This window comes from Streptomyces sp. DH10 (assembly GCF_029813805.1).
Lineage (GTDB): Bacteria > Actinomycetota > Actinomycetes > Streptomycetales > Streptomycetaceae > Streptomyces > Streptomyces coeruleofuscus.
Window position 1 is genome coordinate 1 of the sequence record NZ_JARVKU010000026.1, and the last position, 114,909, is coordinate 114,909.

A 114,909-nucleotide genomic window follows, 5' to 3' on the forward strand; every position below is an offset into this window, starting at 1 on the left:
GGTCAGCCGGGCATTACGGTGGGACACGAAGACCTCCGTGCGGTGCAGTCCTAGACAGCTCCACCACACCGGAGGTCTTCGCCATGATCAAGCCCTGCCAGTGTCAACAACGCTCGTGATCAATACATCCTAGGGACGGGACGCCGCGGGGCGCCGCCGGGGGCGGCAGTCGCCGGGGCCTCCTGCCTCGGACGCCAGGACGACGCCGCACGCCGGGGCACGCACGACAGGACACCGGATGCCGGCACCGCACGCACGACGCCAGGGGCGGGACGCCGGGGTGCCGCTGGCCGGTGCCGGCGCGACGGACGCCGCAGGCCCGTGGCACCGCCCGACGGGAGTCGCAGGCCGGGGCACCGCCCACCGGGGGCCGCAGGCCGGACGCCAGGGGCGGAACGGCGCGGGCCGGGACGCCGCAGACCGAAGCACCGCCCGCCTTTGAGTCGCAGGCCGGGGCACCGCCCACCAGGGGCCGCAGGCCGGACGCCAGGGGCGGAACGGCTCGGGCCGGGACGCCGCAGGCCCGTGGCACCGCCCGCCGGGAGTCGCAGGCCGGGGCACCGCCAGCCGAGGGCCGCAGGCCGGGACGCCAGGGGCGGAACGGCGCGGGCCGGGACGCCGCAGATCGAAGCACCGCCCGCCTTGAGTCGCAGGCCGGGACACCGCATGCCAGGGGGCCTGGACGCCGACGCGCCGCACTCAGGGGCACCGGGACTACGCACGCCGGGGCACCGGACGTCAGGGGGCAGGACGCCGCAGGCGCCGGTCGCCGGGACGCCGCACGACGAGACGTCCGGAACACCAGGGCGCCTGACTCATGCCAGGGCGCGCCAGGGCACGGACACCGCACGCCTGAACACAGGACTCCAGGGGCGGGACGTCACGCGCCGGTCGGCAGGGCGCGGCCGGTGGCTACGTCTGCTCCGGCTCCCAGTCCACCGTCACGACGATCTTGCCGCGGGTGCGGCCCTCCTCGTTGAGCCGGTACGCGTCCGCCGCCCGTTCCAGTGGGAACGTCTCGGAGACGTGCACGCGCACCACGCCCTGTTCCGCCAGATCGGACAGCCGCTGGAGGTCCTCGGGATCGGGGCGGACGAAGTAGTAGCGGCCGCCGTAGGTCACGACGCCGACGTCGGCGATCGACACCAGGCGGCCCTCGGGGGCCAGCAGGTTGGCCGAGACCTTCAGCGCGTCCCCGCCGACCGTGTCGAGCACCGCGTCCACACCCTCGGGCACCAGCCCGCGCACGCGCTCGCCCAGGCCCTCGCCGTACGCCACCGGCTCCCCGCCGAGGCCGCGCACGAAATCGTGGTTGGACTCGCTCGCCGTGCCGATCACCCGGGCGCCGAGATGGGCGGCGAGCTGCACGGCGATGGAGCCGACACCGCCGGCCGCGGCGTGCACCAGCACCGTCTCGCCCCGCTTCACCTCGAGCACCTTGAGCAGCACCTGGTAGGCGGTGAGCCCGACCAGCGGCAGTCCGGCCGCCTCCTCGAAGGAGAGGTTGCGCGGCTTGCGCGCGAGGGTGCGCAGGGGCGCGGCCACGTACTCGGCGAAGGTGCCGCGGGAGAGGAAGTCCTCGCGTACGTACCCGATGACCTCGTCGCCGACGTCGAACTCCGACACGGCCACGCCGGGGCGTACGACGACGCCGGAGACGTCCCAGCCGGGCACCACGGGGAAGGCGGCTTCGAGGAGCCCTTCGAGGTAGCCCTCGCGGGCCTTCCAGTCGACCGGGTTCACGGACGCCGCCCGCACCTTCACCAGCACCGAGTCCGGGCCGACCTTGGGATCGCGGACCTCCCCGAACGCCAGGACCTCGGGTCCGCCGTACCGTGAGTAGCTGATGGCCTTCATGGCTCCGACCTTCCGGGCTCGCCGCGCCGTACGCAAGCCGGATGGCCTGAACGAACCGGCCGGAACCTCCCCGGCGCCCCGCGGCGGGAGTCGTCGGCCTATCGTGGCTCCGATCACGTTTCGGCCCCGCTCTGGACGACATACCGACCGGTCGGCATCATGAGTCGGGAACTGTTCACCTGCCCGTAGGAGCGACGCATGAGCCCCGACCACCCGCCCGGACTCGACCTGGACCGGCTGCACGGCCTGCTCGACCGCGAGCGGCCCGGCCTGGTGAGCGGCGCCCTGTCCGGCCGGCTGATCGAGGGCGGACGGTCGAACCTGACCTACGCCGTCTCCGACGGCACCTCCCGGTGGGTCGTACGGCGGCCCCCGCTCGGCCATGTCCTGGCCACCGCGCACGACATGAAGCGCGAGCACCGGGTGATCAGCGCGCTGCACCCGACCGCCGTGCCGGTTCCGCGGCCGGTGCTGCTGTGCGAGGACGAGGAGGTGCTCGGCGCGCCGTTCTACGTCATGGAGTACGTCGAGGGCACCCCGTACCGCACGGCCGACCAGCTCGCCCCGCTCGGTCCGGAGCGGACCCGGGGGGCGGTGCTGAACCTGGTGGACGCCCTGGTGGAGCTGCACGCGGTGGACCCGGGCGAGGTGGGGCTCGCCGACTTCGGCCGGCCCGAGGGCTTCCTGGACCGGCAGCTGCGGCGCTGGGGCAAGCAGCTGGACGCCTCGCGCAACCGCGAGCTGGCCGGGATCGACGAGCTGCACGCGACGCTCGGACGGCGGCTGCCCTCCTCCCCCGCCCCGGCCGTGGTGCACGGCGACTACCGGCTGGACAACGTCCTGATCGGCGAGGACGACCGCATCAAGGCGATCCTCGACTGGGAGATGTCCACCCTGGGCGACCCCCTCACCGACCTGGGTCTGCTGGCGATGTACAGCCTGCCGCTCGACGCCCCCGACTCCCCCGTCTCCACGACGGCCGAGGCGCCGGGGCACCCGGACCCGGCCGAACTGATCGAGCGGTACGCAGCCCGCTCGGGGCGCGACGTCTCCGCGGTCTCCTGGTACACGGCCTTCGCCTGGTTCAAGCTCGCCGTGATCCTGGAGGGCATCCACTACCGCTACACCCTGGGCCAGACGGTCGGACGCGGCTTCGACCGCATCGGCGACCTGGTCCCCGTCTTCATCGAGCACGGTCTCACCACTCTTCAGGAAGGCTGACGACATGGACTTCGCGTTCGACGCGCGCACCGAGGAGCTGCGCGGCAAGCTACTGGCCTTCATGGACGAGTACGTCTACCCGGCAGAGGCCGTCGCGGAGGAGCAGCGAGCCCGGCTCACCTCGCCGTGGGAGACCCCGGCGGTGGTCGAGGAGCTGAAGGCCGAGGCGCGCAGGCAGGGCCTGTGGAACCTCTTCCTGCCCGACAGCGAGTACGGCGCCGGGCTCACCAACCTCCAGTACGCGCCGCTCGCCGAGATCATGGGGCGCTCCCCGCACATCGCCCCGACGGTGACGAACTGCGCGGCACCCGACACGGGCAACATGGAGGTGCTCACCCAGTTCGGGGACGAGCAGCAGCGCAAGCAGTGGCTGGAGCCGCTGCTCGCGGGCGAGATCCGCTCGGCGTTCGCGATGACCGAGCCGGAGGTGGCCTCCTCGGACGCCACCAACATCACCACGCACATCGAGCGGGACGGCGACGAGTACGTCGTCACCGGCCGCAAGTGGTACATCTCCGGAGCGATGCACCCGGACTGCAAGATCTTCATCGTGATGGGCAAGACGGACCCGGAGGGTTCGGATATCCGCCGTCAGCAGTCGATGATCCTGGTCCCCCGTGACACGCCGGGCGTGACGATCGAGCGCGCGATGCAGGTCTTCGGCTACGAGGACCACTCCCACGGCGGCCATGCCGAGGTGATCTTCGACCACGCGCGCGTGCCGGCGTCGAACCTCATCGGCGAGGAGGGCGGCGGCTTCGCCATCGCCCAGGCCCGGCTGGGTCCCGGCCGGATCCATCACTGCATGCGGCTGATCGGGATGGCGGAGCGGGCGATCGAGCTGATGTGCCGGCGGGCGGTGTCCCGTACGGCGTTCGGGAAGGCGCTGGCGCAGCAGGGTGTGGTGCACAACTGGATCGCGGACGCGCGGGTGACCGTGGAGCAGTTGCGGCTGCTGGTGCTGAAGACGGCGTGGCTGATGGACACGGTCGGGAACAGGGGGGCGCACACCGAGATCCAGTCGATCAAGATCGCTACGCCTCGCGCGGTGGTGGACATTCTCGACCGGGCGATCCAGTTGCACGGTGCGGGCGGTGTGAGCCAGGACTTCCCGCTGGCGGAGCTGTACGCGGCGGCGCGGACGCTGATGATCGCGGACGGGCCGGACGAGGTGCATCAGCGGTCGCTGGCGCGGCGGGAGCTGAAGCGGTACGTGTGACGCGGCGGGGCGGCGGGGTCTTCTCTCCCCGCCGCCCCTGCCCGTCCCATCCCCAGAGGCTCCGCCCCTTCGACCCCGCCATGGGGCTCCGCCCCCTGGACCCCCGATCGGCCTGAACGGCCTTGTCCTCAGACGCCGGACGGGCTGGGTTGCGCAGCTACGGGCGCAGGGCTCGCAGCAGCAGGTCCGCCAGGTGGTCGGCCACCTGCTGGGGGCTCATCGGGCCCTCGGGGCGGTACCACGTCGACAGGTGATGGATGGACCCGAAGTGGTAGTCGACCACCAGGTCCGCCGGGGTCGCCCGGGAGAAGACGCCCGACTGCTGGCCCTCCTCGACCAGCGCGCGGAAGCGCTCGTGGTAGCGGCGGCGCTCGGCGCGGACCTGCTTGTTCTTCTCGGGGCTCAGGTGGTGCATGGACCGCCAGAAGATCATCGCGTCGTCGAGGTTGTCGATGGTCGTCACCACGACGTCCGCGGCCGCGGCCCGCAGCCGCTTCTCCACGGGCTCGTCGGAGCCCGCGACGGCGTCGAGTCTCTCCTGCTGGATGCGCAGCACGCGCGCGTACACCTCGTGCAGGAGGTCGTCCTTGGAGCCGAAGTAGTGGTACAGCGCGCCTTTGGTGACGCCGGCCGCCTCGACGATCTCCTGCACCGAGGTGCGGTCGTAGCCCTGCTCGGCGAAGAGCCGGGTGGCGGCGGCCAGGAGCCGCTGAGGTACGGGGGTGCCGTCCGGGTCCGTGGTCCTGGGCACTGCCGCCACCTGCCTTTCCGTACTGCTGTCAGTTGCCTTGCGTCCGGGAACGAAGCTCCCGACGGAGGATCTTCCCACTGGCCGTCTTCGGCAAGTCCGGCAAGATCTCCACCTGTCGCGGATATTTGTAGGCGGCCAGTCTCTCCTTGCAGTAGAAAGCGAGTGCATCCGGGTCCGTGTCGGCGTCCGGACGCAGGCTGATGTACGCCTTGACGGTCTCCCCGCGATACCCGTCGGGCACCCCGACGACAGCGGCCTCGCGCACCGCCGGGTGTGTGTAGAGCACGTCCTCGACCTCGCGCGGCCACACCTTGAAGCCGGACGCGTTGATCATGTCCTTCTTGCGGTCGACGACGTACAGCCAGCCCTGCTCGTCCATGAAACCGATGTCGCCGGTGCGCAGTTCGGCCCCGGGGAACGTCTCGGCGGTGGCGTCGGGGCGCCGCCAGTAACCGGGCACAACCTGCGGCCCCCGTACGACGATCTCGCCCTGCTCGCCGAACGGCACCTCGTCGCCGTTGTCGTCGACGATCCGTACGACCGTGTCGGGGCCGGGCAGACCGACCGCGAGGGTCCCGGAGACCGGGTCGACGGGTGCCTCCAGACCGGGCGGCACGGAGGCACAGGGGGCGGTGCACTCGGTCAGCCCGTAGCCGTTGCGGATGTACGGCCCGAAGCCGGCCCGGAACTTCTCCACCAGCGCGGGCGGCAGCGGGGCGCCGCCGGAGGAGATCACCCGGAAGGAGGAGAAGTGGTCGCGGGTGGCGGACGGATGGGCGGCCAGCGCCATGAAGGCCGTGGACGGGCCGACGGTGTAGTGCGGCCGGTGCTCGGCGAACGCGTCGAGCACCACGCCGGCCTCGAAGCGGTAGGCCAGTACGAGCGTGCCCGCGCTGCTCAGGCAGGCGCCGAACTGGCAGACCATGCCCGTGATGTGGAACAGCGGTGCCAGCGCGAAGTAGACGGGCCGCTCGGGCAGTCCCAGGCCGGTCCGCTGCCGCTCGGCGTTGTACATGATGTTGCCGTGCGTGTTGGTGGCGCCCTTGGGCGTGCCGCTGGTGCCCGAGGTGTAGCTGATCAGCGCGATTTCGGAGGGAGCGGGGTCCCGGTCCCCGGGCGCCTTGTGCCCGGCCCGCGCCACGGAGACCAGATCGTCGGCGTCCGGGGCCTGCGGCAACCGCTCGAAGGTCAGCACGCGCGCGTCACCGCGCGTCTGGAAGTCCAGCTCGCACCCGGTGAGCACGATCCGCACGGGCGAGTCCGCCGCGGTCTCGCGCAGATACGACTCCCACGCCCGGTCCGAGCAGATCAGCGCGGCGACCTCGCCGTCCCGCAGCACATGGGACACCTCGCCCGACTTGTACATCGGGTTGACGGGCACGACGACCGCGCCCGCCTTCCAGGCGCCCAGCACGGCGAGGACGAAGTGCGGGGAGTTCTGGAGCAGTACCGCGACCCGGTCGCCGCGCTCCAGGCCGCGCGCCGCGAGATGCCCGGCGACGGAGTCGCTGAGCTCGTCGACGTCCCGGTAGGTCAGGCGGCCGTCGAAGTAGGCCAGGAGGTCGCTGTCCGGCGTCTCGGCCACGGCCCGGCGCAGGGCGTGCACGAGGGAGCCGGCGGGGCTTATCGCGCCCTTCTGGGCCTCGTTCAGCAGGTCCAGCCAGGGTTTGGCCGCGTAACGGGACTCGGTCACCGGTTCTCCTCCCACTGCTGCTGGATGCGGTTCATGCCGGTCAGCCAGCGGTCGGGGTCACCGGCCCGGGCCTGGTGGTACGCGGCGACCTCGGGGTGCGGCAGGATCAGGAACCGGTCCTCCTCGATGCCCTTGACCAGGGCGTCCGCCACGGCCTCGGGCTCGATCGCGGTCGGCTGGAGCACCAGGTCGCCCGCGCTGCCGGTGGCGGCCAGCATGTCGGTGCGTACGCCCTGCGGGCAGATGGCGTGGACCTTCACACCCCGGTGCCGGTACGTCAGCGACAGCCACTCGGCGAAGGCGAGCGCGCCGTGCTTGGTGACGGCGTAGGGCGCGGCGCCGATCATGGTGAGCAGCCCGGCGGCGGAGACGGTGGACACGAACCGGCCGCTGCCCCGCTCCAGCCAGGCGGGCAGCAGTGCGTGAGCGGACCGGACGTGCGCCATGACGTTCACGTCCCAGGAGGTCTCCCAGGCCTTTTCGTCCAGCGCCTGACCGGCATCGAGGCCGTCGAAGGCGACGCCGGCGTTGGCGCAGTACACGTCGACGGTCCCGTCGAGCGCGTCGCGGGCGTCGGCGATGATCCCCGAGGCGTCACCGGGCACGGCGACTCCCCCGACCTCCTCCGCGACATGCTTGGCCCGCTCGGCGTCCAGGTCATTGACGACGACCCGGGCCCCCTCGGCGGCGAAGCGCCGGGCGAGCGCGGCTCCGATTCCGCCGCCCGCCCCCGTGACAACGACTCCAGCCCCTTGAAAGGCTCCCACCATCGGCCTCCTTAGACGCGGCTCAGCAATAGCGCCAGACTAACCGGTCGGTATGTTTGAAGGAAGGGGGTGGCGCAGCACCTTAGGGGCGCGGGGCTGTACCGATTTGCGGCTCCGCCGCGTGGGCGCGACCAGCCACGCCGAAAGCGGCACAACGGACCACGGAGGCCACCCACCCCATGCGCCCCTCGAGACGAGCCTTACTCACGGCGGCCACAGCAGCAGCCGCCTCAGCCGCACCCACCGCAGCCGCGGCCGACCGCCACAAACAACTCCGCACCGGCTTCGAACGACTCGCCCACGACGGCTACACCCTGCTCGGCGGCCAGAAGGTCGGCATCGTCACCAACCCCACCGGCATCACCCGCGACGTCCGCCACATCGTCGACGTCATGCACGCGGACACCCGAGTGGATCTGAGGGCCGTCTTCGGCCCTGAACACGGCTTCCGCGGCACCGCCCAGGCCGGCGGCTCCGAGGGCCGCTACGACGACCCGGCGACCGGCCTGCCCGTCTACGACACGTACCTCAAGAGCGGCCGGCCGCTCGCCGACATCTTCACCGCGTCCGGCGTGGACACGGTCCTCTTCGACATCCAGGACGTCGGCGCCCGCTTCTACACGTACATCTGGACCCTGTACGACTGCATGGAGGCCGCCCAGCTCGCCGGGAAGCGGTTCGTGGTCCTGGACCGGCCCAACCCGGTGACCGGGCGGGCGGCCCTCGGGCCCGTCCTGCACAAGGAGTTCGCCACGTTCGTCGGGCGGCAGCCGATCTGCCAGGCCCACGGGATGACCGTCGCGGAGCTGGCGCGGCTGTTCAACGAGGAGTTCCTGACCGAGCCCGTACCGCTGGAGACCGTGCCGATGTCGGGCTGGAAGCGCTCGGACTTCTACGACGCCTCCGGGCTGCCCTGGGTGCCGCCGAGCCCGAACATGCCGACGCCTGAGACGGCCCTGGTGTACTCGGGGACGTGTCTGTTCGAGGGCACGAACCTGTCGGAGGGGCGCGGCACGACCCGGCCGTTCGAGCTGCTCGGCGCGGAGGGCGTCGACCGGCGCTGGGCCGCCGCCGCGAACGAACTCGCCCTGCCCGGCGTGCGCTTCAGGGAGGCGTACTTCGCACCCACCTTCTCCAAGTTCCAGGGCAGGACGATCGGCGGTGTGCAGGTCCATGTGCGGGACTGGGACGTCTTCGATCCCGTACGGACGGGGATCGCCCTGCTCGTGACCGCCAGGGAGGTGTGGAGCGGGTTCGCGTGGCGCCCCGACAACTGGATCGACAAACTCACCGGCTCCGCGCGCGTGCGCACGATGATCGACGCGGGGGCGGACACCGACGAGGTCGTGGCGGGGTGGCAGGAGGAGCTGGCGGCGTTCCGGCGGACGCGGCGGAAGTACCTCCTCTACCGCTGAGTTCGGCATCGCGTGCCCAATGCGCCCGTGACGTATGGCCAAGCTCCGCCGTTGGCAGGACGATGCGCCACAACGCGCGCGTCACCCGGGGGAACAGGGGGCCTGTCATGGCGGATCAGGCAATGAGCGTTGCTCCCTACTGGGAGCTGACCTTCGACGCGGACGGGGACCCGGCGGGCCGTCAGCGCGACCGGCTGCTCGCCGGGGTGGCCGAACGCGAGGTGCGCGACCTGGTCGTCTTCGCGCACGGCTGGAACAACGACCGCTCGGGTGCGACCCGGCTCTACGACCGGTTCCTGGCGCCCGTCCCGCGGCTGGCCCCGACGGCCCGGATCGGCTACGTCGGCGTGCTGTGGCCGGCCATGCGGTTCTCCGACGAACCGATCCCGGACTTCCCGCGGGCGGTGGCGGCCGAGGCACCCCGGCGCCCCGTGCTCGACAAGGACACGCGGCACGCGCTGCTGGAGTCCTTCCCGGGCCGGGCGATCCTGGTCGAGCAGATCGCCCGGCTGCTGGAGCAGCAGCCGCCGGAGGAGGCCGAACTGGAGGAGTTCGGGCGGCTGGTGCGGCTGCTGGTGGAGGTGGTGGCGCCCGGGCCGCAGGCGCTGTTCGCGGCGGACACGGTGGCGGAGGGCGTGCCGCAGAGCGAGCCGGAGATGTTCGCCGGCTCCTCAGCGGCGGCCTGCGAGGAGTTCGCGCGGGCGCTGGCCGGCCTTGAAGCGTCCGGTGCGTCCCAGGGGTTCGGCCTCCCCAACCCCTGGGAGGGGGCGCACGAGCTGCTGCGGCAGGCGACGTACTACGCGATGAAGCGGCGCGCGGGAACGGTCGGTGAGCGCGGTCTCGGCCGGGTCGTCGGGCAGCTCGCCAAGGCGGCGCCGGGCGTGCGCGTGCACCTCGTAGGGCACAGCTTCGGCGCGCGGCTGGTGTCGTTCGCGCTGCGCGGCCTCCCCGAGGGCGTGCGCACGGTGAAGTCGGTGACGCTGCTCCAAGGGGCGTTCTCGCACTACGCGTTCGCGGCCCGGCTGCCGCACGACGCCCGCGCCGGAGGGGTGCTCCAGGGGCAGCAGAACCGCGTCGACGGTCCCCTGGTGTGCTGCCACTCCCGGCACGACTCGGCCCTGGGCACGATGTATCCGCTGGCCTCGCGCATGGCGGGCGACAGCCGGTCGGTCACGGGCCTCGGCATCGGGCAGGTCCTGGGCGCCAAGTGGGGTGCGATGGGCTACGGCGGCATGCGGGCGGTGCCGGGCACGCGCGCGTACACCCTCGCCGAGGCGCTGCGGGCGAAGCTGCCCGTCTCGGGGTGCGTGAACGTCGACGCGGCGGCGGTGGTCAGACGCGGCGGCCCGCCCGCCGGCGCGCACAGCGACATCCTGCACGAGGAGCTGGCCCGGCTGGTGCTGGCGGCGGGCCGCATCCGCTGACCCGCCGCCGGACCGTGCCTCACCGGTGTGAGGTGAACTCCACGACCTGCTGGTAGGTCGGCCGGTTCTGCCAGCTGATCTTGCCGTGCTTGATGCCGCCGAGGGTGCGGTGGTTGATCGAGTCGGCGCACCACTGGTCGCCCGCCGAGCACACGTCGTCACCCGGGTAGACCTGGGCCGCGGTCTTGCCGGCCGCCTCCTTCAGGGTGCTGACGAGGGTGTCACGGCAGGCGCCGAGCTCTCCGTCGCCGCAGTACTCGCGGGCCAGCGGCCCCCGCACCTGCTCGCCGAGCACGGCCCGGATGTCCTTGTCGACGTAGCTCCACCAGCCGTACTGGAAGGAGCTTCCGGCGTGCGACCCGGTCGGGCCGTGGGCGGCGGACGGGGACTCGTCGACGGGGAGGTTGGCGGTCATCGCCGAGAACAGCTCGCTGCCGAGGCCCGGTTCGAACTCGGCCTTGACCAGCAGCGGCCACCAGGCGTCCAGGATGCGGATCGCGTCGGCGTCGGCGTACTTCTTGGAACCCGCCGAGGTCTCCGTTCGCTTGCCGCCCGCGGCGACCCACGCCTGGAGCTTGCCGACGGCGGCCGCGGCGGTGGGGTCGGTGACCGGCGAACTGGTGACGACCTTCAGCAGCTTGGGCAGGACGTCCTCCGCCCGCAGATCGGCGACCCCGGCATCCGCCATCGCCTTCACCAGCGAGGCCCGGGTGACCCCGCCCTGCCGGACCAGCTTCTTCACCCGGTCCTCGAGGAGGTTGCCGCGGTGCACGGAGCCGTTGCCCCAGGGCGCGGCCGTGTAGTCCTTGGCCTGCTTGTTGTTCCAGGAGATGTAGTAGTCCTGGTCGATGGAGTTGGGGTGGGCGGAGGGCGGGGTGTAGTCGGCCGTGTTGGTCGCCGGGTCCCAGCCCCGCCACTCGTACCCCGGCCGGGCCCAGACCGGGAACTCGGCGTCGACGCCGTTCGCGCGCACCGGGTTGTCGCCGCTGTTGTAGTACGCGGTGTGCTCGGAGTCGACGTAGAACCAGTTGAAGGTGTAGTTGATGTGCTGCACCGCCTTCTGGAACGACTCCGGGCCCTTCACGTAGTCCGGGTCGTTCAGCATCTGGAAGCCGATGATGGAGTCGGCCTCGTGCATGAAGGACGAGCGCAGGGTGGTGTAGGCGACCTTCTTGCCGCCGACCGTCGCGCGGTACTCGACGGGTCCGTACTTCGTGCGCCAGACGCGCATCGTGTACGAGCCGGCCGCGGTGCCGTCGGCGACCGTCGGCTTCCAGGCGTTCTTCCGCTCGACCTTCTCCATCGGCGTGCAGGTGCCGCGGTAGAGGTAGTGGTAGTCGTCCTTGCACAGCTCGACGGCGTACGTGTCGATGATGTCCTGGCCGGAGGTCGTGGCGCTCCACGAGTAGTCCTGGCCGCGGCCGAGTTCGACGTACATGCTCAGGCCCGCGAAGGAGGCGCCGCGGGCGCTGATGCCCGGCCCCTGGAGCTCCTGGAGCAGCAGCAGCTGAGGCGCGAAGTAGCCGGTCTGCGGGCCGAACACGGCGACCGGGTGGCCGCTGGCGGTGTGCTCGCCGCCCACCACGAGGGCGTTGGACATGCCGCGTTTGGCTGACGACAGGGCCGTCCTGGCCGCCGCCTTGGAGGCGCTGGTGGCGCTTGAGCCGGCCGCGCTGCCCGTACGGTCGTGGACCAGCGGTTCCTGGGTCACCGAGCCGGTGTCGGGCAGGGCCCGGCCCTGCGGGTCGGCCGGTTCGGTCGCGTACGGGAAGCTGCCGTCGTGCTGGGTGAGGACGGCCTCCGGGTCGTTGCGCTCGCGGAAGGACTCCCACACCTTGGTGCCCTCGGCGACGCCGTACTTCTCCTGGGCGGCCAGGAGCGAGAGGGCGTTGTTGACCTCGCCGCCTCCGCCGGAGCCGAACAGCGCGCCGATGACGGACGCCAGCGCGACCATGTCGGTGATCTTGAAGTGCTCGATCTTCCCGGCGTTGGTGACCGAGTCCTTGTGCCCGGTGAGGACGTACTCGCCGGGGAAGTACCGGCCGCTGTCGGAGGCGTCGATGTAGGCGTTGATGCCGTCGAGGTAGGCCTTGACGTCGGCGAGGGCCAGCTTGCCGCGCTCGCCGTTGGTGGCGACGGCGTTGTCGATCTGCGCCTGGAGATCGGCCTCGGAGTACGGGGCGTGCCGCCAGAACTGCTGTTCCAGGCCCTGGTTGGAGGGCGCGCCGCCCGCGAAGGAGGTCAGCTGACCCCGCCCGACGTGCCGGAAGACGTCCATCAGCCACAGCCGGTCCTGGGCGGCCGCGTAGCCGGCCCCGAACTCCGTGCCGTATCTGGTGGTACCGGTGATGTGCGGCACACCCGTCTTCTTGTCCCGGACGATCGTCACGTCACCGCGCCCGGCGGGTTTGACGGTGGAGGCGACCTGGTCCGCCGGCACCCCGAAGGACGCGTCGTTGAAAAAGTTGTTGATCTTGTCGTTGGTGAGGCCGGTGTACCCCTTGGCGAGGTTGGCATACGGCCCGAGCTGGTCCTCGGCGTGTTCGGGCTGGGTGCCGAAGGACTGGTTCAGGAGGATCTGCGCGAGGGTGGCGTTGCCGTTCTGGCCGGGCGGGAGGATGTCCGAACACTGGTTGCCGCAGTAGTCGTTCGCCACCGCCGCGGTCCGCGCGGTCTCCGTCTCCGAGGCGGCCGCCTGTGACAGCGGCGACAAAAGACCTGCGATCAGCGCGCATACCGATGCGGTCTTCAGGAACCCGGGGATTCCGCGGGGAGTTCTCATTCTGTCGAGAACGGTGCGTGGGTTACGCCGTGACATGTGGGGGGCTCCTCCCGACGGGGGTGGGCGGGATGTTACCGCCGGTATCCCCGCGGAAGAAGATGAGCAAGCGTCACTTTTTGGAGTCAGCACAACAGGCACACGGACCACGGCAGTCGACTCAGGGCCTCGTCGGACCGCTTATGGAGGCCATTTGAAATCGGATGGAGCCGATTCGCTTGTCGATACGTCTATTCGGCGACGTCCTTACGACGACGCCGAAGTGACCGGATTTCAGGTGCAGGTGTGACGGAGGTGCAGGACGATGGCCGGTTTCCGGAGTCTGGCGAGACAGGTCCGCGATCCGCGGTGCGATCTGGCCCTGCGGCGCTATTCGCTGCGCAAGTGCCTTGAGAGGTTCGCCCCTTACGGGCACAGGGCGACCTGGGACCATCTGTGTTCCCGGGCAGGGTTCGGTCCGGAGGACCGGTCCCCCGATCCAGCGCGGCTCGTGGCCGCACTGGACGAACTGGAGGAGGCGCGGGCGGTCTGGCTGGCCTACGAGGTGGAGTTCGCCGAGCGCCGCAAGAAGGAGAAGCACGACGGACTGCGCAGGCCGGGCACTGTGGACGACTGGCACCGGCTGACCTGGGGCGGTTTCGGCGTGGCGTGGTGCGACGATCCGGCGGTCCATCCCCGTGAACCGCTGGCCGAGGTGCTGCGTCGGCTGATCGCCGCGCTGGAGCGCGAACCGGGCTCGGCGTGCCCGGTGTGCGGCGGGGAGCAACTCGCCTGGAGGTACGACCTGGACCACGAGCCTTCGGCGGGTCCGGTCTGCTCGGACTGCGGGATTCTGGTGCCGCGTCCGGTGCTCACGCCCGAGGCTCTGGCGGACGCCAGGCGGGCGAAACTGCTGGTGTCGGCTTGACGAATGCGGGTGCGCGGGGGGTGCGCCGGGGATGCCGCACCCCCACTGTCGTGGCCGGGGCCGGCTGTCAGTGGTGACTGGCACCATCGGGACATGGTGCAAGTGTGTCTGAACGGTCCGCGGACCGCCGCCGACGGTACGGCGGTGCCGCTGACGCCCGAGTCCATGGCCGACTCCGCCGCCGACGCCGTCGCGGCCGGGGCCACGGACATCCATGTCCATCCCAAGACACCATGCGGGCGGGACACGTTGTCACCGCGCGTGCTCGCGGAGACGTTGTCGGCGATCCGGGCGCGGGTGCCGGTGCCGGTGGGTGTGACCACGGGGGCATGGGCCGAGCCGGACCCTGCCGCCAGGCTGGAGCGGATACAGGGCTGGACCGTCCTGCCCGACCACGCCTCGGTCAACTGGCATGAGCCCGGTGCGGAGGAGGTCGCCGCCCTGCTCCTGGATCTCGGGGTGGGGGTGGAGGCCGGCATCTGGTCCGGGACGGACGGTCCAGAGCGGTTCGCCGCCTCGCCGTTGGGGCCGAAGGTGCTGCGGGTGCTGGCCGAGGTGACGGATACCGGGCCTTCGAGTGCGGTGGACTCCGCGCGGGGGTTGCTGTCCGGCCTTGGTGACGCGTATGGGCGACCTGTCCTGCTGCACGGGGAGGACGGGGGTGCTTGGTCGGTGCTGCGGCTTGCGGGCGAACTGGGCTTGGCCACACGGGTCGGAGTGGAGGATGTGCTGCGCCTGCCGACCGGACGACGGGCCGGGTCCAATGCGGAGTTGGTCGCGGCGGGGTTGGTGGAGTACGAGGCAGGTCGGCGGGGCGCTCGGCGCGGTCGCTGAGGCGGGACCCACCACCGGCGAGCAGGCGCTACGCGCGCCCCTTGTCCACCATCAGGCGCGAGCCCGCCCGGCGTTCGCCGAAGACGTCGCCCGGGTTGGAGAGGACGCAGTTGTCCAGGGAGAGGCAGCCGCAGCCGATGCAGTCGGTGAGATGGTCGCGGAGGCGGTTCAGCTGCTTGATGCGTTCGTCCAGCTCCGAGCGCCAGGCCTCCGACAGGCGCGCCCAGTCCTCCCGGGTCGGCGTCCGCTCCTCGGGAAGCTCCGCCAGCGCCTCGCGGATCGTCGCCAGCGGGATGCCGACCCGTTGCGCGGCCCGGATGAAGGCGACTCGGCGCAGCGTGTCACGCGAGTAGCGGCGCTGGTTGCCCGACGTGCGGCGACTGCTGATCAGGCCCTTGGACTCGTAGAAGTGCAGGGCGGAGACGGCGGCCCCGCTGCGCGCCGACAGCTGGCCGACCGTGAGCTCGTGGATCTTCTCTGAAATCTGGGGCACCCCTCGAACCCTACCGATCGACCCTCCCGGGTCCGTTGACACGGCCCCCGCAGCCGACCATGCTAAGCAGTCGCTTAGAGATACGAGCGCACGCAGACTTCCTGACGCGAGAGGCCGGGACATGGCACAGCCGAGGATCTTCACGTCCGTCGACGACCTGAAGTCGGCGGTGGGCGAGCAACTGGGGTACACCGACTGGCTCGACATCGACCAGAAGCGGATCGACCTCTTCGCGGAGGCCACCGGCGACCACCAGTGGATCCACGTCGACCCGGAGAAGGCCGCGGCGGGGCCCTTCGGCACCACCATCGCCCACGGCTATCTCACGCTGTCGCTGCTGCCCCTCTTCGGGCCGCAGCTGATCTCCGTCGAGGACGTGAAGATGGGCGTCAACTACGGGACGAACAAGGTCCGGTTCCCCTCCCCCGTCCCCGTCGGCTCCCGGCTGCGCGCCACCGCGACCATCAGCGCCGTCGACGACGTGCCCGGCGGCGTCCAGGTGACCGTCGCCTTCACCGTGGAACGCGAGGGCGGCGACAAGCCCGTGTGCGTCGCCGAGTCCGTCTCCCGCTACTACTTCTGACCCCGGCGGACCATCCTCTGACCCCGGCGGGCTACCGGCGGGCGCCTTCTCCCCCGGCCCCCACCATCCGCAGCACGAGGTCGGCGTACAGCGCGCCGACCTCGTCCGGCGTCCACGGCCCGTTGACGTTGAACCAGCGGGCCACGTCGATGCAGAGCGAGAGAACGGCCAGGGTCGTACCCTTCACGTCCACGACGTCGAACTCACCGGCCGCCACGCCGTCCTCGATGATCGCCCGCACCTCGGCGTCGCACTGCCGCCGGAGCGCGAGGATCTCGTCGCGGGCGTCCGGACCGAGCGAATCCAGCTCGTACTGGACGACCCGGGCGGTGGTGCGTCCGCCGGCGTGCCAGCGGACGAAGGAGCTGACCGCACCGGCCAGGCGCTCGCGGGCGGTGCCCTCCATCCGGGCCGCCGTCCGCAGGATCTCCAGGGCCTTCTCGTGGCCGATCCTGCTGATGCGGTGCAGCAGTTCTTCCTTGGTCTTGTAGTGGATGTAGAGCGCGGCCGGGCTCATCCCGGCGCGACCCGCGATGTCCCGGGTCGTCGTGGCGTGGTACCCGCGCTCGGCGAAGGCCTCCACCGCGGCGATCAGCAGCCGTCGCGCCGCGTCGGGCGTGACCTCGCCCCACGCCTGCGCCTCGCCGCCGGCCGTCTCCTCCGCCGTACTCATCACTCGCCCCTCTCCACCGACAGGGACAACACCATACCGCCGAAGGTGAGCGAGCGCTTAGTGCGGCAGCTCAGCGCTTCTCGAAAGGGGCGTACGAGGGCGCCACCGGCTGTGCCGGCCCCTCCTGCCGGTCCCGGATCACCTTGGCGAGCGTGAAGGAGGAGGTGACCAGGTACAGGACGGCGATGGCGAGGAAGCCCCGCACCCAGGCGTCGGCGCTCAGCTGGTAGATGCCGATGGCGGTGGCCGCCATGGCGACGGCGAAGGAGGCGACGGCCTGGCCGTAGAAGGCGGCCGTGTTCTGCTGCTTGCTGCCCGGTGTGTCACTCATGGGGGCAAGCTTCGGCGGACGTGGCCCGCGCCACATCCGCCGACATACTCAGAGGCGTACTCAGAACGCCGAAACGCCCGTCAGCGCCCGCCCGATGACCAGCTTCTGGATCTGGCTCGTGCCCTCGTAGAGGGTCATCACACGGGCGTCCCGCAGCAGCTTGCCCGCGGGGTACTCGTCGATGTAGCCGTAGCCGCCGAAGACCTGGAGCGCGTTGTTGGCGGCGCGCACGGCCGCCTCCGAGGCGAACAGCTTGGCCTTGGACGACTCGACGGCGAACGGCCGGCCCCGGTCGATCAGATCGGCGACCCGCCAGGTCAGCAGCCGGGCGGCGTCGACGTCCACGGCGATGTCGCTGATCAGCTCCTGGACCAGCTGGTGGCGGGCGATGGTCTTCCCGAACTGCTCGCGCTCGCCCGCGTACCGCACGGCCGCGTCCAGCGCGGCCTGGGCTATGCCGACGCAGCCGGCGGCGACCGACATCCGGCCCTTGGCGAGGGCGGACATGGCGATCGAGAAGCCGTTGCCCTCCTCCCCCAGCAGCGCCGAGGCGGGCACCCGGACGTCCTCCAGCGCGATTTCGGCCGTGGCCTGGCCGCGCAGCCCCAGCTTCCCGTGGATCGTGCGGCGCGTCAGGCCGGGCGTGTCCGTGGGCACCAGGAAGGCGGAGACGCCCTTGTGGCCGGGGGAGCCGGTGGAGCGGGCGAAGAGCAGGACGACGTCGGCCCAGGTGCCGTTGGTGATGAACATCTTGGTGCCGTTGATGACGTAGTCGTCGCCGTCCCGCACCGCCCGCGTCGCGAGGTTGCCCGCGTCCGAGCCCGTGCCCGGCTCGGTGAGGCCGAAGCAGCCGACCGACTCGCCGGAGGTGAGCCCCGGCAGCCACCGCCGCTTCTGCTCCTCGCTCCCCCAGGCGGCGACGGTCTTCGCGACCAGCCCCAGCGAGACGGAGACGATCCCGCGCACGGACGAGTCGCCCCGGCCGAGTTCCTCCGTGACCAGGCAGTATGCGAGGTGGTCGCCGCCCGAGCCGCCGTACTCCTCGTCGACCGTCAGCCCCAGGAAGCCGACCTCGCCGAGCTTCTTGACGATCCCGCGGTCGACCTCCTCGGCACGGTCCCAGGCGATGGCGTTCGGGGCGATCTCGCGCTCGACGAAGTCCCGGGCGAGCTGCCGTACGGCGGTCTGCTCCTCGCTGAGCTCCAGGTTCACCACAGGTCACTCCACTTGAAAGCCGTTTGAAAGCCGTACATTTAAATTAGCACTGCTAGTTTAGATCGGCAGCCCTACTATGTGCGCCATGGCCCGACCGCGCAAGCCCTTGCTCAGCACCGACCGGATCGTCGAGACGGCCCGCGCGCTCGTGGACGCGGAAGGACTCGCGGCCGTCTCCACCCGCCGGCTCGCCGCCGAACTCGGGGTCAGCGGGCCCTCGCTCTACAACCACTTCCGCACCAAGGACGAGATCCTGGAGGCGGTCGCCGACTCGGTGAGCGGCCAGGTGGACCTGTCGATGTTCCAGGACGGCCGGGACTGGCGGACCGCGCTGCACGACTGGGCCGTCTCCTACCGGGCCGCGCTGCGCGACCACCCGAACATCGTCCCGGTGCTGGCCCGCGGCCCCGGCCGCCGCCCGGCGGGGCTGCGCCTCGCGGACGCCGTCTACGGCGCGATGGTCGAGGCGGGCTGGCCGCCGGCGCAGGCCACCTCCATCGGCGCGCTGATGCGCTACTTCGTGATGGGCTCCGCGCTCGGCTCCTTCGCCGGGGGTTTCGTGGACGACGCGAGCGCCTACGACCCCGCCGACTACCCCCATCTCCAGCAGGCCCACCGCCTCGCCGAGCAGCAGGAGAAGATCGACGAGCGGGCCTTCGAGACCGGGCTGACGGCCCTGCTGGACGGGCTGGCACGGCAGTACGAGCAGGTGCGGCGGACCGCGTAGCGACACTTCGGCGTCCGCCGAAGGGTTCGTGTTCCATGCTGGGGTTATGACGACGAGGGACCCGCAGGCCACGGCCCTGGCACGGCTCGCCGCGCTGTTCGCGGACGAGACCCGGGCCGCGTGCCTGCTGGCGCTGCTCGACGGCCGGGCCTGGACCGCGAGCGAGCTGGCGCGGCACGCGGGTGTCGCCGCGTCGACGCTGAGCGAGCACCTCGGCAGGCTCGTCGCGGGCGGGCTGCTCGCCGAGGAGCGGCAGGGCCGGCACCGGTACGTCCGGCTGGCCGACGCCCGGGTCGCGCAGCTGCTGGAGGACCTGGCGGCGCAGGTCGCGCCGGGTACGGCCGTACGGCCGCGGAACCTGCGGGAGTCGAGCGCCGGTTCGGCGATGGCCCGGGGCCGCACGTGCTACGACCATCTCGCCGGGCGGCTCGGCATCGCGGTCACGGACGCGCTGACGGCGCGCGGGCTGCTGCAACAGGAGACCGGGTTCGCGCTCACCGACGCCGGGCTGGCGTGGTTCGGGTCGGCCGGTATCGGCCTCGACCGGCGCGGTCGGCGTCCCCTGGCCCGCGCCTGTCTCGACTGGACCGAACGCCGGCCTCATCTCGCGGGCGTCGCGGGCGCGGCCCTGTGCCGGCACGCCCTGGAGACGGGGTGGTGTGTGCGTATCGGCTCCGAGCGGGCCGTGAAGGTGACGGCGGCCGGTGAACGGGCCCTCTTCGATCTGCTCGGCGTGGAGGCGAGGGCACTGCGCTGATCGACCACAGGGCGGCGTCCCGTCCGAAATCCGCGAGCGCCCGTCCGGACTCCCTCCTAGCCTCAGGAGCATGATGAACAACACCCCGTCCCGTCCCGCCCGCCGCGCGGAGCTGCTGGCCGCCGCGGCGGCCACGGTGACCGTCGTGCTGTGGGCGTCCGCCTTCGTCTCGATCCGCAGCGCGGGCCAGGCGTACTCGCCGGGGGCGCTGGCGCTCGGGCGGCTGCTGGCCGGAGCGGTGACGCTGGGGGTGATCTGCCTGCTGCGGCGGGAGGGGTGGCCGCCGCGCTCGGCCTGGCGCGGGATCGCCATATCGGGGCTGCTGTGGTTCGGCGTCTACATGGTCGCCCTCAACTGGGGTGAGCAGCAGGTCGACGCGGGTACGGCCGCCCTGGTGGTGAACACCGGGCCGATCCTCATCGCGCTGCTCGGTGCCCGGTTGCTCGGTGATCCGATGCCGCCGCGGCTGCTGGCGGGGATGGCGGTGTCGTTCGCCGGTGCGGTGACCGTGGGGCTCTCGATGTCCGGCGAGGGCGGTTCCTCGGTGCTCGGGGTGGTGCTGTGCCTGCTGGCGGCGGTCACGTACGCCGCCGGTGTCGTCGCGCAGAAGCCCGCGCTGGGCACGGCGAGTCCGTTGCAGGTGACGACGTTCGGCTGCCTGGTCGGCGCGGTGGTGTGCCTGCCGTTCGCCGGGCAGCTCGTCCAGGAGGCCGCCGAAGCACCGGCCTCCGCGACGCTCAACATGGTGTACCTGGGAGTCTTCCCGACCGCCCTCGCCTTCACGACGTGGGCGTACGCCCTGTCCCGGACGACCGCGAGCCGGATGGGCGCGACGACGTACGCGGCGCCCGCGCTGGTCGTCCTGATGTCCTGGCTGTTCCTCGGCGAGGTGCCGGGGTTGCTCACCCTGGTCGGCGGTGCGCTGTGCCTGGCGGGTGTCGCGGTGTCCCGGTCGCGTTCGCGGACGGCGGCTCGGGCCGGGGATCCGGGAGCGGTTCCGGAGCCCCGGCCCGAGCGGACTCCGGGCTCAGCCCGCTGACTCGGCTTCCGCCTTGACCTCGGGCGCGGCCTCCGGTTCGGCCGCACGCGCCCGGCTCGCGAGGACCTTGATCGACGCCAGCGCGATCACCGAGAGCGCGATGATGTAGCCGGACACCGCCATCGAGGTGCCCGTCGCCTCCAGCAGCAGCACCATGACGAAGGGGGCGAGACCGCCGCCGGCGACGGCCGCGATCTGGTAGCCGAGGGAGGCGCCGGTGTAGCGCATCTCGGGCGTGAACAGCTCGGCGAACAGCGCGGCCTGGGGGCCGTACATGATGCTCAGGAAGCAGCTGGCGACGAAGGTGCCGACCGCGAGCCACAGCAGCGAGCCGGTGTCGATCAGCAGGAAGAGCGGTACGGCCCACAGGGCGATGCCGGCGGCCCCGAAGGCGTAGATCCGGATGCGGCCGATGCGGTCGGAGAGGGCGGCGGCGGCCGGGATCAGCACGAGCTGGGTGAGGCTGACACAGAGCGAGACGGTGAGCACCGGACCCTTCTCCATGTCCAGCTCGCGGGTCGTGTAGTCGAGGACGCCGGTGATCAGGATGTAGAAGGTCGCGGTGTTCACGGCGAAGGAGCCGCCGGCCAGGAGCACCGTGCCGAGGTGGCCGCGCAGGATCGTGCGCAGCGGCGAGCTCTGCTCGGACTTCTCCTGCTCGGAGAGGGCGCGTTCGGCCTCCTTGAACGCCGGGGTCTCCTCGACGCGGGTGTGGATGTACCAGGCGAGGCCGAGCACGAGCAGGCCGACCAGGAACGGCACGCGCCAGCCCCAGGCCGCGAACGCCGAGTCGGTGGTGAGGGCGCCTGCGGCCAGGAAGACCGTGTTGGCGGTCACCACGCCGATGGGGACGCCGAGCTGGACGACGCTGCCGTAGACGCCGCGCTTGCCCTCCGGGGCGTACTCGGTGGCCAGGAGCATCGCGCCGCCCCACTGGGCGCCGACGGCGACGCCTTGGGCGATGCGGAGCAGGACGAGCAGGATCGGGGCGGCGACGCCGATCGTGTCGTACGTGGGCAGCAGGCCGATGCCGGTGGTGGCCACGCCCATCAGCGTGAGCGCGAGGACCAGCATCGGCTTGCGGCCGCGCTTGTCGCCGAGGTGGCCGGCGACGATGCCGCCGAGGGGGCGGGCGAGGAAGCCGACGGCGAACGTGGCGAAGGAGGCCATGACGCCGGCGGTGGGGCTGCCGGCGGGGAAGTAGAGGTCGCCGAGGACGAGGGCGGCGGCGATGCCGAAGACGAAGTAGTCGTACCACTCGACGGCCGAGGCGAGGGCCGCGGCGGTGGCTACGCGGCGGCGGTTGCCCACGGCGGGCGCGGTGGAGGCGGGCGGCTGAGCGGAAGGGGCCGTGTCCATGTGGTGCACGCTCCGGTGGGTGCGGGGACGGAACCGGGGGGTGGCTCGGATTCCGGGGAACGTACTGACCGGACGGTATGTACGTCAACGGGTCGTACACCAGGAGTTTTGTCTGTAAGCACCACTGATCATGCCTACGGGCATGCCTCGGGCCCCGGCCTCGTGCGGAGGCCGGGGTCCCGGGGGATACGGGCTAGAAGACGACCAGTGCCCGGCCGCCTTTGCCCGCCAGCATGTTCTGGAACGCCGCCGGGATGCCGTCGAGGGAGATGCGGTCCGTCACCAGGGCGCTCAGGTCGAGGCGGCCCGCGCGGACGTGTTCGGCCAGGACCGGGAGGTCGACAGCCGGGTCGGAGTTGCCGTAGACGCAGCCGGTCAGGGTGCGGCCCCAGTGGAAGATCTCCAGGGCGTTGAAGGTGACCTGCTGGTCCTTGCCGCCGATACCGACGACCGTGGTGCGGCCGCCGCGGCGGGTGGAGTCCCAGGCCGTGCGGATGGAGACCGCGCGGCCTGCGCACTCCACGGCGACGTCGACGCCCTGCTTGCCGGTGAGGGCGCGGATCTCGCGGGCGGTGTTCTCGGAGGCGAGGACGTAGTCGGTGGCGCCGGCCGCCCGGGCCAGCTCCTCCTTCTCGGCGGACACGTCCACCGCGACGATCTTCGAGGCGCCCGCGATCCGGGCGGCCTGGAGGGCGGCGAGGCCTACTCCCCCGACGCCGAACACCGCGACCGTCTCGCCCTGCCGGACGCGGGCCGAGTGGTGGACGGCGCCGTAGCCGGTGAGGACGGCGCAGCCCAGGAGGGCCGCGTCGGTGAGCGGGATGCCGTCCGGGACGGGCAGGACGCACGCCGCGGACACCACGGTCTCCTCGGCGAACGCGGCGACGTTCAGGCCGGGGTGGAGGTCGGTGCCCTCGGTGGTGCGGGCGTAGACGTCGGCGGCGCCGCCCAGGGCGTTGGCGCACAGCCAGACCTCGCCGAGCGAGCAGGCGTGGCAGGCGCCGCAGGACGGGGCCCAGTTGAGGACGACCCCGTCGCCGGGCGCGACGTGGGTGACTCCCTCGCCGACGGCGACGACCGTGCCCGCGCCCTCGTGACCGAGGACGGCCGGGACCGGGACGCGCATGGTGCCGTTGGACAGGGACAGGTCGGAATGGCAGACCCCGGCGGCGGCGAGCCGGACGCGGATCTGACCGGGTCCGGGGTCCGGCAGGTCGATGCCGGTGATCTCCAGCGGGGAACCGACGGCGGGCAGGACGGCGGCGCGGACAGCCATGACGGAAGGGACTCCCCTGACTAGAACTGGAGGGACTTGGTCTGGAGGTACTCGGCCAGGCCGTGCACGCCGAGTTCGCGGCCCACGCCCGACTGCTTGTAGCCGCCGAAGGGGGCGAGGGGGTTGAAGCGGCCGCCGTTGATGTCGACCTGGCCGGTCTCCATCCGGCGGGCGAAGGCCACCGCCTCGGCCTCGTCCCCGGCCCAGACGGCGCCGGCCAGCCCGTAGACCGTGCCGTTGGCGATCCGGAGGGCGTCCTCCTCGTCGTCGTAGCGGAGGATCGACAGGACGGGGCCGAAGATCTCCTCCTGCGCAATGGTCATGTCCTCGGTGACGTCGGCGAAGACGGTCGGACTGACGAAGTAGCCCTTCTCACGCGGGGCTTCGGGTCCTCCGGCGACCAGGCGGGCGCCTTCCGCGACGCCCTTCTCGATGTAGCCGCGCACCCGGGCCTGCTGCTTGGCGTTGACGACGGGGCCGATGCGCTCGCCGTACTTGGCGGCGGCGCCGGCGGCGAGCCCGACCGCCTCGTCGTACCGGTCGCGGTGGACCAGCATCCGCGTCCAGGCGCTGCACGTCTGCCCGGAGTTGGACATGACGTTGGCGACGCCGACGTTGACCGCCTTGGCGAGGTCGGCGGTCGGGAGGATGACGTTGGCGGACTTGCCGCCGAGTTCCAGGGCGACCTTCTTGACCTGCCCGGCGGCGATCGCGGCGATGTGCCGGCCGACGGCGGTGGAGCCGGTGAAGGAGACCAGGTCGACGCCGGGGTGCTCGGCGAGGGCCTGGCCGGTGACCGGGCCGAGGCCGGTGACCAGGTTGAAGACGCCCGCCGGGATTCCGGCCTCGTGCACGGCGTCCGCGAACAGGCGGGCTACCAGCGGGGTGTCCTCGGCGGGCTTCACGACGATCGTGCAGCCCGCCGCGAGGGCCGGGGCGACCTTGGCGACGATCTGGTGCAGGGGGTAGTTCCAGGGCGTGATCGCCGCCACGACACCGACCGGCTCGTGGTGGACGACCGAGTTGCCGGTCTTCTCCTCGAAGGCGTACGTGGCCGCCAGCTCGGCGTAGGAGCCTGCGACCGCGATCGGCACGGCCGCGTGGACGGCCTGCGAGAACTTCAGGGGCGCGCCGAGTTCGGCCGTCACGGTCTCGGCGATCTCGTCCGCGCGGGCCACGAGCACGTCCCGCAGGGCGGCCAGGCGCGCCGCGCGCTCGGCGGGCGGGGTCGCGGCCCACTCCGGCAGGGCGGCGCGTGCGGCCCGTACGGCGGTGTCGACGTCCTCCGCGGTGCCGGCCGGGACCGTGCCGATGACCTGCTCGTCGGCCGGGTTCACGACCTCGATCACGTCCTGGCCGGCGGCGGGGCGCCAGGCGCCACCGATGTACATGCCGTCGTATGCCTTCATCGCGCTTCCTCCGGGGCGGGGCGTCGTCGTCCGGCACATAAACTAGCGACGATAGTTTTCCGGCGCCAGACGTCCCGGTGATCCCGTGATCCCGGTCATCACAGCACGGAGCGGACCCCGCCCGGGTGTGCGGCTCCTCACTCCTCCAGATCGGGCAGGCGCGCCGGGTGCGGGCAGATGCGGTCGCCGTGCTGGTCGAAGACGAAGAGGTGGGCGAGGTCCACGAGGAGCGGCACCTGCATGCCGTGGCGGAGGGCCAGGTCCGGGGTGGTGCGCACGATGAGGTCGCCGGGCAGGCGGGCGTCGGCGGTCGCGGGGCGGGGATCGGCATCCCCCGGGTGCTCCAGGGCCACCACGGGTCCCGCCCGGCCGGCTCCCGTCCGCTCCCGCAGCCGGGTGAGGACCGATCCCTCGCGGCGGCGCCGCCGGACGGGCCGGCCGGGGCGCGGACGCGGGGCCTCCAGTTCGGGGACGACCGCGGGGCTGGATCCGGTGTTGAAGTGGACGAGGATCTCGTGCCCCTGGAACTCCACGTGCTCGACCAGTCCGGTGATCGGCACCTCGCCCGGGCGGGCCGCGGAGTGTTTGGCGATCCGGACGGCTTCCGAGCGCAGGCCGACGATGACCTCGCGGCCCTGCTGGACGCGGAGCAGCTGGTGGTCCAGGGAGAGCGGCTCGGGCAGGCGCAGGAACTGCTTGCCCAGGCTGATGGTCATCGCGCCGTCCAGCGGGGCGCGTACCAGGCCGCGCAGGAGGTTGATGCGCGGGGTGCCGATGAAGGCGGCGACGAACACGTTGCGGGGCAGCGCGTAGACGACCCGCGGGCTGTCGACCTGCTGGAGCACGCCGCCGCGCAGCACGGCGACGCGGTCGCCGAGCGACATGGCCTCGGACTGGTCGTGGGTGACGTAGACGGTGGTGACGCCCAGTTCGCGGGTGAGCTGGGAGATCTCGGCCCGCAGGTGGGTGCGGAGCTTGGCGTCGAGGTTGGACAGCGGCTCGTCCATCAGGAAGGCGGAGGGGTGGCGGGCGATGGCCCGGCCCATGGCGACCCGCTGGCGTTCACCGCCGGAGAGCTGGGCGGGCAGGCGGTCGAGGAGATCCTCGATGCCCAGCATCCGGGCGGTGGCGTCCACGCGCGGCCCGGGGTCCGTGCCCGGGGCCTCGATACGCAGCGGGAAGCCGATGTTGGCGCGGCTGGTCATGTTCGGGTAGAGGGCGAAGTTCTGGAAGACCATCGCCATGTCCCGCCCGGACGGCGGCAGGTCGTTGGCGTACTCGCCGTCGAGCAGCAGCTCGCCCTCGTCGATCTCCTCCAGGCCGGCGATCATCCGGAGCACGGTCGACTTGCCGCAGCCGGACGGGCCGAGCAGCACGAGGAACTCGCCCGGCGTGATGTCCAGCGACAGCCGGTCCACCACGCGGGCGCCTCGCGTGTAGGCCTTGCTCACGTCGTGCAGGGAGATGGCGCGTGTCATGAGGTGCCCCCGAGGGGTCTTCAGGGCGCTGGTGCTCCGCGGTCGGAAGCCCCGTACGGGTCGCACGGGGCTGTGTGTCACGGAAGTTAACGGAATGTAGGCGGCCTGGGGAAGACACGGGGCGCGATCGGGGGTCCTGGTCCAGCTGGTGAGAAGGCGGACGGTCCGATTCGGCCATGGCCCGGGACGGCTCAGGCCTCCCGGGGTCAGCGGATGCCGGTGAGGTGGGCGAAGACCACGACGTTCCCGGAGTAGCCCTTCCTGCGGTCGTAACTGCCGGCGCAGGTGATCAGGCGCAGCTCGGGGCGGCCCCGGGCGCCGTACACCTCCTGGCTGGGAAAGTGCGCCTTCCCGTACGACTTGATCTTGTCGACGGTGTATACGGCGATCCGCCCGTCGGCGCGGCGGGCCTTGACGATACGGCCCGGCTTCAGCTCGGTCAGCCCCGCGAAGACGGCGGGACCGCTGTCGGTGTCGAGATGCCCGACGGCCACTGCGGTGCCCCGCTCGCCCGGCGAGGCGCCCTGCCGGTACCAGCCGACGAGCTTCGGGTCGTCCTCCGGGGGTGCGGTGAGGCGGTGCTCGCGGTCGAGGCCCAGGTCCATGACCGACGCGTCGACACGGAGGTAGGGGATGAGCAGGCGGGTGGCCCGGGAGGGGGGCAGCGGGCGGAGGGTGGCCGGGCGGTCCGGGCGGGCCTGCGGGTGGGTGTGCCGGTGCTGTTCGGCTCGGGGTGGGCGGCTGCGGGCCGCGGGGGCTGCGTCCGCTGCCCGTCGGCGCGGGAGCCGGGGGTTTTGCGGGGCACAGGAGTACGGGACGGGTGTGCTGGGGGCCTGCCGGTGCGGCGCCCGGGCTGCCGGGTGGGGTCCGGCCGGGCGGTCGGGGTGAGGCCCACGCCGCCGGGCACGGCAGCCCGGTCGGGGCGCGAGTCGCCCGGCAGAGCCCCGGCGGCGGCCGAGCCCCGCGGAAGGGCCGTGGTAACCGAGCCGGGCTCTTCGCCCCGGTCCCAGAAGAGGACGCCGACCAGCAATGAGACGCCCACGACGATCGTCCGGGCCAGGCGGTAGGCCCGCGTCCGGTACCAGGGCCCGGCCGACGAAACGGACGCAACTGCGCCCTACGACGCGTCAGATATCGCTCTTCCGGCGCGGCCGCACTCTCGACCGGCGGGTCTGCCCCGCCCCTTCCCCCGCCACCGCACCCGGCTCCCCCCGCGACCGCACCGCAACCCCCGAGGACAGCAGCAACAGCACCCCGAGCATCACGAACGGCGCCGCCACCCCCGCGACCCCGGCGATCAGCCCGGCCGCGGCGGGCGCGGCCACCTGGCCGAGCCGGTTGCCGGTCAGGCGCAGCGCCAGGGCCGTGGAACGGGCCTCGTCGGGCGCGGCCTGGACGACCGTCGTCATGGACAGCGGCTGCCCGACACCGAGGCAGAAGCCGAGCAGCACCAGCAGCAGGCCGAGCGCCCACACCGGCATCGGCAGGGCGATCCCCGCGCACAGCAGGGCCGCCAGCAGACAGGTCACCGTGAGCAGCAGGGTGCGGCCGAGCAGCCGCAGCAGGGGCGTGAGCGCCAGACGGCAGGCGATGGTGGCCGCCGCTCGCAGGCTGAGCAGGACGCCGATCACGGACGGCGCGATGCCCCGTTGCTCGCCGACCACCGGAAGGTAGGCGGTGAGGATGTCGGTCGCGGACAGCACGGCGAGGCTGATGAGGATGCCGGCCGGCACACCCCGGGTGCGCAGGATGCGCCCGACCGGGACACGGTCGCCCTTCTCCGCGCGGGAGGTGGCCGCCGTGCGGCGGTGCTCGATGCGCCACAGCGAGGTGAACGCGACCGCCCCGATCGCACCCGCCGCGATCAGGGCGAGCGCGCTGGTGCCCGTCATGTCGTCGCCGCTGATCACCGCGCCCGCGGCGATGGGGCCGACGAGCTGGCCGAGCGCGGCGCCGATGGTGAAGTGACCGAAGTTGCGGTCCTGTTCGTGCGGCGCGGACTGGCGGGCGACGAGGGACTGGGAGCCGATGACGAAGCAGAGGTGGCCGAGGCCCATCACGCCGCTCCACAGGGCCATCGCCCACAGGGAGTTCGCGACGCCGCTGAGCGCGCAGCCGCCGGATATGAGGACCACGCCGATGGGCAGCAGGGGCGCGCAGCGGCCGTGGTCGGTCCGGCGGCCCAGGGGGACGGCGGCGAACAGCGGCAGCAGCGCGTACACACCCGCGATCACGCCGACCGCGCGCTCGTCCGCGCCCAGCGCGAGGGCCCGGTAGGAGACGGCGGGCCGGGCCATCGACACCGCCCCCTGCGCGAAGCTGAAGGCGATGACGAGGCGGAGCAGCCAGCCGCGGTTCCCACCGGGCCTCACGATGACGTCCTCCATGCGGTGGTCAGATGATCCCGAAGAGCATGCCCGCCCCGAGGATGATCAGACAGGTGAGGGCGGCCCACTTCACGACGAACTTCGTGTGGTCGCCGAACTCCACCTTGGCCATGCCGACCAGGACGTACACGGCCGGGACCAGCGGGCTCGACATGTGCAGCGGCTGGCCGACGAGGGAGGCGCGGGCCATCTCCAGCGGGGAGACGCCGTGCGCGGCGCCGGCCTCGGCGAGGACGGGCAGGACGCCGAAGTAGAAGCCGTCGTTCGACATGAAGTACGTCAGCGGAAGGCTGAGGATGCCGGTGACCAGGGCCATGTGCGGGCCCATGCTGCCGGGGATGACGTCCACCATCCACTTGGCCATGTTGTCGACCATGCCGGTGCCCTGGAGGACGCCGGTGAAGACGGCGGCGGCGAAGACCATGCCGGAGACGTTCAGAACGTTCTCGGCGTGGGCGGCGATGCGGGCCTTCTGGTCCGGGATGTGCGGGAAGTTGACGGTGAGCACGAGTGCGGCGCCGAGCAGGAACAGCACCGGGATCGGCAGCACCTCCATGATCATGGCGGTGAGCAGGCCGACCGTGAGCAGCGCGTTGAACCAGTACAGCTTGGGGCGCAGCGTGGCGCGGTGGGGGTCGAGGCCCTGGAAGTCGTCGTCCTGCTCGTCGGCGTCCGTGCCGGAACCCGCGCCGCCCGCGACGCCCTTGTGCATGGAGACCTTGCCGTCGCCGGAGCCGCCGGCGCCCACGAGGACCGTCTCGCTCTCCTTCTCCTCGACCTTCTCCTCCACCAGCACCTCGTCCAGCGTCAGCACGCCCAGCCGCCGGCGCTCACGCACACCGAGGACGTAGGAGAGGACGAAGACGAAGAGCAGGCCCACCAGGAGCGCCGGGATCATCGGGACGAAGATGTCGCTGGCGTCGAGCTTGAGCGCGGTCGCGGCGCGGGCGGTCGGGCCGCCCCAGGGGAGGGTGTTCATCACGCCGTTGGCCATGGCGGCGACACCGGTCATCACGACCAGGCTCATCTTCAGGCGCTTGTACAGCGGGTACATCGCCGAGACGGTGATCATGAAGGTGGTGGAGCCGTCGCCGTCCAGCGACACGATCGCGGCGAGCACGGCGGTGCCGACGACGATCCGCATCGGGTCGGCTTTGCAGAATTTGAGGATGCCGCGGACGACCGGGTCGAAGAGACCGACATCGATCATCACACCGAAGTAGACGATCGCGAACATGAGCATCGCCGCAGTGGGGGCGAGGTCGGTCACGCCGTCGAGGACGTAGTCGCCGAGCTTGGCGCCCTTGCCGACGAACACGCAGAACAGCGCGGGAATCAGCACGAGCGCCGCGATCGGCGACATCTTCTTCATCATGATCAGGACCAGGAAGGTCGCGATCATGGCGAAGCCGAGGATGGTCAGCATGAGTGGATACCTAACGTTCGCCCTTGAACATCCCACCAGGGCCGGCGGTGTCCGAGACGTTAGGTGCGTTCAAGCAGCGTTAACAAGACGTTGACGTGCGAGCAATAAGCGCAAAACTGCTGGTCACAGCTTTGCTCAGGTCAGAGCGGTGAGCTTTTCGGTCACGGATGCGCATCCGGGGGCCGTCTCGGGGGCGACCTCGACGGGCACTCCGTTGAGGACCGCGTTGCCGGACAGCGGGTCGAGCAGGCGGCCGTCGAGGAGCTGGTTGACGTTGACGCCGGGGTCGGTCGCGGCATGGCTGAGACGGGTGCCGGGGCGGCTGTGGCCCCAGCCGTGCGGCAGGCTCACCACACCCCGGCGCACCTCGTCCGTGACCTCGGCCGGTGCGGTCACCTCTCCCCCGGCGCCCTTCACCCGCACCGGCGCCCCGTCGCGCACGCCCAGCCGTTCGGCGTCCTCGGGGTGGATGTGCAGGGTGCAGCGGTTGGAGCCGCCGGTGAGGGCGGGCACGTTGTGCATCCAGCTGTTGTTCGAGCGGAGGTGGCGGCGGCCGACCAGGACGAGTCCGTCGGGGCGCTCGGCCAGGGCGTGCTTGAGGCGGGGCAGGTCGTCCGCGATCGGCTGCGGCAGCAACTCGACCTTGCCGCTCCTGGTCTTCAGCGGCTGCGGGAGCCGGGGCCGGAGCGGGCCGAGGTCGATGCCGTGCGGGTGCGCGAGCAGCTTCTGGAGGGTCAGCCCGTCCGGTTCCACGCCGAAGCCGTCGCCGTAGGGGCCGAGGCGCAGCATCATGTCCAGCCGTCGCTCGGGCCCGGTGTCACCGGTGAGCTGTGCGGCGAGTTCGCGGGGGTCACGGCCGTGCACGGGCGAGTGCGGTTCCTCGACCGCCTTGCCCAGGGTCTGGTCGATGACCATCTGGTCGACGGCGGCGGGGTCGGCCCCGTGCATGCCGGTGACGGCGAGGATGAGCCGGGCCAGGATCTCCGTCTCGGCCATCCGGCCCGGCTCCAGCGGGATCGCGGGGCGGCTGTAGCGAACCTGGTTGCGAACGGCGAGGGTGTTGAAGGCGAAGTCGTGGTGCGGGCTCTGGGAGGGCGGGGGCGGGGGCAGGACGACGTCGGCGTGGCGTGCGGTCTCGTTGAGGTACGGGTCGACGCTGACCATGAAGTCGAGCGATTCGAGCGCCCTGTCGAGCCGGTCGCCGTCGGGCGCGGAGAGCACGGGGTTGGCGGCCACGGCCAGGAGCGCGCGCACCGGCTCGCCCTCCTCGGTGGCGGTGTCGATCTCCTCCGCGAGGGCGGAGAGGGGCAGTTCGCCCTTGGCCTCCGGGTGCCGGCTCACGCGGGAGTGCCAGCGCCCGAGGGCGAAGCCGCGGCCCGGTCCGGCGGGGCGCGGGGTCTTGTCGGTGGCGGCCTGCGGGAACAGCGCCCCGCCGGGCCGGTCGAGGTTGCCGGTGAGGATGTTCAGGACGTCGACGAGCCAGCTGGCCAGGGTGCCGTGCGGGACGGTGCAGCTGCCGATGCGGCCGTAGACGGCGGCGGTGGAGGCGGCGGCGAGCTCGCGGGCGAGGGCGCGGATGACGTCGGCCTCGACGTCGCAGGCGGCGGCGACGGCTTCGGGGGTGAACTCCCGCAGGGCATCGGCCACTTCCTTGATGCCCTGGACGTGCGGGGTCGGTTCCGTGAGCCCCTCGTCGAAGAGCACCCGGACCATCGCCGCCAGCAGCAGCGCGTCGGTGCCGGGCCGCACGGCGATGTGCCGGTCGGCGAGCTTCGCGGTGCGGGTGCGGCGCGGGTCGATCACGACGAGCGTGCCGCCACGGGCCTTGAGGGCCTTCAGCTTGCCCGGGAAGTCGGGGGCGGTGCACAGACTGCCGTTGGACTCCAGCGGGTTGGCGCCGATCAGGAGCAGATGGTCGGTGTGGTCCAGGTCGGGCACGGGGATGGCGTTCGCGTCGCCGAAGAGCAGTCCGCTGGAGACGTGCTTGGGCATCTGGTCGACCGTGGAGGCGGTGAAGACGCTGCGCGTGCCGAGCCCGGCGAGCAGCAGCGCCGGGTAGAGGGCGCCGGCCATGGTGTGCACGTTGGGGTTGCCGAGGACGACGCCGACGGAGTTCGGGCCGTACCGCTCGACGACGGGCCGGATGCCGGCGGCGACCGCGTCGAAGGCCTCCTCCCAGGTGGCCTCGCGCAGCTCGCCGTCCCTGCGCACGAGCGGGGTGCGCAACCGGTCGGGGTCGGCGTCGACGGCCCCGAAGGAGGCGCCCTTGGGGCAGATGAACCCCTTGCTGAAGACGTCGTCGCGGTCACCGCGGGCGTGGGTGACGCGCGTCCCCTCGATGGTGAGGGTAAGGCCGCAGGTGGCCTCGCACAGGGGACAGATACGCAGGGCGGTGCGGGACACGGGTCCTCCAGGGGCGGCGGCTACGGTGACGCACGGACGGCCCGAGCATACCGACCGGTATGCATGGAGGGGAGGCCCTGGCCGCCACGAGGTCAGTCGAGCACCCGGGCCAGATACGCCCGCAGCATCTCCCGCATCTCCTCGATGATCTTCTCGTCCCCGTCCGGCGCGACCCGGAAGGCCAGGTGCACGAGGGTGTCGGCGGTCTCCACGGCGATGAGGAAGACCCGGCGCAGCTCCTCGTCGGGCTCGCGGCCGAGAAAACCGGAGAGAAGTTCGGTGAGGCGGTCGGCGACGCGGTGGTTGGGTTCGGCCTGGCGGGCGCCGACCGGGATCTGGTTGCCGAAGTCGACGAGGGAGAAGCCGGGCGCGGTGCGCTTCATCTCCAGGTACTCGTCGAGCACGGCGTCCATGGCCTCGCGCCAGCCCCCGTCACCCGCCTCCCGCAGGCGCTGGACGACCCGCTCCGAAAAGTGCTCGAGGTTGCGCTGGGCCAGCGCGTCGACCATCTGGCGCTTGTTGCCGAAGAAGCGGTAGACCGAGCCGATGGGGACACCGGCCCGCTGGGCGACGGCGCGGGTGCTCAGGGCGTCGTAGCCGACCTCGTCGAGGAGGCCGGCGCAGGCGTCGAGGATCCTGGTCAGGCGTTCGGCGCTGCGCCGCTGCACGGGCGCACGGCGGAGCGATGTCGCGTGGGGCACGGGCTTCATGATGCCCCTCCGGCGCGGTCCGGTGAACCTCGCCCCCGTATCCAGGACCGGGTGTCCGTGATCCGGGACCGGGTGTCCATGGTCCGGGAGTGCGTGCGCGCCTGACGCCGCGGGTCCGCGCTCGGCGCGGGGTCGGGCTCGGGCGCGGGATCAGGCTCGGGGTCGGCTTCGGGCTCGGGGTCGGGGCCGGTTTCCGACGCGGTGATGTCGGCCGTGCTCTCCACGGGTGCGCCGTCCACCGCCCACACCGTGCCGTCGTCGGCGTAGAGGCGGACCGTGACCTGGTGCGTGCCGCGCGGTACGAGGCGGTCGGCGAGACGGCACTCGGGGGTGCGGAGCCGGGCGACCGGGCGGCCGTCCAGATAGAGCCGCGCGAGACCCTGCCCGGGCACCGCCCGGGCCGCCGCACCGGGGGGCGAGAAACGGAAGTTGCGCACGGTCAGGCGTACGTCCCAGCCGCCGGCCGCGTCCGGCTGCACCTCGACGGCGACGTCGGGGGCGTCCCGCCGCGCCACCTCGCGGTAGGGACGCCCCTCGGCGTCCCGGTCCTCCAGGAGCCTGCCCACGCGTGTGGGTGACGCCCCGCCCTCCCGCGCATCGCCCGAGCCGCAGCCCGCGGATCCGGTCAGGAGAAGGACGCAGACCGCGAGCACGGCCAGATGTCCCCGTGTCCACGTCATGCCGGGGAGCGTAGAACACGCGTCCGTTCCGGCGGATCGTCCTGGAGTCGGGTCTCCTTGTCCGTCCAGAGGAGGTCACACCGGGCCGCGCGTCCCCCTTGCGCCGGGGAAATCGCAATCCTACGGTGTTACATAGGAATCAGACCGCAAGGGAGCAGCGATCATGAGCGATGGGGGTACCTCCCGCGCGAGCGGGTTCGAGCGTGGGGGAGCGAGGAAGACCGCCGAAGGGCTGACCTATCTCTCCGGCTTCGGCAACGAGCACAGCTCCGAGGCCGTCCCGGGCGCACTGCCCCAGGGCCGCAACTCGCCCCAGCGGGCCCCGCTCGGGCTGTACGCGGAACAGCTGAGCGGTACGGCCTTCACCGAGCCCCGGGCGCACAACCGCCGCTCGTGGCTGTACCGGATCCGCCCGTCGGCCGCGCACCCGGCGTTCACCCGCACGCACAACGGCTCCGTCCGCACCGCCCCCTTCACCCAGACCGTGCCCGACCCCAACCGCCTGCGCTGGAACCCCCTCCCCGACCCGGCGCCGGAGACCGACTTCCTGGCCGGCCTGTGGACCCTGGGCGGCAACGGCGACGTCACCCAGCGCACCGGCATCGCCGTGCACCTCTACACCGCCAACGCCTCGATGGACCGGGTGTTCAGCGACGCCGACGGCGAGCTGCTGATCGTCCCGGAGCACGGCGGGCTGCTGCTGCGCACGGAGTTCGGTCTGCTCCATGTGGAGCCGGGCCATGTGGCGCTCATTCCGCGTGGTGTCCGCTTCCGTGTGGAGTTGCTCGACGAGTCCGCCCGCGGCTATGTGTGCGAGAACTACGGCGCGTCCTTCCGCCTCCCCGACCTGGGCCCGATCGGCGCGAACGGCCTCGCCAACCCCCGGGACTTCGGCGCCCCGGTGGCCGCGTACGAGGACGTCGAGGGCCCGGTGGAGGTGGTGAACAAGTTCTGCGGCAACCTGTGGACGGCCACCTACGACCACTCCCCGCTCGATGTCGTCGCCTGGCACGGCAACCATGTGCCGTACGTCTATGACCTGCGCCGTTTCAATGTGCTCGGCACCATCACGTACGACCACCCGGACCCGTCGATCTTCACGGTGCTGACGTCCCCGTCGGACACTCCGGGGCTGGCCGGGGTCGACTTCGTGGTGTTCGCCCCGCGCTGGCTGGTGGGCGAGGACACGTTCCGGCCGCCGTACTTCCACCGGAACGTGATGACCGAGTACATGGGACTCATCGAGGGCGCGTACGACGCGAAGGCCGAAGGTTTCGTGCCGGGCGGCGGCTCGCTGCACAACATGATGTCGGCGCACGGCCCGGACCGGGAGACCTTCGACCGGGCGAGCGCCGCCGAGCTGAGGCCTCAGAAGATCGACGACGGCCTGGCGTTCATGTTCGAGACGCGCTGGCCGATCACCCTCACCCCGCAGGCGGCCCGCGCCGAACATCTCCAGCAGCGCTACGACGACGTCTGGCAGGGCCTGGAGCGGCACTTCCGTCCCTTGCACTGAACAGTCCCGACCGGTACGGATGACCCGTGACCTCCTTCGCTCCGGACTCGATCGTCCTGAACCGCAAGCTGCCGCTCTGGTATCAGGTGTCGCAGTCGCTGCGCGCCTCGATCCTCGGCCGCTCGCCCCGGGACCCGCTGCGCCTGCCCACCGAGGAGCAGCTCGCCGGGCACTACGGGGTGAGCGTGCTGACCATGCGGCAGGCGCTGAAGGAGCTGGAGGACGAGGGACTCATCTCGCGCCACCGCCGGCGCGGCACGTTCATCGAGCCGCACGCGCGCCGGGGCTCCCCGGTCCGTCTGCTCGGCTCGGTGGACGCGATCGTGGCCCAGCAGTCCGGCATGACGACCGCGCTGCTGGACCACGGCACCGCCCCGGTGCCGTCCGAACTCGCCGAGTTCTTCCCGGAACTGCCCGAGGTGGCGACGTACCACCGGCTGCGCAGCGACGAGAAGACCGGTGAGCCGACCAACCACGCCCGCAACTACGTGCGTCCCGAACTGGCCGCGCGCATCGACCTGGACGACCTGGTCCGGTGGCCCATGACCAAGGTGCTGCGGGACGTCGTCGGGGCGGACATCAGCCGCATCACGGACACCGTGGAGGCCCGCCTGGCCGACCCGGAGACCGCGAACCTGCTCCATGTCCCGCTGCTCAGCCCGATCCTGCACTACACGGGCGTCACATACGACGCCGGCGGGCGGCCCTTGGACGTGGCCGTCATCCAGTACCGGGGGGACCGCTTCTCCTTCACGGTGACCCTGGAGGCGACCTGACCCGCGGGTCGGAGGCACACCGTACGATGCCCTGCGTGACGCACGACGACGCTCCGCTGCTGGCGGACCTCATGCCGTGGTCCGTCGCACCGCCGCGGCTCGGCCGGGGGTGGCCGGCGGGTCCCGACGCGGCGTCCCTGAAGGCCCGCTGGGACGCCCTGATGAAGGCCGAGGGACCCGACCGCGAGACCCTGTTCGAGCCGACCCGTTCCCGCACGCCGCACACGGCGGTCGGCCAGTTGCCCGGCCAGGCCGGCAGCGGCACACAGAAGCTGGCGCGTGCCTCGGGGCCCTGCCCGGAGCCGGTGCGCGTGCTGTACGCCCCCTTCGACGAGCAGTGGCTGATCCCCGACCAGCGGCTGATCGACGCGGCCCGCCCGGAACTGTGGCGGGTGGCGGACGAACGGCAGGTCTTCGTGCTGGAGACCCCCGAGGCCCCGGGAGGTGCCCGCTCAGTCCCCGGCCTGCTCGTCACCTCACTGCTCCCGCTGCTGCGCCCCGGCAGGATCCGCCCGCTGTTCCGGCGGCCGGACGGGCAGGAGCCGAACCTGGCCCCCGGCCTGCTCGCCCACCTGGCCACTCGCCTGGGGGGCTCCCCCACACCACTGGACGTGCTGGCCTGGATCACGGCGACGGCCCGCCCGGACCTGTCCATCCCCCTCACCGGGGACGCCGACGCCTGGGCGCGGGGCCTGGAGCTGGGCCACCGGCTGCTGTGGCTGATGCGCCGCGACGGCGAACGCCCCAGGCTCCCCGGCGGCCGCCGCCCCTACGTCCGCGCCCCGCTGCCCTCCCGCCCCCTGACCCTGCGCTACGACAGGGACGAGGAGGCTCTCCTGCTGGACGAGGGCCGCATCTCGCCGGTGCCGCCGGAGGCCTGGGACTTCGAGGTGGGCGGGGTGCGCGTCCTGGAGCAGTGGTTCACGGCGCGCGTCGCCGACGCCGAGCCGGGCACGCTCGCCGCGATCCGCCCCGCCACATGGCCCCAGACCTGGACGTCGGAGCTGCTGGAACTGATCACGGTGCTGGCCCTGCTGTCCGAACTCCGCCCGCCGGACGAACCGGCGACCCCCGACCCGATCACGACGACCGAACTGCGCGAAGCCGGCGTCCTCCCGGTACCGGCGACGGCCCGCCGCCCGGCCTCGGTGCTGGACGGCCCGGAGGAGGGGCCGGAGGGGCAGCTCGCGCTGCTCTAGAGCCACAGGCCCTAACGGGGTTCGGGGTCGTAGGCGTCCAGTACGCGTTCGAGGGCTCGCTTGAACACCGCGTCCAAGTCGACCGGCCCGCTCTGCTCCATGAAGGCCGCGGCCAGTCGCGGATACGCCCCGGTGGCCACCTGGCTGCCCAGATAGGCCATCCGGACCGCGTTCTCCTCCTCGACGGACCACGGCATGGAGCGGGTGCGCTCGACGGTCGCGATGTCGTTCGCCGCGTACGTCGTCACGACCCCGTTGAGCAGGGCGATCAGCTCCGTCTTCGTGCCCGCCGGGACGTCGAGCGGTTCGAGGCAGGCCAGGCAGTGCTCCAGGTAGCGCAGAGTGTTGGGACTGAATCCGAACAACCCCGACATCAGGCGCGGCAGCCAGGTGTGGCGGTACATGATGGCCCGCGTCTCCTCCGCGTTGCGGAGCATGTCGGCGCGCCAGTCGCCCGTGGGCTCGAACAACTCGTGCTCGGCGCCGACGGCGTCCACCATCAGCTCGTACAGGTCCTCCTTGCGGGGCACGTAGTTGTACAGCGACATCGTGCCGCAGCCCAGTTCCGCCGCGACATGCCGCATGGACACCGCGTCCAGCCCCTCCGCGTCGGCGATCCGCACCGCCGCCGCCGCGATGTCGGCGCGGGTGAACGCCGGTTTCGGCCCACGGCCGGTGCGCTCGGGGCGCGCCCAGATCACTTCGGGTACGGCCGCTCGGCCCGCCATCGATCATCACCTCGGCCTCCATCCTAGTTACGTACACCGTACGTAGTGCGCTATGGTCCTGCCATGACTTCTACGTACGCTGTACTTAGTGAGGGTCTGGAGAAGCGGTTCGGGGAGGTCCGTGCCCTGCGCGGGCTGGATCTCGCGGTGGCCGAGGGGACGGTGTGCGGTGTCCTCGGGCCGAACGGGGCGGGCAAGACCACGGCCATACGGCTGCTGACCACACTGCTGCGGCCGGACGCGGGCTCCGCCCGGGTCGCCGGGCACGACCTCGTCCGGGAGGCCTCCGCCGTACGGAGCCGGATCGGGGTCACCGGGCAGGACACGTCGATCGACGGGGACCTCACCGGACGTCAGAACCTGCTGCTGTTCGGCCGGCTGCACCGTGTGCGCGGCCCCGCCGGCCGGACCGCCGAACTCCTCGACCGCTTCGGGCTGGCCGAGGCCGCCGACCGGCCCGCCGCCACCTACTCCGGCGGCATGCAGCGCCGGCTGGACCTGGCGGCGAGCCTGATCCGCCGCCCCGAGGTGCTGTTCCTGGACGAGCCGACGACCGGCCTCGACCCGTCCAGCCGCAACCTCATCTGGGACGCGGTGCGCGACCTGACCGCCGAGGGCACGACCGTGCTCCTCACCACCCAGTACCTGGAGGAGGCGGACCAACTCTCCGACGACATCGCCCTGGTGGACCGCGGCAGGGTCGCGCACACCGGGTCGCCGGCGCAGCTCAAGGCGCTCGTCGGGGCGCACGCCGAGGTCGTCGTGCCGGACGCGGGCGCGCTCACGAAGGCGGCGGCCGTCCTCGACCGGCTCACGGGCGCGCAGCCGTCGTTCGACCACGAGCGGAACGCCGTCGGCGCGGTCGCCAAGGACCCGACGCTCACCCTCCCGCTGCTCGTCCGCACGCTGGACTCGGCGGGCGTGCCGCTGCTCGACGTGAGTCTGCGGCCACCGACCCTCGACGACGTCTTCCTGCGCCTCACGGACACCACGACCACGACCGACGAGAAGGAGCGTGCCGCATGAGCATGCTGGCGTACGACGGGACCGCGATGCTGGGCCGCCAGCTGCTGCGGATGCGGAACAACCCGGGGCTGCTGATCCTCACCCAGACGATGCCCATCAGCATGCTGCTGTTCTTCGGCTACGTCTTCGGCAGCGCCCTGGCGATGCCGGGCGAGGCGTACCGGTCGTTCCTCGTGCCGGGTCTGCTGGTGGCGACCGCCGCGGGCGGGATCATGACCGGCATGTTCCAGGCGGCCCAGGACACGCACCGTGGTGTGGCGAACCGCTTCCGTACGCTGCCGATGAGCCGGGCGGCCGTACCGCTGGGGCAGGCGGCTGCGGACGTGGTGGTCACGGCCGTCGGGACGGTGCCGTTCCTGCTGGTGGGACTCGCGGTGGGCTGGCGGATCGAGGGCGGTCCGCTCGCAGCGGCGGGGGCCGTCGGGCTGCTGATGCTGTTCCGCTTCGCCTGCACCTGGGCCGGGATCTACCTCGGGCTGCTCACCCGGAACGAGGAGGCGGCCGGTCAGCTGGGCGGGGCGACGTTCCTGCTGCCGCTGCTGTCCAGCGCGTACATCCCGACGAGCGGGCTGCCGGGGTGGCTGCGGACGGTCGCCGAGTGGAATCCGATCAGCGCGGTGGCGACGGCGTTGCGGGACCTCTTCGGCAACGCGCCGGTGCCCGACGGGTCGGCCTGGCCGGTGGCCCACCCCGTCGCGGGGTCACTGCTGTGGTGCGCCGTGCTGCTCGGGGTGTTCGTGCCGCTGGCCGTGCGTCAGTACGCAGACGGGGAGCGGTGAGCGGGTGGCCGGACACCGAGGCCGGACGACGCCCCCGGTCACTGCCGGGCGGGGATGCGGCACCGACGGGAGGCGGGCCGCGCTCGGGTACACACCTGGTGCTGCCGCGTGCCGTGGGGATGACGGACGACGAGTGCGCAGCGTTGCACCAGGGGCGGTGTGACCGCCCGAGCGCGGGTCCCTACTTGCCGCCGAACAGCGAGCGGCGCAGCCTGCGCAGCGGTGCGAAGAGCGAGACGCGGCGCACGCGCGCTCCCCTGCCACTGCGGTCCTGCGGCTGACGCGCGGTCAGTTCACGCATCAGCGAGGTCGCCTCGACCGTCTCGCGCTGCGGGACGGCAGGGCCACCCAGCACCGACAGGTGGCGGTCGAGGCGCGAACTGGTCGCGCTGCTCCCGCAGGTGATCGCAGGGACCCTCGCCCTGCTGCGCACTGTTATCTGTTCCATGTCACTCCCCACCCGTACGAGTCCACCCGGCCCGGGCAGGTTAACCCTATCGCCCCGTCCGGGCACTCGTGTATCGCGGTCACAGGATTCACCTTCCCCATAAGGGGGTTGACGATGTATCTCCGATTACTCTCCGAATCCAACAGATTTCAGGGCGAGTTGGACGATCGGCTGGCCGGTGGGCTGCGGCGATCCGCCGCCGGGCTCGACGGTTACGGCCAGTGACGTCGCGGAGGTTCCGAGACCCGTCGCGACCAGGGGCGTGTCGCCCTCGAAGAGGCCCAGGGAGCGTGGTTGCGCGCCCGGGCGCATGAGCCACAACTGGTGCACTCGGCCGCCCGGCGGGGCACCGTATCCGCCGAGGGTGACCACCGCACTCCCCTCCGTGGCGGAAGCGATCACTCCGATGGTTCGGCCCCGCCCGTCCCGTCCGCTGCTCGCGCGGGCGTCCGGAGCCGCGAGAACGTGGGCGATCTCACGTGACCGGTCGCGCTCGGCGGTGAGCTGATCCTGCGTCCGGTTCGCCTGCACCGCGAACAGCGAGGCGACGACGAGGGCCGCCGCGGCGGTGGCCGTGGCGAAGGGCACGAACAGCGGGATCCGGCGCCGCTGCCGCTGCCGCGGCGGCGGCCGGGTGCCCCACACGTGCGGCGGCAGCTGCGGCGCACGCGCGCGTGCCGGCTCGCGTGCCGTGTCCTGCGGCACCGGGTCCTGCGGAGTCGTCCGTACGGCGGCCATGACCCGGTCGCGCAGGGCGGCGGGGGGCGGGGCGGCCGCGGACCAGGCGAGCCGGGCGGCGTCCTCGGACAGGGCGCGCACCTCGGCGGCGCAGCGGCCGCAGTCCCTCAGGTGCTTCTCGAAGCGGACCCGCTCCGGGGGTTCCAGGGCGTCGAGCGCGTAGGGCGCGGCGAGCGAGTGCGGGTCCTCGCGGCGGAACAGACTCATGCCACGCCTCCCAGGCACTCGCGCATCCGGGTCAGCCCGTCGCGCATCCGCGTCTTGACAGTGCCCAGCGGCAGCGACAGCCGCTCGGCCACCTCACGGTAGGTGTAGCCCTCGTAGTAGGCGAGTGTGACGGACTGGCGCTGGAGGTCGGTGAGACGGTCCAGGCAGACCCGTACCCACTCGCGTTCGAGTCCCGCCTCGACCTCCTCGGTGACCTGGTCGAAGGCCGGGTGGTGGGCGCGCCAGGCCTCCCGCTGCTCACGCTCGCCGGCGGCGCGGGCGCTGCGCACCCGGTCGACGGCACGGCGGTGGGCGAGGGTGAGGATCCACGACATCGCGCTGCCCCGGCCCGGGTCGAACTTCGCGGCCGAACGCCACAGTTCGAGCAGCACCTCCTGCGCCACCTCCTCCGACTGGGCGGGGTCGCGCACCACGCGCCGTACGAGCCCGAACACCGGGCCGGACACCAGCCCGTACAGATCCTCGAAGGCCTTCTGGTCGCCGCCCGCCACGAGCAGCAGCAGCTCGTCCGCCTCCACTCGGTCCCCCTCTCCCAGGCCGCATGGGGCCTGTCCCCTCATACGAGGCATTCGCAACGCACACACCTCCGGATGGGGTTACGGATCAGCGCGCCGAAAACGCGGGTCGCCCGGCGATGAAACAACTTTGCCGACGCGCCGTAAGAACGTTTGAGATTCCACCAATCCGCTTGGCCGACCGCTCCGAATGGCGTGTGTCAGGCAAGTTGGCACTGAGGACGGACGGCATGACACCTTTCTCCAGGACCGGTGCGGGACGCAGGAGCATCGCGACCGCGATCTGTGGTGCGCTGGCCGCCGGCGGGCTCGCAGCCGCCGGTGTGACCGCGCTGGAACCTGAGGCGGCCTCCGCCTCCAGCCACCGCGAAGCCCCCCTGATCTCGGGGACCCCGCAGTACGACAACACCGACGTGTACGCGTTCGTCAGCCCGGACAAGCCGGATACGACGACCATCCTCGCGAACTGGATCCCCTTCGAGGAACCGGCCGGCGGCCCGAACTTCTTCACCTTCGCCGAGGACGCCCAGTACGACCTGCGCATCGACAGCAACGGTGACGCGAAGGAAGACCTGCTCTTCCGGTACACGTTCAAGACGCACACGAAGAACGACAAGACGTTCCTGTACAACACGGGCCCGGTCGAGAGCCTCGACGACCCCGACCTCAACATCACGCAGACGTACGACCTCGAACTGATCAAGCTGCGCAACCTGAAGGCCGTGTCGAAGACCAAGGTCGCCGACGACGTGCCGGTGGCGCCGTCGAACGTCGGCAAGGCGTCGATGCCGGACTACAACACCCTGCGCAAGCAGGCGATCCACAAGCTCGCCGGGGGCGCCCAGACGTTCGCCGGTCAGGCCGACGACCCGTTCTTCCTGGACCTGCGCGTCTTCGACCTGCTCTACGGCGGGAACCTCTCCGAGGTCGGCAACGACACGCTCAAGGGCTACAACGTCAACACCATCGCCCTCCAGGTTCCCAACAGCTTCATCACCCAGTCGCACGACCAGCCGGTCGTCGGCATCTGGTCGACGACGCAGCGCAAGAACGCCCAGGGCTACTTCGCGCAGGTCTCGCGCCTCGGCAACCCGCTGGTCAACGAGGTCGTCAACCCGCTGAAGGACAAGGACAAGTTCAACGCGTCCGCGCCGCGGGACGACGCCCAGTTCCTCAAGAACGTCACCAACCCGGAGCTGCCCAAGCTCATCGAGGCGATCTACAAGATCCCGGCGCCCGCCGAGCCGCGCAACGACCTGGTCGACGTGTTCCTCAAGGGCGTCAAGGACCTCAACCAGCCGCCGCACGTGACGCCGTCGGAGCAACTGCGCCTGAACACGTCCATCAAGCCGGCCGCCAAGCCCAAGCGGCTGGGTGTCCTGGACGGAGACAACGCGGGCTTCCCGAACGGCCGTCGCCTGACGGACGACGTGATCGACGCCTCGCTCCAGGTCGTCGAGGGCGAGCTGCTGGGCGCGAAGAACGACCTGGGTGACGCGGTCGACAAGAACGACAAGAAGTTCGAGAAGGCCTTCCCGTACGTCGCGCTGCCGACGGAGGGTTCGCGCGGCCCGCTCGCCAAGGGCGTGGACGGCGGCAACGACGTCCGCAGCCAGCTGGGCGACGCGCTCCAGCCGGCGGGCGCCCAGGGCTCGGACGACATGCGTCTGATCGCCGCGTCCGCCGGAGCCGGGGCGGGCGGCATCGTCCTGATCGGTGCGGCCCTCATGTGGTGGCGCCGCATGCGGAACCGGGCGTACTGACCCGCTTTCGTTCCCACCGACCGGCGCGGCCCGTCCCCCGTCCCCCACGGCACGGGCCGCGCCTCTCTCTCACCACACCCGCACCCGCACAGCCGACTGAGGAGAGGTCATGCCTCCGCGTACGACCGACAACGCACCGGAGAGGCGCGACGACGACCACCCGCGCCCCGACCAGGAGACCGACGCGGAGTCGTCGGTGGGGCGGGGTCCGGGGCAGGCCGAGCCGGGCACCGACGCCGTGGCGGAAGCGGGGCGGGGCGGGGGCGCGGCCGCGGAAGCGGGCGACGGGCCGCGCCCGGACTCGGCCGGCGGCGCGGCAGGCGGGACAGGGGGCGGGCCCGGCACCGACCCGGTTCCCGGAGCCGTGAGCACGGAAGGCGCGGACTCTCCCGGCACGCAGGCTCGCGCCGCGAACGACACCGGCGTCGACGAGCGCGTGGCCGCGGTGCGGCGGGCCGCCGATGGCGGACGGCGCTGGCGGGCCGCGCATCTGGCCGGGTGTGCGGCGCTGCTGGCCATCGCCCTGACGGGTGGGGCCGTCGCCTTCGGGAGTGCCGGAGACGGCCGCGCGGGGACCGGGGTCGAGGCCGTGTCCGCCGGTGGGGCGCTGGCGCCCGGCGTGCTGGCCCGTGGTGATCTCGCCTCGGGGATCGGGTCCCTCCAGAAGCATCTGCGCGCCCAGCCCAGGGACTTCGGCAGCTGGGCCACCCTAGGGATCGCCTACGTCGAACAGGCCCGGACGAACGGCGACCCCTCGCGCTATCCGCAGGCCGAGCGCGCGCTGAAGCGGTCCCTCGAGCTGGACCCGGGCAACGACCAGGCTCTCGCCGGCCGTGCCGCCCTCGCCGCCGCCCGGCACGACTTCACCGGCGCGCTGAAGGACGCCGACCGGGCCCTGAGGCAGAACCCCTACAACGAACGCGCCCTGTGCACCCGCATCGACGCCCTCGTCGAACTCGGCCGCTACGAGGACGCCGCCGAGGCCGCCCGCACCGCCGACGGCAGGCGCCCCGGGGTGCCCGTCTTCACGCGGTACGCGTACGTGAAGGAGCTGCGCGGCGACGTGCGTACGGCGCGTGAGGTGCTGGAGCGCGCCCTGGAAGCCGCCGACTCGCCCGCCGACACCGCGTACGTCGCCACCGCCCTCGGGCAACTCGCCTGGAACCAGGGCGAGTACGGGACGGCCCTCGACCACTACGCCCGTGCCCTCGCCGCCGACGAGGACTACCTCCCCGCCCTGGAGGGCCGTGCCCGCGCCCAGGCCGCGAACGGCGACCGGGCGGCCGCCGTGGAGGGACTGGAACAGGTCGTCGCCCGCTTCCCGCTGCCCGGCCCGCTCGTCGCCCTCGGGGAGCTGTACGAGGACCGCGGCGCCGACGGCGACCGGGCGAAGGCCGGTGACCAGTACGCCCTCGTCGACGCCTGGACGTCCCTCGCCCGCGCGGGCGGTGTCAACGCCGACCTCGACTCGGCCATGGCCGCCGCCGACCACGGCGACAAGAAGGAGGCCCTGCGCGCCGCCCGCGCCGAGTGGAACCGCCGGCACAGCGTGCACACCGCCGACGCCCTCGCCTGGGCCCTGCACGTCAACGGCCGCGACCAGGAAGCCCTGCCGTACGCCCGCCGCGCCACCGCCACCGGCTACCGCAACGCCGGCTTCCTCTACCACCGGGGCGTCATCGAACGTGCCACCGGGAACGAACGCGAGGCCCGCGACCACCTGAGGGCCGCGCTCGACCTGAACCCCGGCTTCTCGCCGCTCGGCGCCCGCGAGGCCCGTACCGCGCTCAAGGATCTGGAGGGGAGCCGGTGACCCCGCGCCGCCTGTTCGCGTCCGGCGCCGCCGTCCTCACGGCCGCCTGCGCGCTCACCCTGCTGCCCGCCGGCGCGGCGAGCGCCCATCCGCTGGGCAACTTCACCGTCAACCGCTACGACGGTCTGGTCGCCGCCCCCGGCGAACTCCGTGTCCACCACGTCGAGGACCTCGCCGAGATCCCGGCGACCCAGGCGGCACCGGACATCGAGCGGCTGGGCATCACCCTGTGGGCCCGCGAGCGGTGCGCCGCGGCCGCCGCGGACAGCGAGGTCACCGTCGACGGCCGCGGCGCCCCGCTCACCGCCGAGCGCAGCCACGCGCGCGTGCGGCCCGGGCAGGCGGGGCTCGACACCCTCCGCGTGGAATGCGAACTGACCGCTCCCCTCCCGTCCGGCGAGTCGGACAGGACCGTGTCGCTGGGCTTCCGGGGCGCGGGCGCCTCTTCCGGCCCGGGCTGGCGTGAGATCACGGCACGGGGCGACCGTATGACGCTCACCGAGTCGGACGTGCCGGAGAAGTCGATCTCGGCCGAACTGACGCGCTACCCCGGGGAGTTGCTCTCCTCCCCGGCCGACACCGCGGCCGCCGCCCTGCGCGTGCGCCCGGGCGGTGCGGCCCTGGCCGAGGAGGAGTCGGACGCCCCCGCCGCCTCCGTGCTGCCGCGCGGCGCCGACCGCTGGACGCGGGCCCTGGACGACCTGGTCGCCCGGCACGACCTCACCGCGGGCTTCGCCGCGCTGGCCCTGCTCATCGCCGTCGTCCTCGGCGCGATGCACGCGCTCGCCCCGGGCCACGGCAAGACCATCATGGCCGCGACGGCGGCGGCCCGGGGCGGCCAGGCCCGGATGAAGGACGTCCTGCCCATGGCCGCCTCGGTGACGGTCACCCACACCCTGGGCGTGGTCGCCCTGGGCCTCCTGGTCACGGCCGGTTCGGCGGCGGCTCCCTCGGTGATCGCCTGGCTCGGCGTCGCCAGCGGGATCCTGGTGACCCTGGCGGGCGCGAGCCTGGTCCGCCGCGCCCTGCGCAACCGCGCGCCCACCCATCACCACGGCCATGGCGGCCACACCCACACGCACGAAGACGAGAGTCACAGCCACACGCACGACCACCATCACGGCCACGACCACGACCACCCGCACGGCAAGCACCACGACCACGACCACCCGCACGACCACACCCACCCCCACTCCCACCCCCACACGATCGAGCACACCCACGGCGGGTTCACCCACTCCCACCCCGTCGCCCCCACCCTCCGCGGCACGATCCTCATGGGCTTCGCGGGCGGCCTCGTGCCCAGCCCGTCCGCCGTGGTCGTGCTCGTCGGCGCCGCCGCCCTCGGGCAGGCCTGGTTCGGTCTGCTGCTCGTCGTCGCGTACGGCGTCGGGCTCGCGCTGACCCTCACGGCGGCCGGGTACGCCGTCGTCAAGGCGGGCAGCGGCATGACCCGGCTCCTGGACCGGCGCCCCCGCTGGACGGCGGGTCCGCTGGCGACGCTGGTGCGCCGGACCGCCCCGCTCGGCTCGGCCTTCGCCGTCGTGGCGCTCGGGGCCGGACTGGTGTTCAAGGGGGCGGCATCCGCGCTGGGCTGAGTTACGTTCGTGAGGAAATCCGACGTCATGGGGAAAACAGACCTCGTGGAGATTTCGCCCGGCTGCGAATGGGGGCGCCGTGTCCGAAGAACCGGGCCATGAGCGTGTGATCGCGGGCCGTTACCGGCTCCTGGCACCGCTCGGCGAGGGCGGTATGGGGACGGTGTGGCGCGCCCGCGACGAGGTGCTGCACCGTGAGGTCGCCGTCAAGGAGGTGCGTGCCCCGGCCGGGCTGGGGGGCGACGACGTGCGGCGGATGTACGCCCGGCTGGAGCGGGAGGCGTGGGCGGCGGCCCGCGTCGCCAACCGGAATGTGGTCACGGTGTACGACGTGGCGACGGACGAAGGCCGGCCGTGGATCGTCATGGAGCTGGTCCGCGGGCTCTCCCTGGCGGAGGTCCTGGACGCCGAGGGCCCGATGCCGCCGCAGCGTGCCGCGCACATCGGCGCCGAGGTGCTGGCCGCGCTGCGGGCCGCGCACGAGGCCGGGGTGCTGCACCGGGACGTGAAACCGGCCAACGTGCTGATCGCGAACGACGGCCGGATCGTGCTCACCGACTTCGGCATCGCCATGGTCGAGGGCAGCTCCGCGCTGACCATGACCGGGGAGGTCATCGGCTCACCCGAGTTCCTCGCCCCGGAGCGGGCGCTCGGCCGCACACCGGGCCCGGAGTCCGACCTGTGGTCGCTCGGTGTCCTGCTGTACGCGGCGGTCGAGGGCCACTCGCCGTTCCGCCAGGACACCCCCCTGAGCACGCTGCGCGCGATCGTCGACGAGGAGCTGCCGCCGCCGCGCCGGGCCGGTCCGCTGGCCCCGGTCATCGAGGGGCTGCTGCGCAAGGATCCCGCGCAGCGGCTGCCGGCGGGGCAGGCCGAGCAGGACCTGCGGGTCATCGGCGCGGGTGGCTCGCCACGCGCGGACACCGTACGGGCCGTGCCGTATCCGCCGACGGTGGCGGCCCACCCGGAGCCCTCTCCCACGCCCCCGATGCCCTTCCCGGGGCAGCCGGCGCCGTCCGGTTCCGGCGCGACGACGACGGCGACCGGCCGGGACCGCGATCGCCGGGCCGGCCGGGTGCTGGTCGCGGGCGTGGTCGCGCTGGCGCTCGCGGTGGGCGGGCTGACGTACGCGCTGCTGAACCGCGGGGACGGCGACGGGAACGGCGACCGGGGCGCCGGGGCGAGTACGCCCGCCGAGACCAAGGATCCGCCGCGGAACACCGGGAGCGGGAAGTCCAGCCCTTCCCCGACGCCGAGCGAGAGCGAGAGCGAGGAGAGCAGTCCGCCGCCGCAGTCGGTGCGGGTCGCCCTGGACGGCACGCGCACGGACTACGCGGGTCCGTGTCCGCCGCCGAGCGTCCGGGCGCCGAGGTTCACGGCGACGTTCACGGTGGGGCGGTTGCCGGCCGAGGTGAGCTACCGCTGGGTGACGCGGGACGGCTCGGTGCTCGACGGTGGCTGGAAGACGCTGTCGTTCCCGGAGGGCGACGGCCGTACGAAGCAGGACGCGGTGACCGTGTCGACGGACGCGGAGACCGGGGCGTTCGAGAACGAGATCGGTGTCGAGGTGCGGGAGCCGGTGCGGACGACGTCCGAGTCGGTGCCGTTCTCGATCACGTGTGAGACGGAGGCCCCGACGGGCGGGGCCTCCCCTTCTCCTTCGGACACGGGTTCGGACGGGGGTTCGGACGAGGGTTCGGGCACGGAGTCGGACACGGACTCCGGCTGAGCGGTCAGTCGTTGGCGTTGAGCACGGGCAGATAGCCGCCCGACTGGCCGGGCGCCTTCGGGTGGTACGACTCGCCGATGTTGAGCCAGTTGACGCTGTGCAGCCAGGAGTCTCCGGAGCAGATCTCGTGGCCGGTGAAGGCCGGCCGTACGTCGCCGAAGGTGAATCCGTGGTTCGCGGCGCGCTTGGCGATGGCGGTGTTGAGGTGGTCGGAGGCGTCGTTGATGGCCTTGCGCTTGGCCTCGGAGAGGCCGAGGCAGGTGGTGCTGAGCTTGTAGAAGCGGGGGTAGCCGAGCACGACGACGTGGGCGTTGGGCGCCTTGGAGCGGATCGCCGAGTACACGCTGTCGAGCTTGCCCGGCAGCGTGGAGTCGACGTACGCCCGTGCCGTGTTGATGCGGGAGACGCAGGCGCTGTCGGACTGGGTCACACAGGTCGTCATGACGTCGGCGAATCCGGCGTCGTTGCCGCCGACGCTGATGGAGACGAGGCCGGTGGCACTGCTCAGCGGGCCGAGTTGTCCGGACAGAACATCACCCGTTCGGGCGCCGGAGCAGGCCGTGAAATCGAAGGTGGAGGGTGAGTGGGCGGCGGCCCAGAGGTAGGGGTAGGCCTTCGTGCTGCGCTTGCAGTCGCCGCTTGAGCTGATGTAGCTGCCGGCGCCCACTCCGGAGGAGTAGGAGTCACCGAGCGCTGCGTAGCCGCCAGTTGGGGCGAGTGAGGACGCCTGCGCCGTGGCTGCCCCGGTGAGGGCGGTGCCGGCGGCGAGGAAGAGCGAGCCCACGAAGGCGACAAGTCGGGAACGTCTCATGGAACCTCCCTTAGCAGGATCTCTGCCACAACCGTGGTAGCAGCTACGCGTGTTGACAGGAAGTGTCCATGCCAAGTGTTTTCGGCCCTTTCCGGGACGCGCACGGCGCGTTCACCTCACGTCTTGTTACGCGTCCGGCACCTCTTGTTACGTGCCCATGACAGATTTGTTGACTAGCGCTCAACTCCCTTGTTCTACCCCGGTAGATGGTCGACGCTTTACTCCGGCCGCGAGCGGAACGCGACGCTCCCGGCCGTGTGCGCGAGCACGCGCGCATCCCCCACATGACGCGCGCCCCACCCAGGCGCGCGCCGCCTAGAGGAGGACTCCCTCGTAATGGCACAACTGCGTAGCAAGAGACTCGGGTTCGCCGCGATCACCCTGTCGGCGGCCACCGCCCTCGTGGGCGGGCTCACCGCCCTCCCCGCCCAGGCCGCCGCCCCCGCCGAGGGCCGGGTGCTCGCCGCGGACTCCCCGGCCGCGATCAAGGACAGCTACATCGTCACGCTCAAGAAGAGCGCGGGCGTGAAGGCGTCCTCGGCCGCGGGCAAGGACCTCGTCGAGGAGTACGGCGGGTCCGTGCGCAAGACGTTCGGCAAGGCGCTGAACGGCTACTCCGCCACCCTCTCCGCCACCGAGGCCAGGCGCCTCGCCGCCGACCCGGCGGTGGCCTCGGTCGAGCAGGACCAGCGCGTCGGGCTCTCCGCCACCCAGACCAACGCCCCCTGGGGCCTGGACCGCATCGACCAGACCTCGCTCCCGCTCTCCGGCACCTACACCTACCCGGACAGCGCGGGCAGCGGTGTGACGGTCTATGTGATCGACACCGGTGTGCGCGTCACGCACCAGCAGATCAGCGGCCGTGCCGCGCACGGTTACGACGCCGTCGACGGCGACAACAACGCCTCCGACGGCAACGGCCACGGCACCCACGTGGCCACCACGATCGCGGGTTCGACCTACGGCGTCGCCAAGAAGGCGAAAATCGTGGGGGTCCGGGTGCTGAACAACAGCGGCTCCGGCACCACGGCCGGTGTGATCGCGGGCATCGACTGGGTGACGAAGAACCACTCCGGCCCCTCGGTCGCCAACATGTCGCTCGGCGGCGGCGCCTCCGCCGCCCTGGACACGGCGGTCCGCAACTCCATAGCCAGTGGCGTCACCTACGCCGTCGCCGCGGGCAACAGCAGCACCACCGCCTCCTCGTCCTCCCCGGCCCGGGTCGCCGAGGCGATCACCGTCGGCGCCACCACCCGCACCGACGCCAGGGCGAGCTACTCCAACTACGGCTCGGCCCTGGACATCTTCGCGCCCGGCTCCTCCATCACGGCCGGCTGGCACACCAGCGACACCGCGACCAACACCATCTCCGGCACCTCGATGGCGACCCCGCACGTCGCGGGCGCGGCGGCTGTCTACCTGGCGGGCCACACCTCCTCCACTCCGGCCCAGGTCGCCTCGGCCCTGGTCGGCGGCGCCACCACCGGCAAGGTCACCAGCGCGGGTTCGGGCTCCCCGAACCGGCTGCTGAAGCTCGTTCCGTAACCGGAACGGACGCCGGCACGGACACCAGCACCTGAACAACCGTTCCCCGGAGGCTCGACACGCCTCCAGGGAACGGTTGTTTCCGTCACCGGAACCTCTCAACTCGCGACCCACGAAGCACATCCCGCAACGCCCAAACCAACAAAAACGTGAGAGGCCGTTCCAGGTCTTGCCATACGGGTTCAATCGTCAATACCGTCATACATCTCACCCGCATCGGTCCGTCAGCACGCGGCTCTAGGGGAGGGCTCAAGGACCGCGACGAACAGACGCGGGGCGCGGTAGGGGGGTGCCGTGCTCGGTGACCGCAACTGTCTCCGGGCCGTGCCGCGCGGTCGGCTGCCGTTTTTCCGCCGTCGACCAGCTTTGCCAGCTCACCCGGCGTGCCCGAAGCTCCATCTCGGCGTGCCACGGGTGAGAACCCCCCTTTCGAACCGGATTGGATCCGGACTGCCCTGGGGGGGCGGTCCACCGGACGAGAGGGACCAGACTCGTGAGCTCAGTTCTGCAACCGGCCGCGGCGGAGCAGCATCCGCCGACCGCCGGGAAGTACCGGCCCGTCTCCTCTCACCTGGCCATAGCGCCGCCGGTGAGCGTGGTCATCCCGGCCATGAACGAGGCGGAGAACCTTCCGTACGTCTTCAAGACCCTGCCCGACTGGATCCACGAAGTGGTGCTGGTCGACGGCAACTCCACCGACGACACCGTCCGGGTGGCCCGTGAGCTGTGGCCCGACGTCAAGGTCGTCGAGCAGCGCGGCAAGGGCAAGGGCGACGCCCTGATCACCGGGTTCCAGGCGTGCACCGGCGACATCATCGTGATGGTCGACGCGGACGGCTCGGCGGACGGCAACGAGATCGTGTCGTACGTCTCCGCCCTGGTCTCCGGCGCGGACTTCGCCAAGGGCTCCCGCTTCGCCAACGGCGGCGGCACGGACGACATGACCTTCATCCGCAAGCTCGGCAACTGGGCGCTGTGCACGGTCGTCAACCGCAAGTTCGGCGCCCGCTACACCGACCTGTGCTACGGCTACAACGCGTTCTGGAGGCACTGCCTCGACAAGATCGACCTCGACTGCACCGGCTTCGAGGTCGAGACGCTGATGAACATCCGGGTCGTCAAGGCCGGGCTCAAGGTGCAGGAGATCCCGAGCCACGAGTACCTGCGCATCCACGGCACCAGCAACCTGCGGGCCGTGCGCGACGGGCTGCGCGTGCTCCGGGTGATCCTCCAGGAGCGCTCCAACCGCCGGGCGCTGCGCCGCCGTTCGTCCCAGTCGCCGATGCTCGACTCGGTCCGGGGAGAGGTGTCTTGAGCGGTCCCGGCATCTCCGTCGTGATCTGCGCGTACACCGAGGACCGCTGGGAGGACATCCTCGCGGCGGTCTCCTCGGTACGGGCGCAGTCACGGCCGGCCCTGGAGACGCTGCTGGTCGTCGACCACAACCAGGCCCTTCTGGACCGTCTCGGCAAGGAGTACAAGGAAGCCGGCCACGTGCGGGTGCTCGCCAACGCGGGCCCCCGCGGCCTGTCCGCCGGCCGCAACACCGGAATCGCGGCCGCGCGCGGCGAGGTCGTCGCCTTCCTCGACGACGACGCCGTGGCCGAGCGCGACTGGCTGCTGCACTTCGCCGAGGCGTACGCCGACCCGCGCGTGATGGCGGTCGGAGGGCGCACGGAGCCGGTCTGGGCCTCGGGGCGGCGGCCCGACTGGTTCCCCGAGGAGTTCGACTGGGTGGTGGGCTGCACCTACCGGGGCCTGCCACGCGGCCGGGTCCGGGTGCGCAACGTGCTCGGTGGCAACGCCTCGTTCCGCCGCAGTGCCTTCGACGCGGCGGGCGGCTTCGCCACCGGCATCGGCCGGGACGGCGACAAACGCCCGCTGGGCTGCGAGGAGACGGAACTGTGCATCCGCCTCAGCCGGGCCCGGCCCGACGCGGTGCTGCTGATCGACGACCGGGCGGTGATCCACCACCGGGTGCCCGGGGCCCGTGAGCACTTCCGCTACTTCCGCACGCGCACGTACGCCGAGGGCCTGTCCAAGGCCCTGGTGGCCCGGAGCGTCGGCGCCGGCAAGGGACTGGAGTCCGAACGCCGGTACGCCACCCGGGTCCTGCCCGCCGGGGTGGCCCGGGGGCTGCGGGACGCCCTGCTGGCCCGGCCGGGCGGTGCCGGGCGGGCGGGGGCGATCGTCGCCGGGGTGCTGACGGCGGCGGGCGGATACGTGGTGGGCAGCGTGCGGGCCCGCCGGGGCGGGACCACGTTCTCGGTGCCCGAGGTCCCGGCCGCCGAGGCCGCGGGCCCGCGCGCGCCTGCCGAGGGGGCGGCGCTGGAAGGGGCGGGTCCGTGAGCGACGTGCGCGTACCGATCCTCATGTACCACGCGGTCGCGACCGACCCGAGCGACGCGACCCGCGATCTGTCCGTGACCCCCGAGGCGTTCGCCGAGCAGATGGCGGTGCTCGCAGACCGGGGCCTCACCCCCGTCACCACCGCCGGGCTGGCGGAGTGCTGGCGCTCCGGCCGCGCGCTGCCGGCGCGGCCGGTCCTCATCACGTTCGACGACGGCTACGAGGGCGTGCACCGGCACGCCCTGCCCGTGCTCGCCAAGCACGGCTTCCCGGCCACCCTGTTCGTCTCGACCGGGTGGATCCAGGGGCCGTACGACACCGGCGGCGGCCTGGACACCATGCTCGACTGGGACCAGGTCCGCGAGCTCGCGGCGGCGGGCGTCGAGATCGGCGGGCACAGCCACAGCCACCCGCAGCTCGACCAGGTCTCCGACGCCACACTGCGGTTCGAGCTGATCCACTGCAAGGAGATCGTCGCGGACCAACTGGGCACCGTACCGGCCTCGTTCGCCTATCCCTACGGCTACTCCAGCCGCCGGGTCCGGCAGGCGGTGCGCGAGACGGGGTACGCCCAGGCACTCGCCGTCGGCAACGGACTCGCGCGCCGGGCGCAGGGGCCGTACGCCCTGCGGCGCGTGACCGTGCGCCGCAGCACGGGCACGGACGAGTTCGAGCGGGTGGTCGAAGGCCGCGCGATCGCCCGGACGTTCGCCAGGGACCGTGCCCTCACCAAGGGGTACGCCGTGGTCCGCAGGACACGCCAGGCACGCCGGCTGGTCTCCCGCCTCGCGGCCTGACCCGCACCTGGGAAAACGCCGCGTGCGCACCGGGAAACCGGGTGCACGCGGCGTCCTCGTGCCGGATCATGGCGGCATGTCTGGAAACCCGCACGAGGCGCTGCCGATCCGGCTCAACGTCGACGACTCCGACTCCCCGTCCGATGTCGTCGACGCGCTGTTCCTCGGCCGCTTCGCGACGGGCGAGCAGCCGTACTCCCACGCGGTGAACATCGACCGCGTACGGTCCGGGGCGACGCTGATGCCGTCCGGTGCCCGCGTGCTGCGCGCCGCCCGGGACGACGACCGCAGCGCCACGCTCGCGGAGGGTGACGGCTGGACGCTGCTGATCTCCCGCTGGAACCGGGGCGCCGACGTCACGGTCACGGCGACCAGCGCCGAGCTGGCGAAGAAGGTCCTCGACCAGGCCACGGACGGAGCGGCGGACGAACCGGAGCCGCAGCCGGAGAACGTCACGATGGGCTTCTGGTACGTCTCCCCGCGCCGCGGCCCGCACCGCACCACGCGCCAGATCTCGGCGGGTACCTGGGACGAGATCCGGCCCAACTACACGGCGCCGGTGGCGGACGCGATGGACCGCCTGATGAAGACGACCCCCGAGGACATCTCGGGCCGGCTCCTCCTCCTGCACGGTCCGCCGGGCACCGGCAAGACGTCGGCGCTGCGCACCCTCGCCCGTTCCTGGCGGGACTGGTGCCAGGTGGACTGCGTCCTGGACCCCGAGCGGCTGTTCAGTGACGTCGGCTATCTGATGGACATCGCGATCGGCGAGGAGGACGCGGCGGGCAAGGGCCGCTGGCGGCTGCTGCTCCTGGAGGACTGCGACGAGCTGATCCGCGGCGAGGCCAAGCACACGGCGGGCCAGGCGCTGTCGCGGCTGCTGAACCTCACGGACGGGCTGCTCGGCCAGGGCCGCAACGTCCTGGTCGGAGTCACGACCAACGAGGACCTGGAGCGCCTGCACCCCGCCGTCGTCCGGCCCGGCCGCTGTCTCGCCCGGATCGAGGTGGGCCCGCTGACCCGCGCGGAGGCGGTGAGCTGGCTGGGCCGCGAGGACGGCGTCGGCCGCGAGGGCTCGACGCTGGCCGAGCTGTACGCGCTGCGCCGGGGCACGTCCCCGACGGCCCTGCCGGAGCCGCGCGGGGACGCCGACGCGGGGCTGTATCTGTAGGAGGTCCGCGCGATCTGCGGGAGATCCCCGCGCGCCGGTGTTTTGATGGGTCTATGACCCTGTTCGTCGGCACGTCCGGGTGGCAGTACAAGGACTGGCGGGACGTCCTGTACCCGTCCGGGCTGCCGATGCGGCTCTGGCTGGAGGAGTACGCCGGGCACTTCGCCACCGTCGAGATCAACAACGCCTTCTACCGGCTGCCGGCCAGGGAGACCTTCGAGGACTGGCGCGGCCGGGTGCCCGCGGACTTCGTGGTCGCGGTCAAGGCGAGCCGCTATCTGAGCCACATCAAACGGCTCAAGGACCCCGAGGAACCGGTCGGCCGCCTGATGAGCCACGCGGCGGGCCTGGGTGACCGGCTCGGGCCGGTCCTGCTCCAGCTCCCGCCCAACCTGCGCGCCGATCCCGGCCTGCTGGACGCCTGCCTGGCCTGCTTCCCCGCCTCGACCCGGGTCGCGGTCGAGCCCCGCCACGAGTCCTGGTGGACGCCGGAGGTCCGCGCGGTCCTCGAGTCCCGGCGCGCGGCCCTGTGCTGGGCCGACGTCCTGGCCCGCCCCGCGACCCCGCTGTGGCGCACCACGGGCTGGGGCTACGTCCGCTTCCACCAGGGCCGCGCCCGGCCCTGGCCGCACTACGGCCGCCGCTCGCTGGCCACCTGGCTCGACCGCATCGCGACGACCTGGCCCGACGGCGAGGACGTCTACGCGTACTTCAACAACGACCCGGGGGGCGCGGCGGTGGAGGACGCGATGACGTTCGCGCGGCTGGGGAGATCGGCGGGCCTGGAGATCACACGGACACCCGAGCGTCTGACGCGGGCCGGCTGAGCGACGCCCCGCCCTCCGGGTGAGTCCCTACTCCCCGTAAGCCGCCCGCAGGGCGTCCCGGACCGCGGCGAGTGCCACGTCCTCCCCCTGCCCGAGCCTTCGGGCCCGCTCCACGTACGCCTGGGCGGCGACCGCCAGCTCGCGGTCCGCCGCCGAGCCGGCGGCGGCCACGAACGTGCCGTGGCGGCCCCGCGTCTCGATCACGCCGTCCGCCTCCAGGGCCCGGTACGCCTTGGCGACCGTGTTCGCGGCGAGCCCCAGCGACTCGGCCAGCCCCCGCACGGTCGGCAGCCGGTATCCCACCGGCAGCTCCCCCGAACGCGCCTGCTCGGAGATGCGCGCCCGCACCTGCTCGTACGGCGGAGCACTGTCGTCGATGTCGATCTTCAAGGTCACAGGCCGATTGTCCCGTACCCGACGGAAAATGGGAGGCACCCGGCGTGCGCCCCCGCGTAGCGTGCGCCTCCATGACCGTGATCGTGCGCGACCTGCGACCCGAAGTCCGAGCCGACGCCGAGGGGTTCTCCCGGACCCGCCGCCTCGCCCTCCCCTACATGCTGTCCACGCCCGAGTCCGTGGTGCACACCCTGACCCGCGCCCACCCGGACGCCCATTTCGGGCAGCTCGTCGCGGAGGAGGACGGCGAGATCATCGGTACGGCCCAGATCAGCGTCGCCCACGAGAGCCCGGAGCCCGGCCAGGGCTCCGCCAACATCTACGTGCGCCCCGACCGCACGCGACGCGGCGCCGGTTCGCTCCTGCTGCGCACCGCCGAGGAGCGCCTGGCGGGGCTGGGCGTGCGCAAGCTGTTCGCCTGGGTGCTGGACGAGCCCGACAACCTCGCCTTCGCCGAGCGGCACGGCTTCCGGCTCAGCCGCTCCGCCTACTTCCTGCGCCTCGACCTGGCAGGCGGCACGCTGCCGCCCCGCCAGGACCCGCCGGCCGGCGTCGAGCTGCGCACGGCCGCCGACTTCGCGGACGACCCGCGCCCGATGTTCGAACTGGACGCCGAGACGGCGTCGGACGAACCGGGCGACATCGAGGCCGAGTTCACGGACTACGAGGCCTGGCTGGAGGAGACCTGGCAGCACCCGCTCCTCAACCGCGAGCTGACCACGGTGGCGGTCGTCGACGGCCGCCCCGCGGCCTTCAGCGTGGCGTACACGGACGGCACCCGCTACGGGACCGCGATGACCGGCACCGCCCGGGCGTTCCGCGGCCGGGGCCTGGCGAAGCTCGCCAAGAACGACTCCCTGCACCGGGCCCGTGCCGCCGGGTACACGGAGGCGTTCACCGGCAACGACACCGGCAACGAGCCGATGATCGCCATCAACAAGTGGTTCGGCTACGAGATCTGCGCGAAGGAAGTGCGTTATGTCCGCGAACTCGGCTGACGGGTCCGGCCGGCTGGTCGTCGTGCTCGTCAAGGCGGGCCGTACGAAGATCCGCTACGCCGGCGAGCTCCTGACGGACGACGGCACCCGTGTCGCGGTCCGCGCCCCGTGGGCGGGCAGCGGCGTCCGCGACTTCGGCTTCGTCCGCTTCGAGCCGGGGGACGTCTTCACGGAGTACTACTGGCGTGACCGCTGGTACGCGGTGAAGGAGGTCCGCTCCGCCACGGGCGCGCTGAAGGGCTGGTACTGCGACATCACCCGCCCCGCCGCGCGCTCCGGCCCCGAGCTGGTCGTGGAGGACCTCGACCTGGACCTGTGGGTCTCCGCGGACGGCACGGACGTACGGCGCCTGGACGAGGACGAGTTCGCCGACAGCGGGATCGGCGAGACGGACCCCGAGGCGGCGGCCGCCGCGCTCGCCGCGCTCGACGAACTGGAGTCACTCGCCCGCGGCGGCGACTTCACCGCGCTCCTGGCCTGAACCCTCCCCGTTCACGCCGTCACGGCCACCACCGCGTACCGCTCGTCCGTCACCTCCCCGCCCCACAGCAGCGGATCGCCGGACAACCGCTCCACCGTCATCTGTCCGGCGATCGGCGCGAGGAGGCCGGTGAGCCGCTCCGCCGGTATCCCGGTCGGCCCGGCCGTCCCCCACACGCCCTCGACCAGCACGAGCCGTCCTCCCGGCCGCAGCAGCCCGGCCCAGTGCCGCAGAGCGCGGCCGGGGTCGGGCAGGGCCCACAGGACGTGCCGGACGAGCACGGCGTCGAAGCGCCGCTCCCCGACCGGCGGTGCCGCCGCGTCACCGACGAGGAACACCGCGTCACGCCCGGCCGACTTCTGCCGGGCGAGCGTCACCATGACCGGGGAGAGGTCCACGCCCGTCACTCGATGTCCCTGCTCGGACGCGAGGAGCGACAGACTGCCCGTGCCGCAGCCGAGATCCAGGACGTCGCCGGCCCGCCCGGGCAGCCAGGAGCGCAGCCGCGCGGCCCAGGCCCGGCGCACCTCCGGGTCGCGCAGCCCGTGGTCCGGCTCCTCGTCGAAGCCGGCGGCCCGCGCGTCCCAGTCCACCTCGGCGCCGGTGTTCCCCGAGGTCGTTGCGTCACTGTCGTTCGCCATGTGCCCAAGAGTGACACCCGCCACTGACACTCGAATCGTGACAGCCGCCACTGACAGACCAGGAGCGATGAGGAACTCTCCCCCGAAAGGTCTACCTCCGTGAGAACGCGGAACCCGGTAGACCCTTAAGGAGGCAGCCATGCGCCGTGTGACCGTGCAGAAGCCCCTGAAGAAGACGGACGTCCGCCGGGTCCGCGAGGAGGCCGACGAGCGTCCCGCGGGACGCCCGGAAGTCCGCAAGGACATCGCACGTACGTGGTGGCCGGACGCCTGAGCGGCCGGTACCGATCGTGAGACCCGGTCAGAGCAGCCTCTTGCGGTAATGGACGCGGTCGTAGGACCCGTCCAGTCCTCGCTCCACCAACTCGTCACGAGCACCTTGCCCGCGGCCACGTTGGCCGCGTGGTCCTCCTCCATGGGCTACGGCTGCCATGCCGTGACGGTACCTACCTGATGCCAGTCTGAGCACTTCCTTAAGCGGGCCATAAGGATCTCCCCCACCCGCCCTCAGCAGGCGATTTCACGGTTCTCAGGGGCTAGCTTCAAATCGCCCCCCCCCACGGGATCCGGGCCCACTCGGGCCCGGGCCTGTTCCCCTGTACCGTCTCGAGGAGTTCCCGCATGCCCGCACGCCGCACGGCAGTCACCGTCGCCGCCCTCGGCGCCCTCCCGCTCGCCCTGGCCGGGCTGACCGCCACGCCGGCGGCCGCGCACGGTTCGATGGGCGACCCGGTCAGCCGCGTCTCGCAGTGCTACGCCGAGGGCCCGGAGAGCCCCGAGTCGGCCGCGTGCAAGGCGGCGGTCGCGGCGGGCGGCACGCAGGCCCTCTACGACTGGAACGGCATCCGCATCGGGGACGCCGGCGGGCGGCACCGGCAGCTCATCCCGGACGGCAAGCTGTGCAGCGCGAACAACGAGCAGTTCAAGGGGCTCGACCTGGCCCGCGCCGACTGGCCGGCGACCGGGGTGCGCAGCGGCTCGCACACCTTCAAGTACCGCGTGACGGCTCCTCACAAGGGCACCTTCAAGGTGTACATCACCAAGCCCGGCTACGACCCGGCCAAGCCGCTCGCCTGGAACGACCTGGATCTGGAGCGCCCGGTCGCGACGGCCACCGACCCGGCCGCGGCGGGCGGTTTCTACACCTTCTCCGGCAGCCTGCCCGAGCGCTCCGGCAGGCATCTGCTGTACGCGGTCTGGCAGCGGTCGGACAGCCCGGAGGCGTTCTACTCCTGCTCGGACGTCAACTTCGGCGGCGACAGCGCGGCCGGCGGCACCGCCCCGGCCCCGACGGCCTCCGCTCCCACCAAGGAGCAGATCGAGGCGGGCAACGACAAGTCGACCATCGAGCACCACGGTCACGGCGACAACGACCCCAGCACCTCGGCCGAGCCGGCCGCGGCCCCGGAGAGCCCCGCCCCGGACCGGCCCGCACAGGCCGAAGCCGATCCGAGCCGGCCCACGCAGGCCGAAGCCGCTCCCAACCAGCCGAAGGCGGCCGGCGCCACGACGAACCTCGCCGAGACCGGCGGCGACGGCGGCACCCCCTACCTCGCGATCGGCGGCGCGGCGGCGCTGGCGCTCGGCTCGTCGGCCCTCTTCCTGTCGGCCCGGCGCCGGACGGCGAGCGGCGGTCGCCACGGGCGCTGACCCAGGACTCGGGGCCTGTCCGGCGGCTCAGGCCGGACAGGCCCCGAAACGTTTCCCTGCACGTGTACACGTGTCAGTCGAACGCCGACGCGCAGGTGGTGGGCCTGGCCCGCGCCGGGTCGAGCGCGTTGGCCACCTCGTGGAAGGCGACCCTGTCCAGCAGCCCGACGGCCACGTGCTCGGACAGGTCGACCGGGCACAGGTCCTGGAGCAGGACGTTGCGCACGTCCGGCCCGCTCAGGTACTGGCTGCGCCACGGCGTGACCACCTGGTCGTACTTGGTGGCGATGACGGTGTAGCGGACACCGGGCACGGTGTCGCCGCCCGCGTTGAGCCGCTTGAGGAAGTCGGAGCCGGTGGCCTGGTCGGCGAGGGCGGGAGTGTTCTTCGCCAACAGGTCTCCGGCGCCCGGGAAGTACGGCAGCAGGTTGGTGAGGCCGTTCAGGTCGGTGCCGTGGTTGCTGGGCGCGATGCCGACCAGGGCGTTCACCTTGGCGGCTCCGCCGAGGAACCGCAGGTACCAGCGGGGCATCATGCCGCCCTGCGAGTGTCCGACGATGTCGGTCTCCGCGGCGCCGGTGGCGGCGAGCACCTTGTCGACGAAGTCCTTCAGCTGCCCGGCCGACTTCTCGACGGGTCCGAGCCCGTGGAAGAAGGGGACGCCTTGGAGTTGGCCGTAGTCGAGGGAGAAGACGCAGTAGCCGCGGACCTTCAGGTAGGGGGCGAGGCCCAGCCAGTTGTCGACGGAGTTCCCGAGGGTGCCGTGGACGAGGACGACGGGGCGGGGATGGGCGGCGGACGGCTTGCAGGAGTAGTCGTTCCAGCCGGAGCCCGGGGCACCGGCGGTCTGTGCGGTGGCTTGGGCGGTGGTGGCGGGGACGGTGACGGCCGCGGCGGTCAGCAGCAGCGCGGCCAGGGGTCTGAGCACTCGTTTCCAGGGCAGCATCGAGTGATCTCCTTGCGGCTCAAGGGAGGTGCGACGGCACGACGCCCTGTGATCCGGATCACGGGATGCTGTTCACTCGTCAAGTTACGAGCCAGTAGTCAAACTTGGAAGTTACGCGTCAGTAAAAACTTCCAGTGGTAACCGACGACGACGGACCCGCCTGACGCCCCTTCACCAGGCGGGCCGGATGGGCCCGCGCGGAGCGATCCGCAGCAACTGCTCCCCGAGCGCCCGCACTTCCCCCTCCCCCAGCACGTCCCCCCATTCCCGCACGGCTTCCGCGGCCGCCTCCTCCGCCGCCCGCGTGCACTCCCACCCCCGCCCGGTCAGTACGACCAGCCGCGCCCGCGCGTCGTCGGGGTGCGGCCGCCGCTCGGCGTACCCCTTGCGCACCATCTCGTCCACGAGCTGACTGGCGGCCTGCTTGGTCACCCCGAGATGGGCGGCCAGGTCGGTGACCGTCGCGCCGTCCGGGGCGAGCCGGGCGAAGGCGAAGCCGTGCGCGGGCCGCAGCCCCTCGAAGCCGCGCGCGACGACGCCCTCATGGATGCGGTGCGTGAGCCCGCCGGCGGCGGCGAGCAGGGCGGCGGACAGGGCCATGGCCTCGGAGTTCTGCACCCATGCATTGAAACACCCTTGACGTGACGGTCAAGCAGCTTGACCATATAGTCAAGCTACTTGACCAACTGGAGGCCCGCATGCCCGTCATCCGCTCGTCCGAAGCCGTCACCCACGAGATCCACGGCGCCCGCTTCGTCTCGTACGCCACCCCGCGCAGCGGGAGCAAGGAGCTGTGCGCCTGGCGCGGGGAGATCCCCGCCGGTCTCAAGGCGCCCGCGCACACCGTCAACCGGGAGGAGATCTTCCATCTGCTCGACGGCGAGCTGCTGATCACCCTCGACGGCCGCACCGAGCGGATCGCGGCGGGCGACACGGTGATCATCAACCCGGGCGCCACCCTGGCCGTCGAGAACCCCACCGACCGGACCGCGTACTCCTGGGTCACCACCTCGATCGGCCTGGAGGCACGGCTCGCCGACGGCACCCGCGTCGTGCCGCCGTGGGCCAACTGACGTCACGCAGGGGGGTCTACGCCGCCAGGCCCCCTAGTCCCCCGGGCATCACCGCCCGCGGGCCGAACTTCGCCCGTGCTCGGTCCGCGACCTCCTCGATGCGGCGGACCTTCTCGTCCACGGGGTCGAAGGTCAGCTGGTGGGAGGCCTGGCCGGCGGGGTCGAGCCCCTCGGCGCGCAGGGCGATCGCGCGGACCCGGGCCCGTTGCAGGCCGAGCGCCTCGTACATGCCGTACGCGGCCCTGGTCAGATCCGGCGAGTGCGCGGTCGGCTCGGCCAGCGTGCGGCTGCGGGTGGTTGCCGAGCGGTCGGCGTAGCGCACGGTGAGGGTGAGCGTGCGGCACACCTTCTCCAGGGCGCGCAGCCGGGCGCCGATCTCCTCGGCGGCCGACAGCAGGGCACGGCGGTGGCGGTCCGGGTCCAGTTCGTCGCGGACGAAGGGGCGTTCCGTGGCGAGGGAGCGGGAGACGGCGTTCGGGACGACCCGGCCGCGATCGACACCGTTCGCCTTCTCGTGCAGCTCGCGGCCGGCCTTCGCGCCGACCAGCCGCTGGAGCGTGGACAGCGGCGCGGCGGCGACCCCGCCGAGGGTGTCGAGGCCGTAGTCGCCCAGCGTACGGGCGGTCGCGGCGCCCACGCCGGGCAGTGCGGCGACGGGCTTGTCCGCGAGGAACTCCGCGATGGCGCCCTGCTCCTCGGGCACCGCACACGTCACCCCGGGCACGGCGTCGCGCAGCGCCACACGGGCCAGCATCGGCCCGGGCCCGGCGCCGATCACACAGTCGACCCCGTACAACGCGAGCGACCGCACCCGGATCACCGAGGCCAGTTCGAGGGCGTCCCGCCCGAAGTACCGCTCGGCGCCCCGCAGGTCGGCCAGCGCCCCGTCCGGTGGCAGCGCCTGGACGACGGGGGTGAACTCCTCGAGCATTCCGATCAGGTGGGGCAGGTCGGCCTCGCGCGTCGGAGGCAGCTGGAAACGTACGCAGAGAATGGTCATCCCGCACTCCCCGGACTCTGGTGCCACAACTTTCTTCCCACCGCGGGCCCTTCGCCCGCGGGACGCAGATCGGCCCAGGGGTGCATCTCGTACCCCGTGGGCATGCGGATCTTCCGCTGCTCCGCCGGATCCTGTACCGCGGAGCCCGCCGGCGCGGGTGCTCCCTCCGAGCCGGCGAGCCGCCGGCGCGCGGCCCCCTCACCGTCGTCGCCGGGACCGCCGGAATCCCCGGCGCCGGCCAGCCGGGCCGCGACTCCCTCCAGCCCCTCCTCCCGGCGCACCTCCAGCAGCTCCGCGAGGTTCCAGGCGGCGGCGCCCACCACGCTGAGGCTGCGCGGGCCGCGCCGCTGCACCACCCCGCGCACCAGCAGCAGCCAGGAGTGGAAGACGGTGTGGGCGCAGGTGTCGTGGGAGTCGTCGAAGAAGGCGAGGTCGACCAGGCCCGTGCCGTCGTCCAGGGTGCTGAAGATGACCCGCTTGCCGGACCGGATCGGCGGCGTCTGGGTGGCCGCCTTGGCGCCCGCGACCAGCACCGTCTCCCCGTGCCGGGCCTCGCGCAGCCGCCGCGCCGACACCACGCCCAGCTCGTCGAGGAACGTCCGGTGATCGTCCATCAGATTGCGTGAGGCGTCCATGGACAGCACGCCCAGCTCGGCGCTGAGCCGCTCCGAGGAGGTGAGGTCGGGCAGTCCGGCCGGGGCGGTCTTCCGGCCCCCGGCCAGCGGGAGCTGACCACCGCCCGCACCCCGCGCGCCCCGGTGCAGCTCGGTCAGATGCAGTTGCAGATCACGGCGGTTGGCGCCGAACGCGTCCAGCGCTCCCACCTGCGCGAGCCGCTGGGCCAGCGGACGGCTGGGCCGGCCCCGCTCCCAGAAGTCGACCAGCGAGGCGTACGGCTGCCCCTCGGCGATCCGCGCCGCCTCGGCCTCACTGATGCCGTGCACATCGGAGAGCGCCAGCCGCAGACCCCATTTACCGGACACCAGTTCGATACGGTGTGCGACGCCCGACGCGTTCACATCCAGCGGCAGCACCGGCACCCCGCGCCGCCTCGCGTCCGCCAGCAGCAGCCGCTTCGGATACATGCCGGGGTCGTGTGTGAGCAACCCCGCGTAGAAGGCGGCCGGGTGATGCGCTTTCAGCCACGCCGACTGGTAGGTCGGCACGGCGAAGGCGACCGCGTGGGCCTTGCAGAAGCCGTACGACCCGAAGGCCTCGATGATCTCCCACGTCCGCTGGATCGTTTCCGCGTCATACCCGTTCGCCGCCGCGTGCTGCGCGAACCACACCTTGATCCGCCCCTGCGACTCCGGATCCGACAGCCCTCGCCGCACCCGGTCCGCCTCACCGCGCCCGCAGCCGGTCATGATGTCGACGATGTCGATGATCTGCTCGTGGAAGACGACGACCCCGTACGTCTCCTTCAGCGGCTCCTCCAGATCCGGGTGCGGATAGCGGATCGGCGCCCGCCCGTGCCGCGCCTCGATGAACGGCCGCACCATGTCGGCGGCGACCGGCCCGGGCCGGAACAGCGAGATGTCGACGACCAGATCGTGGAAGGTGGCCGGCTGGAGCCGCCCGACCAGGTCCCGCTGCCCCGGCGACTCGATCTGGAAGCAGCCGAGCGTCTCCGTGGACCGGACCAGCCGGTACGTCTCCGGATCTCCCGGCGGCAGGCCGTCCAGATCGACCCTCACCCCCGACACCCGCTCCACTTCCGCCACGGCGTGCGCCATGGCCGACTGCATCCGCACCCCCAGCACGTCCAGTTTGAGCAGCCCGAGGTCCTCGACGTCGTCCTTGTCGAACTGCGACATCGGAAAGCCCTCGCCGCTGGTCGGCATGACCGGCGTACGGGCCAGCAGGGAGGCGTCGGACAGCAGCACCCCGCACGGATGCATGGCCACTCCGCGCGGCAGCGCGTCCAGCGCCTCGACCAGCTCCCACAGCCTCCCGTACCTCTCCTTCTCCCCCGCCAGCGCCCGCAGCTCGGGCAGCTCCTCCAGCGCGGCGCGGGCGTCCCGCGCCCGAATGTGGGGAAAGGACTTGGCCACACGGTCGATCTCGGCCGGATCCATCGACAGGGCGGCCCCCACGTCACGGATCGCGTGCCGCACGCGATACGTCTCCGGCATCGCGACCGTCGCGACCCGCTCGGTGCCGAACCGGCTGATGATCGCGCGGTAGACCTCCAGCCGGCGCGCGGACTCCACGTCGATGTCGATGTCGGGCAGCACGACCCGCTCCTTCGACAGGAACCGCTCCATCAGCAGCCGGTGCTCGATCGGATCGGCGTGCGCGATCCCGAGCAGATGGTTGACGAGCGATCCCGCACCGGACCCCCGGGCGGCGACCCGGATGCCCATCTCCCGTACGTCGTCGACCACTTGGGCCACGGTCAAAAAGTAAGAAGCAAAGCCGTGGTGGGCGATGATGTCCAGCTCGTGGTGCATCCGCTCCCAGTACTCCCGCCGCCGGTCGTACCCGCGCAGCACCATCCCCGCCGCCGCCCGCGAGGCCAGCGTCCGCTGGGCGGTACGGCGGTCGGCGCCGACCAGGTGCGGCTCGGGGAAGTGGACGGTACCGATCCCGAGGTCGTCCTCGGGATCGACCAGGCACTCGGCGGCCGTGGCCTCGGTCTGCTCCACCAGCCGATGAGCGGTGTCAGGCCGGAACCCCGCGGCCTCCACGATCCGCTCGGCGGCATGCAGCATGGCCCCCGCGTCCTTGAGCCAGGCCTCGCCGGAGTCCAGTTCCTTGGTCGGGTCGACGGGCACCAGCCGCCGCGCGGCGTCCAGCACGTCGGCGACCGGCCCCAGCCCCGGGTCGACGTACCGTACGGCGTTGCTGAGCACGGGACGGATCCGCTGCTCTGCGGCGAACCCGACGGTCCGGGCGGCCAGCCGCAGGGAGCCGGGACCCGTGCCTTTCCGGCCATGCCAGACGGCCTCCAGCCGCAGGGCGTCGCCGTAGACCTCCCGCCAGGGCACGAGCAGCCGCGCCGCACGGTCGGGACGCCCGGCGGCCAGGGCACGCCCCACATCCGAGTCGGGCCCGAGCAGCACGGTCACGCCCTCGGCGTGATTGCGCTCCCAGGGCAGCAGGGGCGTCCCCTCCCCTTCATGCACCGCGGAGACGAGCCGGCACAGCCCGGCCCACCCACGGGCTCCGTCCCGGGCGAGAAAGGTCACCCGGGGAGCCGACTCGTCGACGAAGGCGCCACCGCGCACCGGAGTCCGGCGCCGCCCGGTCCCGGGCTCGGGGGGCTCCGCTCCCGCCACCGCCAGATCCGCCCCGAACACCGGACGGACCCCCGCCTTCGCACAGGCCTTGGCGAACCGGACGGCACCGGCGAGCGTTTGGCGATCAGTGAGAGCCAGGGCATCCATGCCCCGCTCGGAGGCACGCTCGGCCAGCCGCTCCGGATGCGAGGCTCCATACCGCAACGAGAATCCGGAGGCGGTGTGCAGATGCGTGAACCCCGGCACACGCACCTCCCGCACTCGTGAACCACACCGGTTCTCGAACATCTGTTCCCAGCTACCTCACCCCCACCATAGACCAATTCTCGAATACATGTGCGACATCCGTTCGGCCCCGCCCCACCTGCGGAAACACCGGATCGCCCCCGACCGTGGAGGCATGCCGCACCGCTCGTTCCGCGACGAGGTGAGAGACGCCGTCACCCCCCGGGCCACCCTGCTCATCGTCGGCGTGATCGCACTCCAGCTGCTGTTCATCGCCTCCTACGTGGGAGCGCTGCACGACCCGAAGCCCAGGGACGTGCCCTTCGCGGTGGTCGCCCCCAGAGCCGCGTCCGATCGGGCGGTGACCCGACTGGACCGCCTGCCCGGCTCTCCTCTGGACCCCCGCGCACTGCCCGACGAGTCCACGGCCCGGCACCAGATCACGAACCGGGACATCGACGGCGCGCTGATCATCGACCCCGCCGGCACCGACACCCTCCTGGTCGCCTCCGGCGGCGGCAGGGTCCTCTCCACCACCCTGACCACCCTCGTCACCACCCTGGAGAGATCAGACAAACGCACGTTCCGGACGACAACGCGGCAGATGCGCGTGCCAGACCCCGCGTCTGCGGCGTGATCCAAACGACAGGCCCTAGGCGGGACCGTCGGCCCGCAGCGCGGCGGCCTGCGGTAGTCAAGCCACGACGCGCCCGCACGCCGCCCACGGCGAGAGGGGGACGTGCAGGCGCTACGCGCACCCCCTCCGAAGCAGCCACAGGCCGCCGCAGGCACCCGGCACAACCGCCGGAGGCAAACGCAAAGTCCCGCCCCTCACACAAGGGGCGGGACTTCACAAAGCCAGAACCAGAACTCAGCCGATCTCGGTCCCGGTGGCCGACAGCGCCTCCGTCACAGGCTGGAAGAACGTCTCCCCACCGGAGGTGCAGTCACCACTGCCACCGGACGTCAGCCCGATCGCGTTGCTCCCCGAGAAGAGCGAGCCACCACTGTCACCGGGCTCCGCGCACACGTCGGTCTGGATCAGACCGTTCACGATGTCGCCGTTGCCGTAGTTCACGGTGGCGTCCAGCCCCGTGACCTTCCCGTCGTGCACCTGGGTGGTCGAGCCGCTCCGCGTGACCTCCATGCCGACCGTCGCCTCGGCGGCACCCGTGATCTTCTGCGTCGAGCCGTTGCAGAGGTTCACCTCACTCGGGTGAGCCACCTCCGCGGTGTACTTGACCAGCCCGTAGTCGTCACCCGGGAAGCTGGAGTCCGCGTTGGTGCCGAGCTCCTTGCCGCTGGAGTCCGACCACGTCGAGATGCCCTCGGTGCAGTGCCCGGCGGTCAGGAAGAACGGCTCGCCGCCCTTGAGCACGTTGAAGCCGAGCGAGCAGCGGCCACTGCCGCCGGTGATCGCGTCGCCACCGGCGATGAAGGGCTTGTACTCGCCCTTCGTCCGCTTGAGTTCGGCCTTCGCGCCGAGCCCGTCGACGACCTTCGTCAGCTTCGCCCATTCGGCCTTGGACACCGTACGGTCGGCGGTGACGACGACCTTGTTGGTCGTCGGGTCGGTCACCCAGGAGGTGCCCGGAATCGTCGCGTCCTGCTTCAGCGTGCCACGGGCGCTCTTCAGTTCGGCGAGAGAGTTCGCCACGACTCTCGCCTTGGCTCCGGCCTTCTCGACGGCTTCGGCCGCGGCCTCGTCGAGCACGTTCACCACGAGCTTCTTGCTCTTCGTGTCGTAGTACGTGCCCGCCGCGTCGGCGCCGAGGTCCTCGGCCAGCGTCGAGGCGAGCTTTCCGGCCGCCGTGACCGACAGGGTCCGGGGCGCGGAGACCTCCGGGGTCTCGCTCGCGTTCGCAGTCTGGAAGGTGACTCCCGCGGCGACCAGTGCGGTGATGCCCGCACCTGCCACGGCTGCACGCCGCTTGGGTATGCGTCGGTGCTTCAACTCGCGTCCTCCTGTGGGGGGTCGGCCCGAGAGGTTGTGGGGACCTCGCGAACCGGAAGGCTGTGTTGACGAGCGCCCACTATTCCGAGGACAACGGGGAGCACACAAGGTCGAGTTCAGGACGCGCGTAGATTACGGAGCACACGCCCCCTCATTTTGACCGTCCACGGTCAAATCGGACTCAACTCACACCCACTTCACGCGCGTTCACACTGCAAACACTACGCGTGAGTAACGTGTGCCCACTCTGTGAGGTCTGACCGTGGCTGAAAATCGCCTGTCTGGCCGGCCTGCGGCAACTCCACCGAAAGCCCCCGCACCCCGTCAACTCTCCCTACACCCCCAGAAAAAGGGGAAACCCCCGCACGCAGTGCGTGCGGGGGTTCAGAAACTCAGGCTGCTGCCGACCGGGACCGACCGGCCTAGTACACGCTGACCCCGTAGGCGCTCAGGGCCTCCGTGACGGGCTGGAAGAACGTCGTACCACCGGAGGAGCAGTTGCCGCTGCCGCCGGAGGTCAGGCCGTAGGCGACACCGTTGCTGCCGTAGAGCGAACCGCCGGAGTCACCGGGCTCCGCGCAGACGGTGGTCTGGATCAGGCCGGAGACGACGTCCCCGCCGCCGTAGTTGACGGTGGCGTTGAGGGCGGTGACACGGCCGCTGCGCGTACCGGTCGTGGAGCCGTCACGGATGACGGTGGTGCCCACGCTCGGGGTGGCCGCGCGCGTGATGTCCACGCCGTTCGCGGTGCCGGGGCGGCTGACGGATCCGCTGTAGCGGACGAGGCCGTAGTCGTTGCCCGGGAAGCTGGAGCCGGCTGTCGAGCCGATGACCGTGGTGCGGCCGGAGTTGGAGTACCAGGTGCCCGCGCCGTCGGTGCAGTGACCGGCGGTCAGGAAGTATTCGGTGCCGTTGCTGGCACGGACGTTGAAGCCGAGGGAGCAGCGCCAGCTACTCGCATAGATGGCGTCGCCGCCCTGGATCAGCTTGTTGAACTTGCCGGGGGTGCGCTTGATCGTGAGCGCGTCGGCGTTGGCGCCGGCCTGCTGCTTGATCTTCGCTATCTCGGCCTGGGTGACCGTGCTGTCGACGGTCAGGAGCACGCGGTTGGTCTTGCTGTCGACGGCCCAGGCGGTGCCCGGGACGTCGGCCTTCAGCAGCGAGCTGCTGGCGCTCTTGAGCTCGGTGGCGCTGAAGGTGGCGGGGGTGTCGGACGCGTTCGCGCTGGGGATCGCGATCGCGGCGGCGGCCACGAGGCCGGTGGAAACGGCGATCAGCCGGGTCCGTCTCGAAATGCCGCTGCGGGGGGTGGTGCGCTTGATCCTCACTTTTCGTTCCTCCACAAAGGAAGTCGGGGGCCCTCGTGGGGTTTCGGGCCCGTGAGGCGCAGTCCGGGACCGGCTTGTTCGGATTCCGAACCCGCCGTGCCCCTGACAAGCGCTGGGGGGAGTATTCGGCCGAACGGCCGGTAGGCGCAAGAGGGCCTTTCGGCCGCGGCTTTTTGAAGGGCTGTCACAAAGCCGCGAAATGACGGGCTGTCGTACCCCTTCCGCAGCGGCGCGCAAGGGGTACGGGACGGGTCAGCCGCCTCAGGGGCAGCAGCAGTCGCACCCGTCGCAGTCGCAATCCCGGCAGCAGCCTTCACGCTTCTTTCGGGACCACGGCCCCTCGTATTCCTTGGCGCAGCACAGCTTGCAGGTGCAGCACAGCAGCCAGAACATCCCGCAGCCGGCCCAGAACCCGCGTCGCCCCCGGGGCGGCTGGGGCACCGGCTCGCCTCCACCGAAACCGCCGCCGCCGTACCCTCCTCCTCCCCCACCTGCGTACGGGTTTCCGCCACCGCCGGCGTACGGGTTCTGCGGAGCACCGTGCGGCCCCTGGGCATACGGGCCCTGAGGCGGCTGCTGCCCGTAAGGGCCGCCCTGGTGCGAGGCGCACACCGGCACCGTGCCGAACGCCCGGTCCACCGAGCGCCGCAGTTCGTGCACGAGCAGCAGGTGCACGAGCTTCGCGTCGGTGAACTCGGCCTCGCGCAGCGCGAGCCGCACCCCGTGCACCGCGTCGTCGGCGAGCCGCCGGGCCTCCGTGAGTGAGGTGCCGGTCGCGGCGATCGGATTCCAGGCACCTGACGCGGCGTCAGCACTCAGATCCTCCACGGCGTCCAGCAGGTGGGCCAGCCGCCCGAAGAGGCGTCCGGCCTCGGCGAGCGGTCCGGCGTTGTGCGGCCGGCCGGCGATGACCGCCGTGTGCGCGAAGGCGGCGGCGGTCGCCGTCTCGGTCGGTTCGGTGACCGTCAGGATCGGCGTGCCCGGCCCGGCGAGCGCCTCGATGCCGCCCTGCCGGTCCACGGCGTCGACCAGGACTGCCGTGTCGAACCCGACGGCGGAGCCGGTGCGCGCCCCGGCGCGGTCCCAGCCCGCGGCGACCCGGCGTGCGGCGCGGGCGACCGGCGCGCGGGCGAGCAGTCCGTCGCCGTCGGCGACGTGGTCGCGCACCTTGGCGGAGGCGAGCACCAGCGACACGGCCGCCGCGAGCCGCGCTCCCTCACCGTGCGCGACGGACGCGGTGCGCATCCCGCGCAGCGGACACGGCCCCGCCGTGCGCCGCCCCACACCACTCGACGTACCGGGCGTCCGCTCCACCTGAGCCTCCGTCAACACGGAGACCAGAAGCCCGTCATAGTTCGTGACGATGCGCGCGAGCTGACCGTGGTCCCCGCGCAGCGCGAGACACAGCCCGCACAAATGCGCCATCCACTGGGCCGTGAGGCTCTCACCGAGCCGGTGCCGACAGGGCCTGACCATTCCGAACACGACGTCCCCCCGGTTCTCCGTACGATGTTTGGCGCCGCATGGTATCGGCCATCGCGTTCACCCGTACGCACCGCTCATCACCCGTACGCCGCGAAGAATCATATTTCACTCACAGTCAGCAGCCGTTTACGACAAGACCCTTGGGAAACACGGACTCTCGACGGATCCGCTGTGCACCAGTACCGTCACAAACCCCCCGTGCGGCGTCTATCCACTTGGCGCGCCATCCGCATCATGGACGACCATAGGTATGCGGAAAGCAAGAAAGACCGCTGTGAGAGGAGGCGTCCATGGGATCGGTACGCAAGGCAAGTGCCTGGCTTGGCCTCGTCGACGACAACGAAGACGAGCGTTACTACGACGACGACTACTCCGACGGGACCGAGCCCGGGGATGCCTGGGTCACCGATCCGCGCGTCAAGGTGGCCTCGGACGTCGCCGAGGAGAAGGGGCGCCGCATCGGCACGGTGACCCCGGACAGCTTCCGGGACGCGCGCGCCATCGGCGAGCTGTTCCGCGAGGGCGTGCCGGTCATCATGAACCTCACGGCCATGGACGCCGCCGACGCCAAGCGCGTGGTCGACTTCGCGGCCGGGCTGATCTTCGGCCTGCGCGGTTCGATCGAGCGGGTGTCGACCCGGGTGTTCCTGCTGACCCCCGCCAACACGGAGATCGTGAACGGCGACCCGGCCGGACACCGCACGGACGGCTTCTTCAACCAGAGCTGAGGCAGGGCCGCTCACCGGCCCTGCCCCCGCGCAGGGTTCACCGGAAGGCGTCGAGTCCGGTGAGCGCCTTGCCCAGCACGAGCTGGTGCATCTCGACGGTGCCCTCGTAGGTGAGCACCGACTCGAGGTTGGTCGCGTGCCGCATCACGGGGTATTCGAGCGAGATCCCGTTGGCCCCGAGGATGGTGCGGGCCGTGCGGCAGATCTCGATCGCCTCTCGTACGTTGTTGAGCTTGCCGAAGCTGACCTGCTCGGGACGCAGGCGGCCGGCGTCCATCCGCCGCCCCAGATGATGGGCGAGCAGAATTCCCTTGTGCAGTTCGACCGCCATGTCGGCGAGTTTGGCCTGGGTGAGCTGGAAGCCGCCGATGGGCCGCCCGAACTGCTCCCGCGACTTCGCGTAGCCGACCGCGGCCTCGAAACAACTGCGGGCCGCGCCCATGGCGCCCCAGACGATGCCGTACCGGGCGTGCGACAGACAGCTGAGCGGCCCGCGCAGGCCGGTGACCTCCGGCAGTACGGCGTCGGCGGGCAGCCGTACGTCGTCGAGGACGAGTTCGCTGGTGACGGAGGCCCTGAGGGACCACTTGTGCTTGATCTCGGGGGCGGAGAACCCGGCACTGTCCGTCGGCACGGCGAACCCGCGGATTCCGTCCTCGGTCTGCGCCCACACGACGGCGACGCCGGCGACCGACCCGTTGGTGATCCACATCTTGCGGCCGTTGAGGACCCAGTCGGTGCCGTCGCGCTTGGCGTACGTCCGCATGGCGGCCGGGTCGGATCCGTGGTCGGGCTCGGTCAGCCCGAAGCACCCGATGACCTCGCCGGAGGCCATCCGGGGCAGCCACCGCTGCTTCTGCGCTTCGCTGCCGAAGCGGTGGATGGCGTACATGGCGAGGGAGCCCTGCACGGAGACGAGGGACCGGATCCCGGAGTCGGCGGCCTCCAGCTCCAGACAGGCGAGCCCGTACTGCACGGCGGACGCCCCGGCGCACCCGTACCCCTCCAGGGACATCCCGAGGGCACCGATGCTCCCCAGCTCCCGGGCCAGCTCCCGGATCCCCGGCAGCTCCCCCTGCTCGTACCACTCGGCGACATACGGCAGCACCCGGTCCTCGGCCCAGGCCCGCACGGTGTCCCTGATCCCGAGATCCTCCGGTTCCAGGAGGTCGTCGAGGCCGAGGGGGTCGGCTGGGTCGAAGGGAGGAAGCTTGGACGACTCGGACATGCGGACACCCTCCGGAACTCTTTAACTAGCACCGCTAACCCAGACGCTACGGCCTTCGCCCACCCACGCACCACCCGTGGCTCCCAACTGGAAGGTGCAGGTGTGGAGTCGCCGACAACCGGAACACCGCAAGCCGCCGACGGCGCCCCGCACCCGTGGGCGACAAGGCGTCACACCGAGACGCGCGACTCCGCAGCGTCCCTGGGTGCGGGCAACTCCACCGCACCAGCGCCCTCACATTGCATGGCCCGCGGCAACCGCAGCGCCATCACCGCGCCGAGCAGCAACAACCCCCCACTCACCAGCAACGTCACATGCAGCCCGTGCACGAACGCGTCCCGCGCGGCATGACGCAGAGCGACCCCGGCAACCCCGCCCAGCTGCGCGGCGACCTCGTACGCCTCCCCCAGCGAATGCCCCGCAGCAGAGGACGCCGGCTCCGGCACGCCCGGCACATCCGACAGTCCGGGCGCGTACGCCGCGTTCATCACCGTGCCGAGCAGGGCGATCCCGATCCCCGCCCCCAGCTGGTACGACGTCTCCCCGATGGCCGCCGCCCCTCCGGCCTGCTCCTGCGGCGCCTCGCTCAGCATCGACTCGTACGCCCCGAACAGCGTCGTCTCCAGCCCGAAGCCGAGCAGCACGAAACCGGTCAGCATCAGCGCGCAGTCGTCCGTCCGGCCCAGCGCCGTCAGCAGCACCACCGCGAACGCCGTCAGCAGGAACCCGCAGCACACCATCCGCCGCGGCCCGAACCGCCGCAGCATCCGCGCCCCGGCCAGCCCGGCCGCCATCGCCGCGAAGGTCAGCGGCAGCAGCCGCAGCCCCGTCTCCAGCGGCGACAGCCCGAGCACCAGCTGGAGGTACTGCGCGGCGATCAGTTCGAGACCGACCAGCGCGAGCATCGCCAGCACGATGCACCCGACGGACGTGCTGAACGCCGGCCGCGAGAACATCTTGAGGTCGATCAGCGGCTGCGCCCGCCGCCGCTGCCGCCGTACGAAGGCGACCAGGAGCGCCGCGCCCACGACCAGCGGCAGCACGGTGAGCAGGCTCCCCACCGACTCCCCGCCGCCGAGCCGCTTGACGCCCAGCACGACCCCGAACAGTCCGACGGCCGCCATCAGCGCGCCGACCACGTCCCAGGGCCCTTCGCCGTCGCCCTTCGACTCGGGCAGCAGCAGCCGCCCCACCGGGAGGCTGACCAGCATCAACGGTATGTTGACGAGGAACACCGAGCCCCACCAGAAGTGCTCCAGCAGGAAGCCGCCGAGCAGCGGTCCGACCGCCGCGCCCACCGCGGCCACGGCGCTCCAGATGCCGATCGCGAGCGCCCGCTCGCGCCGGTCCGGGAAGACCTGCCGCAGGATCGACAGGGTCGCCGGCATGATCATCGCGCCGCCCACGCCGAGCAGCGCCCGCGCCAGGATCAGTACCTGGGCGTTGTCCGCCAGGGCCGCGAGGCCCGAGGCGACGCCGAACAGCGCGTACCCGAGGAGCAGGATCCTTCTGCGGCCGACGCGGTCGCCCAGCGTGCCGAACAGGATGAGCAGCGAGGCGCAGACGAGCGGGTAGATGTCGACGATCCAGAGCAGCTCTATCCCGCCGGGCTTCAGGTCCTCGGTGACGGCGGGGACCGCCACGTGCAGCACGGTGGCGTCGACGGCGACCAGCAGCAGGCTGACGCAGAGGACGACGAGAACCACCCAGCGGTTGGCACCGGCCCCGGCCGCCCGACGGCGCAGCGCAGCGGCCGTGGTCGTCCCGGACATGTACGTACCTCCCAGATGTTCCCTCGCGATCGGCGGGCTCACGGGGTGGGGGACGCCCCCGCGACTCGGCCGGAGAGGAGCGGTGGTCTCCGGCCCGCGCAAACGAACAGCGAGTGACATGTCAGAGTACGCGAGTCCGCGCCGGAGCCGAGTGGCGGACCTCTCACACGTCCGGCGGAAAGGTGTGGCGTACGCCACTCCCTCCACCGTCGTCCACGCCCCGGGCGGCCGACCGGTTCCGGCCCCGGTCGATAATCGGGCCCGTGACCGATCTTGAGACGCGCGCGGCCCCGTCCCGCGCCGGGGCGCTGCGCCGGGCGGCCCCGGCGCTCCTCGGGTACGCGGCCGTCCGCGGCCTGGGCCTCATCGCCCTGGCCCTGTGGAGCGCGGCGCGCGACAAGAGCGCGTACACGCTGCTGACCGCTCGCTGGGACGCGCTCTGGTACACCAGGGTCGCCGAGCTCGGTTACGGCTACGAGGTGCGCCTGGCGAACGGGGACGTGCACTCGAACCTCGCGTTCTTCCCGCTGCTGCCCTGGCTGGAGCGGCTGGTGGCGGCGGTGTCCCCGCTGTCGTACGCGGACGGCGGTTTCCTCGTCAGTCTGGTCGCCTCCCTCGCCGCGGCGTGGGGGATCTTCGCGGTCGCGGACCACGTGTACGGGCGCCGGGCCGGGGTGTGCGCGGTACTGCTGTGGGCCGTGCTCCCGGTCGGGATCGTGCAGTCGATGGCGTACAGCGAGTCGCTGTTCACGGCGCTCGCCGCGTGGTCGCTGTACGCGGTGCTGACCGGCCGCTGGGTGACGGCGGGCACGCTGGCCCTGCTGGCGGGGCTGACCCGCCCGGTGGGGATGGCCGTGGTGGCCGCCGTGTGGGTGGCGGGCATCGCCTCCTTCGCGCGGGAGCGACGCGCGGCCGACGCCGGCGGCCCCGGTCCCCGTACCCGCGCACACCGCGTCCTCGGCATGCTGCTGGCCCCCCTCGGCACCGCCGGATACGTGCTGTGGGTCGGCCACCGCACCGGCAAGGGGCCGCTCGGCTATCTCGACGTGCAGGCGGGATGGCGCAACGGGTTCGACGGGGGGTACGCCTTCGCCCGGTTCGTCGCCGAAAAGTTCACGTCGTTCCCCTCGGCCCTGGCCGGTGCCGGGCTGATCGCCGGGGTCGCGTCAGTCGTATGGCTGTATGTCGTCGGCGTACGTCAGCGCCAGCCGCTCCCGCTGCTGGTCTACACCGGAGTGGTGACCGCGCTCGCCCTGTGCGCGTCGAGCTACTTCGGCTCGAAGCCGCGCCTGCTGATGCCCGGCTTCCCGCTGCTGCTGCCCCTCGCCCTGGCCCTGGCCGGGCTGCGTCCGCGCAGGTCAGCGCTGGTGCTCGGAGCGGTGGCGGTCGCCTCGGCGGTGTACGGGGCGTTCTGGCTGAACGGCTCGGGTCCGCCCTGACCCGCTGTGAGCGCCGGGAGAATTGCGCACGATGCTCCGGTGAACGAATTCAAAAGCGCAATAAAACCCCCATCCGGAATGATCAAAGGAATTGAAGGCCGCAGCGCGCGGCGATTGCGGATTCGCTGGAAATAAACCTCCTCCTGAGAGGAATCCCACATCACATCGTCATCACAAACCCGTTGATTCGACAGGGATCCGAGCTCACTCGCTGTAACGTCGATTGGGTGCGTACCGAACCGAAGCTCACCCGTCTGGACCGGGTGTTCGCCCGGCTGGACCGTGAGCCGGAACGACCGGCCCACCTCGATGTGCCGAAGATGAGCAGGCACCGCATCGTGCTCCTCGCGGCGACCCTGGCCTTCTACGGCGCGATGGTGTGGGCCGTGATCATCACGTCCTGGCTTGTCCGGCTCGACTGGCAGGTCATGTTCTTCCGGCCGTACCAGCAGTGGTCGGAGATCCACTGGTTCGTCGACTACTACGTGGTGCTCGGCCAGCGCGGCCCGACCGCGGTGATGGTCGCGGCCTGGCTGGGCTGGCGCTCCTGGCGGCAGCACACCCTGCGTCCGCTGCTCGCCCTCGGCGTCTCGCTGCTCCTGCTGAACGTCACGGTCGGCGCCGCCAAGTACGGCATGGGCCGGCTGGGACCGCACTACGCGACCGTGATCGGCTCGAACGAGATGTGGCGCGGCGGCGATATATTTCCGAGCGGTCACACCGCCAACGCCGTGGTGACCTGGGGAATCCTGGCCTACATGGCCTCCACCCCGAGAGCGCGCCGCTGGCTGTCCGCCGTGTCCGCGGTGACCTCGCTCGGCGTCGGCATGGCCACCGTCTACCTCGGTACGCACTGGCTCAGCGATGTGCTGCTGGGCTGGGCCGCGGGGCTGCTGATCCTGCTCGCCCTGCCGTGGTTCGAGCCGCTGATCGCCCGTTCCGAGGCCAGGATCTTCGACCTGCGCGACCGTCTGCGGGCCCGCCGGAGCCGTGGTACGGCGCCGGCTGCCGTGCCGGTCGGCGCGCCGCACGTGGTGGTCACGCCGCTGCCCGCCGACCGGGACGACGTCGCGGCCGGCTCGCCCCGGGCCCCGGCCTGCCTGGCGCCGGGACCGCACACGGCCCGCTCGGAGCGCACGCCGATCTCCCCCACGGGCAGCCGCCGGCCGCCGCACGCGGAGCGGCACCCGCGCGGCTCGGCCTCCTCGGCCCGCCCCCTGACGGGCGGCTGACCAGGACGGACGGCGGGAGCGGTGCGCACACCTCGTCCCGGCACGGCGAAGGCCCCGGTTCCGGAGCGGAACCGGGGCCTTCGCGGTGTCTCAACCCTTCCAGGCCCGCGCCACCCGGCCGCCCTTCACCTCGAAGTTCAGCCGGCCCACGCGGTACTCCATCGTGATGATCGCCCCCGGCGGCAGCGAGCGCACCGTCGACCAGCCGCGCTCGCGCGCGAGGTGTTCGGCCCGGCCGGCCTCCAGGCCGACATAGGTGTCCGGGGTGTCGTCGGGTTCCGCGGAAGGTGTCGGAATCGGTGCCATACCGCCACGCTATGCCGTGCCCGGCGACCATGGAAGTCCGGGCCGGTGACCCCGGTCCCCGTCCCTTGCCTGTCACGCTTCTGTCACAAGATCACGACAGCTGTTTCGGGCGCTGTCCGTCACACGGACGAGCGGTTTCGTAGGCCTTCCGCAGGCATTCGATCGCAATTTCCGCGTGTCACATGAGCCCATGGAAAAGCCCGGCGGAAAGTTCCGGGAGAAGTGACCTCGGGGCCCCATTCCATTCCGGCGTCGCACCGGGCCCGGCTCAGCCGCCGCCGCACAGGAAATGCACGGCTTCGCCGCACAGAGGCCGATACGCCCCCTGTCGGAGCGCTCGGTGACGCGAGCATCATGGCGTGAGCTCGCGGGTACGTGTGGCGCGGGCTTCGGCGGGCCCGGGACGCGATGAGCGAAGGGGCGAGCGAGCGATGGGGACGCAGACCGTACAGGCGACGGCGCGGCCCGTGCCGAGGAAGAGGCACGGGCGGGTGGTGGTCGACTGGCTGACCACGACGGACCACAAGAAGATCGGTCACCTCTACCTGATCACGTCCTTCGTGTTCTTTCTGATCGCCGGAGTGATGGCGCTGCTGATGCGCGCCGAGCTGGCCCGTCCGGGACTCCAGATCATCACCAACGAGCAGTTCAACCAGGCCTTCACGCTGCACGGCACGATCATGCTGCTGCTGTTCGCGACGCCGACCTTCGCGGGCTTCGCGAACGAGCTGATGCCGTTGCAGATCGGCGCGCCCGACGTGGCCTTCCCGCGGCTGAACATGCTCTCGTACTGGCTGTTCCTGTTCGGCGGGCTGATCGTGCTCGGCTCACTGCTGGTACCCACCGGACCGGCCGACTTCGGCTGGTTCGCCTACGCCCCGCTCAACAGCGCGGAGCGCACGCCGGGTATCGGCGCCGACCTGTGGATCATGGGCCTGGCGCTGTCCGGCTTCGGCACGATCCTCGGGGCGGTCAACTTCGTCACCACCATCATCGGGATGCGCGCCCCCGGCATGACGATGTTCCGGATGCCGCTCTTCACCTGGAACACGCTGTTCACGTCGATCCTGATCCTGATGGCGTTCCCGGTGCTCGCGGCGGCGCTGCTGGTGCTGGAGGCGGACCGGCGGTTCGGCTCGCAGGTCTTCGACGCGACCAACGGCGGGGCGATCCTGTGGCAGCACCTGTTCTGGTTCTTCGGCCATCCCGAGGTGTACATCATCGCGCTGCCGTTCTTCGGCATCATCACGGAGATCATCCCGGTCTTCAGCCGCAAGCCGCTGTTCGGCTATCTGACGCTGGTCGGCGCGACGATGGCGATCACCGGGCTGTCGGTGGTGGTGTGGGCGCACCACATGTTCGCGACGGGCGCGGTGCTGCTGCCGTTCTTCTCCTTCATGAGCTTCCTGATCGCGGTGCCGACGGGCGTGAAGTTCTTCAACTGGACCGGCACGATGATCAAGGGCTCGCTGTCCTTCGAGACGCCGATGCTGTGGGCGACGGGCTTCCTGGTGACGTTCCTGTTCGGCGGGCTGACCGGGGTGATCCTGGCGTCGCCGCCGCTGGACTTCCATGTGACGGACACGTACTTCGTGGTGGCGCACTTCCACTACGTCGTCTTCGGCACCGTCGTCTTCGCGATCTTCGCCGGATTCTTCTTCTGGTGGCCGAAGTTCACCGGGAAGATGCTCGACGAACGGCTCGGCAAGATCCAGTTCTGGACGCTGTTCACCGGCTTCCACACCACGTTCCTGGTGCAGCACTGGCTGGGCGCCGAGGGCATGCCGCGCCGGTACGCGGACTACCTCGCCGCGGACGGGTTCACGGCGCTAAACACCGTGTCGACGATCGGCGCGTTCCTGCTCGGCATGTCGACGCTGCCGTTCCTCTACAACGTGTGGAAGACCACCAAGTACGGCGAGAAGGTCGAGGTCGACGACCCCTGGGGCTACGGCCGTTCCCTGGAGTGGGCGACCTCCTGCCCGCCGCCCCGGCACAACTTCACGACGCTGCCCCGGATCCGGTCGGAGTCGCCGGCGTTCGACCTGCACCATCCGCAGTACGCGGCGGTGACTGCCCAGCCCGAGCCAGAGCCCCATCAAGCCGATCGCGAATCCTCCTGATCGCCTCGATCAGCCCGTCGGGTTCGAGCACCTCGAACTCGAAGCCCAGCATCATCAGGTGGATCACCATCACGTCAAGGCTCCCGGCGCCGCAGCGCAGCAGGCAGCTGTCCGCGCCCTCCTCCTCCAGCACCCCGGCGCTGGGCGAGATGTGCGCGGCGGCTTCCTCCAAGGGCGCCAGGAGCCGTACGACGGCGTGCGTGGCGTACACACGGGTGGAGACGCCCTGGGAGACGTAGGCGGCGAGGTCCTCGGCGGGCGCCTCGCGCGGCTCGAAGCGCGGGCCGTGCGGTGGCCTGGGCGTGATGCGGTCCGCGCGGAACGTGCGCCAGTCCTCCCGGTCGAGGTCCCACGCGACCAGGTACCAGCGGCGCTCGGTGCACACCAGGCGGTGCGGTTCGACACTGCGGCGGCCGGTGGTGCCGTCGTGGCCGCGGTACTCGAAGCGCAGGCGCTCGGCGTCCCGGCAGAGGTGGGCGAGCTCGGTCAGTACGGCCGGGTCGACGGCGTCGGGCAGGGGGCCGCGCAGCATCGGCACGGTGAAGGCGTTGAGGGCGCCCACGCGGCGGCGCAGCCGGTTCGGCAGCACCTGTTCCAGTTTGGCGAGGGCCCGCACCGAGGTCTCGCCGATGCCCTCGATGCCCTGCCCGGCCGCCGTGCGCAGCCCGATCGCCACGGCGACGGCCTCGTCGTCGTCCAGCAGCAGCGGCGGCAGTTCGGCGCCCGCCCCCAACTGGTAGCCGCCGCCCGTTCCGGGACTGGCGTTGACCGGGTAGCCGAGTTCGCGCAGCCGGTCCACGTCCCGGCGCAGGGTGCGGGCGCTGACGCCGAGCCGCTGCGCCAGGTCGGGGCCGGACCACTCGCGGTGGGCCTGGAGCAGGGACAGCAGGCGCAGCAGCCGTGCGGAGGTCTCCAACATGGGGCGAGTCTGCCAGCCCTTGCGGACAGCCACTGTCCTCAAGGCTCGTAGGCCAGCTGGGGTACGTCGAAGCAGGTGCGGTCCATGTCCCCCTGGGTGACCCAGCCCTCGCCGTCCTGCCAGCGGGCCACCGACAGGCAGGTCCGGCTGGTCCTGGGCGGCTCGGGGCGCCGCTCGAACTCCACGGGCAGGAGCAGTCCGCCCGCGGTGTACCCCTCGCCGCGGTTCATGTAGGCGTCGACGCACGCGCGCGTGATGCCCGCCCTCGCGCAGGACTCGGCGGCGTCCGTGAACCACCGCGCTGCCGCCCAGCCCTCCAGCTGCCACTGCGAGTGCGTCTTCAGGTCCTTCGTGGCCTCGCGGAACTCCCGTACGGCCGGATGGCCGGTGTCGTCGAAGTTGCGGCTGGAGCCGGTCGCCCAGAGGGCGTTGCGGCAGCGCGGGGCGTCCTTGTAGGCGTCGGCGACGGTGGACGTCCAGTTCTGCACGTTGGTCACCTTGGCGGTGACGTCGGCGCCGGCCTCGTCCATGGCCTGGCACAACCGGGCGTTGCCGTGGCTGTCGATGGCGTCGAAGACGAGGTCGGCGCCCTGTTCCTTCAGGTCGGCCGCGACGGCACGGAAGTTGGGCAGGGCGAAGTCGACCTGTTCGGTGACGACCTCGTAGCCCTCGGCGCGCAGGCCCCGTTCGACGAGCCGGGCGTAGGCGGCCGAGGCGGACTGGTTGTAGGAGACGACGGCGGCGGTCCGGGCACCGTGCTCGCGCTTGAAGTAGCGGTAGACCTCGGTGCCGCCGTACAGCTTGCCGTCCCAGCCGGTGGTGCCGTCGCGCGGCGCGCGGCTGCCGTAGATGCCGTAGAGGTGCGGGTAGGTGTCGTAGGCGCTGCCGATGGGCTGGCCGCCGATGTCGGGCACGCGCGCGCGTGAGACGCGGGAGGCGCCCGCGTAGTCGAAGGCGGTGGTGGCGACCAGGGCGACCACCTCGTCCTCCTCGACCAGCCGGTGCACGCATTCGTTGTTGCCGACGCCGCTGCCGCCGTCGTCGCACAGGCGCACCTCCACGCGACGGCCGTCGATGCCCCCGCGCGCGTTGAGCCGGTCGAACCACGCCTTGGCGCCGTCGCGCGGGCCGGTGAAGGCGGTGCCGCCGACCGGGCTGGTGGCGCTGGCGATGATCCCGACCCGCAGGGGCGCGGTGTCGCGGGGCGCGGAGGTGCGGTCGTCGTGCTCGAAGTCGCTCTCCGGGAGCCGGCTGCCGCAGGCCGCGCTCAGAGCGAGCAGCAGCACCGCGGCGAGGGCCTCAACAGCCCGGGACCGGCGACGCATTGCCGCTCAGTTGCACCAGCGCGCACAGCGCCTTGGCGGACACCTTCCAGGTGCCGTCCTGCTCGACGGCCGTCCCGGAGGCGTCCGGCAGGGCGGTGGCGCCCTTCAGGGTGAGCGTGTACGTCACATCGGCCTCGGTCGCCGAGGTGAACTCGATCCTGGTGACCTTCGCCTGGACCTGCCCACCGCGCTCGTCGCCGCTGAAGGCCTCGAGGACGGGGCCCATCCGGTCGCCGTTCTCCAGGACGGCCTGCTTGTCCTGGGTCGAGGTCTTCGGGTCGAAGAATTTCTCCCAGTTCTGCCGGATCTCCGTCTCGGCCGCGGCCCGGTCCGCCGGTGCGCTGGCCGGTGCGCTCGTGGTCCGGTCCACGGTCGGCCGGGGCGGCGTGGCCTCGCTGCCGCCGCCGTCGTCGTCGGTGCACGCCGCGAGGGCCGGGGCGAGGGCCAGGACCAGGGCGGCCATGATCGCCGTACCCCGTCCCGCGGCTCGTGGGCCCCGTGTCGCGTTCCCCCGCCTGAGGTCGCTGCCGAGAACCATCTGGCTCACCACCGGGTGTCGGTCCGGGCCATGTGCGCCCGGTGCTTTCAGGGTCAGCTTCCAAGGGGCATAGTGCAAGCGATCGGCGGACTTGAACAGGCAGCCAGGCGCGTGCCCGGACAACCGACGTGTGGGAGCCAGCGATGCGGACAAGCCGACTGCGGACCGTGCACCCCGTCCTCTGGACCGGCTGGGCGGCGCTGGCCGCCGGTGCGGTGCTGTGCGTCGTCGGCTGGTACGGCGTCTCCGGGGAGCGCTTCGCCGAACGGCAGCTGCCCTACCTCGCCTCCTGCACGGTCCCCGGCGCGGCCCTGATCATCTCGGGGGCGGTGCTGCTGGCCCACGGCCGGAGCTCGATCGCCGCCGCGCGCGTGGAGGAGCTGTACGGCCTGCTGGTGGCGGCCGAGCCGGCCGATGCGGACGAGACCGGACAGGCCGTGCTCGCGCCCCTCGCGGTCAGCGGCGAGCTGCTGATGGTGCCGGGCGGCACGCTGTGGCACCGCGCGGACTGCCCGCTGGTCGCGGGGAAGGCGGAGGCGGTTCCGGTGGACTCCAAGCTGGTGGCGAGCGGCGAGCTGGGCCCGTGCCCGATCTGCGAGCCCTCCGAAGAGACCGACTGAGCCCGGCCGATGTCCTCGCTGACGTACGACCTCACCCTGGCCGGCCTGGCGGTCGGCAGCGCGGCGGCGCTGACCGGGATCGGCCTGATCGTGACGTACCGCGCGACCGGCGTGCTGAACTTCGCGCACGGCGCGATCGCGATGGTGTGCGCCTACGCGCTGCGGCAGTGCGTGGTCGAGTGGGGCTGGCCGCTGTGGCTCGGGGCCGCGGTGACGCTGCTGGTGCTGGCGCCGGGGCTGGGTGTCGTGCTGGAACGGTTCGTCTTCCGGCCCCTGGCGGTTCTCGGCGGTGACCCGGCACAGACGCTGGTGGCGTCCATCGGGGTGTTCGTGCTGCTGGTGGGCGGGGCGGCGCTGCTGTGGGGGCAGGGGGCGCGGGACGACGCGCCGGAGCTGGTGCCGGACGAGCCGTGGGGGCAGCTGGCGGTGGTGCTGGTGCTGGCCGCGGGGGTCGCCGCGGTGGTCCGCCGGACGCGGTTCGGGCGGGAGCTGCGGGCCGTGGTCGACGACCGGCGGCTCGCCGTGCTGGGCGGCATCGACGCGGACCGGGTCGCGGCGGCGGGCTGGGCGTTCGGCTCCTTCACGGCGGGTCTGACCGGCGTACTGCTGGCGCCGTTCGTGCGTCTCGACCCGTACGGGCTGCCGCTGCTCGTGATGGAGGTCGTGGCGGTCGCGGTGGCCGCGCGGATGCGGAGCCTGGCGGTCGCGGTGGTGGTGGCGCTGGGCGTCGGGGTGGCGCAGAGCCAGCTCACGCGGCTGCACCCGTCCGGGTGGGAGGCGCCGCTGCTCCAGGCGGCCGGCACGAACCTGTTCGTCGTCGCCCTGCTCGTCGCGGCCCTGGTCCTGCCGGGCGTGGGCACGCGTGACGCGCTGCCGCGCACCGCAACCGCCCGGGTTCCGACGCCGCCCGGCGCGTGGATCGTGGCGGCCGTGCTGTTCCTGCTGCCGCTGGGCCTGGCCGGCCGGGACCTGCACACTTCGATCCAGGTGCCGGCGCTGGCCGTCGTCCTGCTGTCCCTGGTGGTGGTCACCGGCCGCGGCGGTCAGATCTCGCTGGGGCAGGCGGCGTACGCGGGTCTGGGCGCCCTGTTCACCGCACTGCTGGCGGCGGGCCGCTTCCCGGGCCTGCCGGCCGTGCCGGAGCTGGCGGCCCTCGCGGTGGCGGTCGTCCTGGTGGCACCGCTCGGCCTGCTCACGGGCTGGCCGGCGATCGGCCGCCGGGGTCTGGCGCTGGCGCTGGCGACGTTCGCCGTCGGCGTGGGCGTGAGCCGCTTCGTCTTCGCCCAGCCGTACGCCACGTCGGGCCTGTCGCTGGGCCGCCCGGCGGGTTTCGAAGGGGACCGCGCGTACTACGTCCTGGAGCTGCTCCTGCTGGCGGTGGCGCTGCTGGCGGCGCACGCGCTGCGCCGGGGGCGGACGGGCCGGGCCCTGGCGGCCATGCGGGACCACGAGGCGGGGGCGCAGGCGGCGGGTGTACGGGTGCCGTCCCTCAAGCTGCTCGCCTTCGTCGCGGGCGCCGCGCTCGCCGCGCTGGGCGGCGGCATGCTCGGCATGGGCCTGCGCGCCTTCGACCCCGCCGCCTACGACCCGGTGCGCGGTCTGCTGTGGTTCGCGGCGGTCGTGGTGCTGGGCGCCGACAGCACGCTCGGCGCCCTCGCCGCCGCTGCCCTCCTGGTCGGCCTGGACGCGGGGACGCGCGGCGGTGTGGCGGCGGCCGTGATCGGCGTCCTGGCGGTCCTCGTGGGCCGCTTCCCCGGCGGCCCGTACGAGGCCCTGCGGACGGCGATGGAACGCCTGCGCCTGCGCCGCAGCCCCGCTCTCACCCCGGTTGGAGCGCGGGCCCGCGGGCTGCTGAGCCCGGCACGGCCGCGGGCGGCCCGGACCGTACCGGTGCCCACGGGGGCGACGGCGGCACGCGTGGTGCGGGAGGCCGACGGCACGGGGGCGGCCGGGCGGGCCGGCCTCCCAGGGGACGAGAGCGGCACGGAACCGCGCGCCGCCACCGTGGACGGACGGCGAGCGACTCCGGGCGCCGGGCCCCGCGAGGCGCCTCAGCCGCCGGCGCACGGCCCCTCGGCCCCCGCCGCCCGTTTCCCGACGGCGGCTTCGGCGGACGGGACGCCGGAGTCCGCGCCGGCGGACCGCCACGGCTCGCCCGGCGAGGCGCGCCCCGCCGGTGCCCGGCCCCCTGCCGCTCCAGCGCCTCCGGCAGCGGGCGAGGCGGCCGCCGGGCCCGCCAAGGAGCCCCGGCCACGCGCGGCCGGAACTCGGCAAGCGGCCGGACCGCCCACCGGCCGGGCCACGGCCGCACCCTCCCCCGTCCTCACCGCCCGCCGCCTCCACGTCCACTACGGCGGTTTCACCGCCCTCGACGGGGTCGGCCTGGACGTCTTCCCCGGGCGGATCACCGCGGTCGTGGGCCCCAACGGGGCCGGAAAGAGCACCCTGTTCCACTGTCTGGCCGGCACGCTGCGCCCCGCGCACGGGTCGGTGCGTCTCGGCGGGCGGGACATCACCGCACTGCCCGCGCACGCCCGCACCCGGCTCGGTGTCGCGCGGACCTTCCAGCAACTGGCCGTCTTCCCGACACTGAGCGTGGCCGAGAACGTCCGGGTGGGCGCCGAACAGGGCCGGGTGACCGACCCGGGCGCCGTGGAACGGACGCTCAGGCTGCTCGGTCTGGACGGGCCGGTACGCGCACAGCCCGCCGCCGGGCTGCCCACGGGGACGCTGCGCCGCGTCGAACTGGCCCGGGCCCTCGCGGGCGCCCCGCGCGTCCTGCTGCTCGACGAGCCCGCCGCCGGCCTCGACACCGCCGAAGTGGCCGCTCTCGCCCGGGTCCTGAAGGCCCTGGCCGCCGACGGCACGGCCCTGCTCGTCGTCGAGCACGATCTGGACCTGGTCGCCGGGCTCGCCGACGTCGTGCACGTGATGACGACGGGCCGCATCGTCGCCTCCGGCCCGCCCGGGCGCGTTCTGGACACCCTGGGATCGGCGGCCGGGCGATGACCACCGTCTCCCTGCGCCACGCGCGCGTGCGCTACGGCCCGCTGGAGGCCCTGCACGGCGTCACCCTCGCCGCCCCCGGCCCGGGGCTGACCGTGCTGCTGGGCCGCAACGGCTCCGGCCGCAGCACCGCCCTGCGCGCCCTGGCGGGAACGGTGCCCCTGTCGGGCGGCGCCGTGGTGTGGGACGGCGCCGACGTGACCCGCGTACCGGCGTACGAGCGGGCCCGGCGCGGGCTGTGCCTGGTGCCGGAACGGCAGGCCGTGTTCGGCTCCCTCACCGTGCGCGAGAACCTCGGACTCGCCGCCCGGGACCACGGCCCGGCCCTCGACGCCTACCCGCAGCTGCGGCCCCTGCTGGAGCGGCGGGCCGGCACCCTCTCCGGCGGGGAGCAGCGCATGCTCGCCCTGTCCCGGGCCCTGCTGGCACGCGCGCGCGTGCTGCTCGTCGACGAACCCGCCCAAGGTATGTCGCCCTCCGTCGCGGACCGCACCTACGGGCTGCTGAGCGGGCTCGACGCGTGCGTGGTGGTCGCCGAGCAGCGCCTGCCGCCCGCCCTGCGGGACCGGCCGGTCCTGGTGTACGAACTGCGCCGCGGGGCCGTCGTGTTCGCCGGCGAGGCGAGCGAACTCGGACGCTGAGCCGCGGACACGCCGAGGCCCCGTCCGGCCGGCCGGACGGGGCCCGCGTGTCCCGGCGGGTGGGAGCGGCTCAGATGTCGAGGCGCAGGCCGGGCACGATCACGTCGGGATCGCCGCCGATGGCGGCCTTGTTGGCGGCGTAGAGGTGCTGCCAGGTGGTCCCGTGCCGGGCGGCGACAGCGCTCAGCGTGTCGCCCTCGCGGACGGTGTAGTCGCCGCGGGAGGATCCGCGGTCCGGGTGTGCCGTGGAACGCGCCGGCGTCTTCGAGGGCTTCGCCGGAGCGGCCTCGGTGGAGGTGACCGGGTCGGCCGCGGACGCCGCGGGTGCGCTGCCGCTCGCCCCGGCGCGTGCCGAGCAGGTGGGCCAGGCGCCCCATCCCTGGGCGCGCTGGACCTTGGTGGCGACGGCGATCTGCTGGGACTTGCTCGCCTGGTCGGCGGTGGGCGCGTAGGCCGTGCCGCCGTAGGCGCGCCAGGTGGAGGCGGCGAACTGGAGTCCGCCGTAGTAGCCGTTGCCGGTGTTGATGTGCCAGTTGCCGCCGCTCTCGCACTGGGCGATGCGGTCCCACACTCCGCTGTCAGCCGCCGCGGCGTTTCCGGTCGCGGCGAGCAGTCCGAGGGGCGCGAGCAGTGCAGCGCCGGCGAGGACCGCCGTCGTACGAACCTGGTTCTTCCGAGCGTTGTCGCGCGTGGTATCGGCACATTCGGACATGTAGTTCCCTCTCGAAACACCCGGGGTCCCCCAAGGCGGAACGCCACTCCCCGCGCCATGGGACGCGGGGGTCGCGCTCGCCCCGTCCGCCGGTGCGGTGCTGTGCGTGGTTCCGGAGAATCACGCGGCCGGCGGACGTACCCGAGCGGTGCTCGCTGCACACGGCCGAGGAATCTAAAGAGGTTGACGGTCCGTCATCAACAGGTCGCCCGTCTTGCCAGGCCACTTCCCCGATACCCCGGGTAACAGCCATTTCCGGACACCCACTTCATTCCCGGATTTCCTGATATGTCGACCAACCCGCCTGTCGACCTGTGACCCACCTCACCCCCTCAACGTCCATTGCCAAGCGGTGACTTGACGCTGAGTAGGCGATTCCGCGCCGAGCGTGACCCTGTGCGCTGGATGGTTCGATTCCGTTCGCTCTGGGGCGTGACTCCCGCCACAGATCGCCCGTTGTCTTCTTCATGAGCCGGGGCCCACCCGGACCACAGGCCGGGAGCCACCCGGCCTTGCCACGCACCGCATCCCCGAGGGAGCCACCCGTGCCGCGCATGCTCGACGTCAGCGACGAGGTACGCGCCGAGATCGGCGACGAAGAAGCCGACCGCCTGCTCGCCGGAGAGACCGCCCCGGGCAGTTACGACTGCACCTCCTGCCGCACTCCGGGCAACTCCGAGCAGGAGCGCACCAGCACCGTCCTGTTCATCGGGGACGAGACCGCCGTCCTCGCCTTCGCCCACGCCGGCTGCCTGCCCTCGCAGGTCGTCCACGTCACCGAGGAACAGCTCCGGGGCGCCGTGAAGTCCATCGCCGGCGACACCGTCGACCTGGAGCCCGACAAGGTGGTGCCCGAGCAAGCGGTGCTCGGCGTGACCAGCGGGCTCGTGCTGATCGCCGGGGAGCTGCACCCGGCCCTGGTGGTGGAGCCGACCGCGCCCATCGCCCGGCCCGGCACCATCGGCTCCGGCGACGACTTCCTGCCGCTGCTCATCGAGCAGGGCTTCATGCCGCTGACCGAGCTGTCCGCCGTACCGTCCGTGCTGCACGGCTGGTCCGTGCTGCTCGCCGTGGGCCGGCTGCACGCGGTGCTCCAACCGGGCAGCAACGGCGGTCAGCCGGTGGCCTGGTGGCAGGCGCACCAGCCGCTCCAGGTCACCGAGGGCTGGCGCGCGGCCGCCAACAAGCACCAGCAGGTACTGATGTTCGCCGCGCCGGTCGGCTCGATCGGCCGCCAGCCGCGCGAGGACCTGCTGCGGGACGCGCTGGACAAGGCGGCGGCGAACGGAAAGCTGGTCGCCGCGGCGCTGCCGCTGGCCGGCACCTGAGCGGCGCGTCACCCGGGCGGCCCGCACCCCTGCGAAAGCCGTACCCGGGCCGCATCCCTTGACCCGCGGGGTCGTTTGGACATACGTGCACGCATACGACGTTCCCCGCCGCCAGTCCTACTCGTCGATCCCCTCCGCACGCTCGGCTCAGGACTCCCAGGGCGGCCCATCGGCCACGCCGATCTACGACGCGCTCTACGCCGAGTACGTCAAGTCCTTCCGCGCACTTCCCGGCGACCGCAGCGGCGAGGAGAAACTCGGCTTCACCGCCTTCGGGAACCTCCCGCACAGTACGGACTCGTACGGCAGTTCGCACAGCAGCTCGTACAGTGCCTACAGCGCGGGTGCCCAGAGCGCCCGCCATGCCGCCGGACAGCAGCCGCAGTGGCAGCGCGTCGGGACCATCGGCTCGCACGGCACGGGGATGCACCACGTGCCGGCCGCACTGCCGCCGGGCCGGCGCAGCGGCGTCTGAAGCGAGCACCGCACAGCGGAAGGGCGGCCCCCGCGGGGGGCCGCCCTTCCGCAGCTTCGTGCTACTTCCTCTTCGCGCCGCGCTTCTCGCGCACCCGCACCGAGATATGGATCGGCGTCCCCTCGAAGCTGAACTCCTCGCGCAGGCGGCGCTCGATGAAGCGCCGGTAGCCCGCCTCGATGAAGCCGGAGGCGAACAGCACGAACCGCGGCGGCTTGGTGCCCGCCTGGGTGCCGAACAGGATGCGCGGCTGCTTGCCACCCCGGACCGGGTGAGGGTGGGCGGCGACCAGCTCGCCGAGGAACGCGTTCAGCCTGCCGGTCGGAACCCGGGTCTCCCAGCCCGCCAGGGCCGTCTCGATCGCCGGGACCAGCTTCTCCATGTGGCGGCCGGTACGCGCCGAGACGTTGACGCGCGGGGCCCAGGCCACCTGGCCCAGCTCGGTCTCGATCTCCCGCTCCAGGTAGTAGCGGCGCTCCTCGTCGAGGGTGTCCCACTTGTTGAAGGCGAGGACGATCGCACGGCCCGCCTCGACGGCCATGGTGACGATCCGCTGGTCCTGGACCGAGATGGACTCGGAGCCGTCGATGAGGATGACCGCGACCTCCGCCTTCTCGACGGCGGCGGCGGTGCGCAGCGAGGCGTAGTAGTCGGCGCCCTGCTGAAGGTGGACACGCTTGCGGATGCCCGCCGTGTCGACGAACTTCCAGGTGACGCCGCCCAGTTCGATCAGCTCGTCGACCGGGTCGCGGGTGGTGCCCGCCAGCTCGTTGACGACGACGCGCTCCTCGCCCGCCACCTTGTTCAGCAGCGAGGACTTGCCCACGTTCGGGCGGCCGATCAGGGCGATGCGGCGCGGCCCGCCGATGCCGCCCCCGCCGAACGTCTCGCGCGGCGCCTCCGGCAGCACCTCCAGGACCTGGTCGAGCATGTCGCCGGTGCCCCGGCCGTGCAGCGCGGAGACCGGGTACGGCTCCCCCAGGCCCAGTGACCACAGGTAGGCCGCGTCGGCCTCGCCGCTCGGGCCGTCCACCTTGTTGGCGCACAGCACGACCGGCTTGCCGGCCTTGCGCAGCAGCCGGACGACGGCCTCGTCGGTGTCGGTGGCGCCGACCTTGGCGTCGACGACGAAGACCACCGCGTCGGCCGCTTCGATGGCGTACTCGGCCTGGGCGGCCACGGAGGCGTCGATACCGAGGACGTCCTGCTCCCAGCCGCCGGTGTCGACGACCTTGAAGCGGCGGCCCGCCCACTCGGCCTCGTAGGTCACCCGGTCGCGGGTGACGCCGGGCTTGTCCTCGACGACGGCCTCACGGCGGCCGATGATCCGGTTCACCAGGGTCGACTTGCCGACATTGGGACGGCCGACCACGGCGAGGACGGGCAGCGGGCCGTGCCCGGCCTCCTCGATCGCGCCCTCGACGTCCTCGAGGTCGAAGCCCTCCTCCACGGCGAGCTCCATGAACTCCGCGTACTCGGCGTCGCCGAGCGCCCCGTGGTCGTGCTCGGGCGCGCCTTCGTACGCGTCCGAGCCGTCGGGCTGGGTCTGGTCGTTCATGAAGTCCGTACCTCGTCGTTCATCGTGGTGGTCGGTGGAGTACCCGCTGGATCGCGGGCCGGTCCACTACTCAGTGTTGTCTAGCGCCCGGTGAAGCGCCTGGCGTTTTCCAGGTGGGCGGCGAGCTGCTTCTGGATGCGCCCGGTCGCCTCGTCCAGCGCCGTGCGCGTACGGCGCCCGCTGCCGTCGCCCGCCTCGAAGGGCTCCCCGAAGACGACGTCGACGCGGGACCGCAGCGGAGGCAGCTCCTTTATCAACCGTCCCCGCCTGTCGGAACTTCCCAGCACGGCGACCGGCACGATCGGGGCGCCGCTGCGCACCGCGAAGTACGCGAGCCCGGCGCGCAGCGAGGCGAAGTCGCCCTCGCCCCGGGTGCCCTCCGGGAAGATGCCGAGCACGCCGCCGTTGTCCAGCACGCCGAGCGCCCGGGTGATCGCCGTGCGGTCGGTGGTGTCGCGGTCCACCTTCACCTGGCCGATGCCGGTCAGGAAGGGGTCGAGCGGGCCGATGAACGCTTCCTTCTTGATCAGGAAGTGCGTCGGCCGGGGTGCCACGCCCATGACCATCGGGCCGTCGATCATGTGGGAGTGGTTGACGGCGAGGATCACCGGGCCGGTCGTGGGCACCCGCCAGGCGCCGAGCACGCGCGGCTTCCACAGTCCGTACATCAGGCCGACGCCGATGCGCCGCCCGACGTCGGCGCCCCGCGGGGAAGGCAGTTGGTCGGTCACTTCCCGGCCCGCTTCTCCTCGACGAGGGTGACGACGCACTCGATGACCTGGGCCAGCGTGAGCTCGGTGGTGTCCACCTCGACCGCGTCGTCCGCCTTGGCGAGCGGCGAGGTCTTGCGGCTGGAGTCGGCCGCGTCCCGCTTGATCAGGGCCTCGCGGGTGGAGTGCACGTCGGCACCCTTCAGCTCGCCGCTGCGGCGGGCGGCGCGCGCCTCCGGGGAGGCGGTGAGGAAGATCTTCAGGTGGGCGTCCGGCAGCACGGTCGTGCCGATGTCGCGGCCCTCGACCACGATGCCGTGCGCCGCGGAGGCCGCGATCGAGCGCTGGAGCTCGGTGATCCGGGCGCGCACCTCGGGCACCGCGCTGACGGCGCTGACCTTGGAGGAGACCTCCTGGGTGCGGATCGGGCCGGCCACGTCGACGCCGTCGACGGTGATGGTGGGACCTTGCGGGTCGGTGCCGGAGACGATCTCCGGCTTGCCGGCCGCGGCGGCGATGGCGGCGGGGTCGTCGATGTCGATGCCGTTGGTCACCATCCACCAGGTGATCGCCCGGTACTGGGCGCCGGTGTCCAGGTAGCTCAGCCCGAGCTGTGCCGCCACGGCCTTCGAGGTGCTCGACTTGCCCGTGCCGGCGGGGCCGTCGATGGCGACAATCACTGGCGTGGCGCTTTCCACTGTGGGGACCTTCCTGAACCGGGCTGGCGGGGGTGAGGGCGCGACTGCCCCGCACAAGGTTACTGGGTGCGGGTCACTCGTCCGGCCGCGCGTCGCTCAGCCACATCCAGCATGCCCTACTGCCGGATCGCCCAGCCACGGTCCCGCAGCGCGGCACTCAGCACGGGTGCCGCCTTCGGCTCCACCATCAGCTGCACCAGACCGGCCTGCTGCCCGGTCGCGTGCTCGATGCGCACGTCCTCGATGTTGACGCCGGCCCTGCCCGCGTCCGCGAAGATCCGGGCCAGCTGCCCCGGCTGGTCGTCGATGAGCACGGCCACGACCTCGTAGGCCCGCGGGGCGGATCCGTGCTTGCCGGGGACGCGGATCTGCCCGGCGTTGCCGCGCCGCAGGACGTCCTCGATGCCGGTGGTGCCGTCACGGCGCTTGTCGTCGTCGGAGGACTGGAGGGCGCGCAGGGCCCGCACGGTCTCCTCCAGGTCGGCGGCGACGTCCGTGAGCAGGTCGGCGACCGGTCCGGGGTTCGCGGAGAGGATGTCGATCCACATGCCGGGGTCGGAGGCGGCGATCCGGGTCACGTCCCGGATGCCCTGCCCGCACAGCCGTACGGCGGCCTCCTCGGCGTGCTCCAGGCGCGCGGCGACCAGGCTGGAGACCAGGTGGGGCATGTGGGAGACGAGGGCGACGGCACGGTCGTGGGCGTCGGCGTCCATCACGACCGGCACGGCACGGCAGTGCGAGACCAGCTCCAGGGCGAGGTTCAGCACCTCGGTGTCGGTGTCCCGGGTCGGGGTCAGCACCCAGGGGCGTCCCTCGAAGAGGTCGCCGGTGGCGGCGAGCGGGCCGGACTTCTCCCGGCCGGACATCGGGTGCGAACCGATGTACACGGACAGGTCGAGCCCGCGTGCCTCCAGCTCGCGCCGCGGCCCGCCCTTGACGCTGGCGACGTCGAGGTAGCCGCGCGCCACACCGCGGCGCATGGCGTCGGCGAGTACGTCGGCCACGTGCGCGGGCGGGGCGGCGACGACCGCGAGGTCGACGGGCCCGTCCGGCGCCTCGTCCGTGCCGGCACCGAGCGCGGCCGCCGTACGGGCCTGCTCCGCGTCGTGGTCGGCGAGGTGCACGGTGACGCCCCGCTGGGACAGGGCCAGAGCTGCGGACGTGCCGATCAGCCCGGTTCCGATGACGAGTGCGGTCCTCACTGGGCGATGTCCTTGCGCAGGGCGCCCGCGGCGCCGAGGTAGACGTGCGCGATGTCGGCACGGGGCTTGCCGGACTCGATGTGCGCGAGGACGCGGACGACGCGCGGCATGGCGCCCTCGATGTCCAGTTCCTGCGCGCAGATCAGCGGAACGTCGACGATGCCGAGCTTGCGGGCGGCGGCCGCCGGGAAGTCGCTGTGCAGGTCGGGCGTGGCCGTGAACCAGATGCTGATCAGGTCCTCGGCGGTGAGGTCGTTGCGCTCCAGGATGGCCGTGAGCAAGGCGCCGACCTGCTCGTCCATGTGCCCGGCCTCGTCCCGTTCGAGTTGGACGGCGCCCCGGACCGCTCGTACCGCCACGGCGATGCTCCTTGCTGACGTGCGTGTGACTGCGTGTCGCTCTGTGTGTCAAGCCTAGTCAGCCCGCGCGGGCGGGGTGCGCGGCGCCCGCCCGGTGAGACGCCCGGTTGCTTCTCCTCGAGCACATCGAGTGCCAGGATGCAACTATTTCCGATTTATCACCATTCGGGATCTGGCATCCACGGCATCCCCCGGCATGACGGAGTGACGACATGACCATCAGCACCACACGCCGCACGGTCCTTCTCGCGACGGGCGCGACAGGCGCGGCGGCGCTCGTCGCGGCCTGCGGCGGAGGCGGCGACGACGACAGCGGCTCCGTGCCGACGGGTTCCGCCACCGACCAGGAGGCGGGGACGAGCGCCCCCGCCGGCCAGGAGCTGGCCTCCACCGACGAGATCCCGGTCGGCGGCGGCAAGATCTTCAAGGACGAGGAGGTCGTCGTCACCCAGCCCGAGCAGGGCCAGTTCAAGGCCTTCTCGGCGATCTGCACCCACCAGCGCTGCACGGTGGCGTCCGTCTCCGACGGCACCATCAACTGCGTCTGCCACGGCAGCAAGTTCCGCATCGCCGACGGCTCGGTGGCCCACGGCCCGGCGACGCGGCCGCTGCCGGCCGAGCGGATCACGGTGGAGGGAGATTCGGTCCGGCTGGCGTGAGGGTTCCGGGTACGCCCCACACGGCCACCACGGGCGCCAGGTCGATGTCCGGGAACGTCGGTCAGCCGTCACGCGTCCCAGAGCGCGCCGAGGGTCAGCAGTTCGCTCCGGTACTCGACGCGGTCGGCCCACTCGCCCGGCCACGCCTCCGCACCCAGGTACGCGCCGGCGAAGGCGCCGGCCAGGCAGGCGATGGAGTCCGAGTCGCCGGCGGTGCAGGCGGCGCGGCGCAGGGCGGTCACCGGCTCGTCGGCGAAGAGCAGGAAGCACAGCAGCCCGGTCGCCAGGGCCTCCTCGGCGATCCAGCCCTCGCCGGTGGCCAGGCAGGGGTCGGTCTCCGGCGAGACGGTGCGCACGGCGTGCTCCAGCCGGTCGAGGATCGCCAGGCACTCGTCCCAGCCGCGCGCGATGAACTGCTCGGGGCCCGGATCCTGGGCCCGGCGCCACAGGTCGCCGAGCCAGCGCTCGTGGTAGTGGCTGCGGTTCTCCAGGGCGTACGAGCGGAGCAGACCGATCAGCCCGGCCGGCTCGGCGCCCTGCGCGAGCAGGCGTACGGCGTGGGCGGTGAGGTCGGAGGCCGCCAGCGCCGTCGGGTGACCGTGGGTCAGCGCGGACTGCAATTGCGCGGCGCCCGCGCGCTGTTCGTCACTCAGGCCGGGGACCAGCCCCAGGGGTGCGACACGCATGTTGGCGCCACAGCCCTTGGAGTGGATCTGACTGGCGTCCTGCCAGGGACGGGACTCGTCCTTCAGCAGCGAGCAGGCCTTCAGGCAGGTGCGCCCGGGAGCCCGGTTGTTCTCCGGCGACTGGAACCAGTCGACGAACTCCTCACGCAGAGGACGGGCCAGTCGCAGCGGCGTGAGCAGACCCCGGTCCATCGCCGTCCGCACCGCCCGTCCGAGTGCCAGCGTCATCTGCGTGTCGTCGGAGACAAGAGCCCTCTTCGGCAACGCCAGCTCGCGCCACGGTCCGTGCTCGGCGACGATCGCCGGCACGTCGCTGAACTCGGTCGGATACCCCAGCGCGTCCCCCAGGGCGAGCCCGGTCAGCGCTCCGGTGGCGGCTTGCTTGTAGACGAGCGTGGCCATGTCAGAAGTCCTTCCGTCCCCGCGCCCTGAAAGGCACGGGGAGCTCGCGGCACCCGGGCTGTGCGCGTAAGCCTAGAGATCGACTTCCTGCATCAGCATGCCGACCTCCGTGTTGGACAGCCGCCGCAGCCAGCCGGACTTCTGGTCGCCGAGGGTGATCGGGCCGAAGGCGGTGCGGACCAGCTTGTCGACCGGGTAACCGGCCTCCGCGAGCATCCGGCGCACGATGTGCTTGCGGCCCTCGTGGAGAGTGACCTCGACGAGGTAGTTCTTGCCGGTCTGCTGGACGACCCGGAAGTGGTCCGCGCGCGCGTAGCCGTCCTCCAGCTGGATGCCGTCCTTGAGCTGCTTGCCCAGGTCGCGCGGGATCGGGCCGACGATGTGCGCGAGGTAGGTCTTCTTCACGCCGTACCTGGGGTGGGTCAGCCGGTGGGCCAGCTCGCCGTGGTTGGTGAGCAGGATGACACCCTCGGTCTCGGTGTCGAGCCGGCCGACGTGGAAGAGCCGGGTCTCGCGGTTGGTGACGTAGTCACCGAGGCACTGCCGCCCCTCCGGGTCCTCCATGGTGGAGACGACTCCGGCGGGCTTGTTCAGCGCGAAGAACTGGTAGCTCTGCGTGGCGACGGTCAGGCCGTCGACCTTGATCTCGTCCTTCTCCGGGTCGACCCGCCGCCCCTGCTCCAGCACGATCTCGCCGTTGACCTCGACGCGGGCCTCGTCGATCAGCTCCTCGCAGGCGCGCCGGGAGCCGAAGCCCGCGCGGGCGAGCACCTTCTGGATGCGCTCGCCCTCCTGCTCGGCGCCCGGGAAGGTCTTCGGGAGCTTGACGTCCTTCTTCCCGGCGTACCGGTCGCGGTTGCGCTCCTCGATCTTCGCCTCGTACTCGCGGGGGCGCGCCGGGGCCGTACGACCGCCCTTCTGGGGCTGCTTGGGCCCGCCCTTGGCCCCGCCGCGCGCGGCGCCGCCGCGTCCGGCCTTGGGGCCGTCCTTGGTCGCTCCGGGGCCCACGTCGTAGCGGCGCTCCTCCGGGCGGGGCTTGCGGGGGCGGCCCTGCCCCTGCTTCTGGTCCCTGTCGTTGCCGGCGCCGCGGTGGTTACCGCGCCCGCCGCTCTTGCCGCTGCCGCTGCTTCGCATCAAATTTCCGTCTGGTCGTCTTCGTCGTCGGTACCCGGGGTGACCGGGCGGCCCGGCACGTCGTCATCAGGCGCGTCCGGGTCGAACGACGGTACGCCTTCCTGGGTCTCGGCCTCGATCGCCTCAGCCTCCGGGAGGAAGGGCGCGAGTTCCGGGAGCTCGTCCAGACCGCGCAGGCCCATCCGCTCCAGAAAGTAGTTCGTCGTCGTGTACAGGATCGCACCTGTTTCGGGTTCCGTGCCCGCCTCCTCGATCAGACCGCGCTGGAGGAGGGTGCGCATGACGCCGTCGCAGTTGACTCCCCGTACGGCGGAGACCCGGCTGCGGCTGACCGGTTGCCGGTAGGCGACGACGGCCAGGGTCTCCAGGGCGGCCTGGGTGAGACGGGCCTGCTGGCCGTCCAGCACGAAACGCTCGACGGCGGGCGCGTACTCGGCGCGGGTGTAGAACCGCCAGCCGTTCGCCACGAACCTCAGCTCGAAGCCGCGCCCCTGGACGATGTACTCGTCGGCCAGCTCGCGCAGCGCGTCCGCGATCTGGCGCTTCGGCCGCTCCAGTATCTTCGCGAGGTGCTCCTCGGTCGCGGGCTCGTCCACGACCATCAGGACGGCCTCCAGAGCGGGCTTGAGATCGAGGCCGGCGACGGCACTCAGCCCGGCCGGGACCTCGGTGGCTTCCTGGCTCATGCCTTCTTCTCCTCCTTCGGCGGCTCGGGCGGCCGGTCGAACTCGTCGGTGACGGTCGGTGTCTCCTCCCCGTCCCCGCCGGTCCACCGCACGAGCAGTTCACCGAGCGCGGTCTCCTGCTCCAGCTCGACGGCCTTCTCGCGGTACAGCTCCAGCAGCGCCAGGAACCGGGCCACGACGGTCAGTGTGTCGTCGGTGTCCGCCACGAGCTCCCGGAACCCAGCCTCGCCGAGCTCCCGGAGCCGCGCGACGACGATCGCGGCCTGCTCCTGCACGCTGACCAGCGGGGCGTGGATGTGGTCGACGTACACCTGCGGCTTGGGCTTGGGCTGCATCGCCTTCACGGCGAGCTTGGCGAACCCTTCCGCGCCGATGCTGATGACCACTTCGGGCAGCAGCTCGGCATGGTGGGGTTCGAGCCCGACGGTGCGCGGATGGCGCCGGGCCTCGTCGTCGAGCCGCCCGCTGAAGATGTCGGCGATCTGCTTGTACGCGCGGTACTGGAGCAGCCGGGCGAACAGCAGGTCCCGGGCTTCGAGCAGCGCGAGGTCGGCCTCGTCCTCCACCTCGGCGGCGGGCAGCAGCCGTGCCGCCTTCAGATCGAGCAGCGTGGCCGCGACGACGAGGAACTCGGTCGTCTCGTCCAGGTCCCAGTCCGGCCCCATCGCCCGGATGTACGCCATGAACTCGTCGGTCACCTTCGACAGCGCGACCTCGGTGACGTCCAGCTTGTGCCGGGAGATCAGCTGGAGCAGCAGATCGAAGGGCCCCTCGAAGTTGGCGAGCCGGACCTTGAAGACCCCGTCATCGCCACCGGCACCGTCGGCCGATGGCCGGCCGGTGGCCCCCGGCTCGCTCCCGCCCCTCGGGGCCTGCGCTCCGGGGTCCGCCCCGGCTTCGGCCAGGGCCTGCGGAGGAACAGCCTCGACTCCCGGCTCCGGAACGGCGATCTCGGCGTGGGTACCGGCCGCGGCGGCGGAAGCGAGCGCCTCATGCCGGGACCCGGCCCCGGCGGACCCGGCGGCCGGAGGGGCGGTGCCAGCCGCAACCACCGGCCCTGGAGCGGCGGCATGCTCACGCCCCGCCACCGGCCCAGGGGGAAGATGACCTGCCGCAGACCCGGGGCCGGACGCGCCGTCCACTTCCGGGGAAACGCCCTCCCGGCCCGCCCCCGGATCAGCGGCAGCCGTGGGCTCCTCCCGGGCAGGCCCGACCCCACGCTCCGGTCGGGACCTTCCGGCCGCCGTCCCCGGCTCGGCAGGGACCTGTCGCTCCCCACCGCCGGGCGCCTCCTCGGCGGCCGACGCCCGCGCGCCGGCCGCTTCCTTCCCGGAGCGCACGCCGGACGCGGCAGCCTCGGCGTTCACCCCAGACCCGGCACCTTCAGGATCCTCGGTGGTCACGCCAGACTCGATGGTGTCCTCGGGCGGCTCACCGGGCCCGGGCTCATCCGTCGGCTCAACCGGCGGAGCCACCCGCGGAGCCCCCGGCCCACGCCCCAACGCGCGCCGGCGGCCGGACGGGCCGCCGACGGGCGGTGGGGAAGCGTTCGAGGTCATGGCCCCCGCAGGCTACCGCTACCGCCCGCGCAGCCGTCGTACGAGGATGCTGGCGTCCCCGCGGGTCTCCAGGTCGGCGAGGACCACGGCGACCGCCTCGCGGACGATACGGCCGCGGTCGACGGCCAGGCCGTGCTCGCCGCGGAGCACGAGACGGGCGTGCTCCAGGTCCATGAGCTCCTCGGCCGACACGTACACCGTGATCTTCTCGTCGTGCCGCTCACGGCCGCTGGGACGGCGCGCGGCGGCCCGCCCGCGCTTGCGCGGTGCCGCCGCGGCGGCACCGGCCGCACCCGCGGCAGAACCTTCCTGCGCCGCCTGCCGCCGGGCGGAGCCGGAGCGGCTGCGGGACTCCCCGGCCTCGGCCGACTCCGAGTCCGCCGCGACGTGCTCCGCGCCCTCGCCGTCACCGCCCTGCACGGGCACCGACTGCGGCACGTCCTCCGCGCCCGCTGCCGCCGCCGCGTCGCCCTCCCCCACCGGAGCGGGCACCCGGGCGTCGCCGTTGGCCTGGCGCCTGGGCGTGGACGACTGAAGCCCCATCCCCCCTGTCGTACGGAAGAGTTCGTCGGCCCCCGGCAGACTCACTCGGCGTGACACCGGGCGAGCACCTCCCTGGCGAGCTGGCGGTAGGCGGCGGCACCGACGGAGTTGGAGGCGTACGTGGTGATCGGCTCTCCGGCGACCGTGGTCTCCGGGAACCGGACCGTGCGCCCGATGACCGTGTGGTAGACGTGGTCGTCGAACGCCTCGACGACACGCGCGAGCACCTCACGGCTGTGCACCGTGCGCGAGTCGTACATCGTGGCGAGGATCCCGTCGAGCTCCAGGTCGGGGTTGAGCCGTTCCTGGACCTTCTCGATGGTCTCGGTCAGCAGGGCCACACCGCGCAGTGCGAAGAACTCGCACTCCAGCGGCACGATCACCTTGTGCGCGGCCGTCAGGGCGTTCACCGTGAGCAGGCCGAGCGAGGGCTGGCAGTCGATGACGATGAAGTCGTAGTCGTCCAGCAGCGGCTTCAGGGCGCGTTGCAGGGTCGACTCGCGGGCGACCTCGGAGACCAGCTGGACCTCGGCCGCCGACAGGTCGATGTTGCTGGGCAGCAGGTCCATGTTGGGGACCGCCGTCTTCAGCAGCACCTCGTCGGCCGCCATCCCCCGCTCCATGAGCAGGTTGTAGACGGTGAGGTCGAGTTCCATCGGGTTGACGCCGAGTCCGACCGACAGCGCGCCCTGCGGGTCGAAGTCCACGAGCAGGACACGGCGTCCGTACTCCGCGAGCGCGGCACCCAGGTTGATGGTCGACGTGGTCTTGCCGACGCCGCCCTTCTGGTTGCACATCGCGATGATCTTCGCGGGTCCGTGGTCGGTCAGCGGGCCCGGGATCGGGAAGTACGGCAGCGGGCGTCCCGTCGGGCCGATGCGCTCCCGGCGCTGTCTGGCCGCGTCGGGCGCGAGAGTGGCCGCGTACTCGGGATCGGGCTCGTACTCCGCGTCGGGGTCGTAGAAGTGCCCCTCGGGCAGTTCGTCGTAGTCGGCGAAGTGGTTGTGGGGCGCGCCACTTCCGTCGCCGGCCATGGCGTTCACGTGATGGCCATCCATCTTCTGGTGTGCTGTGTGAGTCGCCTGCTGACTCTGGTGGGCTGCGAAGGTGCGCACAGCGACGGAGCCGACAGCCGCGAACCCCGCGGGCTCCTGGTCCCGTGCAGGCATTCCTGGTTGACCACCCCCGGGAGTAAATGTCGACTCATTCACAAGTCGTCTTACCTCCTTGGTGACCAGGAAACTTCTAGACAGGTCAGCGTGGCACCATGCCGACGATTGGCGACTCTATGGCGTGTCGGGCGTCCGCAGCAACACAATCCGCCGGACCCGGCCCGATGTGTCGGCAATGAAACATCCCGCTGTCAAGGGCGTACGGCCGTCGCACGGCAGGTTTCACCGGTGTGCGAATCGGTTGAAGGGTTACGTTCGAGGCGAGTTGCCCGAGAATCGCGAAGTGACCATACACACATCCAGCCGGACCTTGTCGGGCAAGGTCCGGCCGGGTGCGCGGCGTTGACGACCTGTGTTGACGTATCGCCTTTGCCTGTTGGTGACTTAGCCGACTTACCGGCCCACGGGCTCAGCCGAGCAGCGAGGACAGCTCGACGTGCTCCACGTCGTGCGCCTCGGCGACCTCCTTGTAAACGACCTTGCCGTCATGGGTGTTGAGACCCTTGGCGAGCGCCGGGTCGCGGCGCAGCGCGTCCGCCCAGCCGTGGTCGGCGAGCTCCACGATGTAGGGCAGCGTGGCGTTGGTCAGTGCGTAGGTGGAGGTGTTCGGCACCGCGCCGGGCATGTTGGCGACGCAGTAGAAGACCGAGTTGTGGACCTGGAAGGTCGGCTCGGCGTGCGTGGTCGGACGGGAGTCCTCGAAGCAGCCGCCCTGGTCGATCGCGATGTCGACAAGGACACTTCCGGGCTTCATCCGCGAGACGAGCTCGTTGGTGACCAGCTTGGGGGCCTTGGCGCCGGGGACGAGGACGGCACCGATGACGAGGTCGGCCTCCAGGCAGGCCTTCTCCAGCTCCAGGGCGTTGGAGACGACGGTCTGGATCTTCGTGCCGAAGATCTTGTCCGCCTCGCGGAGCTTGTTCACGTCCTTGTCGAGCAGGGTCACGTGGAAGCCCAGGCCGATGGCGATCTGCGCCGCCTGCCAGCCGGAGACGCCGCCGCCGATGACGACGGCCCGGCCGGCCGGCACACCCGGGACGCCGCCGGGCAGCACGCCGCGGCCGCCGTTGGCGCGCATCAGGTGATAGGCGCCGACCTGCGGGGCCAGCCGGCCCGCGACCTCGGACATCGGGGCGAGCAGCGGGAGCGCGCGGCTGGGCAGCTCCACCGTCTCGTAGGCGATCGCCGTGGTACCGGACTCCAGCAGGGCGTCCGTGCACTCCTTGGAGGCGGCCAGGTGCAGGTAGGTGAAGAGCGTCTGGTCCTTGCGGAGGCGGTGGTACTCCTCGGCGATGGGCTCCTTGACCTTCAGCAGCAGGTCGGCGGCGGCCCACACCTCGTCGGCGGTCTCCAGGATCTGAGCACCGGCGGCCACGTACTCCTCGTCCACGATCGAGGAGCCGACGCCGGCGCCGCGCTCGATGACGACCTGGTGGCCATGACGCACCAGCTCGTGCACGCCGGCGGGGGTGATGGCCACCCGGAACTCGTTGTTCTTGACCTCGCGGGGGATGCCGACCTTCACGTCGATCACGGTCCTTGGCTCAGAGGGTATGGGTGCATTACTAGACATACCCGGGCGCGCACGGGCACACCGGGAGAGACCGCAGGAGAACGTGCGGCAGAGCCAGTCTAATGAAGGTGTTCCCGCTGTCTAGCCTTCCATTGCATCAATCTTCAGCGGATGCGCTACGGATTTCGCAGGCGTCAGGTTCCGGTTTCCGGTGTGAGTCGCCGTTCGAGGCCGCCACGGGCTCTTCCTCGTCCTCCTGGTACTCGCCAAGAATCCGCTCGGCGGCGCCCCGGTGCAGCCGGGCCGACGCGGGGTCGCCGAGGTGCTCGAGGGTGTCGGCGACCCGCAGGTGCAGCGCGGCCTGCAACCGCGTGTCCTCGGCCCGCCGTGCCCACTCCACGGCCTCCCGGCAGGTGCGCAGCGACTCCTCGGGCCGGCCCGCGTACGCCTGGACCCGCGCCAACTCGCTCAGCGCCCGCGCCTGGGCGGCCACGTCGCCGCTCTTGCGGTGCCCGGCGATCGCCGCGCGCCAGTTCCGCAGGGCCTCGCCATAGCGGCCCGCGTAGGTATGGGCGGCGGCGATCCGTCCGTACAGCCGGGCGGCGTCGGCTCGCTCGTCCCGGGCGAGCCGCTCGACCAGGGCCCGGCCGAACCAGTCGGCGGCCCGGTCGAAGTCGCCGAGCTCCAGGTGCGCACCGCCTACGGATTCCATCGCGCGGCCGGTCGCGTACGGATCGTTCACCTCGCGTCCGGCGTCCAGCGCGGCCCGGTAGCGGGCCAGCGCGTCGGTCGTGCGGCCGGTCCGGGCGTCGAGGTCGCCGAGGTTGAGCAGGGCCGCGGCCCGCTCGCGGGGCAGATCGCGGCGCTCGGCCACGTCGAGGACCAGGCTGTGGATGTCGTAGAGGTCGGGCGCCGCCGCCTGGGTGCCGACATGCGCCACCATGGCCCGCACCAGCTGGGACATCAGCCGCCGGGCCAGCGTGTCCAGCTGCCCGTCGGCGACCGCGAGCCGGGCCGAGGCCAGCAGGGCGGGCCGGGTCACGCGCAGCCACTCGGCGGCCGCCCGGGGCGTGGAAAAGCGCAGGGCTCGCGGCAGGTCGAGGAGCTTCTGGCGGGCCTGGGGGCTGTCGGTCTCCGTGATCGCCCGGCAGGCCTGGAGCAGTCGTACGGTCCGCTCCAGCATGCGCGCGCGGGCCAGCTGGAGCTCGGCCGGGCGCTCGTGGCGCTCGGCGAGGACGCGGAGCTCGGCGTGCAGACAGCCCGGCACCTCGTACTGCGGCAGCGGCGAGTCCACCGCGTGCAGGAAGCCCAGGGCGACGAAGTCGTCCAGGGTGCTGCGGGCGCCGGCGACCGAACAGCCGACGAGGGCGGAGGCGGTCTGCGGGTCGACGAGTCCGGCCGGTGCGAGGGCGAGCAGGCGCAGCATCCGGGCGGCGGTGGCGGGCAGGGCGGCGTAGGCGAGCCGGAAGACCCGGTTCAGCGCGTTCCCCTCGGCGTCCTCGGCGCGCAGTTGTTTGGCGAGGTCGGAGACGGCCGCCTGGGGGCGGGCGGCGAGCCAGCCGCCGGCCAGCATCAGCGCGGCCGGCTGCCCCTGGCACTCCTCGGCGAGGCCTTCCGCGGCCCGGGGGTCGACGGTGATGCGGACCGAGCCGGTGTGCCGGGACAGCAGGTCCACCCCGGACTTGGCGTCCAGGCCGCCCAGGGTGCACGGGCGGACGTCCGAGATGCCGGTCAGCGGCCCCCCGGAGACCGCGATGACCAGGCAGTCCGGGGTACCGGGCAGCAGGGCGTCGACCTGCTCGGCATCGGCCGCGTCGTCCAGCAGGAGCAGCGCCCGGCGGTCGGCCAGGGCGGCGCGCAAGGCGTCGGTGAGATCGTCCTCACAAGCGCCGGCCGGAGCCTCCTCGTCCAGGGCGGCGAGCAGGTCCCGGGCGGTGCGCTCGACCCGTACGGGGGTGCCGTCGGGGTCGCTCAGGCGGGCGCGCAGCACCCCGTCCGGGTAACGGTCCGCGACCTGCCGTGCGAGTTCCTCGGCGAGTGCGGTGCGCCCCGAGCCGGGCCGGCCGGCGATGAGCAGCACGCGCGCGTGGGGCGGCTTGCGGCCGGCGAGGGTGTCGAGCCCCGCGCGCTCGATGTCGGCGCGCAGTTCCTTCAACTCGCGTGTGCGGCCCAGGAATCGGCTCTCCCCGGAAGCGTGTCCGGTCAGCCGCACGTCGCCTGTCTCCACGACCTGATCCGTCACGGGCCACACTCCCGTCCCACCACACGCACAAGCCCGCCGGGACTCCGGTCCGGGCGTGAACAGAGCCTAGTTCACGCTCTGCAACGCCCCGGCCGAAGCACGACGGGCACGGCGGGCACATCCCCCGATCGGATCAGCCGATCTTCACACCACTGCCGGAGCTGCTCACAGGCAACCACCAGCGGGCCTTCGTGCCGCTGGGAAGACCGCCCCCTGCGACGGGAGGGCGGGGGTGTCGCGTCGCCCGGTGCGACGGGACGCCGCTGTCCCCGCCCTCCTCGAGCTCACCGCTTCGCTCACGCGGAGGCGCCAGGGCCGGTCACGCGAGCAGCGTGTCCGGCGGCCGGATCCTCCGCCCGGCCGACATCGGCCACCCGGCCCTGAAGCACCGCCCGGCCCTGGACCACCGCCCGGACCTAAACCACCGCCTGGCCCCATCCACCACCGGGCCCTGCTCCACCACCGGGCCCAGGACCACTACCCTGATCCGGCTCCGCCCCGGGAGGGTTCACGCCTCGAACGGACGCGCCGGCCACGGCGCCTGGGCCGGGCGCAGTGCGTCCAGGCCGTCGCCGGCGCGCGCGGCGACCAGGGAGAGGACGCCCACGACGAGGCAGTTGTTGTGCAGTTCCCCGGCCAGCACGCCCCGGACGAGGTCCTCGACCGGCACCCGGTCGAGCTCCATGTCGGCCTCTTCCTCCTCGACGGCGAAACGCTCGCCCTCGGCCTCGGACAGACCGCGGGCGAGGAAGATCCGGACGGCCTCGTCGCAGCCGCCGGGGGTCGTGTAGACATCGGTCAGCACCCGCCAGTCCTCGGCCTTGACGTGCGCCTCCTCGTACAGCTCGCGCTGCGCTGCGTGCAGCGGGTTCTCGCCGGGTACGTCGAGCAGACCGGCCGGGATCTCCCACAGCTTGTGGCGCACGGGGTGGCGGTACTGGCGCAGGACCAGGACGCGGTCGGCCTCGTCGAGGGCGAGGACGGCCACGGAACCGGGGTGGACCTGGTAGTCGCGGCCGACCACGGTGCCGTCGGGCATGACTACGTCGTCGGTGCGGACGGAGGTCTTGTTGCCCACGAAGGGGGTATCCGTCGCCCGGATCTCCCATTCCTCCGGGGTGTCCTTGATCGTCATGCCTGTCCTCCCACGTGCCCGGCGCGACTGCGCGTACCGGGCCCGACGTGCCGAAAAGAAACCGGGGTGCACACCCTTTGAAGGGATGCACCCCGGCCACCGTACAACTGGTGTGTTACTTCGAAGTCTTCCGCTCGACCGCGGCCTTGACGAGCCCGGCGAACAGCGGGTGCGGGCGCGTCGGGCGCGAGCGCAGCTCCGGGTGTGCCTGGGTGGCGACCAGGTACGGGTGGACCTCGCGCGGGTACTCGACGTACTCGACGAGCTTGCCGTCCGGGGACGTGCCGGAGAACAGGATGCCCGCCCGCTTCTCCAGCTCGGCGCGGTAGGCGTTGTTCACCTCGTAGCGGTGCCGGTGGCGCTCCTCGACGTACTCCTTGCCGTCGTACACCTCGCGCACGATCGAGCCCTCGGCCAGCTTGGCCGGGTACATGCCGAGCCGCATGGTGCCGCCCATGTCACCCTCACCGGCGACGATGTCGAGCTGCTCGGCCATCGTGGAGATGACCGGGTGGGCGGTGGCGGGGTCGAACTCGGTGGAGTTGGCGTCGCCGATGTCGGCCAGGCTCCGCGCGGCCTCGATCACGATGCACTGGAGGCCGAGGCAGAGGCCGAGCAGCGGGATCTTGTTCTCGCGGGCGTACTTGATCGCGCCGACCTTGCCGAGCACACCGCGGTCGCCGAAGCCGCCGGGGATGCAGATCCCGTCGACGTCGCCGAGCTGCGCCGCGGCGCCCGCCGGGGTCTTGCAGTCGTCGGAGGTGACCCACTTGATCTTGACGCGGGCGCGGTTGGCGAAGCCGCCGGCGCGCAGCGCCTCGGTGACCGACAGGTAGGCGTCGGGCAGGTCGATGTACTTGCCGACCAGTGCGAGGGTGATCTCGTGGTCGGGGTTGTGGACGCGGTCGAGCAGGTCGTCCCAGGTCGTCCAGTCGACGTCGCGGAACGGCAGGTCCAGCTTGCGGACCACGTAGGCGTCCAGGCCCTCGCCGTGCACGGTCTTCGGGATGTCGTAGATCGAGCGGGCGTCGGGGCAGGCGACCACGGCGGCCTCGTCGACGTCGCACATCAGCGAGATCTTCCGCTTGATCGCGGTCGGGACCTCGCGGTCGCAGCGCAGCACGATCGCGTCCGGCTGGATACCGATGTTGCGCAGAGCCGCAACCGAGTGCTGGGTGGGCTTCGTCTTCAGCTCACCCGAGGGGCCGATGTACGGCAGGAGCGAGATATGGACGACGAAGACGTTGTCACGGCCGACCTCGTGACGGACCTGGCGGACGGTCTCCAGGAACGGCAGCGATTCGATGTCGCCGACCGTGCCGCCGACCTCCGTGATCACGACGTCGACCTCGTCCGTCGCCATGCGGCGGATGCGGTGCTTGATCTCGTTCGTGATGTGCGGGATGACCTGCACGGTGTCGCCCAGGTACTCGCCGCGCCGCTCCTTGGCGATCACGGTCGAGTACACCTGGCCGGTGGTGACGTTCGCGGACCCGTCCAGGTCGCGGTCGAGGAAGCGCTCGTAGTGGCCGATGTCCAGGTCGGTCTCGGCGCCGTCGTTGGTGACGAACACCTCACCGTGCTGGAAGGGGTTCATCGTGCCGGGGTCGACGTTCAGGTACGGGTCGAGCTTCTGCATCACGACGCGCAGGCCCCGGGCCTTGAGCAGCATGCCGAGGCTGGAGGCCGTCAGGCCCTTGCCGAGCGAGGAGGCGACACCCCCGGTGACGAAGATGTGCTTGGTCGTCGAATTACGAAAAGCAGCGGGCGGCATGGCCAAGACGGGGCTCCCGTGGTCGCGGTCTGGGGGTGCGGTACGGCTGCCTGCCGGAGGATTCCGGGGGGTCGCCGTCGCTGCGGTTCGGGGGTTTGCTGCCCACCGGTCCACGGGCTACCAGCGTATCAGCGCCGCGGGGCGATGGCTTCCGGCCACGCTCCGCGCACGCGCCGACACGGATACGGTGGCCCTCACGGGTCTCTCACCCGTTGCTCACTCGTTCGGCGTACTCGCCTTGCCTGGAGGGGCACCCGGAACATCGGCGTGCGTCGTATCCTGCTCGGACACTCGCTGCCGAGCCCGCCGGCCCAACGGCACCACCCCCCGCCCGTAAGTACCGGAACAACGTGAGCTCGTCAGTTCGTTGAGCAACAATTGGCGCTTTGCATCACGGCTGAGTGACCTGTTTTGCTTCATCGCTCAACGACGAATTGCAACACTTGCTGAAAATCCCCCTTGACCGCACTAGCGACAGCCCCCTTGCGGGGTGACGTGGCCGTTCGACTGGAGTTGCACGTGGCCGGGCGCATCGAAGACTACGCACTCATCGGAGACATGCAGACCGCTGCCCTGGTCTGCCGGGACGGCACGGTGGACTGGCTGTGCCTGCCCCGCTTCGACTCGCACGCCATCTTCGCCGGCCTGCTGGGCAACGAGGAGCACGGCTTCTGGCGGCTCGGGCCCGCGTACGCCTCCGACCAGCAGCCGCCCACCGCGGCCCGGCGCAGTTACCGCGGTGACTCGCTGATCCTGGAGTCCGAGTGGGACACCCAGCGGGGCACGGTCCGGGTGACCGATTTCATGCCGCCGCGTGACGGCGCCCCGCAGCTGGTCCGGATCGTGGAGGGCGTCTCGGGCCGCGTGCCGATGCGCTCGGCCCTGCGGATGCGGTTCTCCTACGGGCGGGTGGTGCCGTGGGTGCACAAGCACGAGGGGCGCACGGTGGCCGTGGCGGGCCCCGACTCCGTGTGGTTCGACACATCCGCCGAGACGTACGGCAAGTCGCTGACGACGTACGCGGATTTCACGGTCGCCCCGGGTGACCGGATCGCGTTCACGATCTCCTGGCAGCCCTCGCACAAGGAGCCGCCGCCGCTGCCCGAGCCGGAGCAGTCGCTGGAGGCGACGGAGGACTTCTGGCGCGAGTGGGTCGACCACTGCACGTACCACGGCCCCTACCGGGAGGCCGTCGTCCGCTCGCTGATCACGCTGAAGGCCCTGACGTACGCCCCGACCGGCGGCATCGTCGCCGCGCCGACCACCTCACTGCCGGAGGACATCGGCGGCGTCCGCAACTGGGACTACCGCTACACCTGGCTCCGGGACGCGGCGATCACCCTGTCCTCGCTGCTGCGCACCGGCTACCGCGAGGAGGCCCGCGCCTGGCGCGAGTGGCTGCTGCGGGCCGTGGCCGGCGACCCGGAGAACCTCCAGATCATGTACGGCATCGCCGGCGAGCGCGAGCTCGGCGAGGCGGAGCTGGACTGGCTGCCGGGCTACGAGAACTCCACCCCGGTCCGGGTCGGCAACGGCGCCGCGCACCAGCTCCAGCTGGACGTCTACGGCGAGGTCACCGAGGCCCTGCACCTGGCCCACATGACGGGTCTCGCGCGCAACGACTACGCCTCGCTGCTCCAGCTGAAGCTGATCCGCTACCTGGAGGACCACTGGCAGGACCCGGACGAGGGCATCTGGGAGGTGCGCGGCCCGCGCCGCCACTTCGTGCACTCCAAGGTGATGGCCTGGGTCGCCGTCGACCGCACGATCAAGCTGATCGAGTCCGGCGACGCCGACGGCCCGCTGGAGCGGTGGAAGGAACTGCGCGACGACATCCACCGTGACGTGTGCGAGAAGGGTTACGACAAGGAACGCAACACCTTCACGCAGTCGTACGGCTCAAAGGAGCTGGACGCGTCGCTGCTGCTGATCCCGCAGATGGGCTTCCTGCCGCCGGACGACAAGCGCGTGATCGGCACCATCGAGGCGATCCAGCGGGAGCTGTCCACGCCGGACGGCTTCATCCTGCGCTACCCGACGCAGGGCGACAACGAGGGCGTGGACGGCCTGCCCGGCGACGAGGGCGCGTTCCTCGCCTGCTCGTTCTGGATGGCCGACGACCTGGCGATGATCGGCCGCGTGGACGAGGCCCGCAAGCTGTTCGAGAAGCTGCTGTCGCTGCGCAACGACCTCGGCCTGCTGGCGGAGGAGTGGGACCCGCACCTCCAGCGCCAGGTCGGCAACTTCCCGCAGGCGTTCAGCCACGTGCCGCTCATCGACACCGCGCTGCGCCTGACGGCTTCGGGGGCCTACGGGGGCTGATCGAGTCCGTCCGGTCCGCAGACGAGGACGACGTCGTGCCGGCCGTGCGGTTCGCCGGGGGGCTGGATCTGCGCGTCGTCGTTCGCCGGGCGAGTATCCGGTGCCCTACCGGGACGCGTCCTGGGCGGTGCATCCCTTCGGCATCTGGGCGGACCCGGCGGACGACGAGCGGTGCGTGCGGTGGGTGCGGGACGTGCGCGCAGACGTAACGGCCGTGGAGCCCCGGCGCGGTCCACCTGAACTTCATCGGCGGCGAGGGCACCGAGCGGGTGGTCGCCGGCCTGGGCGTCGAGAACACCCGGCGGCCGGCGGAGCTGAAGCGGCGTTACGACCCGGACAACGTGTTCCGCTTCAACCACGACATCACGCCGGCCTGAGGGCCGTGAGCGTCCGCTCCCCCGCCGGGTCGCCCGCCGTGGCCGGGACCAGGGCGATCTCGTCGAGGCCGGCTTCGGCGTAGGCGTCCATGCGGGCGCGGACGGTGCCGATATCGCCGACGAGGGCGACCGTGTTCGCGGCCTCGGGTGGCAGGGCCCGCAGCAGGGTCTCCCGGTCGGCTCCCTTGGCGGCCAGTTCGACGACCGCGGCGAGCCCCGCCTCGACGAACATGTCGCTGTAGCCCGGCACGGCGAGATAGCCGACGACACTGCGCAGGACCTGCGTGAGCGTCTCCGGCTCCGGGTCCACGGCGGCGGGCAGCCAGGCGGCCAGCCGCGGCGGTGTACGCCCGGCCCGCTCGGCCGCGGCGAGCATCCGGGCCCGCAGCACTCGGACCTGCTCGGGGGAGACGAGGTCGAGCAGCATCCGGTCGGCGTGCTCCACCGCGGCGGTGATCGCGCGCTCGCCGAACGCCGCGACGGTCACCTCGCCTCCGGGCGGCCGCAGCCGGCGCGGGAAGCCACTGCCGGGAACGATCGGCTCGCCCGGCGCGCCGTGCATCAGTGCGCGTACGGCCGCCGCCGACTCCGCGAGGGCGGCGGCGGGCCGGGTCCGCGGCCGGCCGTGCACGCCCTCGACGACCCGCTTGCTGGACGTGCCCAGGGCCACGCCGACCGGCCGGCCGGTGACGGCCGCGGTGGACGCGGCGCCCCGGACGATGGTGAGCGGGTCGCGCACCGACACCGGCACGGGCCCGGCCGTCAGCGTCGCCTGCCCGGTGGCCGCACCGATCGCCGTCGCCAGGACGAACGAGTCCCACGTCGGTCCTTCGCCCGCCCACACCTCCCGGTACCCGAGCCGGTCGGCGAGCACCGCCACCCGCAACGGCTCCTCGACCGGACTGTCGTCCTCCCGCCCTACGGCGACCACGCTGATGTTCATGACCGCGCCCGTACCCGGTCGTCCCCGGCGTACTCCCCACTCCGTCGTCCACGAGATGTCCGGGAGGCACCCGCGCGGGTAGCGTCCGGCACATGGACAGCGGGACGGACAGCGGTTACGACCCCCAGGGCGCCGGGATCACCGTGCAGCGGGCACTGGAGCTGCCGGGGCTGCGCAGCGGGCTGCCCGAGGTGCTGGCGGGCGCCGACCGGCTCGGGCGGACCGTGCGCTGGGTGCACGCTGGGGAGGTGCCGCACATCGCCTCGCTGCTCAAGGGCGGCGAGCTGCTGCTGACCACGGGCTACGGACTCGGCGCCCGCCCGGCCGAACAGCGGGCGTTCGTGCGCACGCTGGCCGAGCGCGGCATCGCGGCCCTGGTCGTGGAACTCGGCCCGCGCTTCACCCGGCTGCCCGCCGCCCTGGTCGACACGGCCCGTTCGGCCGGGCTGCCGCTCGTCCAGCTGCACCGCGAGGTGCCGTTCGTCACGGTCACGGAGGAGATCCACACCGAGATCGTCAACGGCCACTACGCGCTGCTCCAGCGGGCCGAGGAGGTGCACCGGCGGTGTACCCAGGCCCTGCTGGGCGGCGGCGGGGTGCCCCAAGTCCTGGGCATCCTGGCCGACTTCGGCGGCAACCCCGTCTTCCTGGAGACGGCGGACGGACAGTTGCTGTACGCGGCCGGGGCCGGTCCCGAGGGCGCCGATCCGCTCCAGGTGTGGGAGGGACTGCGCGGCCAGCACAAGGACGAGCCGCCGCTCGCGGGCTCGGTCCTGGTGGACGTGCCGGGCGGCGGGCCCGGCAGCGGGGGCGTCCGCGCCCGCCTCGTCCTGCTTCCGGTGCGGGCTTCCCTGGCGCCGGTGCACCGGATGGCGGCGGAACGGGCCGCGGGCATCCTGGCCGTGGTGCTGATGCAGGCACGGCAGGAGGAGGAGCTCGCGGCGCGCGGACGCGGCGACTTCCTCACGGACCTCGCCGAGGGCCGGGTCACGGCGGAGGACGCCCCGGCGCAGGCGCGCGTGCTGGGCTTCCGGCCGGGCGACGGCCCGCTGCTGCCGGTCGTCATGCGGCTCGGGGACGCCCTGTCTCCGGGGGGAGGCTGGGCGGTGCTGGCCCGGGCGGTGTCCGAGGAACTGGCCTCGGTGGGCGTGCCGGCGCTGCTCGGGGTACGGCCGGTCGAGAGCCGGCTGCTGGTCCTGCTGGGGCTGCGCTCGGAACCGGAGCGGGCGACGGTCGCGGACCGGGTCGCGGCGGCGCTGCGGGCCGGTGTGGAGCGAGCCGGGATGCTGCGGCCGGGCGCGCCTCCCGTGGTGGTCGTGGGCGTGGCCGGCGGCTGGACGGCTGCGGCCTCGGGCCTGCGGCACGCCGCCGAGACGGCCACGGCGGCCCAGGGCCTGCCGGACCGGCCCTGGTACGACGCCCGGCGCCTGGACATCGATCTGCTGGTGTGGCGGCTGCGCGGCCATCCGGACCTGGCCGCCTTCGTCGACCGGGCCCTCGGCCCGCTCCTGGAGCACGACCGGCGCTCCCGGCCGCCGCTGCTGCCCACCCTGTCGACCTACCTCGCCCATGCGGGCCGCAAGGCGGAGACGGCCCGGGAGCTCCACCTCAACCGGCAGACCCTCTACAACCGCCTGGCGCGCATCGGGGAGTTGCTGGGCACGGACCTCGACGACCCGCAGACGGTACTGGCCCTGAGCCTGGCCCTGCGGGCCCGCAGGCACGTCCTCCAGAGCCCCGAGGCGCTCTAGGCCAGGGGCCTGAGCTGGGTCAACTCGTCGTACACGCTGAGGACTTGGGCGACCGTCTCGTCCTCGCTCGGCCAGGTCGCCGCCTGCCGGGCGCCCTTGGCCTTCAGCAGTTCCCGGCGTTCGGGGTCGCCGAGCAGGCGTACGACGGTGCCGGCGAACGCCTCGGCGTTCCCGGGCGGGACGAGTTCGGCCGCGTCACCGACGAGTTCGGGGATGCCGCCGACGTCGGTCGCGACGAGCGGCACGCGCGCGTGGAGGGCCTCCTGGGCGAGGACGGAGCGTGCCTCCTCCCACCGGCTCGGCAGCAGGGCGAGGTCGGCGGCGGAGAGCAGGTCGGTGATGTCGTCGCGCCGCCCGATGAGCCGGACGGGCAGCCCCTCGCCCTCGATCCGCTCCTGGAGTTCGCCGCGCAGCGGCCCCTCGCCCGCGATCACGACCAGGGGCACGGGATCGAGCCGGCGCCACGCGCGCGCGGCGTCCAGCAGCACGTCGTACCCGCGGTGCCGCTCCAGGGAACCGACGGCCATCAGCAACGGCCGCCCGATCGCGCCGAGTTCGGCGCGCACCTTGGGCCGCAGCCGGTCGGGGTCGTCGGGCTCCACGGGCCCGCGGGGGCCGGGCAGGGCGACGGCCGCGAGCCGCGCGTCCCGCGCTCCGGTCCGCCGCGCCCGGTCCACGAGGGCCGAGGTCGTCCCCAGCACCACGGTGGCCGCCTTCACGACCCGCCGCTCCAGGACCCGCAGCAGATGGGCGCGGGCCCCGTCGGCGTGCGCCCGGTCGTGCCACGTCACGACGAGCGGAGTCCGCACGCGCCGCCCGCTGAGAGCGAGCACGGTACGGAACGAGGCGTGCAGCCCGTGCGCGTGCACCAGATCGGCGTCGGCACAGGCCGCCCGCAGGGCCGCCACCGACACCGGGTCACTGCTGCGCGGCACGTGCACATGGTCGGCCCCGACGCCACTGAAGTCGTAGGAGCGATCCGCCTCACAGGGAGCGCATACCGTGACTTTCACGCCCCTCGCGACGAGCCCCGCGGTCAGGGAACGCACATGCGCACTGCTGGCCGCGTTGCCTCCGCCCAGCACCTGCACGGTGCGCAACGGCGACTGGCCATGCGGTGAGTGGCTGCTCACGGGGGTCACGTGGCCGGGCTCCTGGTTCGGGTCGGGCGGTCACCGCGCAGGATTCCCGCGCGTACTCCGCCAAGGATGCCAGGACATATGCGGGTTCCGGGAACGCCCGAAGCCCGGCGGCGCGACCGTGGGGCGCGGCATCGGGGGGATGCGCCGGGCCGGGTCACCCACACGAGTGAAGATCGGCGCTTCTCCCGACAGACGCGCCCGCTCCTCCCTACAGATCCGCCCGAGCCGTCGCCAGCAGCTCCTCCGCGTGCGCCCGGGCCGTCTCCGAGTCCTCCTGGCCGGCGAGCATCCGGGACAGCTCCCGGACCCGCTCCTCCCCTTCCAGCACCTTCACACCGGAACGGGTGACCGACCCGTCGTTC

99 protein-coding genes and 3 pseudogenes (1 of these 102 only partly in view) are annotated in these 114,909 nt (G+C 72.2%); 44 read left to right on the forward strand and 58 right to left on the reverse strand.

Annotated features, from left to right (window positions below; translation table 11 throughout):
* Positions 1-912: 912 nt before the first annotated feature.
* Positions 913-1,857: an NADP-dependent oxidoreductase gene (locus QC385_RS37025; RefSeq protein ID WP_279545788.1), complete on the reverse strand. Its 945-nt coding sequence runs from the start codon at positions 1,855-1,857 to the stop codon at positions 913-915.
* A gap of 198 nt (positions 1,858-2,055) precedes the next feature.
* On the opposite strand from QC385_RS37025, the gene QC385_RS37030 reads away from it, so the two are divergent.
* A complete protein-coding gene (locus QC385_RS37030) occupies positions 2,056-3,078 on the forward strand; it encodes a phosphotransferase family protein (RefSeq protein WP_279545789.1) in 1,023 nt (340 codons plus the stop codon).
* Positions 3,079-3,082: 4 nt separating this feature from the next.
* A complete protein-coding gene (locus QC385_RS37035; protein WP_279545790.1) occupies positions 3,083-4,297 on the forward strand; it encodes an acyl-CoA dehydrogenase family protein in 1,215 nt (404 codons plus the stop codon).
* Between the two features lie 157 nt (positions 4,298-4,454).
* Here the strand turns inward: QC385_RS37035 and QC385_RS37040 are convergent, their stop codons facing one another.
* Genes QC385_RS37040 through QC385_RS37050 form a run of 3 tightly spaced genes read right to left on the reverse strand, consistent with a single transcriptional unit; the run spans position 4,455 to position 7,511 of the window.
* Complete coding sequence (locus QC385_RS37040) at positions 4,455-5,048, reverse strand: TetR/AcrR family transcriptional regulator (protein ID WP_279545791.1); 594 nt, start codon at positions 5,046-5,048, stop codon at positions 4,455-4,457.
* A gap of 28 nt (positions 5,049-5,076) precedes the next feature.
* On the reverse strand, positions 5,077-6,741 hold the full coding sequence (locus tag QC385_RS37045) for a class I adenylate-forming enzyme family protein (protein WP_279545792.1): 1,665 nt from the start codon (positions 6,739-6,741) through the stop codon (positions 5,077-5,079).
* Positions 6,738-7,511, reverse strand: a complete 774-nt coding sequence (locus tag QC385_RS37050; RefSeq protein WP_279545793.1) for an SDR family oxidoreductase — start codon at positions 7,509-7,511, stop codon at positions 6,738-6,740. Before QC385_RS37050 ends, QC385_RS37045 begins: the two co-directional genes overlap by 4 nt.
* 176 nt (positions 7,512-7,687) lie before the next feature.
* Between QC385_RS37050 and QC385_RS37055 the strand changes: the two genes are divergently transcribed.
* The gene (locus QC385_RS37055) at positions 7,688-8,923 is read left to right on the forward strand and encodes an exo-beta-N-acetylmuramidase NamZ family protein (protein ID WP_279545794.1); all 1,236 of its coding nucleotides are present in this window, start codon (positions 7,688-7,690) and stop codon (positions 8,921-8,923) included.
* A gap of 107 nt (positions 8,924-9,030) precedes the next feature.
* On the forward strand, positions 9,031-10,347 hold the full coding sequence (locus tag QC385_RS37060; protein WP_279545795.1) for a serine-threonine protein kinase: 1,317 nt from the start codon (positions 9,031-9,033) through the stop codon (positions 10,345-10,347).
* Between the two features lie 19 nt (positions 10,348-10,366).
* Here QC385_RS37060 and QC385_RS37065 read toward each other — a convergent pair whose 3' ends face one another.
* Complete coding sequence (locus QC385_RS37065; RefSeq protein ID WP_279545796.1) at positions 10,367-13,165, reverse strand: penicillin acylase family protein; 2,799 nt, start codon at positions 13,163-13,165, stop codon at positions 10,367-10,369.
* Positions 13,166-13,430: 265 nt separating this feature from the next.
* Here QC385_RS37065 and QC385_RS37070 point away from each other — a divergent pair, with 265 nt between their 5' ends.
* Together QC385_RS37070 and QC385_RS37075 are read left to right on the forward strand one after the other, a co-directional pair.
* Positions 13,431-14,033 carry a hypothetical protein gene (locus tag QC385_RS37070; protein ID WP_279545797.1) on the forward strand — a complete coding sequence of 201 codons (603 nt, stop codon included), beginning with the start codon at positions 13,431-13,433 and terminating at the stop codon, positions 14,031-14,033.
* Between the two features lie 93 nt (positions 14,034-14,126).
* Positions 14,127-14,867 (forward strand): 3-keto-5-aminohexanoate cleavage protein, encoded by a 741-nt coding sequence (locus QC385_RS37075; protein WP_279545798.1) that lies wholly within the window; start codon positions 14,127-14,129, stop codon positions 14,865-14,867.
* 28 nt (positions 14,868-14,895) lie between these two features.
* Here QC385_RS37075 and soxR read toward each other — a convergent pair whose 3' ends face one another.
* Positions 14,896-15,360: a redox-sensitive transcriptional activator SoxR gene (gene soxR / locus QC385_RS37080; RefSeq protein ID WP_279545799.1), complete on the reverse strand. Its 465-nt coding sequence runs from the start codon at positions 15,358-15,360 to the stop codon at positions 14,896-14,898.
* Positions 15,361-15,481: 121 nt separating this feature from the next.
* Between soxR and QC385_RS37085 the strand changes: the two genes are divergently transcribed.
* Complete coding sequence (locus QC385_RS37085; RefSeq protein WP_279545800.1) at positions 15,482-15,943, forward strand: MaoC family dehydratase; 462 nt, start codon at positions 15,482-15,484, stop codon at positions 15,941-15,943.
* A gap of 31 nt (positions 15,944-15,974) precedes the next feature.
* Here QC385_RS37085 and QC385_RS37090 read toward each other — a convergent pair whose 3' ends face one another.
* The 3 genes from QC385_RS37090 to QC385_RS37100 all read right to left on the reverse strand — a co-directional run bounded on the left by QC385_RS37090 (position 15,975) and on the right by QC385_RS37100 (position 18,159).
* Positions 15,975-16,616, reverse strand: coding sequence for a TetR/AcrR family transcriptional regulator (locus QC385_RS37090; protein ID WP_279545801.1), 642 nt, complete (start codon positions 16,614-16,616; stop codon positions 15,975-15,977).
* Positions 16,617-16,686: 70 nt separating this feature from the next.
* A complete protein-coding gene (locus tag QC385_RS37095; protein ID WP_279545802.1) occupies positions 16,687-16,947 on the reverse strand; it encodes a YiaA/YiaB family inner membrane protein in 261 nt (86 codons plus the stop codon).
* Positions 16,948-17,007: 60 nt separating this feature from the next.
* On the reverse strand, positions 17,008-18,159 hold the full coding sequence (locus QC385_RS37100) for an acyl-CoA dehydrogenase family protein (protein ID WP_279545885.1): 1,152 nt from the start codon (positions 18,157-18,159) through the stop codon (positions 17,008-17,010).
* Positions 18,160-18,247: 88 nt separating this feature from the next.
* On the opposite strand from QC385_RS37100, the gene QC385_RS37105 reads away from it, so the two are divergent.
* The 3 genes from QC385_RS37105 (at position 18,248) to QC385_RS37115 (ending at position 20,685) form a co-directional block, all read left to right on the forward strand.
* On the forward strand, positions 18,248-18,889 hold the full coding sequence (locus QC385_RS37105; RefSeq protein WP_279545803.1) for a TetR/AcrR family transcriptional regulator: 642 nt from the start codon (positions 18,248-18,250) through the stop codon (positions 18,887-18,889).
* Positions 18,890-18,935: 46 nt separating this feature from the next.
* On the forward strand, positions 18,936-19,646 hold the full coding sequence (locus tag QC385_RS37110; protein ID WP_279545804.1) for an ArsR/SmtB family transcription factor: 711 nt from the start codon (positions 18,936-18,938) through the stop codon (positions 19,644-19,646).
* A 70-nt stretch (positions 19,647-19,716) separates the two neighbouring features.
* Positions 19,717-20,685: a DMT family transporter gene (locus QC385_RS37115; protein WP_279545805.1), complete on the forward strand. Its 969-nt coding sequence runs from the start codon at positions 19,717-19,719 to the stop codon at positions 20,683-20,685.
* On the opposite strand, the gene QC385_RS37120 is transcribed toward QC385_RS37115, so the two are convergent.
* The 10 genes from QC385_RS37120 to QC385_RS37165 all read right to left on the reverse strand — a co-directional run bounded on the left by QC385_RS37120 (position 20,674) and on the right by QC385_RS37165 (position 33,813).
* Positions 20,674-22,044 (reverse strand): MFS transporter, encoded by a 1,371-nt coding sequence (locus tag QC385_RS37120; protein WP_279545806.1) that lies wholly within the window; start codon positions 22,042-22,044, stop codon positions 20,674-20,676. The genes QC385_RS37115 and QC385_RS37120 overlap by 12 nt on opposite strands.
* A 193-nt stretch (positions 22,045-22,237) precedes the next feature.
* Positions 22,238-23,320 (reverse strand): Zn-dependent alcohol dehydrogenase, encoded by a 1,083-nt coding sequence (locus tag QC385_RS37125; RefSeq protein ID WP_279545807.1) that lies wholly within the window; start codon positions 23,318-23,320, stop codon positions 22,238-22,240.
* A 20-nt stretch (positions 23,321-23,340) separates the two neighbouring features.
* Entirely contained in the window at positions 23,341-24,729 is a 1,389-nt protein-coding gene (locus QC385_RS37130) for an aldehyde dehydrogenase family protein (protein WP_279545808.1), read from the reverse strand.
* A gap of 137 nt (positions 24,730-24,866) precedes the next feature.
* Positions 24,867-26,207, reverse strand: a complete 1,341-nt coding sequence (locus QC385_RS37135; RefSeq protein ID WP_279545809.1) for an ABC transporter ATP-binding protein — start codon at positions 26,205-26,207, stop codon at positions 24,867-24,869.
* 206 nt (positions 26,208-26,413) lie between these two features.
* On the reverse strand, positions 26,414-27,292 hold the full coding sequence (locus QC385_RS44140) for a class F sortase (protein ID WP_336621344.1): 879 nt from the start codon (positions 27,290-27,292) through the stop codon (positions 26,414-26,416).
* 42 nt (positions 27,293-27,334) lie between these two features.
* Complete coding sequence (locus QC385_RS37145; protein ID WP_279545887.1) at positions 27,335-28,579, reverse strand: MFS transporter; 1,245 nt, start codon at positions 28,577-28,579, stop codon at positions 27,335-27,337.
* A gap of 22 nt (positions 28,580-28,601) precedes the next feature.
* Positions 28,602-30,020 carry a CitMHS family transporter gene (locus tag QC385_RS37150; protein ID WP_279545810.1) on the reverse strand — a complete coding sequence of 473 codons (1,419 nt, stop codon included), beginning with the start codon at positions 30,018-30,020 and terminating at the stop codon, positions 28,602-28,604.
* A 135-nt stretch (positions 30,021-30,155) separates the two neighbouring features.
* Positions 30,156-32,423, reverse strand: coding sequence for a molybdopterin oxidoreductase family protein (locus tag QC385_RS37155; protein ID WP_279545811.1), 2,268 nt, complete (start codon positions 32,421-32,423; stop codon positions 30,156-30,158).
* A gap of 92 nt (positions 32,424-32,515) precedes the next feature.
* Positions 32,516-33,133: a TetR/AcrR family transcriptional regulator gene (locus QC385_RS37160; RefSeq protein ID WP_279545812.1), complete on the reverse strand. Its 618-nt coding sequence runs from the start codon at positions 33,131-33,133 to the stop codon at positions 32,516-32,518.
* Positions 33,130-33,813 carry a hypothetical protein gene (locus tag QC385_RS37165; RefSeq protein WP_279545813.1) on the reverse strand — a complete coding sequence of 228 codons (684 nt, stop codon included), beginning with the start codon at positions 33,811-33,813 and terminating at the stop codon, positions 33,130-33,132. Before QC385_RS37165 ends, QC385_RS37160 begins: the two co-directional genes overlap by 4 nt.
* A gap of 163 nt (positions 33,814-33,976) precedes the next feature.
* Between QC385_RS37165 and hmgA the strand changes: the two genes are divergently transcribed.
* The 3 genes from hmgA to QC385_RS37180 are packed head-to-tail and all read left to right on the forward strand — an operon-like array spanning position 33,977 to position 37,304.
* Entirely contained in the window at positions 33,977-35,329 is a 1,353-nt protein-coding gene (gene hmgA, locus QC385_RS37170) for a homogentisate 1,2-dioxygenase (RefSeq protein ID WP_279545814.1), read from the forward strand.
* Positions 35,330-35,355: 26 nt separating this feature from the next.
* On the forward strand, positions 35,356-36,105 hold the full coding sequence (locus QC385_RS37175) for a GntR family transcriptional regulator (protein ID WP_279545815.1): 750 nt from the start codon (positions 35,356-35,358) through the stop codon (positions 36,103-36,105).
* A 26-nt stretch (positions 36,106-36,131) separates the two neighbouring features.
* Positions 36,132-37,304 (forward strand): type ISP restriction/modification enzyme, encoded by a 1,173-nt coding sequence (locus tag QC385_RS37180; RefSeq protein WP_279545816.1) that lies wholly within the window; start codon positions 36,132-36,134, stop codon positions 37,302-37,304.
* 11 nt (positions 37,305-37,315) lie between these two features.
* Here the strand turns inward: QC385_RS37180 and QC385_RS37185 are convergent, their stop codons facing one another.
* Complete coding sequence (locus QC385_RS37185; RefSeq protein ID WP_279545817.1) at positions 37,316-38,032, reverse strand: TetR/AcrR family transcriptional regulator; 717 nt, start codon at positions 38,030-38,032, stop codon at positions 37,316-37,318.
* A gap of 63 nt (positions 38,033-38,095) precedes the next feature.
* On the opposite strand from QC385_RS37185, the gene QC385_RS37190 reads away from it, so the two are divergent.
* Both QC385_RS37190 and QC385_RS37195 read left to right on the forward strand, forming a co-directional pair.
* Entirely contained in the window at positions 38,096-39,058 is a 963-nt protein-coding gene (locus QC385_RS37190) for an ATP-binding cassette domain-containing protein (RefSeq protein WP_279545818.1), read from the forward strand.
* The gene (locus QC385_RS37195) at positions 39,055-39,837 is read left to right on the forward strand and encodes an ABC transporter permease (protein ID WP_279545819.1); all 783 of its coding nucleotides are present in this window, start codon (positions 39,055-39,057) and stop codon (positions 39,835-39,837) included. Before QC385_RS37190 ends, QC385_RS37195 begins: the two co-directional genes overlap by 4 nt.
* A 181-nt stretch (positions 39,838-40,018) precedes the next feature.
* Here QC385_RS37195 and QC385_RS37200 read toward each other — a convergent pair whose 3' ends face one another.
* The 3 genes from QC385_RS37200 to QC385_RS37210 form a co-directional block, all read right to left on the reverse strand.
* Positions 40,019-40,285, reverse strand: coding sequence for a hypothetical protein (locus tag QC385_RS37200; RefSeq protein WP_086841716.1), 267 nt, complete (start codon positions 40,283-40,285; stop codon positions 40,019-40,021).
* Positions 40,286-40,411: 126 nt separating this feature from the next.
* The gene (locus tag QC385_RS37205; protein ID WP_279545820.1) at positions 40,412-41,230 is read right to left on the reverse strand and encodes an anti-sigma factor; all 819 of its coding nucleotides are present in this window, start codon (positions 41,228-41,230) and stop codon (positions 40,412-40,414) included.
* Complete coding sequence (locus tag QC385_RS37210) at positions 41,227-41,769, reverse strand: sigma-70 family RNA polymerase sigma factor (RefSeq protein ID WP_167407442.1); 543 nt, start codon at positions 41,767-41,769, stop codon at positions 41,227-41,229. The genes QC385_RS37205 and QC385_RS37210 overlap by 4 nt, the downstream gene beginning before the upstream one ends.
* A gap of 227 nt (positions 41,770-41,996) precedes the next feature.
* Between QC385_RS37210 and QC385_RS37215 the strand changes: the two genes are divergently transcribed.
* From QC385_RS37215 to QC385_RS37230, 4 genes are all read left to right on the forward strand, one after another.
* Positions 41,997-43,529: a DUF4331 domain-containing protein gene (locus QC385_RS37215; protein WP_279545821.1), complete on the forward strand. Its 1,533-nt coding sequence runs from the start codon at positions 41,997-41,999 to the stop codon at positions 43,527-43,529.
* 109 nt (positions 43,530-43,638) lie between these two features.
* On the forward strand, positions 43,639-45,342 hold the full coding sequence (locus tag QC385_RS37220) for a tetratricopeptide repeat protein (protein ID WP_279545822.1): 1,704 nt from the start codon (positions 43,639-43,641) through the stop codon (positions 45,340-45,342).
* Entirely contained in the window at positions 45,339-46,940 is a 1,602-nt protein-coding gene (locus QC385_RS37225) for a HoxN/HupN/NixA family nickel/cobalt transporter (RefSeq protein ID WP_279545823.1), read from the forward strand. Before QC385_RS37220 ends, QC385_RS37225 begins: the two co-directional genes overlap by 4 nt.
* A gap of 79 nt (positions 46,941-47,019) precedes the next feature.
* Complete coding sequence (locus QC385_RS37230; RefSeq protein WP_279545824.1) at positions 47,020-48,669, forward strand: serine/threonine-protein kinase; 1,650 nt, start codon at positions 47,020-47,022, stop codon at positions 48,667-48,669.
* 4 nt (positions 48,670-48,673) lie between these two features.
* On the opposite strand, the gene QC385_RS37235 is transcribed toward QC385_RS37230, so the two are convergent.
* Entirely contained in the window at positions 48,674-49,480 is an 807-nt protein-coding gene (locus QC385_RS37235) for an SGNH/GDSL hydrolase family protein (RefSeq protein ID WP_279545825.1), read from the reverse strand.
* A gap of 336 nt (positions 49,481-49,816) precedes the next feature.
* Here QC385_RS37235 and QC385_RS37240 point away from each other — a divergent pair, with 336 nt between their 5' ends.
* The 6 genes from QC385_RS37240 (at position 49,817) to QC385_RS37265 (ending at position 56,169) form a co-directional block, all read left to right on the forward strand.
* Positions 49,817-51,025 (forward strand): S8 family peptidase, encoded by a 1,209-nt coding sequence (locus tag QC385_RS37240; protein ID WP_279545826.1) that lies wholly within the window; start codon positions 49,817-49,819, stop codon positions 51,023-51,025.
* A gap of 493 nt (positions 51,026-51,518) precedes the next feature.
* Positions 51,519-52,340 (forward strand): glycosyltransferase family 2 protein, encoded by an 822-nt coding sequence (locus QC385_RS37245; RefSeq protein ID WP_279545827.1) that lies wholly within the window; start codon positions 51,519-51,521, stop codon positions 52,338-52,340.
* On the forward strand, positions 52,337-53,374 hold the full coding sequence (locus tag QC385_RS37250) for a glycosyltransferase family 2 protein (protein ID WP_279545828.1): 1,038 nt from the start codon (positions 52,337-52,339) through the stop codon (positions 53,372-53,374). The genes QC385_RS37245 and QC385_RS37250 overlap by 4 nt, the downstream gene beginning before the upstream one ends.
* On the forward strand, positions 53,371-54,171 hold the full coding sequence (locus QC385_RS37255; protein WP_443033083.1) for a polysaccharide deacetylase family protein: 801 nt from the start codon (positions 53,371-53,373) through the stop codon (positions 54,169-54,171). Before QC385_RS37250 ends, QC385_RS37255 begins: the two co-directional genes overlap by 4 nt.
* 76 nt (positions 54,172-54,247) lie before the next feature.
* The gene (locus tag QC385_RS37260) at positions 54,248-55,342 is read left to right on the forward strand and encodes a DUF5925 domain-containing protein (RefSeq protein ID WP_279545829.1); all 1,095 of its coding nucleotides are present in this window, start codon (positions 54,248-54,250) and stop codon (positions 55,340-55,342) included.
* Positions 55,343-55,395: 53 nt separating this feature from the next.
* Positions 55,396-56,169 (forward strand): DUF72 domain-containing protein, encoded by a 774-nt coding sequence (locus tag QC385_RS37265; protein ID WP_279545830.1) that lies wholly within the window; start codon positions 55,396-55,398, stop codon positions 56,167-56,169.
* 27 nt (positions 56,170-56,196) lie between these two features.
* On the opposite strand, the gene QC385_RS37270 is transcribed toward QC385_RS37265, so the two are convergent.
* The gene (locus tag QC385_RS37270) at positions 56,197-56,565 is read right to left on the reverse strand and encodes a GntR family transcriptional regulator (protein ID WP_059422670.1); all 369 of its coding nucleotides are present in this window, start codon (positions 56,563-56,565) and stop codon (positions 56,197-56,199) included.
* A 71-nt stretch (positions 56,566-56,636) separates the two neighbouring features.
* On the opposite strand from QC385_RS37270, the gene QC385_RS37275 reads away from it, so the two are divergent.
* Complete coding sequence (locus QC385_RS37275; protein WP_279545831.1) at positions 56,637-57,563, forward strand: GNAT family N-acetyltransferase; 927 nt, start codon at positions 56,637-56,639, stop codon at positions 57,561-57,563.
* A complete protein-coding gene (locus QC385_RS37280; RefSeq protein WP_279545832.1) occupies positions 57,544-58,044 on the forward strand; it encodes a DUF402 domain-containing protein in 501 nt (166 codons plus the stop codon). The genes QC385_RS37275 and QC385_RS37280 overlap by 20 nt, the downstream gene beginning before the upstream one ends.
* Positions 58,045-58,055: 11 nt before the next feature.
* On the opposite strand, the gene QC385_RS37285 is transcribed toward QC385_RS37280, so the two are convergent.
* Positions 58,056-58,685: a class I SAM-dependent methyltransferase gene (locus QC385_RS37285; RefSeq protein ID WP_279545833.1), complete on the reverse strand. Its 630-nt coding sequence runs from the start codon at positions 58,683-58,685 to the stop codon at positions 58,056-58,058.
* 139 nt (positions 58,686-58,824) lie between these two features.
* Between QC385_RS37285 and QC385_RS37290 the strand changes: the two genes are divergently transcribed.
* Positions 58,825-58,959 (forward strand): hypothetical protein, encoded by a 135-nt coding sequence (locus QC385_RS37290; protein WP_086605087.1) that lies wholly within the window; start codon positions 58,825-58,827, stop codon positions 58,957-58,959.
* A 347-nt stretch (positions 58,960-59,306) separates the two neighbouring features.
* The gene (locus QC385_RS37295) at positions 59,307-60,335 is read left to right on the forward strand and encodes a lytic polysaccharide monooxygenase auxiliary activity family 9 protein (RefSeq protein WP_279545834.1); all 1,029 of its coding nucleotides are present in this window, start codon (positions 59,307-59,309) and stop codon (positions 60,333-60,335) included.
* A gap of 73 nt (positions 60,336-60,408) precedes the next feature.
* On the opposite strand, the gene QC385_RS37300 is transcribed toward QC385_RS37295, so the two are convergent.
* Positions 60,409-61,281: an esterase/lipase family protein gene (locus QC385_RS37300; protein ID WP_279545835.1), complete on the reverse strand. Its 873-nt coding sequence runs from the start codon at positions 61,279-61,281 to the stop codon at positions 60,409-60,411.
* A gap of 171 nt (positions 61,282-61,452) precedes the next feature.
* On the reverse strand, positions 61,453-61,899 hold the full coding sequence (locus tag QC385_RS37305) for a MarR family winged helix-turn-helix transcriptional regulator (protein WP_279545836.1): 447 nt from the start codon (positions 61,897-61,899) through the stop codon (positions 61,453-61,455).
* A gap of 80 nt (positions 61,900-61,979) precedes the next feature.
* On the opposite strand from QC385_RS37305, the gene QC385_RS37310 reads away from it, so the two are divergent.
* Positions 61,980-62,354: a cupin domain-containing protein gene (locus QC385_RS37310; protein ID WP_279545837.1), complete on the forward strand. Its 375-nt coding sequence runs from the start codon at positions 61,980-61,982 to the stop codon at positions 62,352-62,354.
* Positions 62,355-62,370: 16 nt separating this feature from the next.
* Here QC385_RS37310 and QC385_RS37315 read toward each other — a convergent pair whose 3' ends face one another.
* Positions 62,371-63,354: a DNA polymerase Y family protein gene (locus QC385_RS37315; RefSeq protein ID WP_279545838.1), complete on the reverse strand. Its 984-nt coding sequence runs from the start codon at positions 63,352-63,354 to the stop codon at positions 62,371-62,373.
* On the reverse strand, positions 63,351-66,842 hold the full coding sequence (locus QC385_RS37320) for a DNA polymerase III subunit alpha (RefSeq protein WP_279545839.1): 3,492 nt from the start codon (positions 66,840-66,842) through the stop codon (positions 63,351-63,353). Before QC385_RS37320 ends, QC385_RS37315 begins: the two co-directional genes overlap by 4 nt.
* A gap of 154 nt (positions 66,843-66,996) precedes the next feature.
* Between QC385_RS37320 and QC385_RS37325 the strand changes: the two are divergent.
* Positions 66,997-67,413, forward strand: a pseudogene (locus tag QC385_RS37325) (DUF3533 domain-containing protein); the annotation flags it as partial.
* A gap of 279 nt (positions 67,414-67,692) precedes the next feature.
* On the opposite strand, the gene QC385_RS37330 reads toward QC385_RS37325, so the two are convergent.
* The 3 genes from QC385_RS37330 to QC385_RS37340 form a co-directional block, all read right to left on the reverse strand.
* Positions 67,693-68,775, reverse strand: coding sequence for a S1 family peptidase (locus QC385_RS37330; RefSeq protein ID WP_279545840.1), 1,083 nt, complete (start codon positions 68,773-68,775; stop codon positions 67,693-67,695).
* 422 nt (positions 68,776-69,197) lie between these two features.
* The gene (locus tag QC385_RS37335) at positions 69,198-70,103 is read right to left on the reverse strand and encodes a S1 family peptidase (RefSeq protein ID WP_279545841.1); all 906 of its coding nucleotides are present in this window, start codon (positions 70,101-70,103) and stop codon (positions 69,198-69,200) included.
* A gap of 261 nt (positions 70,104-70,364) precedes the next feature.
* Positions 70,365-71,588: a DUF5685 family protein gene (locus tag QC385_RS37340; protein WP_279545842.1), complete on the reverse strand. Its 1,224-nt coding sequence runs from the start codon at positions 71,586-71,588 to the stop codon at positions 70,365-70,367.
* Between the two features lie 290 nt (positions 71,589-71,878).
* On the opposite strand from QC385_RS37340, the gene QC385_RS37345 reads away from it, so the two are divergent.
* Entirely contained in the window at positions 71,879-72,316 is a 438-nt protein-coding gene (locus QC385_RS37345; protein WP_279545843.1) for a cell division protein SepF, read from the forward strand.
* Between the two features lie 37 nt (positions 72,317-72,353).
* Here the strand turns inward: QC385_RS37345 and QC385_RS37350 are convergent, their stop codons facing one another.
* Both QC385_RS37350 and QC385_RS37355 read right to left on the reverse strand, forming a co-directional pair.
* Positions 72,354-73,544, reverse strand: a complete 1,191-nt coding sequence (locus QC385_RS37350; RefSeq protein ID WP_279545846.1) for an acyl-CoA dehydrogenase family protein — start codon at positions 73,542-73,544, stop codon at positions 72,354-72,356.
* 170 nt (positions 73,545-73,714) lie between these two features.
* Complete coding sequence (locus tag QC385_RS37355; RefSeq protein WP_279545847.1) at positions 73,715-75,316, reverse strand: MFS transporter; 1,602 nt, start codon at positions 75,314-75,316, stop codon at positions 73,715-73,717.
* A gap of 263 nt (positions 75,317-75,579) precedes the next feature.
* Here QC385_RS37355 and QC385_RS37360 point away from each other — a divergent pair, with 263 nt between their 5' ends.
* Positions 75,580-76,755 carry a glycosyltransferase family 39 protein gene (locus QC385_RS37360; protein WP_279545848.1) on the forward strand — a complete coding sequence of 392 codons (1,176 nt, stop codon included), beginning with the start codon at positions 75,580-75,582 and terminating at the stop codon, positions 76,753-76,755.
* A gap of 227 nt (positions 76,756-76,982) precedes the next feature.
* Positions 76,983-77,987, forward strand: a complete 1,005-nt coding sequence (locus QC385_RS37365) for a phosphatase PAP2 family protein (RefSeq protein WP_279545849.1) — start codon at positions 76,983-76,985, stop codon at positions 77,985-77,987.
* Positions 77,988-78,077: 90 nt separating this feature from the next.
* Here the strand turns inward: QC385_RS37365 and QC385_RS37370 are convergent, their stop codons facing one another.
* Entirely contained in the window at positions 78,078-78,293 is a 216-nt protein-coding gene (locus tag QC385_RS37370; RefSeq protein ID WP_059416856.1) for an I78 family peptidase inhibitor, read from the reverse strand.
* 431 nt (positions 78,294-78,724) lie between these two features.
* Between QC385_RS37370 and ctaD the strand changes: the two are divergent.
* A pseudogene (gene ctaD / locus QC385_RS37375) lies at positions 78,725-80,296 on the forward strand (aa3-type cytochrome oxidase subunit I); the annotation flags it as partial.
* On the opposite strand, the gene QC385_RS37380 reads toward ctaD, so the two are convergent.
* Genes QC385_RS37380 through QC385_RS37390 form a run of 3 tightly spaced genes read right to left on the reverse strand, consistent with a single transcriptional unit; the run spans position 80,295 to position 83,198 of the window.
* Entirely contained in the window at positions 80,295-81,335 is a 1,041-nt protein-coding gene (locus tag QC385_RS37380; protein WP_279545850.1) for a helix-turn-helix transcriptional regulator, read from the reverse strand. The pseudogene ctaD and the gene QC385_RS37380 overlap by 2 nt on opposite strands.
* A 38-nt stretch (positions 81,336-81,373) precedes the next feature.
* Positions 81,374-82,660, reverse strand: a complete 1,287-nt coding sequence (locus tag QC385_RS37385) for an ABC transporter substrate-binding protein (protein ID WP_279545851.1) — start codon at positions 82,658-82,660, stop codon at positions 81,374-81,376.
* Positions 82,635-83,198 (reverse strand): hypothetical protein, encoded by a 564-nt coding sequence (locus QC385_RS37390; protein ID WP_279545852.1) that lies wholly within the window; start codon positions 83,196-83,198, stop codon positions 82,635-82,637. The genes QC385_RS37385 and QC385_RS37390 overlap by 26 nt, the downstream gene beginning before the upstream one ends.
* A 143-nt stretch (positions 83,199-83,341) precedes the next feature.
* Between QC385_RS37390 and QC385_RS37395 the strand changes: the two genes are divergently transcribed.
* From QC385_RS37395 to QC385_RS37405, 3 genes are read left to right on the forward strand one after another with little or no spacing between them, the layout of a single operon-like run.
* On the forward strand, positions 83,342-83,818 hold the full coding sequence (locus QC385_RS37395) for a hypothetical protein (protein WP_279545853.1): 477 nt from the start codon (positions 83,342-83,344) through the stop codon (positions 83,816-83,818).
* A gap of 9 nt (positions 83,819-83,827) precedes the next feature.
* The gene (locus QC385_RS37400) at positions 83,828-86,827 is read left to right on the forward strand and encodes an ABC transporter permease subunit (RefSeq protein WP_279545854.1); all 3,000 of its coding nucleotides are present in this window, start codon (positions 83,828-83,830) and stop codon (positions 86,825-86,827) included.
* Complete coding sequence (locus tag QC385_RS37405; protein WP_279545855.1) at positions 86,824-87,465, forward strand: ATP-binding cassette domain-containing protein; 642 nt, start codon at positions 86,824-86,826, stop codon at positions 87,463-87,465. The genes QC385_RS37400 and QC385_RS37405 overlap by 4 nt, the downstream gene beginning before the upstream one ends.
* Before the next feature lie 70 nt (positions 87,466-87,535).
* On the opposite strand, the gene QC385_RS37410 is transcribed toward QC385_RS37405, so the two are convergent.
* Entirely contained in the window at positions 87,536-88,177 is a 642-nt protein-coding gene (locus QC385_RS37410) for a LysM peptidoglycan-binding domain-containing protein (RefSeq protein WP_279545856.1), read from the reverse strand.
* A 545-nt stretch (positions 88,178-88,722) separates the two neighbouring features.
* Here QC385_RS37410 and QC385_RS37415 point away from each other — a divergent pair.
* Both QC385_RS37415 and QC385_RS37420 read left to right on the forward strand, forming a co-directional pair.
* On the forward strand, positions 88,723-89,505 hold the full coding sequence (locus QC385_RS37415; RefSeq protein WP_279545857.1) for a hypothetical protein: 783 nt from the start codon (positions 88,723-88,725) through the stop codon (positions 89,503-89,505).
* Positions 89,506-89,590: 85 nt separating this feature from the next.
* The gene (locus QC385_RS37420) at positions 89,591-89,980 is read left to right on the forward strand and encodes a hypothetical protein (protein ID WP_279545858.1); all 390 of its coding nucleotides are present in this window, start codon (positions 89,591-89,593) and stop codon (positions 89,978-89,980) included.
* 61 nt (positions 89,981-90,041) lie between these two features.
* Here the strand turns inward: QC385_RS37420 and der are convergent, their stop codons facing one another.
* The 5 genes from der to aroH all read right to left on the reverse strand — a co-directional run bounded on the left by der (position 90,042) and on the right by aroH (position 94,507).
* Positions 90,042-91,538: a ribosome biogenesis GTPase Der gene (gene der / locus QC385_RS37425; protein WP_279545859.1), complete on the reverse strand. Its 1,497-nt coding sequence runs from the start codon at positions 91,536-91,538 to the stop codon at positions 90,042-90,044.
* 80 nt (positions 91,539-91,618) lie between these two features.
* Positions 91,619-92,269, reverse strand: a complete 651-nt coding sequence (locus QC385_RS37430) for a lysophospholipid acyltransferase family protein (RefSeq protein WP_279545860.1) — start codon at positions 92,267-92,269, stop codon at positions 91,619-91,621.
* Positions 92,266-92,928, reverse strand: a complete 663-nt coding sequence (gene cmk / locus QC385_RS37435; protein ID WP_436728522.1) for a (d)CMP kinase — start codon at positions 92,926-92,928, stop codon at positions 92,266-92,268. The genes QC385_RS37430 and cmk overlap by 4 nt, the downstream gene beginning before the upstream one ends.
* Before the next feature lie 134 nt (positions 92,929-93,062).
* The gene (locus QC385_RS37440; protein ID WP_279545862.1) at positions 93,063-94,148 is read right to left on the reverse strand and encodes a prephenate dehydrogenase; all 1,086 of its coding nucleotides are present in this window, start codon (positions 94,146-94,148) and stop codon (positions 93,063-93,065) included.
* Positions 94,145-94,507 (reverse strand): chorismate mutase, encoded by a 363-nt coding sequence (gene aroH, locus QC385_RS37445; RefSeq protein WP_279545863.1) that lies wholly within the window; start codon positions 94,505-94,507, stop codon positions 94,145-94,147. Before aroH ends, QC385_RS37440 begins: the two co-directional genes overlap by 4 nt.
* Positions 94,508-94,719: 212 nt before the next feature.
* Here aroH and QC385_RS37450 point away from each other — a divergent pair, with 212 nt between their 5' ends.
* Positions 94,720-95,166, forward strand: coding sequence for a Rieske (2Fe-2S) protein (locus QC385_RS37450; RefSeq protein ID WP_279545864.1), 447 nt, complete (start codon positions 94,720-94,722; stop codon positions 95,164-95,166).
* 68 nt (positions 95,167-95,234) lie between these two features.
* Here QC385_RS37450 and QC385_RS37455 read toward each other — a convergent pair whose 3' ends face one another.
* The 10 genes from QC385_RS37455 to QC385_RS37500 all read right to left on the reverse strand — a co-directional run bounded on the left by QC385_RS37455 (position 95,235) and on the right by QC385_RS37500 (position 108,012).
* Positions 95,235-96,254 carry an ADP-ribosylglycohydrolase family protein gene (locus tag QC385_RS37455; protein ID WP_279545865.1) on the reverse strand — a complete coding sequence of 340 codons (1,020 nt, stop codon included), beginning with the start codon at positions 96,252-96,254 and terminating at the stop codon, positions 95,235-95,237.
* Positions 96,255-96,326: 72 nt separating this feature from the next.
* Complete coding sequence (locus QC385_RS37460; protein WP_279545866.1) at positions 96,327-97,388, reverse strand: pseudouridine synthase; 1,062 nt, start codon at positions 97,386-97,388, stop codon at positions 96,327-96,329.
* On the reverse strand, positions 97,388-98,074 hold the full coding sequence (scpB, locus tag QC385_RS37465) for an SMC-Scp complex subunit ScpB (protein WP_279545867.1): 687 nt from the start codon (positions 98,072-98,074) through the stop codon (positions 97,388-97,390). Before scpB ends, QC385_RS37460 begins: the two co-directional genes overlap by 1 nt.
* Positions 98,071-99,126, reverse strand: a complete 1,056-nt coding sequence (locus QC385_RS37470) for a segregation and condensation protein A (protein WP_279545868.1) — start codon at positions 99,124-99,126, stop codon at positions 98,071-98,073. The genes scpB and QC385_RS37470 overlap by 4 nt, the downstream gene beginning before the upstream one ends.
* A gap of 525 nt (positions 99,127-99,651) precedes the next feature.
* Complete coding sequence (locus QC385_RS37475; protein WP_279545869.1) at positions 99,652-100,233, reverse strand: hypothetical protein; 582 nt, start codon at positions 100,231-100,233, stop codon at positions 99,652-99,654.
* Positions 100,218-101,345 carry a ParA family protein gene (locus QC385_RS37480; RefSeq protein ID WP_063888884.1) on the reverse strand — a complete coding sequence of 376 codons (1,128 nt, stop codon included), beginning with the start codon at positions 101,343-101,345 and terminating at the stop codon, positions 100,218-100,220. Before QC385_RS37480 ends, QC385_RS37475 begins: the two co-directional genes overlap by 16 nt.
* Before the next feature lie 412 nt (positions 101,346-101,757).
* The gene (gene ald, locus QC385_RS37485; protein ID WP_279545871.1) at positions 101,758-102,882 is read right to left on the reverse strand and encodes an alanine dehydrogenase; all 1,125 of its coding nucleotides are present in this window, start codon (positions 102,880-102,882) and stop codon (positions 101,758-101,760) included.
* A 136-nt stretch (positions 102,883-103,018) separates the two neighbouring features.
* Positions 103,019-105,103 carry a tetratricopeptide repeat protein gene (locus tag QC385_RS37490; RefSeq protein WP_279545872.1) on the reverse strand — a complete coding sequence of 695 codons (2,085 nt, stop codon included), beginning with the start codon at positions 105,101-105,103 and terminating at the stop codon, positions 103,019-103,021.
* Between the two features lie 508 nt (positions 105,104-105,611).
* Entirely contained in the window at positions 105,612-106,238 is a 627-nt protein-coding gene (locus QC385_RS37495; protein WP_020275045.1) for an NUDIX domain-containing protein, read from the reverse strand.
* Positions 106,239-106,353: 115 nt separating this feature from the next.
* On the reverse strand, positions 106,354-108,012 hold the full coding sequence (locus tag QC385_RS37500) for a CTP synthase (RefSeq protein WP_193504662.1): 1,659 nt from the start codon (positions 108,010-108,012) through the stop codon (positions 106,354-106,356).
* A gap of 519 nt (positions 108,013-108,531) precedes the next feature.
* Here QC385_RS37500 and QC385_RS37505 point away from each other — a divergent pair.
* Together QC385_RS37505 and QC385_RS37510 are read left to right on the forward strand one after the other, a co-directional pair.
* Entirely contained in the window at positions 108,532-110,334 is a 1,803-nt protein-coding gene (locus QC385_RS37505) for a glycoside hydrolase family 15 protein (protein WP_279545889.1), read from the forward strand.
* An 85-nt stretch (positions 110,335-110,419) separates the two neighbouring features.
* Positions 110,420-110,711: pseudogene (locus QC385_RS37510) on the forward strand (BBE domain-containing protein); the annotation flags it as partial.
* Here the strand turns inward: QC385_RS37510 and QC385_RS37515 are convergent.
* Entirely contained in the window at positions 110,698-111,654 is a 957-nt protein-coding gene (locus QC385_RS37515; protein ID WP_279545873.1) for an LLM class F420-dependent oxidoreductase, read from the reverse strand. The pseudogene QC385_RS37510 and the gene QC385_RS37515 overlap by 14 nt on opposite strands.
* 92 nt (positions 111,655-111,746) lie before the next feature.
* Between QC385_RS37515 and QC385_RS37520 the strand changes: the two genes are divergently transcribed.
* A complete protein-coding gene (locus QC385_RS37520) occupies positions 111,747-113,405 on the forward strand; it encodes a PucR family transcriptional regulator (RefSeq protein ID WP_279545874.1) in 1,659 nt (552 codons plus the stop codon).
* On the opposite strand, the gene QC385_RS37525 is transcribed toward QC385_RS37520, so the two are convergent.
* Together QC385_RS37525 and recN are read right to left on the reverse strand one after the other, a co-directional pair.
* Positions 113,402-114,547 (reverse strand): glycosyltransferase family 4 protein, encoded by a 1,146-nt coding sequence (locus tag QC385_RS37525; protein ID WP_279545875.1) that lies wholly within the window; start codon positions 114,545-114,547, stop codon positions 113,402-113,404. The genes QC385_RS37520 and QC385_RS37525 overlap by 4 nt on opposite strands.
* 208 nt (positions 114,548-114,755) lie before the next feature.
* Positions 114,756-114,909, reverse strand: the 3' end of a protein-coding gene (gene recN, locus QC385_RS37530; protein WP_279545876.1) for a DNA repair protein RecN. 1,589 nt of this gene lie beyond the right edge of the window; only the last 154 of its 1,743 coding nucleotides appear in the window; its start codon lies off the right edge, out of view — the gene reads right to left on this strand; it ends in the stop codon at positions 114,756-114,758.

Excerpts from the sequence above, each read along its gene's own strand:
- QC385_RS37025 (WP_279545788.1), bottom strand. The coding sequence starts at position 1,857 with ATGAAGGCCATCAGCTACTCACGGTACGGCGGACCCGAGGTCCTGGCG.
- QC385_RS37030 (WP_279545789.1), top strand. The coding sequence starts at position 2,056 with ATGAGCCCCGACCACCCGCCCGGACTCGACCTGGACCGGCTGCACGGC.
- QC385_RS37035 (WP_279545790.1), top strand. The coding sequence starts at position 3,083 with ATGGACTTCGCGTTCGACGCGCGCACCGAGGAGCTGCGCGGCAAGCTA.
- QC385_RS37050 (WP_279545793.1), bottom strand. The coding sequence starts at position 7,511 with ATGGTGGGAGCCTTTCAAGGGGCTGGAGTCGTTGTCACGGGGGCGGGC.
- QC385_RS37055 (WP_279545794.1), top strand. The coding sequence starts at position 7,688 with ATGCGCCCCTCGAGACGAGCCTTACTCACGGCGGCCACAGCAGCAGCC.
- QC385_RS37060 (WP_279545795.1), top strand. The coding sequence starts at position 9,031 with ATGGCGGATCAGGCAATGAGCGTTGCTCCCTACTGGGAGCTGACCTTC.
- QC385_RS37065 (WP_279545796.1), bottom strand. The coding sequence starts at position 13,165 with ATGTCACGGCGTAACCCACGCACCGTTCTCGACAGAATGAGAACTCCC.
- QC385_RS37070 (WP_279545797.1), top strand. The coding sequence starts at position 13,431 with ATGGCCGGTTTCCGGAGTCTGGCGAGACAGGTCCGCGATCCGCGGTGC.
- QC385_RS37075 (WP_279545798.1), top strand. The coding sequence starts at position 14,127 with ATGGTGCAAGTGTGTCTGAACGGTCCGCGGACCGCCGCCGACGGTACG.
- QC385_RS37085 (WP_279545800.1), top strand. The coding sequence starts at position 15,482 with ATGGCACAGCCGAGGATCTTCACGTCCGTCGACGACCTGAAGTCGGCG.
- QC385_RS37090 (WP_279545801.1), bottom strand. The coding sequence starts at position 16,616 with ATGAGTACGGCGGAGGAGACGGCCGGCGGCGAGGCGCAGGCGTGGGGC.
- QC385_RS37095 (WP_279545802.1), bottom strand. The coding sequence starts at position 16,947 with ATGAGTGACACACCGGGCAGCAAGCAGCAGAACACGGCCGCCTTCTAC.
- QC385_RS37105 (WP_279545803.1), top strand. The coding sequence starts at position 18,248 with ATGGCCCGACCGCGCAAGCCCTTGCTCAGCACCGACCGGATCGTCGAG.
- QC385_RS37110 (WP_279545804.1), top strand. The coding sequence starts at position 18,936 with ATGACGACGAGGGACCCGCAGGCCACGGCCCTGGCACGGCTCGCCGCG.
- QC385_RS37115 (WP_279545805.1), top strand. The coding sequence starts at position 19,717 with ATGATGAACAACACCCCGTCCCGTCCCGCCCGCCGCGCGGAGCTGCTG.
- QC385_RS37120 (WP_279545806.1), bottom strand. The coding sequence starts at position 22,044 with ATGGACACGGCCCCTTCCGCTCAGCCGCCCGCCTCCACCGCGCCCGCC.
- QC385_RS37125 (WP_279545807.1), bottom strand. The coding sequence starts at position 23,320 with ATGGCTGTCCGCGCCGCCGTCCTGCCCGCCGTCGGTTCCCCGCTGGAG.
- QC385_RS37130 (WP_279545808.1), bottom strand. The coding sequence starts at position 24,729 with ATGAAGGCATACGACGGCATGTACATCGGTGGCGCCTGGCGCCCCGCC.
- QC385_RS37135 (WP_279545809.1), bottom strand. The coding sequence starts at position 26,207 with ATGACACGCGCCATCTCCCTGCACGACGTGAGCAAGGCCTACACGCGA.
- QC385_RS37150 (WP_279545810.1), bottom strand. The coding sequence starts at position 30,020 with ATGCTGACCATCCTCGGCTTCGCCATGATCGCGACCTTCCTGGTCCTG.
- QC385_RS37160 (WP_279545812.1), bottom strand. The coding sequence starts at position 33,133 with ATGAAGCCCGTGCCCCACGCGACATCGCTCCGCCGTGCGCCCGTGCAG.
- QC385_RS37165 (WP_279545813.1), bottom strand. The coding sequence starts at position 33,813 with ATGACGTGGACACGGGGACATCTGGCCGTGCTCGCGGTCTGCGTCCTT.
- hmgA (WP_279545814.1), top strand. The coding sequence starts at position 33,977 with ATGAGCGATGGGGGTACCTCCCGCGCGAGCGGGTTCGAGCGTGGGGGA.
- QC385_RS37180 (WP_279545816.1), top strand. The coding sequence starts at position 36,132 with ATGCCCTGCGTGACGCACGACGACGCTCCGCTGCTGGCGGACCTCATG.
- QC385_RS37185 (WP_279545817.1), bottom strand. The coding sequence starts at position 38,032 with ATGGCGGGCCGAGCGGCCGTACCCGAAGTGATCTGGGCGCGCCCCGAG.
- QC385_RS37190 (WP_279545818.1), top strand. The coding sequence starts at position 38,096 with ATGACTTCTACGTACGCTGTACTTAGTGAGGGTCTGGAGAAGCGGTTC.
- QC385_RS37195 (WP_279545819.1), top strand. The coding sequence starts at position 39,055 with ATGAGCATGCTGGCGTACGACGGGACCGCGATGCTGGGCCGCCAGCTG.
- QC385_RS37200 (WP_086841716.1), bottom strand. The coding sequence starts at position 40,285 with ATGGAACAGATAACAGTGCGCAGCAGGGCGAGGGTCCCTGCGATCACC.
- QC385_RS37205 (WP_279545820.1), bottom strand. The coding sequence starts at position 41,230 with ATGAGTCTGTTCCGCCGCGAGGACCCGCACTCGCTCGCCGCGCCCTAC.
- QC385_RS37215 (WP_279545821.1), top strand. The coding sequence starts at position 41,997 with ATGACACCTTTCTCCAGGACCGGTGCGGGACGCAGGAGCATCGCGACC.
- QC385_RS37220 (WP_279545822.1), top strand. The coding sequence starts at position 43,639 with ATGCCTCCGCGTACGACCGACAACGCACCGGAGAGGCGCGACGACGAC.
- QC385_RS37235 (WP_279545825.1), bottom strand. The coding sequence starts at position 49,480 with ATGAGACGTTCCCGACTTGTCGCCTTCGTGGGCTCGCTCTTCCTCGCC.
- QC385_RS37240 (WP_279545826.1), top strand. The coding sequence starts at position 49,817 with ATGGCACAACTGCGTAGCAAGAGACTCGGGTTCGCCGCGATCACCCTG.
- QC385_RS37260 (WP_279545829.1), top strand. The coding sequence starts at position 54,248 with ATGTCTGGAAACCCGCACGAGGCGCTGCCGATCCGGCTCAACGTCGAC.
- QC385_RS37265 (WP_279545830.1), top strand. The coding sequence starts at position 55,396 with ATGACCCTGTTCGTCGGCACGTCCGGGTGGCAGTACAAGGACTGGCGG.
- QC385_RS37275 (WP_279545831.1), top strand. The coding sequence starts at position 56,637 with ATGACCGTGATCGTGCGCGACCTGCGACCCGAAGTCCGAGCCGACGCC.
- QC385_RS37280 (WP_279545832.1), top strand. The coding sequence starts at position 57,544 with ATGTCCGCGAACTCGGCTGACGGGTCCGGCCGGCTGGTCGTCGTGCTC.
- QC385_RS37285 (WP_279545833.1), bottom strand. The coding sequence starts at position 58,685 with ATGGCGAACGACAGTGACGCAACGACCTCGGGGAACACCGGCGCCGAG.
- QC385_RS37290 (WP_086605087.1), top strand. The coding sequence starts at position 58,825 with ATGCGCCGTGTGACCGTGCAGAAGCCCCTGAAGAAGACGGACGTCCGC.
- QC385_RS37295 (WP_279545834.1), top strand. The coding sequence starts at position 59,307 with ATGCCCGCACGCCGCACGGCAGTCACCGTCGCCGCCCTCGGCGCCCTC.
- QC385_RS37300 (WP_279545835.1), bottom strand. The coding sequence starts at position 61,281 with ATGCTGCCCTGGAAACGAGTGCTCAGACCCCTGGCCGCGCTGCTGCTG.
- QC385_RS37310 (WP_279545837.1), top strand. The coding sequence starts at position 61,980 with ATGCCCGTCATCCGCTCGTCCGAAGCCGTCACCCACGAGATCCACGGC.
- QC385_RS37315 (WP_279545838.1), bottom strand. The coding sequence starts at position 63,354 with ATGACCATTCTCTGCGTACGTTTCCAGCTGCCTCCGACGCGCGAGGCC.
- QC385_RS37345 (WP_279545843.1), top strand. The coding sequence starts at position 71,879 with ATGGGATCGGTACGCAAGGCAAGTGCCTGGCTTGGCCTCGTCGACGAC.
- QC385_RS37350 (WP_279545846.1), bottom strand. The coding sequence starts at position 73,544 with ATGTCCGAGTCGTCCAAGCTTCCTCCCTTCGACCCAGCCGACCCCCTC.
- QC385_RS37355 (WP_279545847.1), bottom strand. The coding sequence starts at position 75,316 with ATGTCCGGGACGACCACGGCCGCTGCGCTGCGCCGTCGGGCGGCCGGG.
- QC385_RS37370 (WP_059416856.1), bottom strand. The coding sequence starts at position 78,293 with ATGGCACCGATTCCGACACCTTCCGCGGAACCCGACGACACCCCGGAC.
- QC385_RS37380 (WP_279545850.1), bottom strand. The coding sequence starts at position 81,335 with ATGTTGGAGACCTCCGCACGGCTGCTGCGCCTGCTGTCCCTGCTCCAG.
- QC385_RS37385 (WP_279545851.1), bottom strand. The coding sequence starts at position 82,660 with ATGCGTCGCCGGTCCCGGGCTGTTGAGGCCCTCGCCGCGGTGCTGCTG.
- QC385_RS37390 (WP_279545852.1), bottom strand. The coding sequence starts at position 83,198 with ATGGTTCTCGGCAGCGACCTCAGGCGGGGGAACGCGACACGGGGCCCA.
- QC385_RS37395 (WP_279545853.1), top strand. The coding sequence starts at position 83,342 with ATGCGGACAAGCCGACTGCGGACCGTGCACCCCGTCCTCTGGACCGGC.
- QC385_RS37400 (WP_279545854.1), top strand. The coding sequence starts at position 83,828 with ATGTCCTCGCTGACGTACGACCTCACCCTGGCCGGCCTGGCGGTCGGC.
- QC385_RS37405 (WP_279545855.1), top strand. The coding sequence starts at position 86,824 with ATGACCACCGTCTCCCTGCGCCACGCGCGCGTGCGCTACGGCCCGCTG.
- QC385_RS37410 (WP_279545856.1), bottom strand. The coding sequence starts at position 88,177 with ATGTCCGAATGTGCCGATACCACGCGCGACAACGCTCGGAAGAACCAG.
- der (WP_279545859.1), bottom strand. The coding sequence starts at position 91,538 with ATGAACGACCAGACCCAGCCCGACGGCTCGGACGCGTACGAAGGCGCG.
- QC385_RS37450 (WP_279545864.1), top strand. The coding sequence starts at position 94,720 with ATGACCATCAGCACCACACGCCGCACGGTCCTTCTCGCGACGGGCGCG.
- QC385_RS37455 (WP_279545865.1), bottom strand. The coding sequence starts at position 96,254 with ATGGCCACGCTCGTCTACAAGCAAGCCGCCACCGGAGCGCTGACCGGG.
- QC385_RS37460 (WP_279545866.1), bottom strand. The coding sequence starts at position 97,388 with ATGCGAAGCAGCGGCAGCGGCAAGAGCGGCGGGCGCGGTAACCACCGC.
- scpB (WP_279545867.1), bottom strand. The coding sequence starts at position 98,074 with ATGAGCCAGGAAGCCACCGAGGTCCCGGCCGGGCTGAGTGCCGTCGCC.
- QC385_RS37480 (WP_063888884.1), bottom strand. The coding sequence starts at position 101,345 with ATGCCTGCACGGGACCAGGAGCCCGCGGGGTTCGCGGCTGTCGGCTCC.
- QC385_RS37495 (WP_020275045.1), bottom strand. The coding sequence starts at position 106,238 with ATGACGATCAAGGACACCCCGGAGGAATGGGAGATCCGGGCGACGGAT.
- QC385_RS37500 (WP_193504662.1), bottom strand. The coding sequence starts at position 108,012 with ATGCCGCCCGCTGCTTTTCGTAATTCGACGACCAAGCACATCTTCGTC.
- QC385_RS37515 (WP_279545873.1), bottom strand. The coding sequence starts at position 111,654 with ATGAACATCAGCGTGGTCGCCGTAGGGCGGGAGGACGACAGTCCGGTC.
- QC385_RS37520 (WP_279545874.1), top strand. The coding sequence starts at position 111,747 with ATGGACAGCGGGACGGACAGCGGTTACGACCCCCAGGGCGCCGGGATC.